General features: G+C 71.8%; 91 protein-coding genes, 1 pseudogene and 1 riboswitch (1 of these 93 cut by a window edge). Of the genes and pseudogenes, 31 read left to right on the top strand and 61 right to left on the bottom strand.

Annotated elements, in window-relative coordinates; translation table 11 throughout:
• From ABUW04_RS08475 to ABUW04_RS08455, 5 genes are all read left to right on the top strand, one after another.
• Positions 1-511, top strand: partial view of a 2-oxo-4-hydroxy-4-carboxy-5-ureidoimidazoline decarboxylase gene (locus tag ABUW04_RS08475; protein WP_380523407.1) — the 3' portion only. It extends 170 nt beyond the left edge of the window; 511 of the gene's 681 nt are visible here — the last part of the coding sequence; its start codon lies beyond the left edge, outside the window; it ends in the stop codon at positions 509-511.
• 312 nt (positions 512-823) lie between these two features.
• On the top strand, positions 824-1,201 hold the full coding sequence (gene sdhC, locus ABUW04_RS08470; RefSeq protein ID WP_030265424.1) for a succinate dehydrogenase, cytochrome b556 subunit: 378 nt from the start codon (positions 824-826) through the stop codon (positions 1,199-1,201).
• Between the two features lie 8 nt (positions 1,202-1,209).
• A complete protein-coding gene (locus ABUW04_RS08465) occupies positions 1,210-1,686 on the top strand; it encodes a succinate dehydrogenase hydrophobic membrane anchor subunit (RefSeq protein ID WP_030265422.1) in 477 nt (158 codons plus the stop codon).
• 28 nt (positions 1,687-1,714) lie between these two features.
• Complete coding sequence (gene sdhA / locus ABUW04_RS08460) at positions 1,715-3,469, top strand: succinate dehydrogenase flavoprotein subunit (RefSeq protein ID WP_030265420.1); 1,755 nt, start codon at positions 1,715-1,717, stop codon at positions 3,467-3,469.
• Positions 3,469-4,266, top strand: a complete 798-nt coding sequence (locus ABUW04_RS08455; RefSeq protein WP_380563811.1) for a succinate dehydrogenase iron-sulfur subunit — start codon at positions 3,469-3,471, stop codon at positions 4,264-4,266. The genes sdhA and ABUW04_RS08455 overlap by 1 nt, the downstream gene beginning before the upstream one ends.
• A gap of 81 nt (positions 4,267-4,347) precedes the next feature.
• Here ABUW04_RS08455 and ABUW04_RS08450 read toward each other — a convergent pair whose 3' ends face one another.
• Positions 4,348-4,590, bottom strand: a complete 243-nt coding sequence (locus ABUW04_RS08450; protein WP_030265413.1) for an SCO4848 family membrane protein — start codon at positions 4,588-4,590, stop codon at positions 4,348-4,350.
• Positions 4,591-4,673: 83 nt separating this feature from the next.
• Between ABUW04_RS08450 and ABUW04_RS08445 the strand changes: the two genes are divergently transcribed.
• A complete protein-coding gene (locus tag ABUW04_RS08445; protein WP_380563810.1) occupies positions 4,674-5,930 on the top strand; it encodes a D-alanyl-D-alanine carboxypeptidase family protein in 1,257 nt (418 codons plus the stop codon).
• A gap of 51 nt (positions 5,931-5,981) precedes the next feature.
• Here ABUW04_RS08445 and ABUW04_RS08440 read toward each other — a convergent pair whose 3' ends face one another.
• The 7 genes from ABUW04_RS08440 to ABUW04_RS08410 form a co-directional block, all read right to left on the bottom strand.
• Positions 5,982-6,197 (bottom strand): hypothetical protein, encoded by a 216-nt coding sequence (locus ABUW04_RS08440; protein ID WP_380563809.1) that lies wholly within the window; start codon positions 6,195-6,197, stop codon positions 5,982-5,984.
• Positions 6,194-6,622: a hypothetical protein gene (locus ABUW04_RS08435; protein WP_380563807.1), complete on the bottom strand. Its 429-nt coding sequence runs from the start codon at positions 6,620-6,622 to the stop codon at positions 6,194-6,196. The genes ABUW04_RS08440 and ABUW04_RS08435 overlap by 4 nt, the downstream gene beginning before the upstream one ends.
• Before the next feature lie 107 nt (positions 6,623-6,729).
• Positions 6,730-8,184 carry a sensor histidine kinase gene (locus tag ABUW04_RS08430; protein ID WP_380563806.1) on the bottom strand — a complete coding sequence of 485 codons (1,455 nt, stop codon included), beginning with the start codon at positions 8,182-8,184 and terminating at the stop codon, positions 6,730-6,732.
• The gene (locus ABUW04_RS08425) at positions 8,181-8,882 is read right to left on the bottom strand and encodes a response regulator transcription factor (protein WP_037598165.1); all 702 of its coding nucleotides are present in this window, start codon (positions 8,880-8,882) and stop codon (positions 8,181-8,183) included. Before ABUW04_RS08425 ends, ABUW04_RS08430 begins: the two co-directional genes overlap by 4 nt.
• 55 nt (positions 8,883-8,937) lie before the next feature.
• Positions 8,938-10,029, bottom strand: coding sequence for a YihY/virulence factor BrkB family protein (locus ABUW04_RS08420; protein ID WP_380563805.1), 1,092 nt, complete (start codon positions 10,027-10,029; stop codon positions 8,938-8,940).
• A gap of 24 nt (positions 10,030-10,053) precedes the next feature.
• The gene (locus tag ABUW04_RS08415) at positions 10,054-10,809 is read right to left on the bottom strand and encodes a decaprenylphospho-beta-D-erythro-pentofuranosid-2-ulose 2-reductase (protein ID WP_380563804.1); all 756 of its coding nucleotides are present in this window, start codon (positions 10,807-10,809) and stop codon (positions 10,054-10,056) included.
• A gap of 28 nt (positions 10,810-10,837) precedes the next feature.
• Positions 10,838-12,244, bottom strand: coding sequence for an FAD-binding protein (locus ABUW04_RS08410; RefSeq protein WP_380563802.1), 1,407 nt, complete (start codon positions 12,242-12,244; stop codon positions 10,838-10,840).
• A gap of 110 nt (positions 12,245-12,354) precedes the next feature.
• On the opposite strand from ABUW04_RS08410, the gene ABUW04_RS08405 reads away from it, so the two are divergent.
• Positions 12,355-12,885, top strand: a complete 531-nt coding sequence (locus ABUW04_RS08405; protein WP_051726538.1) for a phosphatase PAP2 family protein — start codon at positions 12,355-12,357, stop codon at positions 12,883-12,885.
• Positions 12,886-12,982: 97 nt separating this feature from the next.
• On the opposite strand, the gene ABUW04_RS08400 is transcribed toward ABUW04_RS08405, so the two are convergent.
• Positions 12,983-14,518, bottom strand: coding sequence for a methyltransferase domain-containing protein (locus ABUW04_RS08400; protein WP_380563800.1), 1,536 nt, complete (start codon positions 14,516-14,518; stop codon positions 12,983-12,985).
• Positions 14,519-14,838: 320 nt separating this feature from the next.
• On the opposite strand from ABUW04_RS08400, the gene ABUW04_RS08395 reads away from it, so the two are divergent.
• Together ABUW04_RS08395 and ABUW04_RS08390 are read left to right on the top strand one after the other, a co-directional pair.
• Positions 14,839-16,320, top strand: coding sequence for a hypothetical protein (locus ABUW04_RS08395; protein ID WP_380563798.1), 1,482 nt, complete (start codon positions 14,839-14,841; stop codon positions 16,318-16,320).
• Positions 16,321-16,395: 75 nt separating this feature from the next.
• Positions 16,396-17,655, top strand: coding sequence for a hypothetical protein (locus tag ABUW04_RS08390; RefSeq protein ID WP_380563797.1), 1,260 nt, complete (start codon positions 16,396-16,398; stop codon positions 17,653-17,655).
• 13 nt (positions 17,656-17,668) lie between these two features.
• On the opposite strand, the gene ABUW04_RS08385 is transcribed toward ABUW04_RS08390, so the two are convergent.
• The gene (locus tag ABUW04_RS08385) at positions 17,669-21,205 is read right to left on the bottom strand and encodes a bifunctional glycosyltransferase/CDP-glycerol:glycerophosphate glycerophosphotransferase (RefSeq protein WP_380563796.1); all 3,537 of its coding nucleotides are present in this window, start codon (positions 21,203-21,205) and stop codon (positions 17,669-17,671) included.
• Positions 21,206-21,447: 242 nt separating this feature from the next.
• Between ABUW04_RS08385 and ABUW04_RS08380 the strand changes: the two genes are divergently transcribed.
• Both ABUW04_RS08380 and ABUW04_RS08375 read left to right on the top strand, forming a co-directional pair.
• A complete protein-coding gene (locus ABUW04_RS08380; RefSeq protein ID WP_380563794.1) occupies positions 21,448-23,763 on the top strand; it encodes a bifunctional glycosyltransferase/CDP-glycerol:glycerophosphate glycerophosphotransferase in 2,316 nt (771 codons plus the stop codon).
• Between the two features lie 136 nt (positions 23,764-23,899).
• Positions 23,900-24,820 carry a class I SAM-dependent methyltransferase gene (locus ABUW04_RS08375; RefSeq protein ID WP_030265366.1) on the top strand — a complete coding sequence of 307 codons (921 nt, stop codon included), beginning with the start codon at positions 23,900-23,902 and terminating at the stop codon, positions 24,818-24,820.
• Between the two features lie 42 nt (positions 24,821-24,862).
• Here the strand turns inward: ABUW04_RS08375 and ABUW04_RS08370 are convergent, their stop codons facing one another.
• A complete protein-coding gene (locus ABUW04_RS08370; RefSeq protein ID WP_380563792.1) occupies positions 24,863-27,286 on the bottom strand; it encodes a CDP-glycerol glycerophosphotransferase family protein in 2,424 nt (807 codons plus the stop codon).
• Between the two features lie 159 nt (positions 27,287-27,445).
• Positions 27,446-29,638 (bottom strand): bifunctional glycosyltransferase/CDP-glycerol:glycerophosphate glycerophosphotransferase, encoded by a 2,193-nt coding sequence (locus tag ABUW04_RS08365; protein WP_380563790.1) that lies wholly within the window; start codon positions 29,636-29,638, stop codon positions 27,446-27,448.
• Between the two features lie 230 nt (positions 29,639-29,868).
• Between ABUW04_RS08365 and ABUW04_RS08360 the strand changes: the two genes are divergently transcribed.
• On the top strand, positions 29,869-33,477 hold the full coding sequence (locus ABUW04_RS08360; protein WP_380563788.1) for a bifunctional glycosyltransferase/CDP-glycerol:glycerophosphate glycerophosphotransferase: 3,609 nt from the start codon (positions 29,869-29,871) through the stop codon (positions 33,475-33,477).
• Positions 33,478-33,556: 79 nt separating this feature from the next.
• Here the strand turns inward: ABUW04_RS08360 and ABUW04_RS08355 are convergent, their stop codons facing one another.
• The 3 genes from ABUW04_RS08355 to trpS all read right to left on the bottom strand — a co-directional run bounded on the left by ABUW04_RS08355 (position 33,557) and on the right by trpS (position 37,650).
• Positions 33,557-35,866 carry a bifunctional glycosyltransferase/CDP-glycerol:glycerophosphate glycerophosphotransferase gene (locus ABUW04_RS08355; protein WP_380563787.1) on the bottom strand — a complete coding sequence of 770 codons (2,310 nt, stop codon included), beginning with the start codon at positions 35,864-35,866 and terminating at the stop codon, positions 33,557-33,559.
• Between the two features lie 205 nt (positions 35,867-36,071).
• Positions 36,072-36,578: a 2'-5' RNA ligase family protein gene (locus ABUW04_RS08350; protein WP_232242727.1), complete on the bottom strand. Its 507-nt coding sequence runs from the start codon at positions 36,576-36,578 to the stop codon at positions 36,072-36,074.
• A gap of 52 nt (positions 36,579-36,630) precedes the next feature.
• The gene (gene trpS, locus ABUW04_RS08345) at positions 36,631-37,650 is read right to left on the bottom strand and encodes a tryptophan--tRNA ligase (RefSeq protein WP_030264306.1); all 1,020 of its coding nucleotides are present in this window, start codon (positions 37,648-37,650) and stop codon (positions 36,631-36,633) included.
• Between the two features lie 82 nt (positions 37,651-37,732).
• Here trpS and ABUW04_RS08340 point away from each other — a divergent pair, with 82 nt between their 5' ends.
• Positions 37,733-39,244, top strand: coding sequence for a glycosyltransferase family 2 protein (locus ABUW04_RS08340; RefSeq protein ID WP_198037647.1), 1,512 nt, complete (start codon positions 37,733-37,735; stop codon positions 39,242-39,244).
• On the opposite strand, the gene ABUW04_RS08335 is transcribed toward ABUW04_RS08340, so the two are convergent.
• From ABUW04_RS08335 to ABUW04_RS08325, 3 genes are all read right to left on the bottom strand, one after another.
• A complete protein-coding gene (locus ABUW04_RS08335) occupies positions 39,159-40,520 on the bottom strand; it encodes a hemolysin family protein (protein ID WP_051726462.1) in 1,362 nt (453 codons plus the stop codon). The genes ABUW04_RS08340 and ABUW04_RS08335 overlap by 86 nt on opposite strands.
• 76 nt (positions 40,521-40,596) lie before the next feature.
• On the bottom strand, positions 40,597-41,859 hold the full coding sequence (locus tag ABUW04_RS08330) for a serine hydroxymethyltransferase (protein WP_380563786.1): 1,263 nt from the start codon (positions 41,857-41,859) through the stop codon (positions 40,597-40,599).
• A gap of 33 nt (positions 41,860-41,892) precedes the next feature.
• Positions 41,893-41,981, bottom strand: a riboswitch (ZMP/ZTP riboswitch).
• Positions 41,982-42,022: 41 nt separating this feature from the next.
• A complete protein-coding gene (locus ABUW04_RS08325; RefSeq protein ID WP_030264317.1) occupies positions 42,023-43,012 on the bottom strand; it encodes a malate dehydrogenase in 990 nt (329 codons plus the stop codon).
• Between the two features lie 516 nt (positions 43,013-43,528).
• Here ABUW04_RS08325 and ABUW04_RS08320 point away from each other — a divergent pair.
• Genes ABUW04_RS08320 through ABUW04_RS08305 form a run of 4 tightly spaced genes read left to right on the top strand, consistent with a single transcriptional unit; the run spans position 43,529 to position 47,134 of the window.
• Positions 43,529-44,407, top strand: coding sequence for a hypothetical protein (locus tag ABUW04_RS08320; RefSeq protein WP_380563785.1), 879 nt, complete (start codon positions 43,529-43,531; stop codon positions 44,405-44,407).
• Positions 44,404-45,624, top strand: coding sequence for a hypothetical protein (locus ABUW04_RS08315; RefSeq protein ID WP_380563784.1), 1,221 nt, complete (start codon positions 44,404-44,406; stop codon positions 45,622-45,624). The genes ABUW04_RS08320 and ABUW04_RS08315 overlap by 4 nt, the downstream gene beginning before the upstream one ends.
• Positions 45,621-46,022 carry an effector-associated constant component EACC1 gene (locus tag ABUW04_RS08310; protein WP_380563783.1) on the top strand — a complete coding sequence of 134 codons (402 nt, stop codon included), beginning with the start codon at positions 45,621-45,623 and terminating at the stop codon, positions 46,020-46,022. Before ABUW04_RS08315 ends, ABUW04_RS08310 begins: the two co-directional genes overlap by 4 nt.
• The gene (locus ABUW04_RS08305) at positions 46,019-47,134 is read left to right on the top strand and encodes a hypothetical protein (RefSeq protein WP_380563781.1); all 1,116 of its coding nucleotides are present in this window, start codon (positions 46,019-46,021) and stop codon (positions 47,132-47,134) included. The genes ABUW04_RS08310 and ABUW04_RS08305 overlap by 4 nt, the downstream gene beginning before the upstream one ends.
• A gap of 26 nt (positions 47,135-47,160) precedes the next feature.
• Here ABUW04_RS08305 and ABUW04_RS08300 read toward each other — a convergent pair whose 3' ends face one another.
• Positions 47,161-47,448, bottom strand: a complete 288-nt coding sequence (locus tag ABUW04_RS08300; protein ID WP_380563780.1) for a DUF3017 domain-containing protein — start codon at positions 47,446-47,448, stop codon at positions 47,161-47,163.
• Between the two features lie 142 nt (positions 47,449-47,590).
• On the bottom strand, positions 47,591-48,445 hold the full coding sequence (locus ABUW04_RS08295) for a bifunctional methylenetetrahydrofolate dehydrogenase/methenyltetrahydrofolate cyclohydrolase (protein WP_380563779.1): 855 nt from the start codon (positions 48,443-48,445) through the stop codon (positions 47,591-47,593).
• A gap of 459 nt (positions 48,446-48,904) precedes the next feature.
• Between ABUW04_RS08295 and ABUW04_RS08290 the strand changes: the two genes are divergently transcribed.
• Positions 48,905-49,705 (top strand): RDD family protein, encoded by an 801-nt coding sequence (locus ABUW04_RS08290; protein WP_380563777.1) that lies wholly within the window; start codon positions 48,905-48,907, stop codon positions 49,703-49,705.
• 62 nt (positions 49,706-49,767) lie between these two features.
• On the opposite strand, the gene purH is transcribed toward ABUW04_RS08290, so the two are convergent.
• Entirely contained in the window at positions 49,768-51,351 is a 1,584-nt protein-coding gene (gene purH, locus ABUW04_RS08285) for a bifunctional phosphoribosylaminoimidazolecarboxamide formyltransferase/IMP cyclohydrolase (RefSeq protein WP_380563776.1), read from the bottom strand.
• 38 nt (positions 51,352-51,389) lie between these two features.
• On the bottom strand, positions 51,390-52,070 hold the full coding sequence (gene purN, locus ABUW04_RS08280; RefSeq protein WP_380563774.1) for a phosphoribosylglycinamide formyltransferase: 681 nt from the start codon (positions 52,068-52,070) through the stop codon (positions 51,390-51,392).
• 355 nt (positions 52,071-52,425) lie between these two features.
• On the opposite strand from purN, the gene ABUW04_RS08275 reads away from it, so the two are divergent.
• Complete coding sequence (locus ABUW04_RS08275) at positions 52,426-53,319, top strand: hypothetical protein (protein WP_380563773.1); 894 nt, start codon at positions 52,426-52,428, stop codon at positions 53,317-53,319.
• Here ABUW04_RS08275 and ABUW04_RS08270 read toward each other — a convergent pair.
• On the bottom strand, positions 53,240-54,814 hold the full coding sequence (locus tag ABUW04_RS08270; protein ID WP_380563772.1) for a cell division protein PerM: 1,575 nt from the start codon (positions 54,812-54,814) through the stop codon (positions 53,240-53,242). The genes ABUW04_RS08275 and ABUW04_RS08270 overlap by 80 nt on opposite strands.
• Positions 54,815-54,891: 77 nt before the next feature.
• Here ABUW04_RS08270 and ABUW04_RS08265 point away from each other — a divergent pair, with 77 nt between their 5' ends.
• Positions 54,892-56,082, top strand: coding sequence for an RNA polymerase sigma factor (locus ABUW04_RS08265; protein WP_380563771.1), 1,191 nt, complete (start codon positions 54,892-54,894; stop codon positions 56,080-56,082).
• A 94-nt stretch (positions 56,083-56,176) separates the two neighbouring features.
• On the opposite strand, the gene sucD is transcribed toward ABUW04_RS08265, so the two are convergent.
• Together sucD and sucC are read right to left on the bottom strand one after the other, a co-directional pair.
• Positions 56,177-57,061 (bottom strand): succinate--CoA ligase subunit alpha, encoded by an 885-nt coding sequence (sucD, locus tag ABUW04_RS08260; protein ID WP_380563769.1) that lies wholly within the window; start codon positions 57,059-57,061, stop codon positions 56,177-56,179.
• A gap of 20 nt (positions 57,062-57,081) precedes the next feature.
• A complete protein-coding gene (gene sucC, locus ABUW04_RS08255; RefSeq protein WP_380563768.1) occupies positions 57,082-58,254 on the bottom strand; it encodes an ADP-forming succinate--CoA ligase subunit beta in 1,173 nt (390 codons plus the stop codon).
• 431 nt (positions 58,255-58,685) lie between these two features.
• Between sucC and ABUW04_RS08250 the strand changes: the two genes are divergently transcribed.
• Positions 58,686-59,231, top strand: coding sequence for an ATP-binding protein (locus ABUW04_RS08250; protein ID WP_380563767.1), 546 nt, complete (start codon positions 58,686-58,688; stop codon positions 59,229-59,231).
• Between the two features lie 21 nt (positions 59,232-59,252).
• Here the strand turns inward: ABUW04_RS08250 and ABUW04_RS08245 are convergent, their stop codons facing one another.
• Genes ABUW04_RS08245 through ABUW04_RS08235 form a run of 3 tightly spaced genes read right to left on the bottom strand, consistent with a single transcriptional unit; the run spans position 59,253 to position 63,864 of the window.
• Positions 59,253-60,398, bottom strand: a complete 1,146-nt coding sequence (locus ABUW04_RS08245; RefSeq protein ID WP_030264361.1) for a VWA domain-containing protein — start codon at positions 60,396-60,398, stop codon at positions 59,253-59,255.
• Positions 60,395-62,701, bottom strand: coding sequence for a DUF5682 family protein (locus ABUW04_RS08240; RefSeq protein ID WP_051726468.1), 2,307 nt, complete (start codon positions 62,699-62,701; stop codon positions 60,395-60,397). The genes ABUW04_RS08245 and ABUW04_RS08240 overlap by 4 nt, the downstream gene beginning before the upstream one ends.
• A gap of 41 nt (positions 62,702-62,742) precedes the next feature.
• Complete coding sequence (locus ABUW04_RS08235; RefSeq protein WP_030264365.1) at positions 62,743-63,864, bottom strand: ATP-binding protein; 1,122 nt, start codon at positions 63,862-63,864, stop codon at positions 62,743-62,745.
• A 170-nt stretch (positions 63,865-64,034) separates the two neighbouring features.
• Between ABUW04_RS08235 and ABUW04_RS08230 the strand changes: the two genes are divergently transcribed.
• A complete protein-coding gene (locus ABUW04_RS08230; RefSeq protein ID WP_030264368.1) occupies positions 64,035-65,432 on the top strand; it encodes an SWIM zinc finger family protein in 1,398 nt (465 codons plus the stop codon).
• Complete coding sequence (locus tag ABUW04_RS08225) at positions 65,429-66,955, top strand: DUF5691 domain-containing protein (protein WP_030264369.1); 1,527 nt, start codon at positions 65,429-65,431, stop codon at positions 66,953-66,955. Before ABUW04_RS08230 ends, ABUW04_RS08225 begins: the two co-directional genes overlap by 4 nt.
• A gap of 93 nt (positions 66,956-67,048) precedes the next feature.
• Here the strand turns inward: ABUW04_RS08225 and ABUW04_RS08220 are convergent, their stop codons facing one another.
• The gene (locus tag ABUW04_RS08220) at positions 67,049-67,462 is read right to left on the bottom strand and encodes a cobalamin B12-binding domain-containing protein (RefSeq protein ID WP_030264377.1); all 414 of its coding nucleotides are present in this window, start codon (positions 67,460-67,462) and stop codon (positions 67,049-67,051) included.
• A 246-nt stretch (positions 67,463-67,708) separates the two neighbouring features.
• On the opposite strand from ABUW04_RS08220, the gene ABUW04_RS08215 reads away from it, so the two are divergent.
• Positions 67,709-68,500, top strand: coding sequence for a lipase family alpha/beta hydrolase (locus tag ABUW04_RS08215; protein ID WP_380563765.1), 792 nt, complete (start codon positions 67,709-67,711; stop codon positions 68,498-68,500).
• A gap of 151 nt (positions 68,501-68,651) precedes the next feature.
• A complete protein-coding gene (locus tag ABUW04_RS08210; protein WP_380563764.1) occupies positions 68,652-69,851 on the top strand; it encodes a M23 family metallopeptidase in 1,200 nt (399 codons plus the stop codon).
• Positions 69,852-69,880: 29 nt separating this feature from the next.
• On the opposite strand, the gene ABUW04_RS08205 is transcribed toward ABUW04_RS08210, so the two are convergent.
• From ABUW04_RS08205 to ABUW04_RS08190, 4 genes are read right to left on the bottom strand one after another with little or no spacing between them, the layout of a single operon-like run.
• The gene (locus ABUW04_RS08205; RefSeq protein ID WP_380563763.1) at positions 69,881-70,675 is read right to left on the bottom strand and encodes an IclR family transcriptional regulator; all 795 of its coding nucleotides are present in this window, start codon (positions 70,673-70,675) and stop codon (positions 69,881-69,883) included.
• On the bottom strand, positions 70,672-72,354 hold the full coding sequence (gene betA / locus ABUW04_RS08200; protein ID WP_380563761.1) for a choline dehydrogenase: 1,683 nt from the start codon (positions 72,352-72,354) through the stop codon (positions 70,672-70,674). Before betA ends, ABUW04_RS08205 begins: the two co-directional genes overlap by 4 nt.
• Positions 72,351-73,484, bottom strand: coding sequence for an aromatic ring-hydroxylating oxygenase subunit alpha (locus ABUW04_RS08195; RefSeq protein ID WP_380563760.1), 1,134 nt, complete (start codon positions 73,482-73,484; stop codon positions 72,351-72,353). The genes betA and ABUW04_RS08195 overlap by 4 nt, the downstream gene beginning before the upstream one ends.
• A 47-nt stretch (positions 73,485-73,531) precedes the next feature.
• Positions 73,532-75,988, bottom strand: a complete 2,457-nt coding sequence (locus ABUW04_RS08190; protein ID WP_380563758.1) for a GcvT family protein — start codon at positions 75,986-75,988, stop codon at positions 73,532-73,534.
• 281 nt (positions 75,989-76,269) lie between these two features.
• Here ABUW04_RS08190 and ABUW04_RS08185 point away from each other — a divergent pair, with 281 nt between their 5' ends.
• Positions 76,270-77,844 (top strand): amino acid permease, encoded by a 1,575-nt coding sequence (locus tag ABUW04_RS08185; RefSeq protein WP_380563757.1) that lies wholly within the window; start codon positions 76,270-76,272, stop codon positions 77,842-77,844.
• Here ABUW04_RS08185 and pcrA read toward each other — a convergent pair.
• Positions 77,820-80,375 (bottom strand): DNA helicase PcrA, encoded by a 2,556-nt coding sequence (gene pcrA, locus ABUW04_RS08180; RefSeq protein WP_380563755.1) that lies wholly within the window; start codon positions 80,373-80,375, stop codon positions 77,820-77,822. The two genes, ABUW04_RS08185 and pcrA, sit on opposite strands and share 25 nt — an antisense overlap.
• A 230-nt stretch (positions 80,376-80,605) precedes the next feature.
• Between pcrA and ABUW04_RS08175 the strand changes: the two genes are divergently transcribed.
• Positions 80,606-81,634: a C40 family peptidase gene (locus tag ABUW04_RS08175; protein WP_380563754.1), complete on the top strand. Its 1,029-nt coding sequence runs from the start codon at positions 80,606-80,608 to the stop codon at positions 81,632-81,634.
• 151 nt (positions 81,635-81,785) lie between these two features.
• Here the strand turns inward: ABUW04_RS08175 and ABUW04_RS08170 are convergent, their stop codons facing one another.
• Together ABUW04_RS08170 and ABUW04_RS08165 are read right to left on the bottom strand one after the other, a co-directional pair.
• On the bottom strand, positions 81,786-82,547 hold the full coding sequence (locus ABUW04_RS08170) for a LuxR C-terminal-related transcriptional regulator (protein WP_380523436.1): 762 nt from the start codon (positions 82,545-82,547) through the stop codon (positions 81,786-81,788).
• Positions 82,544-83,902, bottom strand: coding sequence for an ATP-binding protein (locus tag ABUW04_RS08165; RefSeq protein WP_037597866.1), 1,359 nt, complete (start codon positions 83,900-83,902; stop codon positions 82,544-82,546). Before ABUW04_RS08165 ends, ABUW04_RS08170 begins: the two co-directional genes overlap by 4 nt.
• Before the next feature lie 216 nt (positions 83,903-84,118).
• Here ABUW04_RS08165 and ABUW04_RS08160 point away from each other — a divergent pair, with 216 nt between their 5' ends.
• Positions 84,119-85,528: a PspC domain-containing protein gene (locus ABUW04_RS08160; protein WP_380563753.1), complete on the top strand. Its 1,410-nt coding sequence runs from the start codon at positions 84,119-84,121 to the stop codon at positions 85,526-85,528.
• Positions 85,525-85,854, top strand: coding sequence for a hypothetical protein (locus tag ABUW04_RS08155; protein ID WP_380563751.1), 330 nt, complete (start codon positions 85,525-85,527; stop codon positions 85,852-85,854). Before ABUW04_RS08160 ends, ABUW04_RS08155 begins: the two co-directional genes overlap by 4 nt.
• On the opposite strand, the gene ABUW04_RS08150 is transcribed toward ABUW04_RS08155, so the two are convergent.
• The 21 genes from ABUW04_RS08150 to ABUW04_RS08050 all read right to left on the bottom strand — a co-directional run bounded on the left by ABUW04_RS08150 (position 85,785) and on the right by ABUW04_RS08050 (position 109,800).
• Complete coding sequence (locus ABUW04_RS08150; RefSeq protein ID WP_380563749.1) at positions 85,785-86,327, bottom strand: DoxX family membrane protein; 543 nt, start codon at positions 86,325-86,327, stop codon at positions 85,785-85,787. The two genes, ABUW04_RS08155 and ABUW04_RS08150, sit on opposite strands and share 70 nt — an antisense overlap.
• Positions 86,328-86,545: 218 nt before the next feature.
• The gene (locus ABUW04_RS08145) at positions 86,546-87,307 is read right to left on the bottom strand and encodes a class II aldolase/adducin family protein (RefSeq protein WP_051726471.1); all 762 of its coding nucleotides are present in this window, start codon (positions 87,305-87,307) and stop codon (positions 86,546-86,548) included.
• A 183-nt stretch (positions 87,308-87,490) separates the two neighbouring features.
• Positions 87,491-89,080 (bottom strand): glutamine-hydrolyzing GMP synthase, encoded by a 1,590-nt coding sequence (guaA, locus tag ABUW04_RS08140; RefSeq protein WP_030264413.1) that lies wholly within the window; start codon positions 89,078-89,080, stop codon positions 87,491-87,493.
• Between the two features lie 57 nt (positions 89,081-89,137).
• Complete coding sequence (locus ABUW04_RS08135) at positions 89,138-90,025, bottom strand: phosphate ABC transporter ATP-binding protein (RefSeq protein ID WP_232242729.1); 888 nt, start codon at positions 90,023-90,025, stop codon at positions 89,138-89,140.
• Between the two features lie 14 nt (positions 90,026-90,039).
• Positions 90,040-90,975: a class E sortase gene (locus ABUW04_RS08130; RefSeq protein ID WP_380563747.1), complete on the bottom strand. Its 936-nt coding sequence runs from the start codon at positions 90,973-90,975 to the stop codon at positions 90,040-90,042.
• Positions 90,972-92,855, bottom strand: coding sequence for a substrate-binding domain-containing protein (locus tag ABUW04_RS08125; RefSeq protein WP_380563746.1), 1,884 nt, complete (start codon positions 92,853-92,855; stop codon positions 90,972-90,974). Before ABUW04_RS08125 ends, ABUW04_RS08130 begins: the two co-directional genes overlap by 4 nt.
• A gap of 26 nt (positions 92,856-92,881) precedes the next feature.
• Positions 92,882-94,015, bottom strand: coding sequence for a phosphate ABC transporter permease PstA (pstA, locus tag ABUW04_RS08120; protein ID WP_084715414.1), 1,134 nt, complete (start codon positions 94,013-94,015; stop codon positions 92,882-92,884).
• 42 nt (positions 94,016-94,057) lie between these two features.
• Positions 94,058-95,098 (bottom strand): phosphate ABC transporter permease subunit PstC, encoded by a 1,041-nt coding sequence (gene pstC, locus ABUW04_RS08115; RefSeq protein WP_380563745.1) that lies wholly within the window; start codon positions 95,096-95,098, stop codon positions 94,058-94,060.
• Positions 95,098-97,749 (bottom strand): hypothetical protein, encoded by a 2,652-nt coding sequence (locus tag ABUW04_RS08110; protein WP_380563744.1) that lies wholly within the window; start codon positions 97,747-97,749, stop codon positions 95,098-95,100. Before ABUW04_RS08110 ends, pstC begins: the two co-directional genes overlap by 1 nt.
• A gap of 173 nt (positions 97,750-97,922) precedes the next feature.
• A complete protein-coding gene (locus ABUW04_RS08105; protein ID WP_030264435.1) occupies positions 97,923-98,507 on the bottom strand; it encodes a hypothetical protein in 585 nt (194 codons plus the stop codon).
• A 117-nt stretch (positions 98,508-98,624) separates the two neighbouring features.
• The gene (locus ABUW04_RS08100; RefSeq protein ID WP_030264441.1) at positions 98,625-99,653 is read right to left on the bottom strand and encodes a PstS family phosphate ABC transporter substrate-binding protein; all 1,029 of its coding nucleotides are present in this window, start codon (positions 99,651-99,653) and stop codon (positions 98,625-98,627) included.
• 337 nt (positions 99,654-99,990) lie between these two features.
• Positions 99,991-100,524, bottom strand: a complete 534-nt coding sequence (locus tag ABUW04_RS08095; protein ID WP_380563742.1) for a hypothetical protein — start codon at positions 100,522-100,524, stop codon at positions 99,991-99,993.
• Positions 100,525-100,697: 173 nt separating this feature from the next.
• Positions 100,698-101,132: a hypothetical protein gene (locus ABUW04_RS08090; RefSeq protein ID WP_157624095.1), complete on the bottom strand. Its 435-nt coding sequence runs from the start codon at positions 101,130-101,132 to the stop codon at positions 100,698-100,700.
• 277 nt (positions 101,133-101,409) lie between these two features.
• Positions 101,410-101,769: a chorismate mutase gene (locus ABUW04_RS08085; RefSeq protein WP_380563740.1), complete on the bottom strand. Its 360-nt coding sequence runs from the start codon at positions 101,767-101,769 to the stop codon at positions 101,410-101,412.
• Between the two features lie 1,011 nt (positions 101,770-102,780).
• On the bottom strand, positions 102,781-103,428 hold the full coding sequence (locus ABUW04_RS08080) for a TMEM175 family protein (protein ID WP_380563738.1): 648 nt from the start codon (positions 103,426-103,428) through the stop codon (positions 102,781-102,783).
• A 74-nt stretch (positions 103,429-103,502) separates the two neighbouring features.
• Positions 103,503-104,537, bottom strand: a complete 1,035-nt coding sequence (locus ABUW04_RS08075) for a glycosyltransferase family 2 protein (RefSeq protein WP_380563737.1) — start codon at positions 104,535-104,537, stop codon at positions 103,503-103,505.
• Positions 104,538-104,632: 95 nt separating this feature from the next.
• Positions 104,633-105,127, bottom strand: a complete 495-nt coding sequence (locus ABUW04_RS08070) for an NUDIX domain-containing protein (protein WP_380563736.1) — start codon at positions 105,125-105,127, stop codon at positions 104,633-104,635.
• A gap of 8 nt (positions 105,128-105,135) precedes the next feature.
• Complete coding sequence (locus ABUW04_RS08065) at positions 105,136-105,828, bottom strand: HAD family hydrolase (protein WP_380563735.1); 693 nt, start codon at positions 105,826-105,828, stop codon at positions 105,136-105,138.
• A gap of 216 nt (positions 105,829-106,044) precedes the next feature.
• Positions 106,045-107,874, bottom strand: a complete 1,830-nt coding sequence (locus tag ABUW04_RS08060) for a GMC family oxidoreductase N-terminal domain-containing protein (protein ID WP_380563734.1) — start codon at positions 107,872-107,874, stop codon at positions 106,045-106,047.
• 61 nt (positions 107,875-107,935) lie between these two features.
• On the bottom strand, positions 107,936-109,555 hold the full coding sequence (locus ABUW04_RS08055) for a succinic semialdehyde dehydrogenase (protein ID WP_380563732.1): 1,620 nt from the start codon (positions 109,553-109,555) through the stop codon (positions 107,936-107,938).
• Between the two features lie 80 nt (positions 109,556-109,635).
• Positions 109,636-109,800 (bottom strand): hypothetical protein, encoded by a 165-nt coding sequence (locus ABUW04_RS08050; protein ID WP_380563731.1) that lies wholly within the window; start codon positions 109,798-109,800, stop codon positions 109,636-109,638.
• A gap of 167 nt (positions 109,801-109,967) precedes the next feature.
• Here ABUW04_RS08050 and ABUW04_RS08045 point away from each other — a divergent pair, with 167 nt between their 5' ends.
• Entirely contained in the window at positions 109,968-110,483 is a 516-nt protein-coding gene (locus tag ABUW04_RS08045; protein WP_380563730.1) for an SUKH-4 family immunity protein, read from the top strand.
• Positions 110,484-110,495: 12 nt separating this feature from the next.
• Here the strand turns inward: ABUW04_RS08045 and ABUW04_RS08040 are convergent.
• The 4 genes and pseudogenes from ABUW04_RS08040 to ABUW04_RS08025 form a co-directional block, all read right to left on the bottom strand.
• Positions 110,496-110,707, bottom strand: a pseudogene (locus ABUW04_RS08040) (IS5/IS1182 family transposase); the annotation flags it as partial.
• Between the two features lie 65 nt (positions 110,708-110,772).
• Complete coding sequence (locus ABUW04_RS08035) at positions 110,773-111,228, bottom strand: DUF4304 domain-containing protein (protein WP_380563729.1); 456 nt, start codon at positions 111,226-111,228, stop codon at positions 110,773-110,775.
• A 1,630-nt stretch (positions 111,229-112,858) separates the two neighbouring features.
• Positions 112,859-113,101, bottom strand: a complete 243-nt coding sequence (locus ABUW04_RS08030; RefSeq protein ID WP_380563727.1) for a DUF7848 domain-containing protein — start codon at positions 113,099-113,101, stop codon at positions 112,859-112,861.
• Positions 113,098-113,271, bottom strand: coding sequence for a hypothetical protein (locus ABUW04_RS08025; RefSeq protein ID WP_198037343.1), 174 nt, complete (start codon positions 113,269-113,271; stop codon positions 113,098-113,100). Before ABUW04_RS08025 ends, ABUW04_RS08030 begins: the two co-directional genes overlap by 4 nt.
• Before the next feature lie 105 nt (positions 113,272-113,376).
• On the opposite strand from ABUW04_RS08025, the gene ABUW04_RS08020 reads away from it, so the two are divergent.
• Complete coding sequence (locus ABUW04_RS08020; RefSeq protein WP_380563725.1) at positions 113,377-114,579, top strand: helix-turn-helix transcriptional regulator; 1,203 nt, start codon at positions 113,377-113,379, stop codon at positions 114,577-114,579.
• Positions 114,580-114,728: the final 149 nt, after the last annotated feature.

The raw sequence follows: 114,728 nt of genomic DNA, 5'->3' as shown, positions 1-114,728 counted from the left end.
GGTGGCGGTGTCCGGGCTGCCGTCGGGGCTGCGGCGCTTCAACGACGCGGACTTCGGCGCGGCCGAGGAGGCGCTGCTGGCCTGCTGCGGCAGCCGCCGCTGGGCCCTGCGGCTGGCCGTGCACCGTCCCTACCCGACCGTGTCCTCGCTGCTGGCCGCCGCCAGCGAGGCCTCCTACGACCTGTCCCACACCGATCTGACGGAGGCTCTGGCGGACGAGAGCAGCATGCCCCAGCCGCTGCTGGGGATGCGGGCGCCCGGCAGCCAGGCCGCGCACACCGCGCTGCAGGCGGCCCACGCCGCCTACGAGGCGCGCTTCGGCCATGTCTTCGTGGTCAGCCTGGACGACTGCCCGGCCGAGGAGATGCTGGACCAGGTCCTGGTCAGCCTGCGCGCCCGGCTCGGCAACGACCCCGACGAGGAGCGCAGTACGGCGGCCGAGGAACTGCGCCGGATCGCCCTGCACCGGCTGGAGCACCTGGTGGCGTCTCACGCCTCGGCGGCATCGTGAGACAACGGGGGTGATCTCCCCCACACCCCGGCGGGCCGCGGCGTGTCCCGGCTGACCTGGACCGGAGCCCGCCGGCGCGGGTGCGCCGCAGGCCGAGGCGCGGATCCGGCGCGGGGCGACGGCCGGAGCGGGCCGCCGACCCGGGCGGCCGTTACGCCGGGCAGGGCTGTTTGATCATCCGGTCGACCCCCGGCGGGCTGACCGCCGGTTCCCGTGGCTACGATGGCCGGGGCCGGTGGACCATACCCGGCCGGGCTGACGACCGACACTGATGCCGGCCGAGCCCCCGCCCCGCTTCCGGAGGGTTGTTCCGTGCCGGCTGGAACGCTGTACCGCGGCCGGGAAGGCATGTGGTCGTGGGTGGCTCATCGAGTCACCGGCGTCCTCATCTTCTTCTTCCTGTTCGCCCACGTCCTCGACACCGCTCTTGTCCGGGTCTCACCGCAGGCCTACAACAGCACGATCGCGACGTACAAGACCTGGCCCGTCAACCTGATGGAGTACGGCCTGACGGCCGCCATCCTGTTCCACGCGCTGAACGGCCTGCGGGTCATCGCGGTGGACTTCTGGGCCAAGGGCCCGAAGTACCAGCGCCAGATGCTCTGGACCGTAGTGACCGTGTGGGTCGTGCTGATGGCTGGTGCCTTCTACCCGATCCTGCAGGAAACCCTCCGCAACTGGTTCGGGTGAGGCGAGAAATGGCTATTGAAACCACTGGCTCCATCTCCGGCGTCGAGCTCACCAACGATCGGCCGACGGACCCCTCGGCCTTTCTGATCGAGCCCCCGCGCACCCGCACCAAGAGGACCGGCCGCAAGTCGCGGACCAACTTCGAGATGCTGGCCTGGCTGTTCATGCGCCTGTCCGGCGTGGTGCTGGTGTTCCTGGTGCTGGGTCACCTGATCATCCAGCTGATCCTGGACGGCGGCGTCACCAAGATCAGCTTCGCCTTCGTCGCGGGCCGCTGGGCGTCCCCGTTCTGGCAGGGCTGGGACCTGCTGATGCTGTGGCTGGCGATGCTCCACGGCGCGAACGGCATGCGCACGGTCATCAACGACTACGCGGAGCGCGACACCACCCGTTTCTGGTTGAAGGTCCTGCTGGTGACCGCCACGGTCTTCACCGTGCTGCTGGGCACCCTGGTGATCTTCACCTTCGACCCGAACATCAGCTGAGCGCGGACGGACGAGGCAGCAGACTGACATGCAGGTACACAAGTACGACACCGTCATCGTCGGCGCCGGCGGCGCCGGAATGCGCGCGGCCATCGAGTCGACCAAGCGCAGCCGCACCGCCGTGCTGACCAAGCTCTACCCCACCCGGTCCCACACCGGCGCGGCCCAGGGCGGCATGGCCGCCGCACTGGCCAACGTCGAGGAGGACAACTGGGAGTGGCACACCTTCGACACCGTCAAGGGCGGTGACTACCTGGTCGACCAGGACGCCGCCGAGATCCTGGCGAAGGAGGCCATCGACGCGGTCCTCGACCTGGAGAAGATGGGCCTCCCGTTCAACCGGACCCCCGAGGGCAGGATCGACCAGCGCCGCTTCGGCGGGCACACCCGCGACCACGGCAAGGCGGCGGTGCGCCGCTCCTGCTACGCGGCCGACCGCACCGGTCACATGATCCTTCAGACGCTCTACCAGAACTGCGTCAAGGAGGGCGTGGAGTTCTTCAACGAGTTCTACGTCCTGGACCTGCTGCTGGCCGAGGTCGACGGGGTCAAGCGGACCGCCGGCGTGGTCGCCTACGAGCTGGCCACCGGCGAGATCCACGTCTTCCAGGCCAAGGCCGTGATCTTCGCCTCCGGCGGCAACGGCAAGTTCTTCAAGGTCACCTCCAACGCGCACACCCTGACCGGCGACGGCCAGGCCGCCGCGTTCCGGCGCGGGCTGCCGCTGGAGGACATGGAGTTCTTCCAGTTCCACCCGACGGGCATCTGGCGCATGGGCATCCTGCTGACGGAGGGCGCCCGCGGTGAGGGCGGCATCCTCCGCAACAAGGACGGCGAGCGCTTCATGGAGAAGTACGCGCCGGTCATGAAGGACCTGGCCTCGCGTGACGTCGTCTCCCGGGCGATCTACACCGAGATCCGCGAGGGCCGCGGCTGCGGCCTGGACGGCGACCACGTCTACCTGGACCTGACGCACCTTCCGCCGGAGCAGCTGGACGCCAAGCTCCCGGACATCACCGAGTTCGCGCGCACCTACCTCGGCATCGAGCCCTACACGGACCCGATCCCGATCCAGCCGACCGCGCACTACGCCATGGGCGGCATCCCCACCAACGTCCAGGGCGAGGTGCTGCTGGACAACGACACCGTCGTCCCCGGCCTCTACGCCGCGGGCGAGGTGGCCTGCGTGTCGGTGCACGGCGCCAACCGGCTGGGCACCAACTCGCTGCTGGACATCAACGTCTTCGGCCGCCGGGCGGGCATCGCCGCCGCCGAGTACGCCGCCACCGCCGACTACGTCGAGCTGCCGGAGAACCCGGCCGAGCAGGTCGTCGAGCAGCTGGAGCGGATCCGCAACGGCAACGGCAGCGAGCGTGTCTCGGACATCCGCAGCGAGCTGCAGCAGTCCATGGACACCAACTCGATGGTGTACCGCACCGAGGCGACCCTGAAGCAGGCGGTGGAGGACATCGCCGCGCTGAAGGAGCGCTACAAGCACATCTCGGTGATGGACAAGGGCAAGCGGTTCAACACCGACCTGCTGGAGGCCGTGGAGCTGGGCAACCTGCTCGACCTGGCCGAGGTCACCGCGGTGTCCGGGCTGGCCCGCAAGGAGTCCCGCGGCGGTCACTTCCGCGAGGACTACCCGACCCGTGACGACGTCAACTTCATGCAGCACACCATGGCGTACCGCGAGGTGGACGCCGATGGGAACACCAGCATCCGCCTGGACTACAAGCCGGTCGTGGTGACCCGCTACCAGCCGATGGAGCGTAAGTACTGATGAGCACCCCCACGATCGAAGACGCCGCGCCCCAGGGCGGGAACCCGCACTCGGCCGGGCTGGACGCCGCCGAGTCCGGCAAGGTCGAGCTGGTCACCATCACGGTCCGGATCCGCCGGTTCAACCCGGAGGAGCACCCGGACGCGGTGTGGGTGGACTACCAGCTCACCGTGGACCCGAAGATCCGCGTCCTGGACGCGATCAACACCATCAAGTGGGAGCAGGACGGCACGCTGACGTACCGTCGCTCCTGCGCCCACGGCGTCTGCGGGTCCGACGCCATGCGGATCAACGGCAAGAACCGGCTCGCCTGCAAGACGCTCATCAAGGACGTCAACCCGGAGAAGCCGATCACGATCGAGCCCATCAAGGGCCTCACGGTCCTGAAGGACCTGGTCGTGGACATGGACCCGTTCTTCCAGGCCTACCGCGACGTGATGCCGTTCCTGATCACCACCGGCAACGAGCCGACCCGGGAGCGGATCCAGTCCGAGGAGGACGTGCAGCGCTTCGAGGACACCACCAAGTGCATCCTCTGCGCCGCGTGCACCACGTCCTGCCCGGTGTTCTGGAACGACGGGCAGTACTTCGGCCCGGCGGCGATCGTCAACGCGCACCGCTTCATCTTCGACTCGCGCGACGAGGGTGCGGAGCAGCGGCTGGAGATCCTCAACGACCGCGAGGGGGTGTGGCGCTGCCGCACCACCTTCAACTGCACCGACGCCTGCCCTCGGGGTATCGAGGTCACCAAGGCGATCCAGGAAGTGAAGCGGGCGCTGGTCACCCGTCGCTTCTAGGGATTTCTCGGGGGCGCGGGGAACTGTCCGGCCGGACGTGCACGCACGTGCATGGCTGGTCGCGCAGTTCCCCGCGCCCCTTTAGTGCGCCTTGCGGCGCAGGGATCTGACGCCGAGGGAGCCGACCACCAGGCCCAGCACGAGTGAGGCCAGGGCCAGGGTGGCGTGGATCCAGAAGTATGCGGTGGGGCGGGAGTGGTCGCCGTTGGTGAAGGCGAGGCCCTCACCGTCGGCCCACAGGTTCTTGAAGAAGGTGATCCAGATCCAGAGGGACCAGACGCCGAAGGCGGTCAGGAACCAGGAGGCGCGGCGGCTCAGTCTCATGGGGTAAGTATCCCGGGCTGCCATTAGTGTGCTTTTACCAGGGGGTGGTTCGGTCGTTGCCATCGATTGGGTACGGTCGACCGGTGCACAACGATCTCCGTACCGCGGCCGTGCTGTGTACCGTCGCGCTCACTGCCGGACTGGTTTCCCTCGCCCCCGCCTCGGCGGCGCCCTCGCCCACCGCGAGCGGCACCGTCACGCCGAGACCGCCGGCCAGGATGTCCACGGTCGGCGGCGAGCGGCTGGGACTGTCCGGGGTGCAGGTGCAGCTCCGGGCGGGCGCGCCGGCGCTGCCGGCCAAGCTGAGCGCGCTGTCGTGGATCGTCTCCGACACCACGACCGGCCTGGTGCTGGCGGCGAAGAACGCGCACTGGGCACTGCCGCCGGCGAGCACCCTGAAGACGCTGTTCGCGGACACCGTGCTGCCGAAGATCCCGACCAGGGCCACCCACAAGGTGACCGACGCGGACCTGGCCGGGATGGGTGAGGGCAGCAGCCTGGTCGGCGTGCTGCCCGGCCAGACCTACAAGGTGTCCGACCTGTGGCTCGGCGTCTTCCTGCGCTCCGGCAACGACGCGGTGCACGTGCTCGCCTCGATGAACGGCGGGGTGGCCGCGACGGTGGCCCAGATGCAGGCCCAGGCGGTGAAGCTGGGCGCCGGCGACACCCATGTGGTCTCCCCCGACGGGTACGACATGCCGGGGCAGGTCTCCTCGGCGTACGACCTCAGCCTGTTCGCGCGGGACGGGATGAAGAACGCCGACTTCGCCCGGTACGCCGGGACCTGGAAGGCGGAGTTCCCGGGCGGGCCGAACACCAAGGGCAAGCCGTTCGAGATCGACAACACCGACCGGATGCTAATGGGCATCGACGGCGTCCCCCGCTACGACGGCCTGATCGGCGTCAAGAACGGCTACACCACCAATGCCGGCAACACCCTGGTGGTGGCGGCCAGGCGGGGCGGCCGCACCATCATGGCGACGCTGATGAACCCTCAGGACCACGCCCTGAACGCGGTCTACACCGAGGCCGCCGAACTGCTCGACTGGGGCTTCGCCGCGGACGGCAAGGTCACCCCGGTCGGCAGCCTGGACGCGGCGGCCCCGAAGCCCTCGGCGGCTGCGAAGACCGGGTCCGGCGGTGACTCCGTGACAGCGCCGTCCAAGGCCGCGACGGCGCCGGTCGCCGCCGCGAGTTCCGCCGGGTTCGGCGGGATGGGGTGGGCGGGGGCGTCCGGAGCCGGGCTGGTGGCGGTCGCCGTCGCGGCGGGCGGCGCACTGCTGATGCGGCGGCGGCGCTACGCCGCCAAGCGGCGGCGTAGGGCGCTGCCGCGGGTGTAGGCATTGCCGCGGGTGCAGGTTCCGGTGGATTCTCGACAGCGGCGCGGGGCGTCAGTTGGGGTCGTTCGCGGCGTCGGAGTCGGCGGCGACCGCCGCGCTCTGGGCGGCGTCGACCTGCTGCTGCATCTGCTGGACAGTACTGCTGGAGATCCCCGAGGGCGTGACCGACGGCGCAGCGGTACCGCCCGCCGCCGGCGTGTGCGAGCACGCCCCCAGCGCGAGCACCGCGACCACCGCTGCCGGCCAGACCAGGTGACGGCGCGTCATTCCGCACCGCCGAGGCCGTTGGCGGAGCACCAGGTCTCCACGCCCTTCAGGTCGCTCTGCCGGGTGGTGAGCGTGCCGACCATGGACTGACGGGCGGTCAGCCGGTCGTTGAGGTAGGTCTCGACGGCGGTGTTCCCGGCCGCCTTGGCGATGTCCACCCGCTTCTGCAGCCGCGCGATGGAGCCCCGCTCGGTGGCGGGTCCGTGCAGCCGGGCCAGCGCGCGGGTGATCCGGGCGTCGACCTTGGGGGCGCGGGCGCAGACGGCCTTCGCCTCGCGCTGGGCGGGGGTCTTCGTGGTCGCGGCGGACGGGGCGCCGGCGCTCGGAGCGGCGGCCGCCGAGGCCGGGGTGCCCGCGCCGATCAGCGCTCCGGTGAGGGCGATCCCGGCGAAGGCCGAGGTGAGGGTCGCACGGCGGGTGGGCATGGCAGGTCTCCTCCACAACGTCGGGGCCGCGGGTGACGCCCGTCTGCGGGGAGCGTAGGAAGCATCCTTGTGGAAACGTTGTGGTCCGACTGAGCCGCTGTCAGCTGTCAGCTGTCGGCGCTGAGCCAGTCCCTGCGCAGCTGGAGCGTGGGCGCGGAGGCGGCCAGCGGAAGGACGACCTCGGCCAGCGCGCCGGTCCCTGACGGCGGGTCGGTGAAACGGACCGTGCCGCGGTGCAGGGTGATCTGCTGGGCGACCAGGGTCAGTCCGAGTCCGGAGCCGGGGCTGCCCGGGTCGCGCCGGAACCGTTCGAACACCGAGTCGCGGCGGTCCCTCGGGATGCCCGGACCGTGGTCGGCGACGGTCAGCACCGCGTCGGCGCCGTTCCGGCCCAGCGCCAGCTCGATCACGGCCGTGCCGTCCGCCGACCTTCCGTGCACCAGGGCGTTGGCCAGCAGGTTGTCCACCGCCATCCGCAACCCGGGCTCCCAGCCGTGCAGCCGCAGCGACCCGGACGAGGAGCGGACGGTGATCCGGGCCCGCTGGTCGCGCCGGCGTGCCTCGGCCGCCGCCGACTCCACCAGGTCCAGCAGGTCCACCGGTCCGAAGGCGTCCTGCTCGACCAGGTCGCCCTGGGCCAGCGCGCGCAAGGCGGTGAGCGTGCCCAGCAGCCGGGCGTGCTCGGACTGCAGGTCGGCCAGGATCTCAGCGCGGTCCTCGGCGGCCAGCCCGGGGTGCTCGGTGAGCACGTCCAGATTGGTGCGCATGCTCATCAGCGGGGTGCGCAGCTCGTGCGAGGCGGAGGCGGCGAAGGCCCGCGCCGTCGCCAGCGCCTCCGCGGTGCGGGCCGCCTGCTCGTCGTAGCGCGCCAGCACCGACTGCAGGGTGCCGGCCAGCTCGTCCACCTCGACCACGCCGGTGGGCCGGTCGCTGAGGCGCGGCCGGGTCGCCGGGTCGTCCGGGTCGAGCCCGCCGGTCCGGCGCCGCAGCAGCCGCAGCGGGCGGGCGGCGCGCTCGGCGACCAGAAAGGCGAGCAGTCCGCCGAGCGGCGCGGCGACCAGCGCGACCAGGACGATCCGGCCGCGTACGGTCCGGACCTCGTGCTGCACGGCGGAGGCCCGGGCGAAGAGCCACAGGGTGCCGCCGGGCTGGGCGGCACCGGTGGGGATCGGCTGCGCCAGCGCGCGCCAGGCTGTGCCGTCGGCGCCGGTGACGGTCTGCGGGCCGCCGGTGCCGGCCGGGAGCGGTACCGCCTGGTCGGGCTGGGCGCCCTGGCTGTCCAGCACGGTGCCGTCGGCGGCCGTCAGCCGTACCCCGACGTCCAGTGCGGCCGCGCCGAGCCGGCCCTGCTGGTTGACCTCCTGCCGCAGCCGTCCGGCGGCCGCGGCCCGCAGTTCGGTGCGTGCGTACGGGAGTGCGGCCGCGGCCCGGTCCCGCAGCTGCCCGTCCTGCCCGGCCCGCAGGTCCCGGCCCACCAGACCGAGCAGCAGCAGCCCTGCGAGCAGCACCAGCACCGGCACGATCACCGCGGTGACCAGCGCGATCCTGGTGGCGAGCCTCATGAGGGATCCTCCGGCCGCAGCACGAAGCCGACGCCGCGGACGGTCCGCACCAGCCGGGGGCGGCCGCCGGCCTCCAGTTTGCGGCGCAGATAGCTGACGAAGGTATCGACCACATCGGTGCGGACCTCGAAGTCGTAACCCCAGACCCGCTCCAGCAGCTGATCCCGGGTCAGCACCAGGCCGGCGTTCCGCGCCAGCACCTCCAGCAGGTCGAACTCACGGCGGGTCAGCTCCACCGGGTCGCCGAGGTAGCGCGCCTCCCGGGTGGAGGGATCCACCGTGAGCCCGCCCACCGTCAGCCGGTCGGTGCCGCGCGGCGGCCGACGGCGCAGCAGCGCGTGCAGCCGCAGCACCAGTTCCTGCAGCGCGAAGGGCTTCACCAGGTAGTCGTCGGCCCCGGCCTGCAGCCCGGCCAGCCGGTCCTCCAGCTGGTCCAGCGCCGAGAGCATCAGCACCGGCGTCTCGTCGCCCCGTCCGCGCAGCCTGCGGCAGACCTCGGTACCCGGCAGGTCGGGCATGGAGACGTCCAGCACCAGCACGTCCGGCGGTGCCTGCGCCAGCGCCTGCAGCGCGGCGCGACCGCCCTCGGCCAGGGCCACCGCGAAGCCGTTCAGCCGCAGCCCCCGCTCCAGCGACCGCCTGATCGCGGCGTCGTCGTCCACCACCAGTACCCTGCCGTGCCGCAGCTCCACCACCACGGACCACCGCCTCCCCGCTCGTGCTCGCGGGAAGCAACCCTGCCAGACCGGGCGGTCAGCGGCTGCGGCGGACCTGGAACCGGCGCCGCAGCCGACGCAGGGCCGAACCGCTCGCCGCTCCCAGGCCGAAGGCAGTGGCCAGGGCCGCCGGACGGGAGCGCGGCGGCGCTGCCGACGTCTCGGCCGGCGCGGAAGGTTCGCCGAGCAGGTCGCCGCCCGGGTCGCCGGGCGTCCCGGTGCCGCCCGCTTCGGTCCAGGCTTCTGCGGCTCGGGCGCGGGCTCGGGCCCGAGCGGCGTCCGGGTCGTCGGTGGCGGTCCAGGCGACGCAGAAGAAGAGCCAGCGGAAGATGAAGTTGATCCACAGCAGCAGCGCCACCGGGGTGCCGAAGGCGCCGTACATGCTCTTGGCGGCGACATTGCTGAGGTAGGCCGTGAGCAGCTGCTTCAGCAGTTCGAAGCCGACCGCGCCGAGCAGCGCGCCCTCGACGACGGTACGTCGGCGCTGGTCGCCGATGCGCGGCAGGCCGACCAGCAGGTAGGCGAACATCAGGGTGTCGGCGCCCACCGCGATCACGAAGCTCGCCGCCGACAGCAGCCACCGGCCCCAGGACTGGTGGTCGACGCCGAGCCAGCCGGCCAGCCGTCCGGTGAGCGCCGAGGTCGCCGCGGAGGCGGCGATGGACACCGCGGCCACCGCGCCCAGGCCGATCAGCACCCCGACGTCCAGGGCCTTGCGCAGCACTGCGTTGCCCGGCTCGATCGGCAGCCGCCACACCGTGCGGATGGACACCCGGGTGGTGTCGACCCAGCCCAGGCCGGACACCAGCAGCAGCGCCCCGCCGATCACCCCCACCGTCCCGGCGTTGCGGACCAGCGAGTCCAGGTCCAGCGAGTCCGCCAGTGAGGGCAGCTGCCGGGTGATGGCGTCCTGGATGCTCTGCACCCGGCCGCTGCTGAGGGTGGCCGCCGCGATCGCCATGGCCACGGTGAGCAGCGGGAACAGGGCCAGGAAGCCGAAGAAGGTGACCGCGCCGGCGAGCCGGTTCGAGCCGACCTCGTTGAAGTGCTCGAAGACCAGGTAGGGACGGCTCCGCAGCACCCGCGCGGCGAGCGGTCCGAGCACCGGCAGCCGGGTCAGCCAGTCCATGGCGTCAGCGGTCCTGACGGCCGGTCAGACGGCGAGCCGGCGGTACACCGGACGCGGCAGGTGCCGCACCCCGGACATCACCACCCGGAGCGCCGCGGGCGCCCACACCGTCTCGCTGCCGCGCTGCAGTCCGACCAGGATCGCCTCGGCGACCGCCTCCGGGGTGGTGGCCATCGGCGCCTCCGGCCGGCCCTCGGTCATCCGGCCCCTGACGAAGCCGGGGCGGACCACCATCACGTGCACCCCGGTGCCCTGCAGCGAGTCGCCGAGGCCCTGGGCGAAGGCGTCAAGACCGGCCTTGGTGGAGCCGTAGATGAAGTTGGCCCGGCGGGCCCGCTCCCCCGCCACCGAGGACAGCACGATCAGCGAGCCGTGGCCCTGGCGGCGCAGCGCCTGCGCGCTGACCAGTGCGGAGGTGACCGCGCCCAGGTAGTTGACCTGGCCGACGGTGGCGGCGGCCATCGGGTCCTGTTCGTCCTTCAGCTGGTCGCCGAGGACGCCGAAGGCGAGCAGTACGGCGTCGATGTCGCCCTCGGCGAAGACCTTTCCCAGCACCGTCTCATGGGTGTCCAGGGCGGCGGCGTCGAAGTCGTGGACGCTGACCTCGGCGCCCATCTCGGTGAGCTCGGCGGCGGCGGCGGTGAGCGCCGGCGAGGGACGCCCGGCGAGGTGGACCCGCCGGGTGCGGCCCTGGACCAGCCGGCGGGCGGTGGCCAGGCCGATCTCGGAGGAGCCGCCGAGCAGCAGCAGGGACTGGGGCTGGCCCAGGGCGTTCTTCATGGTCGGGTCACCTTCTGGTTCTGCAGTCCTACAGACTGAGGCGGCGGGCGAGGTCGGAGGTGAAGCGGTTCCCGGGGTCGATCCGGGCCCGCAGGGCGCGGAAGTCGTCCAGCCTGGGGTACATCGGCGCCAGCGCGTCCGGCCGCAGCCGGGAGTCCTTAGCGAGGTAGACCCGGCCGCGGGCGGCCAGCACCTCCTGGTCCAGACCGTCCAGCAGCCGGCCGAGGCCGGGCAGCCCGGCGGGGATGTCCAGGGCCAGGGTCCAACCGGGGAACGGGAAGGACAGCCAGCCGGGGTCGCCCTCGCCGAAGCGCTTGAGCACGGCGAGGAAGGCGGGGCAGCGGTGCCGGGCGATGGTCTCGACGATCCGCCGCAGCGCGGCCTCCTCGCCGTAGGGGACCACGAACTGGTACTGCAGGAAGCCGCCCGGGCCGTAGATCCGGTTCCACTCGGGCAGCCCGTCGAGGGGGTGGAAGAAGGTGGGGATGGACTGCAGCTGTCCACGCCGTTCGCGCGGCGCCCGGCGGTACCAGAACTCGTTGAAGGCACCGACGGTGGCCGCGCTCAGCAGCCCGCCGGGGATGCCGCGCGGCACCGCCGGGAGGCCGGCGGTGCGGAACCCGAGCGGCGAGCGCAGCTGCCGCGGGCCGAGCTGGTCCAGCGGGGCGTGGTCGCCGCGGGTGAGCACCGCGCGGCCCAGCGAGGCGCCCCGGGCCAGCAGGTCGATCCAGGCGACCGAGTAGCGGTAGCGGTGGTCGGTGGCGTCCAGACGGGCCATCAGATCGTCGAGGTCGACCGCCCGTTCGGTGTCCACGCTGATCAACGAGGTCTGCACGGCCAGCAGTTGGATCTGCGCCGAGAGCACCACCCCGGTCAGCCCCATGCCGCCGGCGGTGGCCCAGAACAGCTCGGGGTCGTCGGCCGGGGTGAGCGTGCGCACCCGGCCGTCCGCGGTGAGCAGCTCCAGGGACCGGACGTGGCGGCTGAAGCCGCCGCTGACATGGTGGTTCTTGCCGTGGACGTCGGCGCCGATCGCGCCGCCCACGGTGACCTGCCGGGTTCCGGGGGTGACCGGGACGAACCAGCCCAGCGGCAGCAGCAGCCGCATCAGCCGGTCCAGGCTGACGCCCGACTCGCAGTCGACGATCCCGCGCCGCGCGTCGATGGAGCGGATCGCGCTGAGCGCGGTCATGTCCAGGACCGAGCCGCCGGCGTTCTGCGCGGCGTCCCCGTAGGAGCGCCCGAGCCCGCGTGCGACCACCCCGCGCTCTCCCGCCGACCGCAGCGCGGCGACGACCGCCTCGGTGGTGGCCGGGGAGGTCACCCGGGCGCCGGTGGGCGCGGTACGGCCCCAGCCGGACAGGGCGACCAGTACCTCGGACGGCGGTGCCGCTGGCAACTGTGCGTCGGACGGCGGTGCGTCAGGTCCTTGCATGGGCAAGAACGTACCGCCCCTTTCGGTTGATACCGACCACATTCGTGACTTCTCACCGCATCGGGTGGTTAGCGGGGAGGCAGAAGCAGACCGACCGGAAGAGAACCACCATGGCCCTCTGGGACAACCCGCCCTCCGGCGGCCCCGACCTGCGCACCGTGCTGGCCGCCCGGCGACTCGCCGAACGGCCCGCCGTCGCCGCCGCGGGCCGGGCGCTCTCCTGGTCCGGCGAGCACGGCGCGGTCTGGCTGGTCGCCGGGCTGACCGGGGCGGCGCTGGACCGCGAACGGCGCGGCGTCTGGCTGCGGTCCACGGCCGTGGTCGCCGGGGCGCACCTGGCCAGCATGGGGGTGAAGCGGCTGGTCCGCCGCCCGCGCCCGGAGCTGCCGGACGGCCTGGAGCCGCTGGCGGCCACCGCCGGGCAGCACAGCTTCCCCAGCTCGCACGCCACCTCGTCGGCGGCCGCGGTGATCGCCTTCCAGGGGCTGCTGCCCACGGCGCCGACCGCGCTGCTGGCCTCGGCGGTGTGTGCGGCGCGGCTCGCCGTCGGGGTGCACTATCCGTCAGACGTGCTGGCCGGGGCCGGACTCGGCGCAGGCGCGGCGGCCCTCGGTCGACGCTGGGCGCGGGCGACCCGCTGACGGCCCTTGCGGCTCGGCCGGCTCCGCTGGCTCCGCTGGCTCCGCTACGACGGTCCCCGCTGCCGGGCGGCGGGGACCGCGTCCGCTGCCGCGCCGATCAGCTCCGCTGTCCGGCGGCGACCTCGTCCCCGCGGCGCGCCTGCGCGGCCAGCAGCTCGTCGACGCCGGCGCTCTGACCCGCCGTGATGACCTCCTGGGCGTGCGGGGTCAGTCTGGCAACGTACTGGTAGCCGAACATCGTGGGCCGCAGCCTGACCAGCCCCCGGGACAGCGCCGAGGCCGCCCCGGCCGCCGCTCCCGAGCCGGCGAGCTGCACGAACGGGGACCCGGTGGAGCGCAGTTCGAGGAGGTCGTAGCCGGCGTTGCGGACCATCCGGCGCAGGCTGGCCCGGGAGAAGAAGCGCAGGTGCGTCTCGTCGAGGATGCCGCGGCGGTCGTAGTCGAACACACCGAGGGCGACCCGGAGCCGTGAGTACCAGTGCCCGAAGTTGGGGACCGAGAGCACCAGTTCGCCGCCCGGACGCAGTACCTGCTGGACCTGGCGCAGCAGTTGCTCGGGGTTGACCAGGTGCTCGACCACGTCCCCGGCGACCACCAGGTCGAACGGACCGGTGAGGCCGGGCGGCAGCCCCTGGTTGAGGTCGGCCAGCAGGAACCGGTCGGTCCGCTCGCGGACGCCCGGCACCTCGATGTAGTCGACGCCGGTCACCGTGTGGCCCTGCTTGCGCACCTGCTCTGCGAAGAGCCCGCCGGAGCAGCCGAGGTCCAGCACGTTCATCGGCGCCAGCCCGGACAGCATCGCCAGGATCTCCGCGTGCGAGGAGCCGTCCCCGGCCTTGAAGGCGTACTCCTCGGCCTTGGGCACCCAGGGGCAGCTGCCGAAGCCCTTCATCGCGAGCCGGTACTCCAGCACGTCCTTGACCACGTCCTTGGCGTACTTGAGGCCGTTGACGTAGCAGATCTCGTCCCCGTAGTAGGTGGGGATCGGCACCTCCACGATGCGCTTCCCGGCATCGATCAGCTGCACGATGATCTGGGTGTCGAAGTCGAAGGCGTCCGTGTTGCGGTCGATCAGCAGGTCCCGCAGCGCGTCGACCCGATAGGCGCGGTAGCCGGAGTGGAACTCCGTCAGCGAGGTGCCCAGTAGGGAGTTCTCGATCTTCGTCAGCACCCGGTTGCCGAGCCACTTGTACGCGGGCATCCCACCGCGCCTGGCCCCGCCCGAGTCCATCATCCGGGAGCCGAACACCGCGTCGGCCTCACCGCGCTCGATCGGCGCCACCATCTCGGCGATCAGTTCGGGGGCGTACTGCCCGTCGCCGTGCAGTATCACCACGATGTCCAGGCCGCGTTCCATCGCCAGCGCGTAGCCGGCCTTCTGGTTGCCGCCGTAGCCCAGGTTCTTGGTGTGCCGCATGACCACGGTGGGCGGCGCGTCCTCCTGCTGGGACCAGCGCCAGCCGGCCAGGAAGGTGGCGTCGTGGCTGGCGTCGTCCATCACCAGGATCTCGGCGATACGGGCCCGAAACTCCGCCGGGATGCGTTGGAGCGTCTTCGCCAGGGTGTTCTCCGCATTGTAGGCGACGACCAGGACGCCGATTCTCGGAGCGGTTGGGCGAGTGGGCTGCGGCATGGGATTCTCCAGCTGCGGACGGCGAATTGAACAGGAGTCAGGGAACAAGGGTCAGGAAACAGGGGTCAGGAATTGGGGAATCCGCACAGCGTATCGACGCCGCCGCGACGGCGACTCCGCCTGATCGCCGGGGAACGTCATACTTATCCGCCCTGCCTGCGCCTTCGCCCTTCGGCCCGTTCCACAGCGTCACCCCAACGACTGACGGCGGGTCCGCACATTCGGGTGGCGTCGCGGCGGAGCGCGCAACCCCGTGCGGTACCGGGCAGTTCACCGGATCGAGGTGGTCCCCGCCCCGTCGCCGAAAGGTCTCCGCCCCCATGCCCAGAACCATCTGCCGACTGACCGCCGCGGTGCGCGCCGCCTGGCGGCGCGGTGCGCTCTGGCCGTGGTGCCTGGCCGCGGTCGCGACCTGCTGCGGCTGCGCCGTGGCCGTCGTCTTCCACCCCGGATACCTCAGCGCGGACAGCGCCTACCAGCTGTCGCAGGCGCTCGGGAACCAGCCGGTGAGCGACTGGCACCCGCCGGTGCTGGCCCTGCTGTGGCGGATCCTGATCCGCACCACGGGGTCCCTCGCGGCCATGGCCGACCTGCAGACCGCCGTGCTCTGGGGATCGCTGTGGGTGCTGGCCCGCCTGGTCTGGAAGGGGACCGGCAGTCGCGGCCTCTCGCTGGCGGTGCTCGCCGTCGGCCTGGCGCCGCAGATCATGAACTTCACCGGCGTGGTGTGGAAGGACGTGCACCTGGCGTACGCGCTCCTGGCGGCCCTCGCCATCGCGCTCACCGTGCGCGAGCTGCCGGAGGGCCGGACCCGGACCCGCTGGGCCCTGGTGGTGCTCGGCGTGCTGTTCATCGTCTACGCCGGCCTGGTCCGGAAGAACGGGTTCCCCGCCGTGCTCCCGGTCTTCGCGCTGCTGGTGCTGGCGGCGTGGCCGGCCCCGGGCCGCCGCCGCTGGCTGGTCGCCACCGGGGTCCTCCTCGCGGTCACCGTCGCCGGCAGCCTCGGGGTGTCCGCGGCCACCCATCCGCTGGCCACCAAGGTGTACGCGGTGATCCCGGTGGACGACCTGGTCCATGTGCTCACCCCGGCCCAGGTGCGCGCCGCCGCCGAACAGGCCGGCGGGAGCGCGGACTTCCGCGACCGGATGGTCGCCGCCGACATCGACTGCCGGAGGCGCCACATCACCTCCGACGCGTACCTGGAGTGCTATCCGCGCAAGGGTCCCTTCGACCTGATGGAGCTGAGCCGGAACGCCGGCGTGCTGGTCCGGATGGAGGCCCAGCAGATGCCGAAGCACTGGCGGGGGTACCTCGCCTACCGGGTCCAGGTCTTCAGCAAGCTGCTCTTCCAGAGCAACCAGACCTTCTGGAACGGCACCCCGCGCAACAGCCTGCTGCCGGCGATCGCGGAGCGGACACCGCCCAACCAGACGCTGCGGGCCGCCCTGCAGAACTACGTGACCGGTTCGGTCCGCGACCTGCCGATGCTGTTCCAGGGCTGGTTCTGGCTGGCCGTCTCGCTGGTGCTGGTGCTGCGCCGCAGTTGGCCCGGCCGCTACCGCAGGGAGCTGCGGCTGGTCGGGGCCAGCTCGCTGGTGTACATCCTCGCCTACCTGCCCACGGCGCCCGAGTCCAACTTCCGCTACCTGTACTGGCCCGCGCTCTCCGGGACCGTCGCCCTGGTGCTGGTCGCGAGCGGCTACGCGGAGCGGCGGCGCACCCGCGCCGACGACGCCTCGGCGGGACCGGAGATCCTGGTCCCCGTACCGTCGCCCACCCCGGCGGAGGTCGGGGCGGGCTGATGACCCGTCACCCGAACTGATGGTCCGTCCGCCGGGAACGGTGCCGGAGGGCCGACCGGGTCGTTGGTCCTGGACATGAACTTTCTGAGGTCGCACCCGCTGCGGCTGGCCCGGGTCGCGGCTGTCGCCGTCGCGCTGACCGCCTTCCTGCTGAAACTGGACATCGCGGCGCACACCGTCGGCTCCGCCGACGCGCAGTTCTTCCACGGATTCAGCAAGGCGATCGTCCGAGTGGGCCCCTACCGGGTCTACGGCACACGACTTCCGCACGGCCTCCCCGTCTACAACCACCCTCCGTTGACCGGCTGGGTCCTGCTGCTGCTGGGACATCTGACCCGGCACGGCATCGCCTTCACCACGCTGATCCGGATCCCGCCCTGCGTCGGCGACCTCTGCTCCGCCGTCGTGGTCTTCGAGCTGGTGCGGCGGCGGCAGCGGCTGCTGACCGCGCTGGGCTGCTCGGTGGCGGTCTCCGCCAGCCCGGTGCTGGTCACCGTGTCCGCCTACCACGGCAACACCGACTCACTGTGCGTCATGTTCGCGCTGGCCTCGGTGCTGCTGCTGGCCGACCTCGGATCGCCGGTCTGGGCCGGGGTCGCCGCGGCGCTGGCGGTCAGCATCAAGCTTCCGCCGGTGGTCGCCCTGCCGCTGCTGCTGGTGGGGGCTTTCAGGATCGGTCCGGGCACCGCGCGGCGCTTCCTGGCCGGCCTGCTGGCCACCCTGGCCGTGCTGTGGGGGCCGGCGCTGGTGCTGGCACCGCACGGGCTGCTGCGCAATGTGCTGGAGTACCAGGGCGGCGGCGACCGGCAGTGGGGCCTGCTGCAGGCCGGGCACTGGCTCGGGGTACCGAAGCCGGTGCTGGACTTCCTCTACGGCAGCGGCCATCTGCCGGTGGTCGCGCTGGTCATGGCGTTCGGCGCGGGGCTGGCCTGGAAGCGCCCCGGGGAGCTGCCGGCGATCACCGGGCTCACCGTCTCCGCGCTGCTGTTCCTGTCGACGGCCAGCGGCGTGCAGTACCTGGCCTGGGCCGCACCCGCGATGCTGGTGGTCGGCCTGTGGCCGGGGCTCTGGTACAACGTCCTCGGCGGTTCGCTGCTGGTGCTGATCTACACCCGCTGGAGCGGGGGCTTCCCCTGGTACCGGGTCCATGTCACCCGGTGGAGCGACGGCGAGCTGTTCCTCGGACTGCTCACCTGGGCCGTGCTCGGGCTGGGGATCGGCTACGGGGCCTGGCAGGTGTGGCAGGCCCGGAGCGCGGTGCTGCCGCAGCCCAGGCCGGACGCTGGGGCGGGTGCGCCGACGCCGGAACCGGAGCACACCGCTCAACTCCGGTGAACGACAAGACGGTTCAGCCGAGGGTCAGCATCCGGTCGACCGCGCGGCGGGCGCCCTCGGCGTCGAGGGCGCCGCAGTGGGCCTCGCGGAAGCCGGCGTAGCGCTCGGCGTGGGCGGCGGCCACCGCGTCCAGGTCCAACACGGCCTGCACCAGCGCGTCCTGGGTCTCCAGCAGCGGGCCCGGGGCGTGCCGGGGCAGGTCGATCTCCAGGCCGCGGACCGAGTCCCGGTACTGGTCCAGGTCCGGGGTGAAGAACAGCACCGGCCTCCCGGTCCGGCAGAAGTCGACCGCCAGCGACGAGTAGTCGGTGACCAGGACGTCGGCGACCAGCAGCAGTTCCAGCGCGTCCGGGTACCCGCTGACGTCGGTGACCGCTCCGCCGATCGGGAACGAGGCGACGGTGTCGGGGTGACGGCGCACCAGCACCCGGTGGCCGTCGCCGAGGGACTCGGCGAACCCGGTGAGGTCCAGGCCCGGGGCGAAGTCGTAGCGCGGCGGCCGTCCGGAGACCGCCCGGTGGTCCCGGAAGGTGGGCGCGAACAGCACCGTCCGCCGGTCCTCGGGCAGGTCAAGCCGGTGCCGCAGCGCCTCGGCGAGCTTCTCCCGGTCCTCGGCGTGCAGCAGGTCGGTGCGCGGGGAGCAGTCGCTCAGGATCTCGCCCCGGTAGTCCCAGGCCCGGCCCAGGGCGGCCGCGCCGGACCGGTTCGGCGCCAGCAGCAGGCTCCACTGGGCCACCTGCTCGGGGAGGTCCGCCAGCCGGCTGTGGTCGGCGTAGACCGAACCCCGCAGCTGCAGACCGGTGCGCTTGACCGGGACCCCGGTGCCGCACTGGACCACGGTCTGGCCCTCCCGGCGCCGGAACCAGGGCGGGAGCTGGGTGTTGGTGACCAGGTAGCGGCAGGTGGCCAGCGCCTCGTGCCACTGCGGCCCGCCCAGCGCGACGGCCTGCGCCGACGGCGGCAGCACCACCTGTTCGTCGTCCACCGTCCACAGGTGCCGCAGTTCGCGGCCCCGGCCCAGCAGTTCCTCGTGGACGGCGCGCGGCGCGTCCCCGTACTGCCGCCCGTCGAAGCTGCTGTAGAGCACCGCCTCGCGCAGCGGCAGCCGGCGCGCGGCGGGGTAGGCCTGCCGGGCCAGCTGCCGGGTCCGGTACGGGCTCTGCCCCTCGAAGCCGGGCGCGGCACCGGAGTTCAGCACGAACATGTCCCGGTAGCAGGCGATCACCGCGAACGGCCGCCCGGCGCCGGGCCGGTCCAGCGGGAGGGCGGTCTGGATGGCGGTCGCCAGCCGCAGCGACAGCTCGCCGTCCCTGCTGTCGGCTCCGGGCCGGCGCAGGAAGCCGTACCAGTGGCCCTCGCGCAGCGGGTGCGCACCGCCGAGCCCGGGGTGGGCGGCCGGGTCCAGGGAGGCGGTGAAGCGCCCGTCCGTGTGCTCCAGCGGGGCGGAGACCTCCTGGTGCAGCCCGCTGTGACGCAGCACCAGCTCCATCGGCCCGGCGTCCCCGGGCAGCGTTCCGGCGATCTCCAGCCGCCCCTCGGGCGTCCAGACGATCCGGTCGGCGGTGGGGCGCCGGGTCCGCTCCAGCACCAACTGGCCCTCGGTGCCCGCGAGGAGCCGCAGTTCGTCGCCGAGTCGCGGGTCCGGTCCGGCCGGCCCCGGCGGCAGCGGGTAGCTGCCGGACGGCAGCTCCGGCAGGGCCGTGACGACCAGCTGCGCCCCGTCCTCGGTGACCAGCCGGGACCACCATCCGTCGACCGACCTCGGTGCCAGCTCGCGCGGGCCGTCCTCGGTCGCCGGAGGGACCGCGGCGATCGCGTCCAGTGGCAGGACCGCCGTGAACGGACGCCACCCGGCCTCCGCCTCCCCGCTTACGACCGGTGCCTCCACCTGCTCCGAGGAGTCCTTCTGATGGACGGTCAGGCTGACCGGCCGGTGCTGCCCACGGACCCGGCCGGTGATCTCCAGGCGGCCGTCCACCAGCCGGTGGCCGTCGATCCTGGCCTGGACCTCCTCGACCCTGAGCGTCAGCGCGCCCTTGTCGAAGCCGATCCGCAGCAGGGTGTCCGGGTCCAGCCGCCGGATCCGGGTGAAGTCGGTGTTGCCGCCGGCCGCCCGCAGCGGCGAGTGCCGCAGCAGCCCGGGACGGCCCAGCACGATCCGCAGCGTCCAGGTCCCGGCCCGCCACCGGCCGCCGCGCTTGAGCCGCTCCGGGTCGACGGAGAGCAGGAAGCCGGCGCCGCCGTGGTCGTGGAGCTCCTGCCCGGAGCCCCGTCCGGCGGCCACCGACAGCCGACCGCGCAGCGGGAGCAGCGTCCGGCGCCGGTCCGGCCCGGTCAGCACGGCGGTGCGGAGCGAGCCGAGCGCGGAGCCGGCCGGAAGGTTGTCGACGTAGGCGCAGCCGTGCAGTTCCAGCCGGCCCTCGGGAGACCAGCGCACCTCCTCCAGCCTGGCCTGCAGCGGAAGTTCGTCGGCGCGCAGGGCCGCGGCCCGGGCCGGGAGCGCGATCGGCTCGCCCGAACCGGTGCGGTAGACCGCCCTGCGCCGGACCGTCCCGGCGACCTCGAAGCCGTTGCGGCTGCGCTGCTCCAGCAGCATCAGGTCGAGCAGTTCCGCCGTCCTGCGGCCGCGGATCAGCTCCCACTTGGCCCGCAGGTCGACCGGCAGCCCGTCGAAGGCCTCCGGATCCAGCCGTTCGGCGAAGGCCGCGGCGCCCTCCACCACCGCGTCCCGGTACTCCTCGCCGGCCTGCGGGAAGGCGTCCATCAGGAAGCGGAAGTCGTAGGAGAGGGTCTGCTGCTCGAAGGCCCGCTGGTGGTCCGGGGAGCGCTCGGCGAGGAAGCGGCTGGTGCGGTTGACCGCCTCGATGCGGTCCCTGGCGCCCTGCGCCTCGGCCGAGCGCTGGGTGATGGAGCCGCTCCTGATCCGCCAGTAGTAGACGTGCCGGTGCACCACGTCCACCGCCTCCGCCAGGAAGTGCGCGGGCACGGTCAGCGAGATGTCCTCGTAGAGGACGCCCTCCGGGAAGGCCAGCCGGTGCCGGTCCCAGAACTCCCGGCGGAACAGCTTGTTGCAGGCGATCCGGTCGGTGAGCAGCCACGGCTCCCGGCTGACGTGGGTGCCCAGCACCGTCTTCCGCAGATGCGCGTGCTGGTGGTTCTGCACCCGCCGGTCCGCCTGCAGCCGGTACACGTTGCCGGTCGCCAGGTCGGAGCCGCTCTGCTCCAGCGCCTCGTACAGGTACTGGTAGGCGCCCCTGGGCAGGACGTCGTCGCTGTCGACGAAGCCCAGGTACCTGCTGTCCGGATGGACCGAGCGGACACCCAGGTTGCGGGCGCTGCCGAGGCCGCCGTTCTCCTTGCGCACCAGCCGGAACCGCGGGTCGGCGGCCGCGTACCGCTCGGCGATCGCGGTGCTGCCGTCGGTGGAGCCGTCGTCCACCAGCACCACCTCGAGGTCGGCCATGGTCTGGGCGGCGATCGAGTCCAGGCAGTCCGCGAGGTAGTCCCGCACATTGAAGACGGGCACGATGACGCTGAGTTGGGGTGACATGGCGGCAACCTGTTCCGGGCGGGGCGGGAACCCGGGGAATCCCCGGTTGGACCTCCAACCCGGGCGCCCGGAAGAAGGTCACCCGCCCTCGCCCGTTCAGGTGAATCCGGGCCCACCGCATGGACGGCGCAGCGGACTTGACAGACTGTTACCAGATCACTACGTTCCGCTGTCGATGCAGGCCGTGACGCCACCCACCGGCCCAGCCGTGCCCCGCCTGGCCCTCGACACGACGGAATCCCATGCCCCGCTTCAGCATCATCGTCCCGGCCCGCAACGCCCAACGGCACCTCAGGACCTGTCTGGAGTCCGTGCTCTCGCAGTCCTTCGGCGAAGTGCAGCTGATCGTGGTGGACGCCGGTTCGACCGACCACACCGCGGCCATCGCCACCGAGTTCACCCGGCTGGACCCCCGGGTCCTGCTGCTGACGTCCCGTCGGACCGGTGACGAGGACGCCGCGCTGCGCCTGGGCGCGGACCGGGCCTCGGGCGAGTACCTGCTGCTGCTGTCCGCCGACGACGTGCTCACCCCGCACGCCCTGGAGGTGCTGGACCGCGCCCTCACCGCCGCGAAGGACCCGCAGGTGCTGGTGTTCGCGCACCGGACGGACGACTGGCAGGGGCGGCCGCAGCAGCTCAGGGGCGTGGTGCCGCCGAGCCGGTCGGACGACGGCGGCACCGCGGGACCGGCCGCCCGGCCGGCCCTGCTGCGGCTGCCGCCGCTGCGCGCCAACCGGGTGCTGCGCCGGGACTTCTGCGCCCCCGACGGACCCGGCCCGTTCCCCGGCGCCGACCCGGAACCGGTCTTCGCCTACCGCTCGCTGCTGGACGCCGAGACCGTCGCCACCACCCCCGAACTGTGCCTGGTGCGCCGGGTGCAGCGGGACCCGCGGGTCCCGGCCACCGAGCGCCGCTGCGACCCGGCGTCGCTGAAGGGCTTCGAGGAACTGCTCACCCGGGTCCAGGGCGACCCGGCGCTGGCCCGGCTGGTCCTGGAGCGGATGGTGCGCACCGTGCTGGACGAGCTGGCCCGCCCCGGCTCCGCGTCCCGCTCCGAGACCGCCGCCTTCTTCCGGGCCGCCGCCGACAGCTGCGCCCGCTGGCGCCGCTTCACCGCCGGCGGGCTGCCGGGCCTCGGCGGCCTGCGGGCCCGCGGCGTGCTGACCGGTTCACGCCCGGCGTTCCTGGCCGGCCAGGCGCTCGACCGCGCCCGGAAGCGCCTGCTGGAGAGCCGCGAGCGGATCGGCCGACGGGCCACCGCCCAGGCGGTCAAGGTCGCCCGGCGGGTCGGCGGGATGCTGCCGATCCGTCGCGACCTGGCCCTGTACTGCTCCTACTGGGGCGCCTCCACCGGCAGCAACCCGGGCGCGATCCACGCCCGGGCCAGGCAGCTCGCCCCCGGCGTGCGGGGCGTGTGGGTGCTGACCCAGAAGGGCGCCGAGACGGTGCCCCCGGGCACCGACCACGTCCTGCTGCGGTCCCCGAAGTTCTGGTGGTACGTCACCAGGGCCGGCTGGCTGGTGACCAACTCGGGCCTGGGCCTGGTCCACCCCAAGCGCCCCGGGCAGCGCTTCCTGATGACCCATCACGGGACGCCGCTGAAGAAGATGGGCCTGGACCAGCTGGACCACCCGGCCTGCTCCGCCAAGGTCAACTGGAACCGGCTGATGGGCATGGTCGGCCAGTGGGACTTCAGCCTGTCCTCCAACCGGCACTCCACCGAGGTGTGGGACCGGGTCTTCCCCGGCACCTTCGAGAGCCTGGAGGCCGGCTATCCGCGCAACGACGTGCTGGCCACCGCCGGCGCCGCCGAGGTGCTGCGGATCAGGGCGGAGCTGGGCATCCCGGCCGGCACCACGGCGATCCTCTACGCGCCCACGCACCGGGACCACCAGCGGGAGTTCCGGCTGCAGCTGGACCTCGCCAGGCTCTGCCGGGCCCTGGGCGAGGGCTTCACCCTGCTGGTCCGGGCGCACTACTTCTACGGCGAGGACGCCGTGCTGAGCGACCTGCAGCGGCGCGGACTGGTGCGCGACGTGTCGCTGCACCCCTGCGTGGAGGAGCTGATGCTGGCCGCCGACGCCCTGGTCACCGACTACTCGTCGATCCTCTTCGACTACGCCGACCTGGACCGGCCGATCGTCGTGCACGCCCCTGACTGGGAGGTGTACCGGGAGACCCGCGGGGTCTACTTCGACCTGCTGTCCGGCCGCCCCGGGGAGACCCCGGGCCTGGTCACCGCGGACGAGGACACCCTGGCGCACGCCTTCCGCTCCGGCGCCTGGGACAGCGGGCACTCGGCCGGCCTGCGCGCGGCGTTCCGCGAGCGCTTCTGCACCCACGACGACGGCCTGGCCGCGGAGCGGGTGGTCCGCACCCTGTTCCTGGGCGGGCAGGAGGTCCCCCCGGTGCTCCCGCTCGCGGGCCGGGCGCACGCCCCCTCCCCCCGGGAGGCGCAGCGGCTGGTCGCCGAGGAGGCCGCGGTGATCGGCCGGCAGGGCGACCGCTCCGGCGCCGCCGCCATGGACGCCAGGACGGACACCAGGGCCCATCAGTGAGCATGCCGTGAAGAACCTGTCCATATGCAGTGGATCGGGGGTAGGGTCGCGCGGCAGGGAACCCGTACCACCCGAGCAGCCACCCCCACCTCTCGGAGTCTCCAGAGTGTCCTCTGCCACCGCACCCTCCCCCGCTGTGCCCTCCCAGACCGCGCAGCCCAAGGCGCCCCGCCCGGAACGGCTGGACGACATACCCGGCTGGTTCTTCGCCAACGACCGCGTCCTCTTCGACTGGTTCCTCGGCGACTTCCAGCGGGAGGTCCACGGCGACCTGCTCGAACTCGGCGTCTACCTGGGGAAGAGCGCCGTCCTGCTGGGCCACTACCTGCACCCCGACGAGAAGTTGACGGTCTGTGACCTCTTCGACTCGGAGGTCGCGGACGACGAGGCCAACGGCGCCGAAGTGGCCGACTTCTACCAGTCCACGCTCAGCAGGGTCCGCTTCGAGCAGAACTACCTGGCGTTCCACGACACGCTGCCGGAGATCATCCAGGCCCCGACCTCGGCACTGGCCGACGGCCGGGTCCCGGCCGGCAGTTGCCGGTTCGTGCACGTGGATGCCTCGCACCTGTACGAGCATGTGGTCGGCGACATCCAGGTGGCCAGGGAGGTCCTGCTGCCGGACGGCGTGGTCGTCCTCGACGACTACCGCACCGAGCACACCCCCGGGGTGGCCGCCGCCGTCTGGCAGGCCGTGCTGGACCACGGGCTGCATCCGATCTGCGTCTCCCCGCAGAAGTTCTACGGCACCTGGGGCGACCCCGAGCCGGCCAGGACGGCACTGCGGAGCGCGCTGGCGCAGTGGCCGGACCGCGGATCGGCCGACCACAGCCTCGCCGGTGAGGACTTCATCCAGATGTGGGGGAAGGGCGAGCCGCCGGCCTTCCCGCTGTCCCGGTTCCACGGCGAGGCGCAGGCGGCCGCGCGGACCGGGGAGCAGCGGGGCGACGCCGCCCGGGCACCGCAGTCCTCGGCCCGGCTGAAGCGGCTGGCCGCGGACTGGCTCCCGCCGGTGGTCACCCGGGCCGTGGTCCGGCGCCGCCGGCGCAGCGGCTGACGGACCGGACGTCCCGGATCACGGACCCACGGAGCACGGCTCTCAGCCGTGCTCCAGCATCCGGTCGACCACCCGCGCGGCGGCCCGGCCGTCGTCCAGATCGCAGAAGCACTCGCGGAACGCCCGGTACGCCTCGGCGTGGTCGGCGGTGGCCGCCTCGGGGTCGCGCAGCGCCTGCACCAGCGCGGCCGTGTCGCGGAGCAGCGGCCCCGGGGCGGTGGCCTCGAAGTCGAAGCAGAACCCGCGCAGGGTGTCCCGGTAGTGCTCCAGGTCGTGGACGTGGAACAGGATCGGACGGCCGGTCTGGGCGAAGTCGAACATCAGTGAGGAGTAGTCGGTCACCAGGACGTCGCTGACGAGCATCAGCTCGGCGACGTCCTGGTAGCGGGAGACGTCCAGCACGAAGCCGTCGTGCCCGCCCGGCAGCCGGTCGGTGACCAGGTAGTGGCGGCGCAGCAGGACCACGGTGCTGTCCCCGAGGGCCTTCCCGGCCTCGGCGAGGTCGAACTGCATGTCGAGCTCGTAGCGTCCGCCGCCGCGGCGCCGGTCGTCGCGCCAGGTGGGCGCGTACAGCACGACCCGCTTCCCCTCGGGGATCCCCAGCTCCGCCTTGACCTGGGCGGCGATCTTGGACCGGTCGGCGCCGTGGAAGCGGTCGCTGCGCGGGTAGCCGCTCTCCAGCACCTCGCCCCGGTAGCCGAAGGAGCGCTTGAGGTGCGGGGTGCTGAAGCGGTTGGGGGTGAGCAGCACGCTCCACTGCCGGGAGCGCGCCGGGATGGAGGCTATGTACTCGGCGTTGGCCTCAGCGGTGCCGGCCAGGTCCATGCCGATGCGCTTCAGCGGGGTGCCGTGCCAGGTCTGCACCACGAACTGGCCCTCCCGGCGCTCGAACCACTCCGGCAGCTGGGTGTTGGTGACGATGTGGCTGGACCGGGCCAGCGCCTCGTGCCAGGCGGCGCTGCCGTGCGGCACGGTGCCGACGGTCTCGGGGACCTTGGCCTGGCCGTCCCTGACCGCCCAGACGTGCTCCAGGGCGGCGCCCCGGTCACGCAGTTCCTCGTGGACCGCCCGGGGCGAGTCGGAGTACTGCCGGCCGTCGAAGCTGCTGTAGAGCACGGCGGGCAGCAGCGGCCGGGTGCGGTCGGCCCGGTAGCGGGCCTGGAGCTGTTCGGCGTTGTAGCCGCCGCGCTCGTCCTGGGCCAGCACGGATCCCGAGACCAGCAGCAACTGGTCGTGGAAGCGGCGCTGCAGGGTGAACACCCGGCCGTCGGCGGCGGTACGGGCCGCGGGGACCGAGGGGTGCTGCGCCGGGGCGAGGCGCAGGGCGTGCAGCGGGGCGGTCCCGTCCCCGTCCTTCTCGCGGAGGAAGAAGTACCAGTTGCCCTCGCCGAGCGGGAAGGAGCCGCCCGCGCTCGCGATGTCGTCGGGCCGCAGCCGGCCGTGGACCCGGTCGCCGTCGCGGACCACCGGGAAGGCGACCTCCTCCCGGCTTCCGCTGTGCTGGGCGATCAGCTCCAACGGCTGGTCCAGGAGCGAGCCGAAGCGTCCGTCCAGCAGCACCTCGCCGTCCTCGCTCCAGCGCGCCGAGTCGACGGAGACCCGCGGCTCCTGGTCGCACAGCAGCAGGTCGCCGAAGGGGCCGGTGGTGACGCACAGCTCGCGGCGGCCCCCGGTCCCGGGGACCGGGTGGCGGCTGTGGGGCGCCACCCCGGTGGCGTCGATCGGCAGGTCGGAACCGTTGGCGCCGACCAGCCGGACGCCGTACTGCTCCTGGGCGGTCCGCTCCGCCTCGGCCGGCGCCTGGAACGCGCTCAACGGGAGCTCGACGGTGAAGGCGGTCCCGTCGGACTCCACCGGGAAGCTGAGGTCGGCGGCGCCCCGGGGCCGGTTGACCCGCAGTTCCAGCGGACCCTTCAGCGCGGGGTCCAGCACCGTACCCCGGAGCAGAATCGTTTCTTCTGATTCCTGCAGCCCGTCCAGGACCACCCCCGGACGCTCCGCGTGCAGCACCAGCGAGCCCCGCTCGAAGACCGGCACCACCCGGGTCCCGTCGTCCAGCCGGTAGGGCGCCGGGGCTGCGGGCGCCTCGGCGGTGCCGACCCCGCCGTGCCGCAGCAGCCCGGGGACGGCGATCGCCAGCGACAGCCGCCAGCTGGTCCGCGCGGCGTCGCCGAACAGCTGCCGCGGATCGACCACGGCCTCGAAGCCGGACCGGTCGTAGCTGTGCCGCCGCTGCTTGGAGCGGATGGTCGCCTCCGGCTCCGGCACCGTCCGCAGTCTTACCTTCAGCAGCCGGGTGCGGCCGCTGCGCAGCCAGGCGCCCCTGACCTCACCGCCGCGGGATCCGGCCGGCAGGTCGCGGAGATAGGCGTAGCCGCGCAGCCGCAGCTTCCCGTCCTGCCAGTCCGCAGCCAGCAACTGGGCGTTGAGGGGCGGCAGACCGGCCCTCAGGAGACGACGCGCCACACGTCGGGGCAGCGCTCGCGCCTGGGCCGGGATGCGGCGGGCGCTGTCCAGGACAGGCCCGCGGCGGTGATCGTCTCCAACGGGAAGCATCCCGGGAAAGTATCAGAGATTCTTACCCAGTACATGTGCCGTACATGTGAAGTCCATGTACTGGCCGGTCTACAGCTCCTCGGGCCTCGGTGCGGTGGTCCGCTCCGCCAGTGGGACCACCGGCAGCGGGGTGGCCTCGCCCAGGAAGACGGTCCGGACCACCCGCTCCGCCGCCCGGCCGTCGTCGAAGGCGCAGAAGCGCTCACGGAAGGCGCCACGCAGCTCGTCGTTGGCGCCGGAGCGCCACTCCCCGGAGCGGAGCAGCTCGGTCAGCTCCTGCTCGGTGCCCGCGGTGGCGCCGGGGGTCTGTCCGGGGCGGCCCGAGAAGAGGTCCAGATAGGTGCCCCTGGTCTGCCGGTAGACCTCGCGGTCGTCGGCGAAGAGGACGATCGGCCGGTCCAGGTTGGCGTAGTCGACCATCAGCGACGAGTAGTCGGTGATCAGCGCGTCGGCGGCGAGGGCCAGCCGCTCCACCGAGGGGTGCGCGGTCACGTCGATCACCCCGGGCGCCTCGACCGGCTCGTGCTCCGACAAGAAGTGTGCCCGGTACAGCAGCACATGGTCCGGTCCCAGCGCACGGACCAGCCCGGCCGGGTCGAGTCCGGGCCGGTAGCTGGCGCGGTACTCGCGCGTGGTCGGCGCGTACAGCAGCACCGTCTGACCGGGCTTGACACCGAGCTCCTCGCGGGCGGCCAGCACCTCGGCGGCGCCGGCCGTGGCGTAGACGTCGTTGCGCGGGTAGCCGTACTCCAGGGTCCGGTAGTCCGAGGGGTAGACCCGCTCCCACACCTGCGAGGAGTAGTGGTTGGCGCTGAGGCTGTAGTCCCAGTCGTCGACCCGCCGCAGCATCTCGTTGAAGCGCAGCGAGGAGCCGGCGGCCGGGTAGTCGCGCAGGTCGGTGCCCATCCGCTTGACCGGGGTGCCGCAGTGGGTCTGCAGGTAGACCATGCCCTGGCGCTTGGGCGCGCTGTCGTCGAAGGGCACGTTACTGACCGACCAGGTGGCGCGGGAGGCCGCCTCCCGGTACTCGCGGGAGCCGGGCGACACCACGGTCAGCCCCTCGGGGACGTCCTCGCGGTACTCCGGGTCGACCACCCAGACCGCCTTGATCCCCGGGGCCAGCTCCCGCAGCTTGGCCTGGATCGCCGCCGGGTTGCAGGCCGGCGGCCGGTACCCGTAGGAGGAGAACAGGGCCAGCTGCCGATCCAGCGGCAGCCTCCGCTGGGCGGCCTGATAGGTCGTCAGCAGGCCCTGGGCCACTGCCCGACCGGCCTTCGGGCCGACCTCGTTCACGGTCCGGCCCGCGGTCCTGGCCAGCCGGCCCAGCGGACCGTGCCTCCAGTCGCCGGCCACGGTCAGGGCCGGGGCGCCCTCCGGCCGGTGCCGGCGCTCGGCCTCGGCGGCGCGCTCGTGGAACTCCCTGCGCGCCTCGGCCGGCACCCGGTCCGGGTGGTTGCCGACGGTGCGCAGGTGGTCGACCATCCGGGCGTGCAGCAGCGGCAGCCAGCGGTGCAGCTCGGGACGCTCCTGGACGTAGTCGAACACCAGGTCGTACTGGGCGAAGATGTCGAAGTGCCTGCGGCTGACCGTGGCCAGGATGTTGCCGCCCTGCCGGCGCTGTCGGTAGTGGACCACCACCCGGTCGAGCGTGGCGATGGTGGCCGCCGTCAGCATCACCGGATAGGTCCAGGGGGTGTCCTCGTAGTACCCGGCCGGGAAGCGGAAGCCGTTCCGCTCGACGAAGTCCCTGCGGTAGGCCTTGTTCCAGACCACCATCAGCAGGTTGAGGACGTCCTCGCGCTCCGCGGCGGTGAAGACGTCGGCCCGGTCCTGACCGGTCCGGAACGCTCCGGCCGCACCGTCGCGGCTGCGCACCGCGCGGCCGTCCCAGTAGGTGCGGGCGTAGTCGTACACCAGTACCTCGGGCTCGCCGGTGGCGTCGAGCCGGTCGGCAATCGCCCGGAGCGACCCCTCGGTGAGGGTGTCGTCGCCGTCGAGGAAGATCAGGTACTCGCCGCCGGCCGCCTCGATCCCGGCGTTCCTGGCCCGGCCCAGGCCCACGTTCTCGGGCAGGTGCAGCACCCGGACCCGCTCGTCCCGGGCCGCGTAGCCGTCGAGGATCTCGCCGCAGCCGTCCGGCGAGCGGTCGTCGACACCGATCAGCTCGAAGTCCCGGTAGGACTGTTCGAGGACGGAGTCCAGGCAGGCGCCGAGGTAGGACTGGACCTGGTACGCGGGCACGATGATGCTGAACCGGGGCATGGTGGACCACAGTAGCGTTCGCCCCCCGGAACCGTCTCTGATCAGCCGTGGACCGGCTTGTCGGGCCCCTCGCGACCGGGTGACGGCTTACCGTTTTCTTGGGCCCGTCCACCCCGACGGCGGGTGCCGTTCACCATCCGGACAGATAGGGTGAAGGGCCATAGGTGGATACGATCAGCTGTCAAACACATCCACCGCGCCCCCAGTCGCAGAAAGGCCCGCCGCACCTCATGGCCCCCCGCCTCTCCGTGGTCGTCCCGATCTACAACGTCGAGCTCTACCTGGAGGAGTGCCTGGCGTCCCTGGCCGCCCAGACCTTCGACGACTTCGAGGTCGTCATGGTGGACGACGGCTCCACGGACTCCAGCGCCGAGATCGCCGAGGCCTTCGCACAGCGCGACCCCCGCTTCCGCCTGGTCCAGCAGCAGAACAAGGGCCTGGGGCCGGCCCGCAACACCGGCAGTGCGGCCGTGGACCCCGACGCCGAGTTCCTGACCTTCGTGGACAGCGACGACATCGTCCCGCCGGACTCGTACCGGCTGATGATCGAGACGCTGGAGCAGACCGGCTCGGACTTCGTGGCCGGCAATGTGCACCGCTTCCGGGCTGTGGGCACCAACCCCTCCTGGGTGCACGTCGCGCCGTTCGCCTCGACCCGGCTGAAGACCCACATCAGCAGGTTCCCGGCGCTGATCACCGACCGCACCGCGTGGAACAAGGTCTACCGGCGCAGCTTCTGGGACCAGCACGCCATGCAGTACCCCGGCATCCTCTACGAGGACGCCCCGGTCAGCGTGCCGCTGCACTACCTGGCCAAGTCCGTGGACGTGCTGGCCGAGCCGGTCTACCTGTGGCGGATGCGCGAGGTCGGCTCCCGGTCGATCACCCAGAACCGGACCAACCCCAAGGGTCTGATCGACCGGATGACCTCGATCAGCATGGTCCGCGAGTTCCTCAAGACCCGGGCTGAGGCCGACTCCGAGTACCGCATCCACCTGCGCGCCTACGACCACAATGTGCTGGTCGAGGAGATGCAGATCTTCTTCCGGGTGCTGCCGCTCGCCGACGACAACTACCGCGAGCTCTTCCTCGACCATGTCGGGCCGATCCTGGAGGACATCGAGCCGTCGGTCCTCAACAAGCTGGCCGAGGGCCTGCGGATCAAGTTCTGGCTGACCGCCAAGCGCCGGATGTCCGACATCCTGGCGATCCTGGAGTTCGAGAAGGAGTACCCGCGGGCCATCCCGACCCGCGGCACGCTGCGTCCCAAGGCGGACTACCCCTTCCTCAAGGACAGCCCGCCGCTGGACGAGGCGGTGGCCACCCTGGTCGCCGCGGTCGGCCTGCACGCCACCGTGGACGCGATCACCTGGGAGAACGGCCGGCTGAAGCTGGAGGGGCACGCCTTCCAGAAGAACCTCGGCGCCGAGCACCGGTACGACTCGGTCCGCGCACTGATGCTGCGTCAGGGGGGCGGCAGCAAGCGCACCGTGGTGCTGCCCACCCGCACCGTGCGGCGGCCCGACGTGACCGCCCGGGAGCGCAATCTGCCGTTCCACCACGCCGACTGGTCCGGCTGGTCGGTGACGGTCAACCCGGACCGCCTGAAGAAGCGCGGCGAGTGGAAGGACGGCAGCTGGGGGGTGACCCTGGCGCAGTTCGGCGCAGGCCGTCCGCGCCGGACCCGGATCAAGGAGGGGCAGACCGGTTCCGGCCAGGTGCCCACCCCGTTCTGGGTGAGCGAGGACGTACGGCTGATCCCCTCCATCTCCGACCAGCATCTGGGCCTGCGGGTCGAGACCGTCAAGGCCCGGGTCTCCTCGGCCAGGGCCGTCGGCGACCTGATCGAGCTCAGCGGCTCGCTGCGTCCGCGCAAGGGCCTGGACGGCCTCCGGATCCAGATCCGGCACACCGAGGACGGCAGCAGCAGGACCCTGCTCTACCCGGTCGAGCTGGGCACCGAGGCCGACGGCCGGATCCCCTTCACCACCCGGATCGACCCCGCGGAACTGGAGCAGGGCCGGCTGGAGGAGGCGGAGACCCGCGCCAGCGCCCGGACCCGGCAGGTCGACCACTGGGCCGCCGAACTGCTCCTCGCCGACGAGAGCACCATCGCCCTGGTGGTGGACCAGGGGCCTGACAGTCCGTCATCGGTGCAGTTCCCGCTGGTGAAGGCGGGCGCGGAGGTGAAGCCCGGGGACCGGGCGCTGCTGGTCCGCTCCTCGCCGCGGGGTTATCTGCAGATCTGCGACCAGCGGGTGCAGCCGGTGGTCGAATCGGTCACCGTGCTGCCCGACCAGTCCTCGTTCCAGCTCCAGGGCAGCTACCCGGTCACCGGCACCCACACCTTCGACCTGGTCCTGCGCCACAAGCGGCACACCCGCCGCCCGCAGACCCACCCCGCCCAGAGCGTCGACGGCACCTTCACCGCCCTGCTGCCCGCCTACCCCAACGACGTCCACAGCGGCGAACTACCCCTGCGCGCCGGCGAATGGGAACTCCTCGCCCGCCTCGACACCGAAGCCACCGACGGACCCGACGCCGGCGAGATCAAACTGCACCTGGCCCCCCGCGCCCACACCACCGTCCCGCTCCAGGTCACCGCCCGCGGCAAGACCGTCACCCTGGCCCGCCGCTGGTACGACTGCCTGCTGCTGACCGCAGCCGACTCCCTGACCGGCGACGAAGCAGGCTCCTACCACCAACGCCGGCTACGCGAGGAGACCTACCCCGCCGCCCGCACCCAGCCCCTGCGCCCCACCGTCCTGTACACCAGCTACAACGGCGGCCCCTACGCCGACTCCCCCCGCGCCCTGCACCAAGAACTCCTCACCCGCGACACCCCCCTGCAGCACCTGTGGGTCGTCGACGACCTCCAAGCCGACATCCCCCCCACCGCCACCCCCATCCGCCTGCACAGCCCCCAGTGGTACCAAGCCCTCGCCACCTCCCGCTACATCATCACCAACACCGAACTACCCCCCTGGATCCACCGCCGCCCCGGCCAGACCATCCTGCAGACCTGGCACGGCACCCCCGTCAAACGCATCGGCTTCGACTTCGACAACGACTGGTACGCCGACCCCGACCAACTCCACGACCTCGAACACGGCGCAGCCCAGTGGAACCTGCTGCTCTCCCCCAACCCGCCCAGCACCCCGGTGCTGCGCCGCGCCCTGCGCTACAGCGGCACCGTGCTGGAGACCGGACTGCCGCGCACCGACCAGCTCCACGCCCCCGACCGCGACGAACGCACCCAGGCCGTGCGTGAGCAGCTGGGCCTGCCGCCGGGCAAGACCGTGGTGCTGTACGCGCCGACCTGGCGCGAGGACCAGCTCGGGTTCGACAACATCCTGCGCCTGAACCTGCAACTGGACCTGGCCGCCGCCAAGGCGGCGCTGTCCCAGGACCAGGTGTTGCTGGTGCGCCCGCACCCGCGCGTGGGCCAGATCGCCCCCGGCGCCGGCGACGGCTACCTGTGGGACGTCGCCGACTACCCCGACGCCCAGGACCTGCTGCTGGCCGCCGACATCCTGGTCACCGACTACAGCGCGCTGCTGCCCGACTGGGTCGGCACCGGCAAACCCGTCCTGCTGTTCGACTACGACCTGGAGCACTACCGCGACAACCTGCGCGGCTTCAGCTTCGACTACCAGAACCAGGCCCCCGGCCCGATCCTGCGCACCTCCGCCGAACTGATCCACGCCCTCCAGGACATCCACTCGGCCACCCAACCCCACCAAGAGGCCTACACCGCCTACCAACAGGCCTACGGCCCCTGGGACGACGGCAAAGCCGCCACCCGCGTCATCGACGCCCTCCTGGAGGACCAGGGCTAGGAACGAAACATCAAGAGGCCGGTGGCCGGAACCCTTTGGGGTTCCGGCCACCGGCCTCTGCCGGCGTGCTGAGCCGCCGTCAGGCGTGCGCCTTGGCGCTCTCGTCCAGGTCCGACCGGGCGGCCGAGGGCCGCGGCGCGGGAGTGCGCTCGTCCAGCGGGATGAACGGGATGTCGGCCTTCTCGCCCAGGAACACCCGGCGGACCACCCGCTCGGCCGCCCTGCCGTCGTCGAACTGGCAGAACCGCTCCCGGAAGGCGGCCCGCAGCTTCGTGGACCGCTCGCTGTCCCAGGCCCCCGAGCGGAACGCCTCGACCAGGCCCTCGACGTCCGTGGCGACCACCCCGGGGGTGTCGCCGGGATCGCCGGAGACCAGGTCGAGGTAGACCCCGCGGGACTCCTTGTAGACGTCCCAGTCGGGGGCGTGCACCACGATCGGCCGGTCCAGGTTGGCGTAGTCGAACATCACCGAGGAGTAGTCGGCGAGCAGCACGTCCGAGGCCAGCGCCAGCTCCTCGACCGAGGGGTGCGCGGAGACGTCCCGCAGCACGCCGCGGCGGCTCTGCAACTGGAGCCGCTTGTTGGCGCCGTAGAAGTAGTGCGCGCGCACCAGCACCACGTACTCGTCGCCCAGACCGGCGCAGAAGGCCTCCAGGTCCAGCGGGGGGACGAAGTCCTTGCGGTAGTCGCGGTGCGTGGGCGCGTAGAGGATCGCCTTCTGGCCGGGCTCGATGCCCAGCTCGGCGCGGATCCGGGCGACGTCCTCGGCGGTGGCGTGCTGGTAGACGTCGTTGCGCGGGTAGCCGCTCTCCAGGGTGGTGTAGCCGCTCGGGTAGACCCGCTCCCAGACCTGGGTGGAGTGCCGGTTGGAGCTGAGGCTGACGTCCCACTGGTCGATGCTGTCCAGCATCCGGCCGAAGTTCATCGTGGCCGCGGGGTAGTCGCGCTGGTCCAGGCCCATCTTCTTCAGCGGGGTGCCGTGGTGGGTCTGGATGTACGTCTGCTCCGGGCGCTTGACGATGTCTCCGGTCCAACTGGCGTTGGTGACCAGGAACTCGGCCCTGGCCATCAGCTCCCAGTAGGCGCGGGAGCCGGCCACCACGGTCCGGACGCCCTTGGGGGCGAGCGCGGCGGCCTCCTTGTTCAGCACCCAGACCCCGCGCATGCCCGGGGCCAGTTCCTTGGCCTTGCGGTAGATCGCCTCGGGGTTGCAGGCGATCTGGCGGTTCCAGTACGCCTGGTAGGCGACCAGTCCCTTCTCGACCGGGCGGCGGAGATTGGCCCGGTAGATCGCCTTGATCGCCCTGCGGGCGGTGTTGTGCCGGCGCAACCGCAGCTGCTTGCGCCCCTTCACCAGCGTGGTGCCGGCCCGCTCGACGGTGCGGAAGCGCAGGTAGGACCCCTGCTCCAGGGCGGCGGCGCGGAGTCCGTCGGCCTCGGCCGGGCGGGTCCAGCCCTCCGGGCGGGCCGCGCGCAGGGATTCGGCGGCGGCGACCAGGAAGCGGCGCCGCGAGGAGTCGGGGGCCTCCAACGAGCGCTGCAGGGTCGCCAGCGCGGACAGGAACATCTCGTCGTACAGCGCCGAGACCAGCGCCCGGAGCTCGTCCTCGGTGCCGGCCGGGCGGCCCTGCGGGGTGGCGAACGACTCCAGCAGCTGCCGGTAGCCCCGCACCGTGAGCAGCCCCTCGTTGAGCACGATCTCCATCCAGCGGCCGACGGTGCGGCGGCGCAGCCGCTGGGTGCAGATCGCGTCGAGGGCGCCGACGCTCCGGGCGGCCAGCAGGGCCCGCTCGGCGAGCACCAGGTTCGGCAGCGCCGTGGCGGCGTCGGCCTGCCCGGGGTGGAAGTGCCGGGTGTGGAAGTCCCGGCGCACGACCCGGTTCCAGAGCAGCGGGGCGACCCGGACCGCCGAGGGGACCGCGGCGGCGGTGAAGCTGCCGTCCCCGACGGCTTCGAGTTCGGCCAGCAGTTCGCCGTCGAGGCTGGGGGTGACCCGGGCCAGCCAGTCCCGGCGCTCGTGGTCGAACAGCAGCAGGTCGGGGCTGCCCAGTTCGGTCAGCCGGTCGTCCAGGGCCTCCAGCGCACCGGGCACCAGCAGCACATCGCTGTCGAACAGCAGCAGGTAGTCGCCCACGGCCCGGGCCGCGCCGTGGTCCCGCTGCACCGAAAGATCGCCCTCGGCCGGTGTATTCCCGGGGACCTCGATCCTGACCAGCCGGGAATCCTTCTGCGCGTACTCGTCAATGAGTGCCGCCGCGTCGCTGCCGGGTGCGCTGCCCGCCAGAATCAGCTCCAGGTCGGTGAAGACCTGGGTCAGTACGGAGTCGAGGACGTCACGCAGGTACGTGGCGTCCTCGGTGTGGGGTACTACGATGCTGAAGCGGGGCATGATCATCCATCAGATCAGTGGGCATGGAACCGGGATTCAAGTCCTGGGTAAGTGCACGTCGCAGCGCCGCGAGCCCCTACCGCCCCTTGATTCCACACCTGACGTTAATCGATCGGTGTTCTTCACGTCTATTTAAGTTTGCTCAGTCTCTTAACTTTCGTGTATCCAAACTTCACATCCCGTCACGTTCCCGGTCAGACTGCGTTCACCCGGGGCCGGGGCCGAAGGTGAAGCAGCGTAGCGGTCGCCACACCTCGTCGGCACCGAACCGGTACAGGCTGAAACCGGGGACCTCGAAGTCGGCGCGGTAGCCCCGGAGGTCGGCGAAGGCCTTGTCCAGGGCCGCGGGATCGACGCCGTGCGCCACCGTCACATGCGGGTGGTAAGGGAAGCTCAGCTCCCTGGCCAGCAGACCGCGGCGGACCGAGGCCTCCAGCTCCCGGCACTCGCGCACCCCGGCCTCGACCCGGACGAACACCACCGGGGACACCGGCCGGAAGCTGCCGCTGCCGCGCAGCAGCACCCGGAACGGCCGGTGTCCGGCCGCGGCGGCGGACAGGTGCTCCTCGATCCGCCCCAGCGCCCCGGTGTCGACCTCGGTCGGCGGGAGCAGGGTGATGTGCGTGGGTATCGCCCGCGCCAGCGGATCGCCGTAGTCGGCGCGGGCGTCCTGGATCTCGGTGGCCCAGGGCTCGGGGACCGCGATCGACACGCCGATCACGGTCCGCCCCGGCCCCGCTGCCGGTATCGCACTGCCGGGCATCTCAGCGCTTCGCCGCGAGGAAGCCGATCCGGTCGTACACCGTGGCCAGCGTCTCCGAGGCCACCGAGCGGGCCTTCTCGGCGCCGCGGGCCAGCACCTCGTCCAGGGCGGCCGGATCGTCCAGGTAGGCCTGGGTGCGCTCCTGGATCGGGGCGACCCACTCGCTGAACGCGTCGGCGAGCTCGGTCTTCAGCGCCCCGTACATCTTGCCCTCGAAGTGCTCCACCAGCTCGGCCACCGAACGGCCGCTGATCGCCGAGTAGATGCCGAGCAGGTTGGAGACGCCCGGCTTCTCCTTCTCGTCGAAGGAGACCACGGTGCCGGTGTCGGTCACCGCGCTGCGGAACTTCTTGGCGCTGACCCTGGGCTCGTCCAGCAGGTTGACCAGGCCCTTGGCCGAGGAGGCCGACTTGCTCATCTTCGCGGTCGGGTCCTGCAGGTCGAAGACCTTGGCGGTCTCCTTGAGGATGTACGGGCTGGGGACGGTGAAGGTCGGCTGCGGGCCGTAGCGGTGGTTGAAGCGCTCGGCCAGGTCCCGGGTGAGCTCGACATGCTGCCGCTGGTCCTCGCCCACCGGCACCTGGTCGGCCTGGTACAGCAGGATGTCGGCGACCTGCAGGATCGGATAGGTGAACAGGCCGACCGTGGTGCGGTCGCTGCCCTGCTTGGCCGACTTGTCCTTGAACTGGGTCATCCGGGCGGCCTCGCCGAAGCCGGCCATGCAGTTCATCACCCAGCCGAGCTGGGCGTGCTCGGGCACGTGCGACTGCACGAAGAGGGTGCAGCGCTCCGGGTCGAGCCCCATCCCGAGCAGCTGCGCGACGGACGCCCTGGTGTTCGCCCTGAGGGTGGCCGGGTCCTGCTCGACGGTGATCGCGTGCAGGTCCACGACCATGTAGTAGGCGTCGTGCGAATCCTGCAGGGCCACCCACTGGCGCACCGCGCCCAGGTAGTTGCCCAGGTGGAACGACCCGGAGGTGGGCTGGATGCCGGAGAGGACGCGGGGGCGATCAGTGACCATGCGGCCATTCTCTCAGGAAGCCGTACCCACTCCGTGCCGAGGACCGTTGATCGGTTCGAGGCCGACGATGGGAGCCGCTGCGGTGTCACTGCCCGACGATGTTCCGCCGGACGTCAGCGTGATCGTTCCGATCCACAACACCCGCCCGTACCTCGAACGGTGGTTCGACTCGCTGGTACGGCAGTCGCTGGGCACCGAGCGGCTGCAGTTGATCGTGGTGGACGACGGCTCCGACGACGACTGCGCCGACGCGGTCGAGCGACTCGCCGCCGCCCACCCCGGCCTGCGGACGACGGTGCTGCGGCTGCCGGACCGCGGCGGCCCCGGCCGGGCCCGCAACCGCGGGATGGAGCACGCGGTGGGCCGGTACCTGTTCTTCCTGGACTCGGACGACTGGCTGGGCGACGAGGCACTCGCCCGGATAGTGGCGGTGGCCGACGCCCGGGGCAGCGGGATCGTCGTCGGCCGCGTGGTCGGGGTGGACGGCCGCTGGGTACCCGACTTCATCTGGTACCGCAGCGACCCCGACGTACGGTTCCCCGGCAGCGACCTCGCCTGGTCGCTGACCCCCTCCAAGCTGTTCCGGCACGACCTGGTCCGGGAGCCCCGGATGTGGTTCCGCGAGGACCTCCCTGTCTACAGCGACGGGCCCTTCGTGCTGGAGGCCTACTACCGGGCCGGGCGGGTCTCGGTGCTGGGCGACTACGACTACTACTTCCAGTCGCTGCGCCCCGACCGGGGGAACATCACCTCGCAGGCCGCCCCGGGCGACCGGCTGCCCTCCATCGAGGCCGCCCTCGACCTCACGGCGCGCCTCTCCGACGCCGGCCCCGAGCGGGACCTGGTGAACGCGAGACACCTGCGCTGCGACGTCGTCGGACTGTTCCGGTCCGGGTTCGAGCTCCTGGACCGTCCGGAGCAGCAGCGGATCCTCGACATCGCCGCCCGCCTGCTGCGCACCCACCGGACCGAGGGGGCGCTGGCCCGCTGCACTCCGGAGGAGCGCCTGAAGCTGCACTGCGTCAGCCACGGGCTGCTGGACGAACTGGTCGCGGTCGTCAGGCACGAGCAGGAGACCGGCCGGCTGCCCGAGGCGGTCGAGTTCTCCGGGCTGGGCTGGTCACCCGACGGTCGCGCACTCACCATCGCCACCCGGCGACCGCCGGCCCTCGATCGCCTCACCGGACCGCTCACGGCCCGCCTGGTGCCGTCCGGAGGCGATCCGGAACTGACCGTCCCGGCGGGCGCCGGGCCGCTGCTGACCGTTCCGCTGCGCGGGCTGGTGCCAGGAGTGCCAGGACCCCGCCGACCGGCCGTACCGGCGGCCACATGGTCGCTCCGGCTGGAGACCGACCACGCCGGGAGCCAGGTCTGCCTGCCCGTTCCGGCCCGCCCCGGCGACGGGGCCGAGCTGCCACCGCCGCTGCGGATCTGGCGCGGCGGACGGCCCTACCAGGTGTCCACCGAGGCCGGCCCGGACGGCGAGCTGCTGATCGGACTGGCCCCGGTCAGTCTGCGGAAGGCGGCGCGGTGGCGCCTGCGCTGTCTGGGGAAGCGGCTGGGGATCCTGCGGCCTGGGCAGCCTGGGCGGTAACGACCCGGGTGACCCGCACCCGGTCCACCCTGCGGCCGTCCAGCGCGGCCACGGCGAGCCGGTAGCCCGCGCCCACCTCCACCTGCTCGCCGGGCTCCGGAAGGTGCCCCAGTTGGGACACCACGAAGCCGGCCACCGTCTCGTAGGGCCCCTCCGGCAGCTCGACCCCGGTCTCCTCGGTGAAGTCGGCGAGGTTGAGCAGCCCGTCCACCTCGATGCTGCCGCCGGCCAGCCTGCGGGTGGTGCTGAGCTCCTGCGAGTCGTACTCGTCCCTGATCTCGCCGATGACCTCCTCCACCAGGTCCTCCAGCGAGACGATCCCCGCGGTGCCGCCGTACTCGTCCACCACGATCGCCAGGTGGTGGCCCTCGTGCCGCATCTCCGACATCGACGGCAGCACGCTCTTGGTCGCGGGCAGCAGCTTCACCGGACGGGCCAGGTCACGCACCGTCTGCGCGCCGTTGGCCTCCTGGTAGAGGTCGCGGACGTGGACGAACCCCACCACCGCGTCGTAGGAGCCGTCCACCACCGGGTAGCGGGAGTGCGGATAGCGGTTGATCTCCTGCCGCACCTCCTCCAGCCGGCGGGAGGCGTCCAGGAAGGTCACCTCGGTGCGCGGCACCATGACCTCGCGCAGCTGCCGCTCCCCCGCCGCGAAGACCTCGCCGATCAGCCGCCGCTCGTCGCTGCTGAGCTCGGTGTTGGAGGCGACCAGGCCGCGGAGCTCCTCCGAGCTCATCGCGTTGCGTCCGGCGCCGGGGTCGCCGCCGAGCAGCCGCACCATCAGATTGGTGGAGCGCGACAGCAGCCAGATCACCGGGCGCAGCACCACCGAGATGAAGTCCACCAGCGGCGCCGCGAGCAGGGCGATGGACTCGGCCCGCTGCAGCCCGATCCGCTTGGGCGTCAACTCGCCCAGCACCAGCGAGACGTAGGAGATCAGCAGGGTCAGCCCGACCAGCGAGACGGCGTCAGCGACCCCGTCGCTGAGCCCCATCCCGGTGAAGATCGGCGCCACCTTGACGGCGAGGGTGTCCGCGCCGAAGGCCGCCGAGAGGAACCCCATGCAGGTCACCCCGACCTGCACCGCGGCCAGGAACCGGTTCGGGTCCCCGGCCAGATGCGCGGCCCGCGCCCCGCGCTTGGTGCCCTGCTCGGCCAGGGCCTGGATCTGCCCCTCCCGGAGCGAGATCAGCGAGATCTCGGCGACATTGAAGATTCCGCCGATGACGATGAAGACCAGGACCAGCCCGGCATCCTGCAGCGTTGCGCTCACGCGGTGCAGTTTAGGCGGCGGAGCGGAAGGCCCGCGCCCCGACAGGGGCGCGGGGAACTGCGCGAACAGCGACCCGCTACGGACGGAGGGCCGACAGCCCCGGGGCCGGATACGCCCGCATCAGCTCAGCGACCTCGGCCCGCACCTTGGTGACGACCTCCCCGTCCCCCGTCACCACCCGATCGATCCACTCCGCCACCTGCGGCATCGCGTCCGCCCCGATCCCCCGCGAGGTCAGCGACGGAGTCCCGATGCGGATGCCGGACGGGTCGAACGGCTTCCTGGTGTCATAGGGCACGCTGTTGTAGTTGACCACGATCCCGGCCCGGTCCAGCGCCTTGGCCGCCACCTTGCCGGGCACCCCCTTGCTGCTCAGGTCGATCAGCAGCAGATGGTTGTCGGTCCCGCCGGAGACCAGGTCGAACCCCCTCGCGGCGAGCTCCTCCCCCAGCGCACGCGCATTGCTGACGACCTGTCGGGCGTACCCGCGGAACTCCTCGCCGGAGGCCTCCCGCAGGGCGACCGCGATGGCCGCGGTGGTCTGGTTGTGCGGCCCGCCCTGCAGCCCGGGGAAGACCGCCCGGTCCAGCGCCCGGGCGTGCTCCTCGGTGGACATCAGCATCGCGCCCCGGGGCCCGCGCAGCGTCTTGTGGGTGGTGGTGGAGATGACGTCCGCGTACCCGACCGGCGACGGGTGGGCACCGCCCGCGACCAGCCCGGCGATGTGCGCGATGTCCGCGACCAGCACCGCGCCGACCTCGCGGGCGATCTCCGCGAACGCGGGGAAGTCGATGGTGCGCGGCACCGCCGTGCCCCCGCAGAAGATCACCTTGGGCCGCTCCTTGAGCGCCAGCTCCCGCACCTGGTCCAGGTCGGTCCGCCCGCGCGTCTCAGAGTCGCCGTCCCGGCGGACCCCGTACTGCACGCCGCGGAACCAGGAGCCGGTGGCGGAGACGCCCCAGCCGTGGGTGAGGTGGCCGCCCATCGGCAGCGCCATGCCCAGCACGGTGTCGCCGGGCTTGAGGAAGGCCAGGTAGACGGCGAGGTTGGCGGGCGAGCCGGAGTAGGGCTGGACATTGGCGTGCTCCACGCCGAACAGCGCCTTGGCCCGCTCGATCGCCAGCGTCTCGACCTGGTCGATGTTCTGCTGGCCCTCGTAGTAGCGCTTGCCGGGGTAGCCCTCGGAGTACTTGTTCTGCAGCACCGTGCCGGAGGCTTCCAGCACCGCGGCGGAGACGTAGTTCTCACTGGGGATCAGTCGCAGCGTGTCGGCCTGCAGCCGCTCCTCGGCGGCGACCAGGGCGGCGATCTCGGGGTCCGTGCTCTGCAACGCGCTCATGCGGCGTCCTCCGGGTCGTCCATCGAATGGTGACCCGGGTGCCCAGGCGTACGGCACTCCGGCGGCGGTGCTCCGTCGCTCCCTCGTGGTTGCTTCCACGTGCGCCAGTCGCGACAGCCCCCACCCTAACGGGTGGGGGCTGTCGGTTGCGAAGGGGATGTGACTAGATCAGGCCGAGGCCCGCGACCGCGTCCCGCTCCTCGATGAGCTCGGCGACCGACGCGTCGATCCGGGCCCGCGAGAAGTCGTTGATGTCCAGGCCCTGGACGATCTCGAACCTGCCGTCCTTCGCGGTGACCGGGAAGGAGGAGATGATGCCCTCGGGCACGCCGTAGGAGCCGTCGGAGACCACACCGGCCGAGGTCCAGTCGCCCTCGGCGGTGCCGTTGGTCCAGGTGAAGACGTGGTCGATGGCGGCGTTGGCGGCCGAGGCGGCCGAGGAGGCGCCGCGGGCGTCGATGATGGCGGCGCCGCGCTTGGCCACGGTCGGGATGAAGAAGTCCGACAGCCAGGCGTCGTCCGAGATGGCCTTGGCCGCGTTCTCGCCGTTGACCTCGGCGTGGAAGACGTCGGGGTACTGGGTGGCGGAGTGGTTGCCCCAGATCGTCAGCTTCTTGATCTCGGAGACCGAGACGCCGAGCTTCTTGGAGAGCTGGGCCACCGCGCGGTTGTGGTCCAGGCGGGTCATCGCGGTGAAGCGGTCCGCCGGTACGTCCGGGGCGTTGCGCTGGGCGATCAGCGCGTTGGTGTTGGCCGGGTTGCCGACGACCAGGACCCGGATGTCGTCCGCGGCGTTGTCGTTGATGGCCTTGCCCTGCGGGCCGAAGATGCCGCCGTTGGCGGAGAGCAGGTCACCGCGCTCCATGCCGGCGGTGCGCGGGCGGGCGCCCACCAGCAGACCGACGTTGGCGCCCTCGAAGCCCTTGTTCGGGTCGTCGAAGATGTCGATGCCGGCCAGCAGCGGGAAGGCGCAGTCGTCGAGCTCCATCGCGGTGCCCTCGGCGGCCTTGACGCCCTGCGGGATCTCCAGCAGACGCAGCTTCACCGGCACGTCGGGGCCGAGGAGGTGGCCGGAGGCGATGCGGAACAGCAGCGCGTAGCCGATCTGTCCGGCTGCGCCGGTGACGGTGACGTTGACGGGAGTGCTGGTCATGGTTGACGTCTCCTGCTGGTGCCTTTGGGTGGTCAGGAGCTTCTTTCGAACGTCGGAGCACCTGATCGGTCTCTTGACTTCAAGAGACCGCTGACAGGCTATCCCAGGAGGGGGGTTCCTGGTGACGCCCCGGCGGACCTCCCGGGGCGTCCTTCGTCACGTTTGCCACACGCTTATGCCGGATCGGCATAAGTCCAGTTCAAGCCAGCATTTCAGACTGGGTTTCGCAACCCTGATTCCATTGGCGAAGTCAGCTGGTCGAGGTCAGATCCAAGCAAGGCCGTGGGCCGCGCACAGTTCGCGGACTCCGCCGGGCGTGTCATGGCCGGATTGCACTGGTCCCTGCACGACCAGGACGATCCCGCCCTCGCCGAACCAGGCGCCCGGCCGAGCCGCTCTCCCCTTACCAGACACCGAGGGATCGGGGTTGACTTCCGACATTTCCGCTGAATCCGGTGCGATGTTGTGCCAAGCTTATTGTCCTGATTGATGGTGAAGTATTGAGGGGGGCGCCTTATGTTCATCGCTGAGAGCAATGCGTTACCAGGCTGGCGCGGCGGCGACGGAAACGCCGCCTATCTCGACAAGACCCTGCGGTTCCAGCCGATCGAGATGCACCTCAACGAGAGTGTCAGTAGCAAGTTCCTGAAGCTTCTGCTGCTCCGGAGCTTCCTGGTGTCATTCCTCCTGTACCTGGCGGGTTTCCTGTTCGGAGTGGTACTGCTCCTCATCGGGGGCTCGGCCGTCGGCTTCGGCTGGCTGGTCTTCTGCGGCCTCGTCTCGACGGTCGTCTTCTGGGTTGTCCTGCTCTTCTCCCGCTTGCCCGAGGACATCGCCGAGTGGCGAGTGCTGCTGGCCGAGCGGTACGGCCGCCGCGACCAGGCGTACCTCGGCATCCGCCAGGTGCTGAGCACACGCGGTTTTCCGGTGGGGGTCGAGGAGAAGGACGGCCGGCTGATCCTCAGGGAGAGCAGCTACGTCGTCTACATCTCGGTCTTCACCTACGGCAGCAGCCTGTACCTCGGCTGGATGATGTGGCGATCGCGTCGGGGCTACCAGCTCATCGGCCAGTACATCCGCGACATGGTGCAGGGTCTGCAGGGCCGTAACACGATCGAGTTGCAGATCCTGCGGAGCGAGCGCGTCCGTGCCCTGCGGGAGGCCGCGCACATCGCCTGCAGGGAGGGACTGGCCGTGGCACTCTCCGACAGCGACGGAGGCTGGCCCGATCCGCAGGTGGAGCCGCAGCCCTCGTACGGCGGTGGGATTCCGGGACCCACCCCGGCACCGTACGAGGCGTACGGGCCGTACGGCTCGGTGGGGGCCCCGCCGATCCCCGTCACGCCGCCGACACCACCGTACGGAGCTCAGGACGGGCAGGGCGGGCTGCGTTGATCACCGCCCAGGACGGATTCGTCGATCTGTCGTGGGCGGGGGCGGCGTGGTGCGTCACCGGGGTCCGGCTGGAGCCGGACCCCACCATCGCCCGCAACGCCTCGGCCCTCGGTCTGCCGGAGGAGGAGCGCCGCCGTCGAGCCGTCGCGCGAGAGCGCGCCTGGCTCACCGACGCGTGGGCCCCGGACGGCCGCTGCTGGGAACTGCGCTACCGTCCCAGTGGGCGGCACGACGGCCGCCTTGACTGCGCTCTGCTGGCCCGCGCCCACGGACCCACGCCGGAGGCCGCCCGCACCGCGGCGTACCGGTTGCGCGAGCACCTCGACCGCCTGCCTTCATCGGTCCGCGCCATCCCGCTCGACACGCCCCGGCTCACCTCCTGCCTGCGGCCCTTCGAGCCGGCCGAGTCGGCCCGGCCGACCGAGATCCGTCCCCGGGTGCACTGGAGCAGGCTCGCCCGCGCGGATGCGGCCTTCCCGTACGGCCTGTACGTGGATGCGCTGGCCGCCGAGCCCATCTCCTGGGAGCCGTTGTGGACCGAACTCACCCGGATCAACGGGATGTTCACTCTCGGGATCCGCCTCGAACCGATGCCTTGGCGCCATCAGGACGCGGCGATGCTGGACCGGCTGATCACCGAGTACTCGGCGCTGGAGCGGCCCGGCCGGTTCAACCCCGCCATCGGCCGACAGGAGGCGGCCCTGCCGTTCGCCCAGCAGGCCGTCGCCCGCTACTCCCGGCTCCGACATGTGGCGTCGACCGAATGCGCGTACCGCCTCCGCGCCACCCTGGCCTGTGCGGACCAGGCCACCGATCAGTCCGCTGCCCAGGCCGCGTACCTGCTGGCCGCGGCGTTCGGCGGACCCGGCCAGGAGGGGTCGCGTGCGGTCGTGCGGCCCGTTCAGGACCTGGAGGAACGCCGGGCCGCCTGGTATGCGTTCACCCATCTGCACGACGAGTGGCTGCCCCGAACCCGCCAGCAGGAATTCCCCTACGCTTTCGGTGAGTTCGAGCGGATGCTGGCGGACCGGGTCGGCGTGCCCGAAGCCTCGGCCGTCTTCCGGCTGCCCACTGGGACCAGTGGGCACCTGCCGCTGTTCACCGTCAGCGCGCCCGCCGGAGCCACTACGGCACCCGCCACCGTGCCGCCCGGTATCGCCTCCGAATACGGACTGCCACAGCCGCCCCCGGGATTCACCGACGGAAGGACCCCATGACCCACGTCACTCTCACCTTCGACGGACCGAAGGAAGAAGCCGGCGAACTGCACCGGTCCCTCGCCGCCTGGCTGGGCATGGACGGACGGCTGGGGCGTGCCATCCGACTGGTCGAGGAGCCACCGCCGCCCGGCGCACTCGGCGGTCTTGCCGCCGCGGTCGAACTGGTCACCGCGAGCGCTCCCGTGCTCAGCGCCGCCGTCGGCGCAATCGGCTACTGGCTCGGCCAGCGCATGACCGGCAGCCCGATCAGCTTCACCGTCACCCGCGCGGACGGCAGTTCGCGAAGCTTCACCGTCGACCGCCGTGACCGGGACCTCGTCCTCGCCGAACTCGAACGGTTCGCCCGGCAGGAGAGCGCCGCTCAGACCGGCAGCCCCGGTGCCACTGCACCATGACACCTCACCCGGTCGCTCCGTCCGAGCCGGGCAACGCGCTGGCCGTGCTCGTCGGCACGGCCAGCCAGGTGCGTCCCGACGAGCTTCCGGCCGTTCCACAAGCCGCACAGAGCGTGCTCGCCCTGGGGGATGCGCTCACCGAGCCCCACGGCTGCTTCGACCACCCCGCCGGGATACGTACGATCATCGACCCACCCGACGCGAACACAGTCCTGGATGCCCTCACCCGCACCCGAACCGACGCGCCTGCGGACCGTCCACCCGATGTACTGCTCTTCTACTTCGCCGGACACGGTTTCGCTGTCGACGACGAGCGGCAACTGCGCCTGGCCCTCCCCGCGACAGTCTCCACCCGTCGCGGCGACGGACCGTCACTGCCCATCGGCGAGGTCTTCGCCGTGATGGCCAGGACCGGCGCACGACGGCCCGTCGCGATACTCGACTGCTGCTTTTCCGGACTGGCCCTGCACGCCCCGGAAGCCGCCCGCATCCATCTGCTGACCGCAGCCGGAGAGGGCTACCAAGCGGGCTTCCTGACCGGCCGCCCGGACCTGCCGACCGCGTTCACCGGTGCCCTGACGCACCTTCTGCGCGAGGGCGTGCCGGACGCGGGGCCTCATCTCGATCTCGGCACCCTCTACCGGCAACTCGCCGTCGCCATGCCCGCTGCCGACCCGCCGCGCCCGGAACCCACCCAACGGGCCGTCGACGACAGCGCCGACTTGGCCCTCGCGGTGAACCCCGCCCACGGCACCGCTCGCAGCCGCACGGGACTGCGCCGGCGTCACACATTCGCGATGAACGCCCGGACAGCAGCCCACCGGGCGGCCGACTTCGACGACCGCAACCGGGCCGCGCGGCGCCTGGACCTGGCCGTCCACGAGATGTGCGCCGTGGCCGCCGATGCGGCTGAGGCCCTGGGGCCCACCGACCCTGACACCCTGTACTACCAGGAGCTGGCGGCGGTGCTCCTCGCCGAGTCCGGTGACGTGGATGAGGCACGGACCCGGCTCGGCCGGCTCGCCGGGCAACTCGTGGGTTGCCCGGCCCACGCGGAGCGACTCGCGTCAGTACGGGCCAGCCTGACCCGCTGGGACCGGGCACGGAACTGACGGACCGGGCGACTTCGCCGACGGAATCAGCCCTGCGCCCGGCCGAAGAAGCGGGCGATGTCATTGACGAACGGCAGTGTGATCACCGGATTGGGTTCCGAGGCCAGCGCCAGCACCACGATCGCGATCCCGAGCACCCCCATGACCAGCACATCGGTGAACCGGCTGCGCACCGCCAGCATCCCCACCTCGGGGAGCGCGATCCGCAGGGCGCAGCCGAGCAGCAGCGCCGCGCCGATGGTGATCACGCCGGGCCGGAAGGCGTTGAACGAGGTCACCGCCAGCCCCACCGCGACCAGGGTAAGCACCACCACTATCGGCCACTGCCGGACCGGGACCGGATGGCTCCGATCGGCCGCGGCCGCAGACCCCTCCGGCGGGAAGGTGCCGGTGGTGGCGTCGGAGCGACGCCTGCCCGAGGAGTGCTGTGGCCGCGACGGCCGGCCCGGCCCGGACTCAGCCCGCGGCACGCTCGGCCGCCTCGACCACATTGCTCAGCAGCATCGCCCGGGTCATCGGTCCGACACCGCCCGGGTTGGGCGACAGCCAGCCGGCCACCTCGGCCACGCCGGGGTGCACGTCGCCGAGCAGCTTGCCGTTCTCGTCGCGGCTGACGCCGACGTCCAGCACGGCCGCGCCGGGGCGCACGTCCTCGGGCTTGACCAGGTGCGTCACACCGGCGGCCGCGACGATGATGTCGGCGCTGCGCAGGTGCGCGGACAGGTCGCGGGTGCCGGTGTGGGTGAGCGTGACCGTCGCGTTCTCGCTGCGGCGGGTGAGCAGCAGCCCGATCGAGCGGCCCACGGTGACCCCGCGGCCGACCACCACGACGTGGGCGCCGTTGGTCTCCACCTTGTGCCGGCGCAGCAGCTCGACGATGCCGTTGGGGGTGCACGGCAGCGGCGCCTCGATGCCCAGGACCAGCCGGCCCAGGCTCATCGGGTGCAGGCCGTCGGCGTCCTTGGCCGGGTCCATCAGCTCCAGCACGCGCTTCTCGTCCAGGCCCTTCGGTAGCGGCAGCTGGACGATGTAGCCGGTGCAGGCCGGGTTGGCGTTGAGTTCGCGGACGACCTCCTCGACGTCGCTCTGGGTGGCGTCGGCGGGCAGTTCGCGCTGGATGCTGGCGATGCCGACCTCGGCGCAGTCCCGGTGCTTGCCGCGGACGTAGGAGTGGCTTCCGGGGTCGTCGCCGACCAGGACGGTGCCGAGGCCGGGCTGGACGCCCTTGGCCTTCAGGGCTTCGATCCGTACGGCGAGCTCGGACTTGATCGCGGCGGCGGTGGCCTTGCCATCGAGAATCTGGGCGGTCATGGACCCATTCTCGCGGATCGCAACAGCAGGTCGTTACCGAGGTGGTTCCAGGTCCCCACCTGGCTGCGTGCGGGCAACGGGTTGCAGTTCCGCCGCAAGTGCGCACAGGCGTGCGAAGTAGCTGGACAGGATCGCACCAGATTGGAACGATGGGACCAGCAATTTGATACGCCCCAACGGCCCGTCACGAATGACAGGGACGTCTGGAGGCGGTCGGAACTCGGGGGAGACAGTGCGCGGTCATCAGCAGTCGCCAGTGACGTCCCGTCAGTGGACCCGGGCGACTCGCACCAGTCGGCGAGGCCCTGCCCAGGCAACCACAGCTCCGGCTTGTTCGGAGAGCACCGACCGCACCGTCATGCCCATCCGCTAATCGCGCCGCGTTCTCACCCGTACGGCCCGTGCCTGCGGTGTCCCGGAGCGTGCACCTCGTTCACCCTTCCTGCCCGGAGGCAAACCGTGTCCTATCCTCCCGACCCCAACAACCCCTATGGCCAGCCGCAACAGCCACCGCAGCAGCCCGGCTACGGCTACCCGCAGCAGGCTCCGCAGGGCGTCCCGCCGCAGCAGCCCGGCTACGGCCAGCAGCCTCCGCAGCAGCCCGGCTACGGCTACCCGCAGGGCCAGCCGCCGCAGCAGCCGCAGTACGGCTACCCGCAGCAGCCCCCGGCCCCGCCGCAGGGCGCCGAGTACGGCTACCCGCCCCAGCAGCCCGGCTACGACCCCAACGCCTACGGCTACCAGCCGCAGCCGGTGCCTGGCGTGGCCCAGGGCGCCTCGGGTTACGTGACCATCCCCACCGGGACCTTCCAGATCGCCTCCTACGGCGCCCGCTTCGGCGCCCGGCTGCTGGACGTCATCTTCGTCTTCGTGATCTACCTGGTGGTCTACTTCGCGGTGATCGCCGCGGTGATCAGCTCCTCCAACGGCGGCGGCATCAGCGGCGCAGGCTTCGGCGCGCTCATCCTGGTCGAGCTCTTCTTCTACGCGTTGTTGCTCGCCTGGGACGTGGCCTTCGTCTCCTGGAAGGGCGCCACCCCCGGCAAGATGATCCTCGGCCTGCTGATCGTGGACGAGCGCACCGGCGTCAAGCCCAGCTTCGGCGGCGCTCTCGCCCGCTGGGGCTTCCCGCTCGGCCTCGGCCTGTTCACTTGCGGCATCGGCGCGCTGCTGGTCTACATCTCGCCGTTCTTCGACAACACCGGCAAGCTGCGCGGCTGGCACGACCGGGCCGCCAACACCCTGGTCATCAAGCCCTGACAGCACGCGAGGGCCCGCTGTCCCGTTGGTGGGGACAGCGGGCCCTCGCGCGTTCACCGGCGTCAGTGGAAGAAGTGCCGGGTGCCGGTCAGGTACATCGTCACCCCGGCGGCCTTGGCCGCCTCGACCACCTGGTCGTCACGGATCGAGCCGCCCGGCTGGACGACCGCCTTGACCCCCGCGGCGAGCAGGATCTCCAGGCCGTCGGGGAAGGGGAAGAAGGCGTCCGACGCGGCGTAGGAGCCGGCCGCCCGCTCGCCGGCCCGCTCGACCGCGAGCCTGGCCGAGTCCACCCGGTTGACCTGGCCCATGCCGACGCCGACCGAGGCACCGCCCGAGGCCAGCAGGATCGCGTTGGACTTGACGGCCCGGCAGGCGCGCCAGGCGAAGGACAACTCGGCGAGCTCCTCCGGGGAGAGCGCGTCACCGGTGGCCAGGGTCCAGGTCGACGGGTCGTCACCGGCCGCGTCGATCCGGTCGGCCTGCTGCAGCAGCACCCCGCCGGTGACCGCGCGGGTCTCGATCGGGGCGGCCGCCGGGGTGCCGCGCAGCACCCGGATGTTCTTCTTCTGCGCCAGCACCTCGACCGCGCCGTCCGCGTAGGAGGGGGCGAAGACGACCTCGGTGAAGATCGGCGCGATCTGCTCCGCCAGCTCCACGGTGACCTCGCGGTTCACCGCGATGACGCCGCCGTAGGCCGAGACCGGGTCGCAGGCGTGCGCCTTGCGGTGCGCCTCGGCGACGTCCGCGCCGACCGCGATGCCGCAGGGGTTGGCGTGCTTGATGATCGCGACGCAGGGCTGGTCCTGGTCGTACGCGGCGCGGACGGCCGCGTCGGTGTCGGCGTAGTTGTTGTACGACATCTCCTTGCCGTGCAACTGCTCCGCCGCGGCCAGGCCGGTCCCGCTGCCGTCCACGTAGAGAGCGGCGGCCTGGTGCGGGTTCTCCCCGTAGCGCAGCACGTTCTCGCGCTCCCAGGTGGCGCCGAGGAAGGCCGGGAACGCCTCGTCGTCGACCGGGGCGTACTCGCTTGCGAACCAGGAGGCGACGGCCACGTCGTAGGCGGCGGTGTGGGCGAAGGCCTCACCGGCCAGGCGCTTGCGGGTGGCCAGGTCGAAGCCGCCGGCCGAGGCCGCGGCGAGGACGTCGGCGTAGCGGGTCGGGGAGGTGACCACCGCGACCGAGGGGTGGTTCTTGGCGGCGGCGCGGACCATGCTCGGGCCGCCGATGTCGATCTGCTCCACGCACTCGTCAGGGCTCGCGCCGGAGGCGACGGTGGCCTTGAACGGGTAGAGGTTGACCACCACCAGGTCGAACGGGGCCACGCCCAGTTCGTCCAGCTGCTCGCGGTGCGAGGGCAGCCGCAGGTCGGCCAGGATCCCGGCGTGGACCCGCGGGTGCAGCGTCTTGACCCGGCCGTCCAGGCACTCGGGGAAGCCGGTCAGCTCCTCGACCGGGGTGACCGGGACGCCGGCCGCGGCGATCCGCGCGGCGGTGGAACCGGTGGACACCAGCTCGACGCCGGCGGCGTGCAGGCCCTGCGCCAGCTCCTCCAGACCGGTCTTGTCGTAGACGCTGACGAGGGCGCGGCGGAGCGGCCTTTGGTTTTCGGAGACGGGCGCGGGCTGGGTGCTGCCGGAACTCATTGCTGATCCTTCGGTGTGTGGTGGTCCGTCAGAGGAGGTCAGGAGAGAGGGGGCGGGGCAGGGAGGGAGAGGACGCGGCGCCCGTCGACCCGGTGGCCCTCGCGGGCCAGCCGGCCCACGGCCTCGACCAGCAGTCCGCGTTCGACGGCCTTGATGCGCTCGTGCAGCGCCTCGCCGCCGTCCTCGTGGTCGGCGTCGGTCACCTCGACCACGCCCTGGGCGATGATCGGCCCGGTGTCGACGCCCTCGTCGACCAGGTGGACGGTGCAGCCGGTCACCTTGACGCCGTAGGCGAGGGCGTCCCGCACCCCGTGCGCGCCGGGGAACGAGGGGAGCAGGGCGGGGTGGGTGTTGACGATGCGGCCCTCGAAGCGGCGCATGAAGCCGCCGCCGAGGATCTTCATGAAGCCCGCGGTCACCACCAGGTCGGGCGCGTGCGCGGCAGTGGCCTCGGTCAGCGCCGCGTCCCAGTCGGTGCGGACGGCGAAGTCCTTCACCCGGAGCACGAAGGTGGGGATGCCGGCCGCCTCGGCGCGTTCGAGGCCAGCGATGGAGTCGCGGTCGGCGCCGACGGCGGTGATCAGCGCTCCGTACGCCGGGTCCGCGCAGGCCTCGATCAGGGCCTGCAGGTTGGTCCCGGAGCCGGACACCAGGACGACGAGGCGCGCGGGCGCGGCGGGAGCGGGGTAGTCGGACGCCTGGGCATCGAGGTACGCCAAAGCACGGTCCTCACGTCACGGCACGGCTGCCCCTGAGGCGTACTCGGCCGAACGGCACACTGCGCATCCAGGGCAAACCGGGCTATCTGGGGGCACACACGGGGTGTCATCTCGTGACCGGCATCCGTGTCCGCCGAAGGGGCCGACGACGGCGCCGAGGGCCGACCAGGAACCCACAGGGGCCGCCGGTCGTCAGCAACGATACCGGGCCCTGACAGCGGCCCGGCACTCGTGGTCGACGATCATGGGGTGGGGACGAGCCAGAGCGGGGTACGTAGTGAGAGGGTGTCCTCACGGGTGTCCTCTCAGAGGGACAGCGGGAAAGCAGCCCACAGTCAGGAGTACGGCGAAGACCATGGTCCAGAAATCGGACAGCGGCACACCCCCCGAGGGGCCCCGCGACCCCTTCGCCCCGCCGTCCAAGGACGCGCCGGACCGCCCCTGGCAGCCCCGGCAGCCGCAGCACCCGCAGGACTCCCAGCACTCGGGGCACTCCGGCCACTCGGGCCACCCCGGCCAGCACCGGAACGACGAGCGCGGCTGGGCGACCGAGACCCCGCCGGACGAGCAGGGCGGGGACTCCGAGGACGGCCCGCAGGACGGTCGGCCGCCGCGTCCGGTGGTACCGCCGCCGCACCCCTGGAGCCCCGGCTACCAGGGCCAGCAGCCGCCCCGTCCGCTGTACAGCCCGGCCCCGCAGGCCCCCCGTTTCGACCCCACCGACCCGGTCCAGCGCAGGGCCCGCTACGCGCTGCTCAGCGGCATGTGGGGGATCTTCTTCCTGATCCTCGGCGTTCCCTACATCACCCTGCTGCTGGCGTCGCTGGCGCTGTACTGGGCCATCAGCTCGCTGCGCGGCACGGCCAAGACCCCGACCTCCGCCCTGGACGGCACCGGGGTCGGCGCCGGGACCGCAGGACCGGCCGGGCCGTTCCCCGGCGCTCCCCCGGCCCCGACCGCACCCACCGCGCCGGGGGCGCCGCCCGCCCCGCCCGGGTACGGGATGCCGGGCTACCACCCCGGGTACGTACCGCCGTACCAGACCCGGCCCCAGGTGCCCGCAGCGATGGGCGGTCTGATCGCCGCCATCGTCGGGCTGGCGATGGTCGCCACCGTCTTCGGGGTGCAGCTGTACTACAAGAGCTTCTACGACTGCCAGAACAACGCGCTCACCAAGGCCGCCTACAACAGTTGCGCCACCACGGTGACGCCGAAGCCTCCGCAGTGGCTGGTGCAGATCGGCGGCTGAGCACCAGCCGTACCAGCAGCGCGCCGGGCACGCCGGCGGCCGCCCAGCAGAGGGCGGCCAGCCCGGTCCACCACGGGGAGGGGCCGACGGCGGCGAGCGCCCGGGTGCCCAGCGAGCCGCCGGACGCCGCGGCGCACACCGCCGCCAGCACGCCGGTGCCGACGGCCGCACCCAGGGCGACCCCGGCGGTGGCCACGGCGCGCCACCCGTACCGCTCCGCCGCCCGGCCCACGCAGCCGGACACGGCGGCCGCGGACGCCACCGGGACGGCCAGCACCAGCAGCGCCGACAGGCCGCCTCCGGCCGTCGGCAACGCCGAGAGCAGGGGGAACGCGGGGGGAGCCGGCGGCACCGCGACGGTGAGCGGGGCCAGCCGACCGCCCAGCTGGAAACCCGGTCCGAGCGCGTAGGCGGCCGCCCAGACGGCGCCGTTCGGCAGCAGCACGATGCAGAGCAGCAGCAGCGACAGCCGTCCGGCCAGATCGGGCGCGGTCTGGGCGGCGAGACCGCCGGCGGCGCCGAAGTGCAGCAGCAGGGCGGCCGCCAGCAGGACCGCACCGGCGCCCAGCAGCGCCGCGCCGGCGCAGAGGGCGGCCCGGAGGGCGACGGCGGGGCCGCCGGGGGCGTACAGGGCCTCCAGGGCGTTCGGGGTCGGCAGGGCGTCCCAGCGGCCCGAGGCATCTGGACCGTCCAGGTCTTCCGGGCCGTCCGGGCCCTCCGGGCCGTCCGGGTTGGGGGCGAACCTGCGGGCCCAACCGGGAAGACCGGCCCGGTCGGGCCACCGGACCCAGGCGGGCAGTCGAGGGCGGACGGGCAGGCGCAGCCAGGCGGGCAGGCCGCGGGCGCCCGAGCCGCGGTGCACGCCGACCGCAGCGACCGGCAGGGCCAGCAGCGCGGTGTGCCCGAGAGCGGCGAGGGGGTCGGCCGCGCGGAGGCCGCCGGGGGTGTCCGCCGCGGCTGCGACCACGATGGCCAGGGTCGCCAGCAGGTAGCCCGCCGCCAGGCCCAGCAGCGCCGAACCGGGGTGTCCGGGCTCCCGCACGCCGGCCTCGTCGTCGGACTCGTCCCCGGTCTCGTCGCCGAAGTCGTCCCCGAAGTCGTCGCTGAAGTCGTCGCTGAAGTCGTCGAACTGCTCGGACCCCTCCGCCCGCTCGGCCGCGTCCGTCCGGGTCGTACCGGCCCGCAGCGCGAAGCGGTACAGCGGCAGCAGCACCAGCACCGTCACCAGCAGCGGGGGCAGCGCCAGTGGCGCCCCGTCCGGCCGCAGCAGCCCGGCTCCCTGCGCCAGCAGCCACAGGCACGCGGCCAGGTGCAGCGCCCCGCCGGGCCCGACCTGGACGTACGGGGTCACGATCCACAGCAGGAACAGCGGGACGGCCAGCCCGGCGAAGCCCAGTCCGGCCGCCGCGGCTCCGCCCACCAGCCCGGTCCTGGCCGCCGCCGGATCGCCGAGGACCACTGCGGCCGGGCGCAACCACTCCATCAAGAAGGCCATGCCCCACCATGCTCCGGGTGCCACCCGTTTTGACCAACGACATGGCAGACATCAGCATTTCGCCGAAGAATTCCTATATGTCTCTCATCGGCTCTGCTGATCAACGGCGCTCGGCCGAATCCTTCGAGGCGCTCTACCGCGACAGTTACCAGCGGCTGACCCGGCAGGCCTACCTGCTGGTCGGCCACCGGCACCGGGCGGCCCACTGCGTACGGAGGGCCTTCCAGCTCGCCTGGAGCGAGTGGGACGTGGTGTCCGCCGACCCCTCCCCCGAGGGGTGGATCCGCGCCGCCGCCTTCGACCTGGCGCTGTCCCCCTGGCACCGCAGCCCGCTGCGCCACCCGGAGCACAGCGCCCGGCTGACCCGGGACGACCGCAAGCTGCTGACGGCGCTGCTGCACCTGCCCCGGGCCCAGCGCAGGGCCGTGGTGCTGCACGACGCCCTGGGCCTGGACTGGCAGCAGACCGCCGCCGAGATCGAGTCCAGCACCCCCGCCGCGTACGGCAGGGTGGTCCGCGCCAGGCTCGGCCTGGCCCGGATGGCCCCGACGGTGGCTGGCAAGGACGCCCGCCGGCGCGGCTTCGGCCGCGAGCTGGGCGTGCTGCTGCGCGGCGCCGCCGTCCGCGGCTGCCCGCTGCCTGAGGTGCCGTCACCCGGCGTGGTGCGGCAGCGTTCCCGGCTGCACGAGCGCGGGGTGACCGCGGCGGCCGGGGTGCTGGCCCTGGGCATGGCCGGGGCGCTGGTCGCCGGCGCCGTGGTCGGCACGCCGTGGCATCCGCGGACGGTGCCGTTCATCGCCTACCACCCGGCGAACCGGGTGGCGGCGGACTCGGCCCAGGCGGCTGGGCAGACGGCGGGGCAGGCAGCGGGGCAGGCAGCGGGGCAGAACCCGGTGCCGGTGTCGGAGGCGCTGCCGAACCCGGTTCCGGAGACGGCCCCGGCACCGGTGTCAGCTCCCGTGTCGGCCCCCGCCCCGGTGTCTGCCGCGGCCGCGCTGCCGAACCTGTCGCTGTTCACCGCGTCCGCGGCGCGGACCGGCCGCCTCCCGGTGCGGCTGTTCACGGCGCCCGGCGCCCGGCGGCAGCCACTGGCCCGGCCGATCTCCTCCGGCCTGCTGCTGCCGGCGCTGCCGACCGGCGCCACCGGCCCCACCGCGGCGGCCGTGCACTCCGGTGGCCACCCGGTGGCGCACCGCTCGATGCACCGGCCGTCGCTGCCAGGCGCCCTGTGCCGGCTGTTCGCGCTGCCTTGCCACCGGCACCACTGACGTCCCGGCACCCGCACAGCGAAGCGCCCTGCACCGGATCGTCCGGTGCAGGGCGCCTGCCTGACTGCCTGTTACTTGTTGCCTGTTGCCGTGCCTACTTGTTGATGAGCTCGCGGGCCAGGCGGGCGGTCTCCGACGGCGTCTTGCCGACCTTGACCCCGGCGGCCTCGAGGGCCTCCTTCTTGGCCTGCGCGGTGCCGGAGGAGCCGGAGACGATGGCGCCAGCGTGGCCCATGGTCTTGCCCTCGGGCGCGGTGAAGCCGGCCACGTAGCCGACGACCGGCTTGGTGATGTGCTCGGCGATGTAGGCCGCGGCACGCTCCTCGGCGTCGCCGCCGATCTCACCGATCATCACGATCAGGTCGGTGTCGTCGTCGTCCTGGAAGGCCTGCAGCGCGTCGATGTGCGTGGTCCCGATGATCGGGTCGCCACCGATGCCGACGGCGGAGGAGAAGCCGATGTCGCGCAGCTCGTACATCATCTGGTAGGTCAGGGTGCCCGACTTGGACACCAGACCGATCCGGCCCGGCTTGGTGATGTCGCCGGGGATGATGCCCGCGTTGGACTGGCCGGGGGTGATCAGGCCGGGGCAGTTCGGGCCGATGATCCGGGTCTTGTTGCCCTTCTCGCCGGCGTAGGCCCAGAAGGACGCGGAGTCGTGCACCGCGATGCCCTCGGTGATCACGACGGCCAGCGGGATCTCGGCATCGATGGCCTCGACCACGGCGGCCTTGGCGAAGGCCGGCGGCACGAAGATCACGGAGACGTCGGCGCCGGTCTTCTCGATCGCCTCGGCGACCGAGCCGAACACCGGCACCTCGGTGCCGTCGAAGTCGACGCTGGTGCCGGCCTTGCGCGGGTTGACGCCGCCGACGATGTTGGTGCCGTCGGCGAGCATGAGGCGGGTGTGCTTCATGCCGGTGGCACCGGTCATCCCCTGGACGATGACCTTGCTTTCCTTGGTGAGGAAGATAGCCATGGTTGTGGAGTCCTCGTCCCTTACTTCGCAGCCAGCTCGGCGGCCTTGTCGGCCGCGTCGTCCATGGTGTCCACACGCTGCACCAGCGGGTGGTTGGCGTCAGACAGGATCTTGCGACCCAGCTCCGCGTTGTTGCCGTCCAGGCGGACGACCAGGGGCTTGGTGACGGCCTCGCCGCTGGCGGCGAGCAGTTCCAGCGCCTGGACGATGCCGTTGGCGACCTCGTCACAGGCGGTGATGCCACCGAAGACGTTGACGAACACGGACTTGACGTCCGGGTCACCCAGGATGATGCCCAGGCCGTTCGCCATCACCTCGGCGGACGCGCCGCCGCCGATGTCGAGGAAGTTGGCGGGCTTGACGTTGCCGTGCTTCTCGCCGGCGTAGGCGACGACGTCCAGGGTGCTCATGACGAGACCCGCGCCGTTGCCGATGATGCCGACCTCGCCGTCGAGCTTGACGTAGTTGAGGTTCTTGGCCTTGGCCGCGGCCTCGAGGGGGTTGGCCGCGGCGTGGTCGACCAGCGCCTCGTGCTCGGGCTGGCGGAAGTCGGCGTTCTCGTCCAGGGAGACCTTGCCGTCCAGCGCGACGATCTTGCCCTCACCGGTCTTGACCAGCGGGTTGACCTCGACGAGCAGGGCGTCCTCGGCGATGAAGACCTTCCACAGGCTCTTCAGCACCTCGACGATCTGGTCGGCGACGTCGGCCGGGAACTTGGCCGCCTCGACGATCTCGCGGGCCTTGGCGTCGGTGACGCCCTCGTTGGCGTCCACCGCGATCTTGGCCAGCGCGTCGGGGTTCTCGACGGCCACGACCTCGATCTCCACGCCGCCCTCGACCGAGGCCATCGCCAGGAAGGTGCGGTTGGTGCGGTCGAGCAGGAACGAGACGTAGTACTCGTCCTTGATGTCGGCGGTCTGGGCCAGCATCACCTTGTGGACCGTGTGGCCCTTGATGTCCATGCCCAGAATGGCCTCGGCCTTGGCGACCGCGTCAGCCGGGTCGGAGGCCAGCTTCACGCCGCCGGCCTTTCCACGGCCACCGACCTTGACCTGCGCCTTGACGACCGCGCGGCCGCCCCAACCCTCAGCGATCGCTCGCGCCTCTTCGGCGTTCTCGATGACTGCACCGCCCAGCACCGGTACACCGTGCTTGGCGAAGATGTCCCTCGCCTGGTATTCGAACAGGTCCACGCGCGTCCGTCCTTGTGATCGCGACTTCGGAAGTGGTCGGTCACGGGAGGGCCGGCCACTCCTATCTTCCCAGCGTGCCGCCCGAAAGGTCGCCGCTGTGGCCGTCGCGGCGGTCGGTACGCGGAATCCCGGAGGTTTCTCGCGGCCGACGCCATCTGCTACGGGGAGCACACGGCCTGGCGTCAGACGGGCAGGCATGTCCGTCTCGCAGGTTATCCCCGTCCGAGGTGCACATTTCGCCGCCGACCGGACTGTGGCCGGTGATAACCGTCACAGCGGGGGCGCACGACCTCACCACGCTCCCGCACATGGCACTCCTCCGGGGCGAATCCGACGAAGTTCATTGCTTTTGCCCCCCGACTCCAGGAACGTGTTCTGGTAACGGTGCACGCACAGACCGTAGCGACGACCGTCCAAGAAGCGGATGCTCGATGCACAGCGCACGTCACCGCGTCCAGAACCCGGACGCGCCGCACGACGGGGCGACCGCCCCTCCCGCCTCCCCTGCCCCCGCCGCCCCTGCTCCCACTGCACTGGGCGTCGAGATCCCCCAGCTCGGTACCGCCCGCAACACCTGGGAGATGGACCGCCAGGCGGCGGCCACCCTGCCCGGGGCGCCCTCCTCGGTGGCCCTGGCCCGACGCTTCGTCCGGATCACCGCCGCCATGTGGCAGCTCTCCCGGGAGACCCTGGCCGACGCCGAGCTGTGCATGTCGGAGCTGGTCTGCAATGCGGTCACCCACACCGGCAGCAGCCGGGTGCACTGCCGGCTCTGGAGCGCCCGGGGGGTGCTGTTCCTGGAGGTGGACGACGAGGACCGGGGCGACCTCCCGGAACTCGGCGTCGCCGACGCGGACGACGAGCACGGGCGCGGGATGCTGTTGATCGACAGCTTCGCCACGGCCTGGGGCGCGGTGCCCCGGCCGGGGACCGAGGGCAAGACCGTCTGGGCGGCGTTGGCCCTTTCGGGGGAGTGAGGGTTCCCCGGATCAAGTGCCTCAGTCCTCGGGGACCGGGAGGGGTTGCTTCTGGATGGCGGCCGCCATGACGTCCGGGAAGAGGTCCGGGGTGCAGGCGAAGGCCGGCGCGCCGAGGGCGGCCAGCGCGGCGGCGTGCGAGCGGTCGTAGGCCGGGGCGCCGTCGTCCGAGAGTGCGAGCAGCGCGATGAACTGGACGCCGGACGCCTTCATGGCGGCCACCCGCTTCAGCATCTCGTCGCGTATGCCGCCCTCGTAGAGATCGCTGATCAGCACCACGATGGTGTCGGCCGGACGGGTGATCTTCGACTGGCAGTAGGCCAGCGCCCGGTTGATGTCGGTGCCGCCGCCGAGCTGGACCCCGAAGAGCACGTCCACCGGGTCGGAGAGCTGCTCGGTGAGGTCCACCACCGAGGTGTCGAAGACCACCAGCCGGGTGCTCAGCGAGGGCATCGAGGCCAGCACCGCGCCGAAGACCGAGGAGTGCACCACCGAGGCGGCCATCGAGCCGGACTGGTCGATGCAGAGGACGACCTCCTTCTTCACCGCGTTGTGGGCCCGGGCGTAACCGATCAGCCGCTCGGGGACGACGGTGCCGTGGTCCCGCTCCGCGGTGGGCTCCAGGTAGTTCTTGAGGTTGGCGCGGATGGTGCGGTCCCAGTCGATGTCGCGGTGCCGGGGCCGGTTCACCCGGGCGCTGCGGTCCAGGGCGCCGCCGAGCACCGAGCGGGTGCGGGTGGCGATCCGGCGCTCCAGGTCCTGGACCACCTTGCGGACCACGGCACGGGCGGTCTCCCTGGTGGTCTCCGGGAGCGCTCGGCCCAGCGAGATCAGCGTGCCGACCAGGTGCACGTCGGGCTCGACCGCCTCCAGCATCTCCGGCTCCATCAACAGCTGGGCCAGGCCCAGCCGTTCGATGGCGTCCTGCTGCATCAGCTGCACCACGCTGGTGGGGAAGTACTCGCGGATGTCGCCGAGCCAGCGGGCCACCTGCGGGGCGGAGCCGCCGAGGCCTGCGGAGCGGTCGCCTGCGGCATGGCCGTAGAGGGCGGAGAGGGCGCGGTCCATGGCGGCGTCGCGGCCGGTGAGGCGGGAGGCCGGCGCGTCGGCTTCGCTGCCCAGGACGAGTCGCCAGCGGCGTAGGCGTTCCTCGGTGTCGGTGGTCATGATCGAACCTCCGTGGGTGGGTGGTTGGCCGCGCAGTTCCTCGCGCCCCCAGGTTGTGCATGGCTGAGCCCAAGCAGCAAAGTTGCTGTCTTGCGGGCCTTGGCGGCTCTGAGGGGGTCGAGGTCGGGAGCGAAGCCGGGGCGGTCGTCCGACGGGGTGTCAGCCGCCTTCGTGCCGCTGCGGATGCGGTCGGCGATGGTGCGGCGGACTCCGGGTTCGAAGCCGGAGAAGGTGCGGCGGAGCAGCGGGAGGACGTCCGGGAAGGCCGCGTCGGGGACCGAGGTGAGCCAGTCGTCGACCAGGCCCAGCAGGCGGGTGTCGTGGACCAGCAGCATTCCGCCGCCGGCCAGGAAGCCCTCGATCCAGCCGGCGGCCTCGGCCGGGGGCGTGACCGGGCTGAGGGTGAGCCGCATCTGCCGGGCGGCCTCGGCGGCGTCCCACTGGTTGTCGTCCAGCAGCAGCCGGGCCGCCCGGCCGCGCAGCAGGCCGGCGATGGTGTCGCGTTCGGCCAGCGTGCGCAGCGTGGCCGACCAGCGCCGGCGCAGGTCGTCGGCATCGGAGTCGGTGAGCAGGGCCACCGCCGCGTGGGTGGAGCCCAGATGGCCCGCCATCGCGCCGGCGCCCTCGGCGTCCAGGCTGTTGCAGGCGGGGGGCAGGCCGATGCAGATGCGCACCGCGAGGCCCTCGGCCAGCTCGCGCAGCGCGGTGGCGTCGGTGCCGCGGACGTCGCCGTAGCGCAGCGAGCGGACCAGGGCCGGCAGCGCCTCGGCGAGGTGGGCCACGTCGGCGTCCAGGGCGGCCCGGTCGGCGAGCGCCTGCAGCACGGTCGGCAGCGCGTCCGGCAGGTCGGCCAGCAGGCAGCCCTCGGCGAGCGCGGTGACCTCGCCCAGCGAGCCGGAGTGGGCGGCCAGGTCCCGGGCCCGGCCGGTGGCCGCGGACTCGACGGTGGTGCCCCAGATGCCCGCCTCGGCGACCTTGATGGCGAGTTCCGGCTCCCAGACCAGCCGCCAGCTCTCCCGGAACGTCCCGGTGCTGCCGGTGCGGGAGGCCGCGGCACGGCCCCAGGGGATGTCGAGCAGGGATAGCCGGTGCAGCAGCCGGCTGCGGGCGGCGTCGGTGTCCTTGCGCAGGTCGAGGTCGAGGTCGCGCTCGCCCGGTTCGGGCTTCAGCCGCAGGCTCCGCTGAAGCCTGGTCAGATCGCGCTGCAGCGGCACGGTCGGCGCCTCATCCGGCACCTGGCCCATCCGGTCGCCGACCACCATGAGGTCCTGCACCAGCGCCAGCGGGACGTCGGACCCCTCGCACATCACCGCCCGCACCGCGTCGGTGCTCTCGGCCAGGCCGGGCAGCGGGCGGCCGCGCATCGCGGCCAGGGTCTCGGCCAGCCGGACCGCCTCGATGACATGGGCCGAGGAGACGGAGTGGTCCTCGGCCCTGAGCAGCGCGGCGACCTTGGTCATCCAGCGGACGGTGCCGCGGTCGGTGGACTCGAAGAGGTGCTGGTACCAGCCTGGTGAGGCGATGCCGGCGCCGTAGCCGGTGTGCTGGGAGAGCCTGCGGTGGGTCCAGGGCACCCAGGTCAGCTCGACCTTGGCCTTGGGCAGCCCCTTGAGCAGGGCGTCGTCGGCGGCGACCGGCGGTCGCGCGGCCAGCGCGGGTACGTGCCAGGCGCCGCAGACCACGGCGATGCGCTGGTGGCCGGCCCGCCGGGCCGCCCGGATCTGCCGGCGCATGAAGGCCTCGCGCCGGGCCTCGTGGGCGCCGGACGGCTCCGAGCCCGGGGGCCGCAGTTCGGCCATGGCCTCGGCGATGCCGCGGAAGGGGCCCAGCGCGTCCGCATCGTCGGCGGAGCGGTGCTCCACCGCGTCGTCCCACCACTGCTCCGGGTCGTCGTGCCCGGCCGCCCGGGCCAGCTCGCCGATCGGGTCGATCCCCGGCGCTTCCGGCTCCTCCTCGCGCTCCCTGGCGAAGCCGTGCGCGGCGGGCAGGTCGATGAACCGCACCGGTACGCCGTGGTCCAGGGCGTGCCGCAGGGCGACCCACTCCGGGGAGAAGGCGGCGAAGGGCCAGAACGCGGCCCGGGCCGGGTCGTCCACCACATGCGCCAGCAGGGCCACCGGCGGGACCATGTCCTGATGCGCCGCCAGCTCCAGCAGCGCGTCCGCCTCGGGCGGTCCCTCGATCAGTACGGTGTCGGGCCGGTACTGCGCCAGCGCAGCCGCCACCGCCCGGGCCGATCCGGGTCCGTGGTGACGCACGCCGAGCAGGGCTACGTCCTCGACCCGTCGCTGTGTCGTAGGCATAGTGCCGCGCCTCCTTCCGATTCTCGATGGTCGACGGCCTGTCAGCGCTGTGCGGCCTCGCGGCAGCTGCGGTAGAAGTCCTTCCAGTCGTCGCGTTCGCGCACCACGCTCTCCAGGTACTCCTGCCAGACCAGGCGGTCCGCGGCCGGATCCCTGACGACCGCCCCGAGCAGGCCTGAGGCGACGTCGGCCGGCCGCAGCACGCCGTCGCCGAAGTGCGCGGCCAGGGCCAGGCCGCTGGTGACCACCGAGATGGCCTCGGCCGTGGACAGGCTGCCGGAGGGGGACTTGACCTTGGTGCGGCCGTCGGCGGTGACGCCGTCCCGGAGCTCCCGGAAGACGGTGACGACCCGTCGGATCTCGGCCGAGCCGCTCGGCACCGCGGGGAGGTCCAGCGAGCGTCCCAGCTCGCCGACCCGCCGGGAGACGATGTCCACCTCCTCCTCCAGCGAGGCCGGCAGCGGCAGCACCACGGTGTTGAAGCGGCGGCGCAGCGCGCTGGAGAGCTCGTTGACGCCCCGGTCCCGGTCGTTGGCGGTGGCGATGAGGTTGAAGCCGCGGACCGCCTGCACCTCCTCCCCCAGTTCGGGTATCGGCAGGGTCTTCTCGGAGAGGATGGTGATCAGGCTGTCCTGCACGTCGGCGGGTATCCGGGTGAGCTCCTCCACCCGGGCGGTGCGGCCCTCGGCCATCGCCCGCATCACCGGGCTGGGCACCAGCGCGCCCCGGCTCGGCCCCTCGGCCAGCAGCCTGGCGTAGTTCCAGCCGTAGCGGACGGCCTCCTCGGGCGTGCCCGCGGTGCCCTGCACCAGCAGCGTGGAGTCACCGCTGACGGCGGCCGCCAGGTGCTCGGACACCCAGGTCTTGGCCGTACCGGGAACACCGAGCAGCAGCAGCGCGCGGTCGGTGGCGAGGGTGGTGACAGCCACCTCCACGATCCGGCGCGGGCCCACGTACTTGGGGGTGACGACGGTGCCGTCCGGAAGCGTCCCGCCGAGCAGATAGGTGGCGACGGCCCAGGGCGAGAGCAGCCAGCGCGCCGGACGGGGCCGGTCGTCGGCGGCGGCGAGGGCGGCGAGTTCGGCGGCGTAGGCGGTCTCGGCATGCGGGCGCAGGGCCTCCTCGGCGGGGGCCTCGACCGGGGGCACAGCGGATACGGACATGCGGACTCCGTAGGGTCGTTGAGGAATGGGGCGAAAGCCTGGAAGCAGCGGGACGCCGGCTGCGGAACCCACTCTGCACCCACCCACTGACAATCCGCACCTGCCCCGTCCCACCTGCGGCGATGCACGGCGGAGGGCGATTGTCGGACCCTCCCTCTACCGTCGTGGCCATGGAGGATCGGTGGACACCCGAGCACGTTCTCTCACTCGCCCCTGACGCACCGTCACGCAAGGCCGCGGGCAAGCTCTCCGCGCCCGCGCCGTGGTCGGCCGAGGGTTCCGTCTCCGCTGCCGCGAGGACGGCGGTCTGGGGCGAGTGCAAGGGCAGCGGAAGCACTCCCTACCGTACGGTGGTGGACCTCTCCGGGCCCGCCTTCCAGTGCAGTTGCCCCAGCCGCAAGTTCCCCTGCAAACACGCGCTGGCGCTGCTGCTGCGCTGGTCGCAGGGGGCCGCCGAGCAGGTCGGGGACCCGTCGGAGGTACCGGACTGGGCCGAGGGCTGGCTGGCGGCACGGCAGTTGAAGTCCGAGCGGCAGCAGCAGGAGCGGGAGGCGCAGCCCGAGCCGGACGACAACGCGCGCGCCGCCGCCGAACGGCGGCTGTCCCGCCGGGCGGCGCGGGTCGCCGCGGGCGCGTCCGAGCTGGAGGCCAGGCTCGCCGACCGGATCCGCTCCGGCCTGGCCGACGCCCCCGGTCAGGGCTACGCCGGCTGGGGCGATGTCGCAGCCCGGATGGTCGATGCGCAGGCTCCGGGACTGGCTTCCAGGGCAAGGGAGTTGGGTGCGGTACCGGGCTCCGGCAGCGGCTGGCCGGCCCGGCTGCTGGAGGAGTACGGGCTGCTGCACCTGCTCGCGACCGGCTACCGGCAGGTGGACCTCCTGCCCGCGCCGCTGGCGGCCACGGTCCGTTCCCGGGTGGGTTTCACCGTGGACGCCGCCGAACTGCTGCGCGGCCCGCTGCTGCGGGACCGGTGGCTGGTCCTCGGCAGCAGGGACAGCGCCGACGACCGGCTGATCACCCGTCGGATCTGGCTGCGCGGCAGCAGCAGCGGCCGGGACGCGCTGCTGCTGGCCTTCGGCCGCCCCGGGACGGCCCCGGACCTCGCCCTCCCCACCGGCCTGCTGCTCGACGCCGAGCTGGCCTTCCATCCCGGCGTACGCCCGCTGCGCGCCGCCCTGGGCACCCGCTACGCCGCCCCGGAGACCCCGGAGCCGACCGGGGCGGCCCCCGAGGGCCTGGATCTGACCGCCGCGCTGGACGCCTACGGGCGGGCCCTGGGCGACGACCCCTGGCTGGAGTCCTGGCCGGTGGTGCTGCGCCGGGTGATACCCGCGCCCACCGCGATCGGCTGGGAGCTGGCCGACCCCGCCACCGAGCAGTCCCTGCCGGTGGACCGGCGCTCGGTCCCCGACTCCGGCCTGTGGCGGCTGCTCGCCGCCTCCGGCGGCCGTCCGCTCACGCTGTTCGGCGAGTGCGGCCACCGCGGCTTCACCCCGGTCACCGCCTGGTACCAGGACGGCGGGACCGTCCGCCCGCTCACAGTCGCCCAGTTCGGAGGCCGGCCATGACCACAGCGATCGACGGGACCGACTGGCCGGAGCTGGTCACCACCGCCCTGCTCGGCACCGACCGCCGTCCGCTGCCCGGCGCGGCCGACACCGACCCGGCCACCGACCCCGCCACCGCCCTGCTGGACCGGGCCGCGCTGCACACCGTCGGCCGGCGGGCCGGCCTGCTCCCCGGACGGGCGGCACCAGCGACGCCGCCCGCCCCGGAGGACCCCAGGCCGGCCCTGCCGGAGAGCGCGTCGCAGCGCCTGGCCATGCTGCTGCCCGCCCCCGGGAGCAGCAGCGGGGCCGGCAGCCTCGCCAATGTCAACGAGCTGCTGCCGCAGTACCTGGCGGCCGCCAACACCCACGGCTACCGCGCCCCCGCACCGCTGGTGCCGCCGCTGCTGGACGCCGCCCGCGCCCGCAGCGAGCTGCGCGGCGACGCGGTGGAGCTGGCCGGCCCGCTGGGGCGTTGGCTCGCCGAACGCAACCCGGACTGGCGCTATGTGCTGCGCACCCCGGTCCGCGGTGACGGCGGGGGCCAGGACGAGGAGCAACGGCTGTGGCAGGAGGGGCTGTTCGCCGAGCGGGTGACCTACCTCACCCGGTACCGCCGCCGCGATCCGGCCGGGGCCAGGGAACTGCTGGTCGGCAGCTGGTCCACCGAACGGGCCGAGGACCGGCTGCTGTTCCTGGACGCCCTCCAGGAGAACCTCTCCGCCGCCGACGAGCCCTTCCTGGAGTCCGCGCTCAGCGACCGCTCCAAGAACGTCCGGCTGACCGCCGCCGAACTGCTCTCCACGCTCCCCGGCTCCGCCCTGGCCGGCCGGATGGCCGAACGCGCCCGCGCCGCGGTCGCGCTCACCACGGCCGGTGGGGGTGCGCGGCTCACCGTGCACCCGCCGACCGCCTGCGACGCCGCCATGCAGCGGGACGGCATACCCGCGACCTCTCCCACCGGACGCTCCGCACGGGCGTTCTGGCTGGGCGAGATCGTGGCCGCGACCCCGCTCGGCACCTGGTGCGAGGGGTTCGGCACCCCGGCCGAGGTACTCGCCCTGCCGGTCTCCGAGGAGTGGGCCCAGGACCTGCACGACGCCTGGGCCCGCGCGGCGGTCCGCCAGAACGACACCGCCTGGGCCCGCGCCCTGCTGGCCGGGATCGGCCCCGGGGCCGGCACGGCGGCCAAGCTCCTGGCGGTACTGCCGCCGGACGAGCGGGCGCGCTGGACGGCGGACTTCCTGAGCGGGTCGCAGGGGCTGGGCGACGTCTTCCAGCTCCTGGTCGCCTGCCCGGCCCCCTGGCCGCCGACGCTGGCCGAGGCGGTGCTGCGGGCGCTGACCCGGGTGGCCGCGGGTGGGGGCTACCCGTGGAGCCACAGCGGGGTGCTCGGCGTGGCCGAGCGGGCGCTGCCCCCGGAGACGGCGGACCGCCTGGACGCGCTGGCCGCCGACGCGGACTCGGCCTGGGCCGAGATGTTCACCCGCCTCGCCGCAACCCTCCGCCTACGCGCCACGATGCTCTCCGAGCTCAACCCGTGACCACCCAGGGGCGCGGGGAACTGCGCGACCAGCCCACTACGGAGGTGCATGGTTGGCAGCGCAGTTCCCCGCGCCCCTGAGGTCCGTGCATGGCTACGCGGTTGCCGTGGAGCGGAGGTTGGTGGTTACCCAGGACACGATCTCGGTGGTGGTCGCGCCCGGAGTGAAGATGCCCTTGATGCCGAGTTCGGCGAGGAGGGGGATGTCGTCGTCCGGGATGATGCCGCCGACGAAGACGGTGATGTCCTCCGCCTCCCGCTCCTTCAGCAGCGCGACCACGCGTCCGCAGAGGGTCATGTGCGCGCCGGAGAGGATCGACAGGCCGATGCCGTCGGCGTCCTCCTGGATCGCGGTGTCGACGATCTGTTCGGGCGTCTGGTGCAGGCCGGTGTAGACGACCTCCATGCCCGCGTCGCGCAGCGCGCGGGCGATCACCTTGGCGCCCCGGTCGTGGCCGTCCAGGCCCGGCTTGGCCACCACCACGCGGAGAGGTCCGGACACGCCCATCGTTGCCTCCTTGATTTCGCCGCCGCGATTTCGCCGCCGCTCGCCCTCGCATGTTAACGATCGTTCCCATCCGATGGGCGAACGCTACTCCCCGCGCCGGTCGCCTGCCGTTTCGCGGGCATGGGCGAGGGGAGAATCCCTTCAGAACAGACGTTCACTGCGTATTGGGCCCGGAGCCGACCTGCCGACACCCCAGCGTGTCATCCGCGTCACCCTCCGAAGGACCTCGACGGGGAGGTGCAGGCCATGGGCATCCCGTTCTGCCGTGCCGTCACCCTGGCAAGAGCCGCAGGCCAGGAGGGGTCCGCGCTCGTCGGCCACCTGCTGCTGTACCCCAGCGGGATCTCCCCGGAGCGCTGGCCCCTGCCCGCCCCCGCGTGTGCGCACAGCGCGGACGCCGCACCGCACACCCCGGTCCTGCTGCTGCACGGGTTGTTCGACAACCGCGCCGTATTCAGCCGGATGCGCCGCTCGCTGGCCTCCCACGGCTGGGAGCATGTGCATGCGCTCAACTACAACCCGATCACCGTCGACCTGCGCGAGGCCGCCGATCTCCTCGGCAGGCACGTACGGCACACCCGCGAGGTCTACGGCGGCGAGCGGGTGGCCGTGGTCGGCCACAGCCTGGGCGGCCTGATCGCGCGCTACTACGTGCAGCGGCTCGGCGGCGACGAGCACGTCCACACCGTGGTGACGCTGGCCACGCCGCACGAGGGCACCCTGAGCGCCCACCTGCTGCACCCGCTGCCGATATCCCGTCAGTTGCTGCCCGGCAGCGGCGTGTTCCGGGAGCTGGGCGCCCCCGCGCCCGGCTGCACCACCCGGTTCGTGGCGTTCCGCGGCGAACACGACCCGTTGATCCTCCCGCAGCGCAGCGCCGCACTCCGCCACCCGGACCTGTGGGCGGAGAACGTCCTGGTCCTGGGCTCCGGACATGTCACCCTGCCGGTCCACCGCACCGTGATCACACAGGTGCGGGAGGTGCTGACGGGACCACAGCTGGGAGTCCTGGACGGACCGATACGACTCACTGCCTGACAATTCCCCCCATAAGTGGATACCTTTCCCGGGAGATTGTGGCCGTCCCGTTACGAGGGATACAGTCACGCTCAATTTCCTTCGGTTCGAGGATTGGGACTGCTGTGGTGGACGACGACGCTCCGCATCGTGCGCCGAGCGGGGGGCGTGCATGACCGCCGACACCGGCTGGTACGACCACACGCAGCAACAGGAGTACTACTACCCGCAGTCGCCGCAACCGCAGTACTACTACGAACAGCAGCCACCGCAGCAGTACTACTGGACCCCCGAACCCGAGCCCTACCCCCAGCAGTACGCCCAGCAGCAGTACCAGCCGCCGTACGAACAGCAGCAGTACGCACAGCCGTACGAGGTCGGCTACGAGTACCCCGCGTACCAGGCGACCAGCACCATGACGGCCGTCCTCGACGAGCTGACTCCGCAGGACCTGGCCTACCTCCAGCACCATCAGCCCTATCCGGACCAGGCCGACTACCCGGACTACGCGGTCGCCGAGGAGCCCTCCCCGTACCAGGAGGAGCCGGAGGACCTGCTGGAGGACCCGCAGCCGCTGGACGACCTGGATGACCTGGACGACGACCCCGAGCTGCCGGAGCAGCCCCTCGCCGCCCCGCCGGAGGCACGTCCCGGTGGCCGTGCGGCGGCCCGCGCGGCGCAGAAGCGCACCAGCCGGCGCCGCTCAGCCGTCCTGACCATCGCCGTCCCCTCGGTGGCCGTTCTCGGCATCGCCGGGGCCGCGGCGGCCACCCTCGCACCGGGAAGCAGCGCCTCCGGCCACTCCAACGCCACCGCCAGCGACGCCAACTCGACGCTCACCGCGGCCGACCAGAAGGCGCAGGCGCTCGCCGCGCAGGAGGCCAAGGCCTCGGCCGAGCAGGCCAGCCGGGACCAGGCCAGGCAGGCCCTGGCGCTGCGTACCGCGGCGGCCAAGAAGAAGGCCGCCGAGACCCCCAAGGTCGTGCTGCCGATCACCCAGCACGTCGGCCTCAGCGCGCTGTTCGGCCAGGCCGGCACGCACTGGATGTCCCTGCACACCGGAATCGACTTCCCGGTGAGCACCGGCACCAGCGTGCACGCGGTGACCGACGGCACGGTCAGCACCAAGTGGAACGCCTACTACGGCAACATGCTGATACTGACCGCCCCCGACGGCACCCAGACCTGGTACTGCCACCTCAGCGCCTACAAGGTGCGCAGCGGTTCGGTGAAGGCCGGCGACGTGATCGCCTACTCGGGCGACACCGGCAACTCCACCGGACCGCACCTGCACTTCGAGGTGCACCCGGACGGCGGCGCGGCGATAGACCCGCTGCCCTGGCTGCTCGCCCACGGCCTCGACCCGCGCTGACGAACCCTCAGCCCTCAGCTCACGCCGCGTCAGCGGCGGATCGGCAGGAAGCCGAGCCGGGCCGACGCCTCCGCGGCCGCCGCCTTCACGGCTGCCGCGACCTCCGGGATCCGTTCCTCGGTCAACCGGTAGGACGGGCCCGAGGCGCTGATCGCGGCGATCAGCTGTCCGTCCTGGGCCAGCACCGGCGCGGCGACGGCGTTCAGTCCGGTCTCCAACTCCTCCACGCAGTAGGCGAATCCGGCCTCCAGTGCGGTGCGCAGCTGGGTGCGGAGCAGCCGCGGGTCGGTGACCGTGCCCGGGGTGAAGCGGTCGAGCCCCGGGGCGAGCCGCTCCTGGAGCGCGGCCTCCGGCAGATGGGCCAGCATCACCTTGCCGCTGGAGGTGGCGTGCAGCGGCGTCCGCTGTCCGACCCAGTTGTGGGTGGTGACCGCCGAGGGACCGAGCACCTGGTCGATGTTGACGGCCGCGTCGCCGTCCAGGATGGCCAGGTTGATGGTCTCCGAGACCTGTGCGGCCAGCCGTTCGCAGGCCGGGCGGCTCTGCTGGGACAGGTCGAACCGCACCGTCGCCGCACCGGCCAGCCGGACCAGCCCGAGGCCGAGCCGGTACTTGCCCCGGTCCCCCGGCTGTTCCAGCAGCCCGCGCTGCTCCAGGGCCGCGGCCAGCCGGAAGGCGGTGGACTTGTGCACGCCCAGCTCGGCCGCCATCTCGGTCACCCCGGCCTCACCGCGGCGGGCGACGAGTTCCAGGATGCTGACCGCCCGGTCGACCGACTGCACCGGGGAGGAAGCTGGTGCAGTGACCGACGTGTTGTTGCTCATGGCGCAACGGTATTCCCTTCGGTGGCCTCCCGGTGCCGGTAGAAGGGGATCCGCTGCGGCTCCAGCGGGGTGTTGCCCAGCAGCAGGTCCGCGGACTTCTCGGCGAGCATCATCACCGGGGCGTAGATGTTGCCGTTGGTGACGTAGCGCATCGCCGAGGCGTCCACCACGTGCAGCCCCTCCAGGCCGTGCACGGCCATGGTGTCCGGGTGCACCACCGACATCTCGTCGGTCCCCATCCGGCAGGTGCAGGAGGGGTGCAGGGCGGTCTCGCCGTCGCGGGCCACCCAGTCCAGGATCTGCTCGTCGGTCTCCACCGCCGGGCCGGGGGATATCTCGCCGCCGCTGAACGGGGCGAAGGCGTCCTGACCGAGGATGCTGCGGGTGACCCGGATCGCCTCCACCCACTCGCGCCGGTCCTGTTCGGTGGAGAGGTAGTTGAAGCGCAGCGCCGGGTGCACCCGGGGGTCCGTGGAGACGATCCGGACCGAGCCCCGGGCGTCCGAGTACATCGGGCCGATGTGCACCTGGTAGCCGTGGCCGCCGGCCGGGGCAGAGCCGTCGTAGCGCACCGCGATCGGCAGGAAGTGGAACATCAGGTTGGGGTAGTCGACCCGGTCGTTGCCCCGGACGAAGCCGCCGCCCTCGAAGTGGTTGGTGGCGCCCGGTCCCTTGCGCAGGAACAGCCATTCGGCGCCGATGAAGGGCCGTCGCCACAGCTTCAGGGCGGGCTGCACCGACACCGGCTGGGTGCAGGCGTGCTGGACGTAGACCTCCAGGTGGTCCTGGAGGTTCTCGCCGACCCCCGGCAGGTGGTGCACCGGGTCGACGCCCAGCTTCGCCAGCTCGTCCGTGTTGCCGACGCCCGACAGCTGCAGCAGTTGCGGCGAGTTGATCGCACCGCCGCAGAGCACCACCCGCCCGGCGCGCACCTGTCGGGCCGCACCGCCGCGGCCCTGCCGGTACTCGACGCCGGCGGCCCGCTTGCCCTCGAACAGCACCCTGGTGACCAGGGCACGCGTCCTGACCTCCAGGTTGGGCCGGTTCAGCACCGGGTGCAGGTAGGCCCGGGCCGCGCTGAGCCGGCGGCCCCGGTGCAGATTGCGGTCGAAGGCCGCGAAGCCCTCCTGCCGGTAGCCGTTGACATCGTCGGTGAGCGGGTAGCCGGCCTGCTGGACCGCCTCGAAGAAGGCCCCGAACAGCGGGTTGGTTGCCGGTCCGCGCTCCAGCACCAGCGGTCCGTCGTGGCCGCGGAACCCGCCGTCGGTGCCGTCGTCGGCCAGGCAGTTCTCCATCCGCTGGAAGTACGGCAGGCAGTGGGCGTAGTCCCAGTCCTCCATCCCGGGGTCGGCGGCCCAGCGCTCGTAGTCCAGCGGGTTGCCGCGCTGGAAGATCATGCCGTTGATGCTGCTGGAGCCGCCGAGCACCTTGCCGCGGGCGTGGTAGATCCGGCGCCCGTTCATGAACGGCTCGGGCTCGGACTCGTACTTCCAGTCGTAGAAGCGGCTGCCGATGGGGAAGGTCAGCGCAGCCGGCATGTGGATGAAGACGTCCCACGGGTAGTCAGGACGGCCCGCCTCCAGTACCAGCACCCGGTTGGCCGGGTCCGCGCTCAGCCGGGCCGCCAGGGCGCAACCGGCCGAACCCCCGCCCACGATCACGAAGTCGTAGGAACTCATCGCGCTTCCTCCTCGGCGAGTGCGGCGTTGACCCAGGCGTGGAACTCCCCGATGTGGTGCTCGCTGGGCACCAGGACCCCGCCGCGCGCGTAGCCGCGCGAGGCCATCCCCGGCTGGCAGCGCTCGCAGGCGTCGAAGTCCTGGACGTTGACGCGGTGGAACAGCTCCACCGACAGCGACAGGTCCCGTCCCGACTCCACCACCTCGGGCAGGAACAGCCAGTCGCACTCCACCACGGTCCGGTCCACGGCCAGCGGGTACATCCGGTGCACGATCACGTGGTCGGGCACCAGGTTGACGAAGACCTGCGGCTTCACCGTGATCGCGTAGTAGCGCCGGTCCTGCTCCGGCGAGACGCCGGGTATCCGGTCCGCGCCCGGGCTGCCGTCGACGGTGAACCCCTGCGCCGCGCCGGAGAACTCGGCGCCGTGGCCGACATAGGACTGGGCCGCGTAGCCGTTGCTGAACTCCGGCAGCACCTGGGTGAGTTCGGGGTGGATGGTGGCGCAGTGGTAGCACTCCATGAAGTTCTCGACGATGAGTTTCCAGTTGGCCTTCACGTCGTAGCGGATCCGTCGCCCGACGGCCAGCTCCTCGACCTGGTAGTGGCCGATGGCCCCGGCGTCGCCGAGCCGCTCGGTCGCCGCGCCGACGACCTGCTCCTCGAAGGAGGGCGGGTCGTCGGCCAGGCACACCCAGACGTAGCCGAGCCACTCCCGCACCCGGACCGGGAGCAGCCCGTAGGCGGTGCGGTCCACGTCGGGCATCCGGACCAGGTTGGGCGCGGCCGTCAGCCTGCCGTCCAGGCCGTAGGTCCAGGCGTGGTACGGGCACCGGAAGGCCCGCTTGACCTGGCCGGACTCCTCGGTGCAGACCAGTGCGCCGCGGTGCCGGCAGAGGTTGAGGAAGGCCCGTACCGCACCGGTCGCGTCCCGGGTCAGCAGTACGCTCTCCCGGCCGACCTGGACCGTGCGGAAGGCGCCGGGGGATCCCAGGTCCGCGGCGCGGACCGCGCAGAACCACATCCGTTCCAGGATCAGCCGCTGCTCCCGGGCGAACACCCCGGGGTCGGTGTACGCCGCCCCGGGCAGGGTGGGCAGCAGACTGGCGGGGTGCTCGGTGACGGTCATGCCTGCCTTCCGTTCGGTGGGGACGCCCTGCTCGGCACCGGATGGCCTCAGCACCGGATGGCCTCCATCCGCGGGTCGAACAGCGGCTCCGCGGCCACCCGGGCCGGCAGCCGTTCGCCGAAGTACTCGATCTCGACCCGGCTGCCGGGCGCGGCCGAGGAGGCCGGCAACCAGGCGTAGGCGATCGAGGCGCCGACGCTGTACCCGTACGCCGCGCTGGTGACGTAGCCCGCCGGCGCGCCGTCGGCGTACACCGGTTCCTTGCCCAGCACCACCGCTGACGGGTCGTCGAGGACCAGGCAGCACAGCTGCCGTTCGGGCGGGGCGTCCTTCAGCCGCAGCAGCGCCTCGCGGCCGGTGAAGGGGCCCTTGTCGAGCCGGACCGCGAAGCCCAGTCCCGCCTGGTAGGGGTGGTGCTCGGCGGTGAGGTCCGCGCCCCAGGAGCGGTAGCCCTTCTCCAGCCGCAGGCTGTTGAAGGCGCTGCGCCCGGCGGCGACCGCGCCGAGCGGCTGCCCGGCCTGCCACAGGGTGTCCCACAGCCGCAGGCCGCAGTCGGCGTCGGTGTAGAGCTCCCAGCCCAGCTCGCCCACGTAGGAGACCCGCAGCGCGGTGACCGGGACCTCGCCGATCCAGGCCCGGCGGGCCTTGAAGTAGCCGAAGCCCCGGTGCGAGAAGTCGGCCGTGGTGAGCGGCTGGACCAGTTCCCTGGCCAGCGGGCCCCAGACGCCGACGCAGCAGGTGCCGGCCGTGCTGTCGCGCAGCTGCACGCTGCCGTCCTCGGGCAGCAGCCGCTGCAGCCGGATCAGGTCGAGCGGGGTGTTGGCGCCGACCTGGAAGTGCTGCTCGCCGAGCCGGGCCACGGTCAGGTCGCTGCAGACGCCGCCGCCCTCGTCCAGCAGCAGGGTGTAGGTCACCGTGCCGACCGGTTTGTCGAGCTGGTTGCTGGTCGCGCCCTGGAGCAGGGCCAGCGCGCCGGGCCCGGTCACCTCCAGCCGCCGCAGCGGGGTCATGTCGTAGAGCCCGACCCGGCGCCGGGTCGCCAGCGCCTCCGCCCCGGCGATCGGCGACCAGTGGCGGGAGGCCCACTCTCCCCGGCCCGGGACCTCGGCGACCTCCGGCAGCCCGGCGTTGGCCTCGAACCAGTGCGGCCGCTCCCAGCCGCCGGCCTCCAGGAAGTACCCGCCCAGCTCGCGCTGGCGGACGTGGAAGGGGCTGACCCGCAGCGGGCGGGGCTGCTCGGCGGGCTGCAGCGGATGCAGGATGTCGTAGACCTCGACGAAGTTCCGGCAGCCGCGCTGCCGGGTGTACGAGGGCGCCAACTGCACCTGGTCGAACCGGCCGATCTCGCACTCGTGCAGGTCGAACCGGGAGCGCCCGTCCACCATCAGCTCGGCGACGGCCGCCGCCGCACCGGCGGAGTGGGTCACCCAGACCGCCTCGGCGAGCCAGAAGCCCGGCAGCGCCGGATCCTCCCCCAGCAGCGGGAAGCCGTCCGAGGTGAAGGAGAACACCCCGTTGAAGCCCTCCTCGACCTTGGCCGCACCCAGGGCCGGGAGCAGCCGCCGGGACTCCTGCCAGGAGGGCTCGAAGTCCTCCTCGGTGAAGGCCAGCGCCGACGGCATGTCGGGGCCGCCGCCCCCGCCCAGCGGCCGGTCCAGGTCCACCGGGAGCGGCCGGTGGGCGTAGGAGCCGATGCCGATCCGGTCGCCGTGCCGCCGGAAGTACAGGTCCTGGTCCTGGTGCCGCAGGATCGGCAGGTCCTCGGCCACCCCGCCGGCCGCCCCGCCGGGCGCCGTGAGCGCCGGCACCGGGGTGGTGCGGACGTACTGGTGCGCCAGCGGGACCAGCGGCAGTTCGGCGCCGACCATCCGGCCGATCAGCGGACCCCAGAACCCGGCGCAGGAGACCACGATGTCGGCCCGGAACACCCCCTGGTCGGTGACCACCGCGCTGACCCGTCCCGCGTGCTGCTCCATGGCGGTGACGGTGTGGTGCGCAAGGAATCTGACGCCTCGTCCGCTTGCCGTCCGGGCCTGGGCCGCGGCCGCCGCGACGGCGTCCGCCAGCCCGTCCCCGGGGGTGTGGAAGCCGGCCAGCACCCGGTCGCGGTCCAGCAGCGGGTAGAGCCGGGCGCACTCCTCGGTGTCGACCAGTCGGGACTCGATCCCCCAGGCGGTGGCCCAGCCGTGACGGCGTTTCAGCTCCTCCGCCCGCCCGGGCGTGGTGGCCACCTCAAGGCCGCCCAGTGGCCGGTAGCAGGGGCGCCCGTCCAGCGACAGCGCCGCGTACTTGCGGGCGGTGTAAGCCGCGAACTCGCTCATCGCCCTGGACGCGTTGGTCTGGAAGACCAGCCCCGGAGCGTGCGAGGTGGAACCGCCGGTGGCGAACAGCGGGCCCTGCTCCAGCACCGTGATGTCGGTCCAACCGCGCGCCGACAACTCGTCGCTGAGCGCGCAGCCGACGATCCCGGCTCCGATGATCACTACTGCGGGTTGTGCCGTCATAGCCGAGGACCGCCCTCCCGGAATTGTTGCGTATGAAGAAACCCAACTCACGATGAGGAACTGAGCACCAGGGTGTTCGCACCGCGAGGGGGTGTCAAGAGCACCTCGGGCAAGTAACACCACGTTCACGTGTAGTACTTGACGCTGCATCGAGGCGCTCCCATGCTTGGCGACACCTCGTTGCAGATGAAGGCGACTGTCTCTCATGGCGCAACGAAATCTTGCTGCTGCGTTCCCGCCAGACGTGCGTTCCCCGACCCCCGCCCGCACCTGGAGCGACCATGAGCACCCTCAGCCCGCCGCCCACACCCACCCACTCCGAGGACACCCACGACCTGGCCGGCTTCGGCTACCGCCAGGAGTTGGAGCGTTCGCTCGGCTCCTTCTCCAGCTTCGCCGCCGGCTTCAGCTACATCTCGATCATGACCGGCGTCTTCCAGCTCTTCGGCTTCGGCTTCGCCAGCGGCGGCCCCGCCGTCTTCTGGACCTGGCCGCTGGTCTTCGTCGGCCAACTGGCGGTCGCCCTCTGCTTCGCGGAGATGGCCGGGCAGTTCCCGCTGGCGGGCTCGGTCTACCAGTGGTCCAAGCAGATCGCCGGCCCGGGCACCTCCTGGATGGCCGGATGGATCATGTCCATCGGAGCGATCGTCACCGCGGCCGCCGTCGCGGTCGCCTACCAGATCATCCTTCCCCAGGTGTCGCTGGCCTTCCAGATCGTCGGCGGCTCCGCCGACGCCGGGCTCACCAGCACTCCCAACGGGGCCAGGAACGCCATCCTGCTGGCGCTCGGCCTGGTCGTCTTCACCACCATCGTCAACATCATCGGCGTGCGGCTGATGGCCAAGCTCAACAACCTCGGTGTGGCCGTGGAGCTCATCGGCGTCACCCTGCTGATCATCATGCTCGCCGTCCACATCAAGCGCGGCCCGCAGGTGGTGCTGCACACCGCCGGCACCGGCGCCGGCCACTCCTGGGGCTACCTCGGCGCCTTCCTGGTCGCCTCACTGATGAGCGCCTACGTCTTCTACGGCTTCGACACCGCGGGCGCCCTGGCCGAGGAGACCAAGCAGCCCCGGCTGCACGCCCCCCGCGCCATCCTGCGCGCGCTGACCGCCGCCTTCATCGCCGGCGGCCTGCTGATGCTGGTCGGCATGATGGCCGTCGGCAACATCAACGCCAAGGAGATCGGCACCCTGGGCATGCCCTACCTGATCAAGAGCACCCTGGGCACCGGCCTCGGCGACGCCTTCCTGGTATGTTCCGCCATCGCCATCACCGTCTGCTGCCTGGCCGTGCAGACCGCGGCCATCCGGCTGATCTTCTCCATGGCCAGGGACGGACGGCTGCCCTGGTCCGCCGCCATCTCCCGGGTCTCCCCGCGCTCCAAGACCCCGATGGTGCCGGCCCTGCTCACCGGGGTGCTCACCATCGCCCTGCTGCTGGTCAACATCGGCAACCAGCGGGTGTTCTACATCCTGACCTCGGTCGCGATCATCCTCTTCTACATCCCCTACCTGATGGTGACCGCGCCCATGCTGCTGCGCCGGCTGCGCGGCGAGTGGCCGCGCGAGAACCACGGCCCGCACTTCAGCCTGGGCCGCTGGGGCCTGCCGGTGAACATCTTCGCGGTGCTGTACGGCGCGGCCATGACCGTCAACCTCGCCTGGCCCCGGGCCGCCGTCTACGGCAACGACCACTGGTACTTCCAGTGGGGTGCCGTCGTCTTCACCGCCGTCATCACGGCCGTCGGGCTGGGCCTCTACCTGCTGCGCCGCAACGCGTCACAGCCGCAACTGCCGGCCCAGCCCGAGGACCCGGCCCAGCCCCAGGATCAGAGCTTCTCCACCGGGGCGTAGCGCAGCAGCAGCTGCTTGGTCCCCTCCGCACCGAAATCGATCGTCGCCTTGGCATCGTCCGCCGGTCCGCCCACGGCCACGACGGTGCCAAGGCCGAAGCGGTCGTGCGTCACCCGGTCGCCGACGGCCAGGGACACCGCCGCCCGCTCCTTGATCCGCCCCGCACTCCGGCCCCAACCCGCGGGCGCCGAGGACTTCCTGCCACCGCCGTTGCCCCCGCCGCTGCCCCCGAAGGAGCCGCGGGCGGACGGTACCGCGGCCGCCGAGGACCGCTTCTCGTCCACCAGCGCCGGCGGGATCTCCTCCAGGAAGCGCGACGCCGGGTTGTACGAGGGCTGCCCCCAGGCGCTGCGCAGCACCGCCCGGGACAGGTACAGCCGTTCCCGCGCCCTGGTCAGCCCCACATAGGCCAGTCGGCGCTCCTCCTCCAGCTCCTTCGCCTGGCCGAAGGTCCGCATGTGCGGGAAGATCCCGTCCTCCATCCCGGTCAGGAACACCACCGGGAACTCCAGCCCCTTGGCCGTGTGCAGCGTCATCAGCGTGATGACGCCCTTGCTCTCACCGTCGTCGTCATCCGGGATCTGATCGCTGTCCGCCACCAGCGCCACCCGTTCCAGGAACGCGGCGAGACCGGTCGCGACCGGCTCCGCCTCGGGGTCCGCGGGCTCCGCCGCGGCCTCCTCCTGCTCGAACTCCAGGGCCACGGCCGCGAGTTCCTGCAGGTTCTCGACCCGGGTCTCGTCCTGGGGATCGGTCGACGCCTGGAGCTCGGCGAGGTAGCCGGTCTCCTCCAGGATGGCTTCCAGCACCGCCGCCGGTCCTGCACCCGACTCTACGACCCCGCGCAGCTTCGCCAGCAGATCGTTGAACTTCTTCACCGCATTGAGCGAGCGCGAAGCCATTCCGTACGCCTCGTCGGCGCGCAGCAGCGCCTGGGCGAAGGAGATCCGCTCGCGCGACGCCAGTGCCTCGATCATCGCCTCGGCCCGGTCGCCGATCCCGCGCTTGGGGACGTTGAGGATCCGCCGCAGCGGCACGGTGTCCTCGGGGTTGGCCAGCACCCGCAGGTAGGCCAGCACGTCCCGGACCTCCCGGCGCTCGTAGAAGCGCACCCCGCCGACCACCTTGTAGGGCAGCCCGACCCGGATGAACACCTCCTCGAACACCCGGGACTGGGCGTTGGTGCGGTAGAACACCGCGACGTCGCCCGGACGGGCCGCGCCCGAGTCGGTCAGCCGGTCCACCTCGTCGGCGACGAACTGCGCCTCGCCGTGCTCGTCGTCGGCGACGTAGGCGGTGATCAGCTCACCGTCGGCGCCGGCCGTCCACAGGTTCTTGGCGCGGCGGTTGGTGTTGCGCTCGATCACCGCGTTGGCGGCGCTGAGGATGGTCTGGGTGGAGCGGTAGTTCTGCTCCAGCAGGATGGTGGTGGCGCTCGGGTAGTCCTCCTCGAAGTCGAGGATGTTGCGGATGGTCGCGCCGCGGAAGGCGTAGATCGACTGGTCCGCGTCACCGACCACGCACAGCTCGGCCGGCGGCACCGTGGCCAGCCCGGCCGCCGCCGGATTGACGAACTCGCCGTCCACCGTCTTCTTCGGCGCGGACCCGGCCGCACCCCCGGAGAGCTCCCTGACCAGCATGTACTGGGCGTGGTTGGTGTCCTGGTACTCGTCCACCAGGATGTGCCGGAAGCGGCGCCGGTAGTACTCGGCGACGTCCGGGAACGCCTGCAGCAGGTGCACCGTGGTCATGATGATGTCGTCGAAGTCGAGGGCGTTGGCCTCGCGCAGCCGCGCCTGGTAGAGCCGGTAGGCCTCGGCGAGCTTGCGCTCCATCGGGTTGGCGGCCTGACCGGCGTAGGTCTCCTCGTCGACCAGCTCGTTCTTGAGGTTGGAGACCTTGGCGGTGAAGGACTTCGGCGGGAACTGCTTGGGGTCCAGGTCCAGGTCCCGGCAGACCAGCGCCATCAGCCGCTGCGAGTCGGCGGAGTCGTAGATCGAGAAGCTGGAGGTGAAGCCCAGCTTCTTGCTCTCCCGGCGCAGGATCCGGACGCAGGCGCTGTGGAAGGTGGACACCCACATGACCTTGGCCCGCGGCCCGACCAGCGCCTCCACCCGCTCGCGCATCTCGCCGGCGGCCTTGTTGGTGAAGGTGATCGCCAGGATCTCGCCCGGCTGCACCCCGCGCGCCCCCAGCAGGTAGGCGATGCGGTGGGTCAGCACCCGGGTCTTGCCGGAGCCGGCGCCGGCCACGATGAGCAGCGGCGACCCGGCGTGCACCACGGCCTCGCGCTGCTGCGGGTTCATCCCGTCCAGCAGCGCGGCCGGGTCCGCGACCGGGCGCGGGGCGCCGTCGCGGTAGTACCCCTCGGGCTGCGGCGGGGGCGCGTCGAAGCTGCCCGCGAACAGGTCGGCGGGCAGTTCCTCCTCGTAGGGGAGGTCGTCGTCGGCATGGCCGCCATGGTCGGCCGGCGGCTCCGCGGCGGAACCCTGCAGACCGGGCAGGGGAATGTCATCAAAGAGGCTGCTCATCGTCAACGAGTCTAGGCGTCCGCACCGACACTCCTGGCCGCTATCCGCGGACCGCTGCCGCCGAGCGCGGTCAGATGATCCGATTGATCAGTGTTTCGCTCAACTACGGGCGGATCCGCTGCCCAATCAGCCAGGACTTCATCAATCGGAACGATCAGTTCCGCAGAACTTCGACCAGCCTCGAACTCCGCCCCTCGCCGCCGGTCCCCGCCGGACTAGCGTCCCGGCCCATGGCGTCGCACCGAAAACCGAGACCGAACCCGCTGGCCGCCGTCACCACCCGGGCCACCACCCGCACCGCGGTCACCCTGGCCACGGCCGCCGCCGCGTCGGTCACCGTGTTCGCCCACCCCGGGCACGCCGATCCCAGGCCCACCGCCGAGGGGGTGAAGTCGCAGGTCGACCAGCTCTACCAGCAGGCCGAGGCGGCGACCCAGGACTACGACGGCGCGGTCGCCAGGACCGCGGCGCTCCAGCAGCAGACCGCCCAGCTGCAGGACCGCGCGGCCCGTACCCAGGCGGCGATGACCACGCTGCAGACCCGGCTCGGGGCGGTCGCCGCCGCGCAGTACCGGGGAGGCGGAGTCGACCCGCTGATCCAGCTGCTCACCAGCGCCCACCCGGACGACTTCCTGCAGCAGGCCGGCTCGCTCAGCCGGCTCGACGCCTCCGAGCAGCAGCTGCTCACCCAGTACGGGACCCAGCGCCGCACCCTGGACCAGGAGCAGGCCGCCGCCGCCGCCCAGCTGGCCCGGCTCCAGGCCGCCCAGCAGCGCATCTCCGCCGCGCGGGCCCAGGTCCAGGCGAAGCTGGCCGCCGCCCGTCAGCTGCTCGGCACCCTCACCGCCGCGCAGCAGGCCGCCGCCGAGCAGTCCCCCGGGGCCGCCGAGGCACCGCCGGCCCCGGTCTCCGGCCGCGCCGCGGCCGCCGTCGCCTTCGCCCGGGCCCAGCTCGGCAAGCCCTACGTCTGGGGTGCGGCCGGGCCGGACGCCTTCGACTGCTCGGGGCTGATCGAGGCCGCCTGGGCCGCCGCCGGGGTCTCGCTGCCACGGACCACCTACGAGCAGATCAACGCCGGGCAGCGGATCTCCGTCAGCCAGCTCCAACCCGGCGACCTGGTCTTCTACTACTCCGGCATCAGCCATGTCGGCATCTACGTCGGCAACCACCAGATCATCCACGCTCCGCACCCCGGCGCGTCGGTGGAGTACGCGCCGGTGGACGAGATGCCCATCAGCGGTGCGGTCCGCCCCGGGTAGCGGAAGGGTTGTCGGGTGCGGCTCGTGCGTGGCTTGTCGCGCAGTTCCCCGCGCCCCTGATAGTGCAACTTGCCCACGCCGGTTCAGTTGCAGCCCCGTAGGGGCGCGGGGAACTGCGCGCCCAGCCATGCAGACGCCGCACCCGACAGAGTCAGACCAGCCGTCGCGCCGTCGCCCAGCGGGTCAGTTCGTGACGGTTGCTCAACTGCAGCTTGCGCAGCACCGCGGAGACATGGCTCTCCACCGTCTTCACCGAGATGAACAGCTGCTTGGCGATCTCCTTGTAGGCGTACCCGCGGGCGATCAGCCGCAGCACCTCGCGCTCGCGCTGGGTCAGCCGGTCCAGGTCCTCGTCCACCGGCGGGGTGTCGGTGGCGGCGAAGGCGTCCAGGACGAAGCCGGCCAGCCGCGGCGAGAAGACCGCGTCGCCGTCGGCGACCCGGAAGATCGCGTCGACCAGGTCGGTGCCGGTGATGGTCTTGGTGACGTAGCCGCGGGCGCCGCCGCGGATCACGCCGATGACGTCCTCGGCCGCGTCGGAGACCGAGAGCGCCAGGAACCGCACCGCCTCCGCGCCCTCGGGCGAGGTCGCCGGCGCGGTGCCGCCGGGCATCAGCGGGGCACAGCGCCGCAGCACCTCCACCCCGCCGCCGCCGGGCAGGTGGACGTCGAGCAGCACCACGTCCGGCCGGGTGGCGGTGACCACCGCGACGGCCTGCTCCACATCGGCGGCCTCGCCGACGACGTCCACGCCGGTGCGCTCGGTCTGCCCGATCTCGGCACGCACGCCGGTGCGGAACATCCGGTGGTCGTCCACCAGCACCACCCGTGCCCGGCGACCGCCCTCGGCCCCGGCGCCCTCGGTCCCAGCGGTCCCGGTCCCGGCAGCCATCTCGTCCCCGCCCGTCGTCATTGCTCGCTCGCCCTCTCCATCTCAAGTTCGACCTCGGTACCGCCGGCGGGAGCCGGACGTACCCGCGCGTGCCCGCCGTTGCGCTGCATCCGACCGATGATCGATCCGCGCACGCCCATCCTGTCCTCCGGCACGGAGTCCAGGTCGAAGCCGGGGCCGCGGTCGCGGACGAACACCCAGACGGTGTTCCCCTCGACCTCGGCGTACATCGAGACCGGCTCGCCGCCACCGTACTTGGCCGCGTTGACCAGCGCCTCCCTGGCGGCCTGCAACTGCACCACCAGTTTCTCGTCCATCGGGCAGTCGCCGACCACGATCACCTCCACCGGCACCCCGTGCAGGTCCTCCACCTCGGCGGCGACCTTGCGGGCGCACTCGGCCAGGGTGTCCGCGGCCGCCTCGGCCTCGTCGGCGTCGCTCGGCCGCCGGTAGAGCCACTGCCGCAGGTCCCGCTCCTGGGCCCGGGCCAGCCGGGTCACCTCCTTGGGGTCCTCGGCGTTGCGCATGATCAGGGTGAGCGTGTGCAGCACCGAGTCGTGCAGATGGGCGGCCACCTCGGCGCGTTCCTGCGCCCTGATCCGCTCCCCGCGCTCGGTGCCCAGGTCCTGCCACATCCGCAGCAGGTACGGGCCGCCCAGCAGCAGCGCCCCGGCCAGCACCGCCAGCACGGCCTGGGCGACCTTGGCGAAGTCGGCGAGCGTCCCGGAGACGAACAGGAAGCCGACCACACCGGCGGCGACCAGCAGCACCCCGGCCAGGGTCCGCAGCACCGTGGAGCCGCGCTTGCTCTCGCCCAGCGAGAACCAGCGCGCCCAGCGCGCGTCGTCGGCCTGCCGCCAGACCACGGCGACCCCCAGGCCGGCCAGCAGTATCGGCCAGACGTAGGGCGAAGTCGCCTGCTTGGTCACGGTGTTGAGGAACACCAGCAGCCCGGCGACGACGGCGATCAGCGCCAGCAGCGGGCCGCGGTGCTCCTCGTCCTCCGCGGAGCCCGGCCCGGTGGCCGGACGGGTCGAGCCGGCGCCGGGGGCGCTCTGCCCGTCCACGGTCGGCTCGCCCTGGATGGTCTGCTGCAGCAGCTGGCGGACCCGGCGCAGCCCGCGCTGCTGCTTCTCCAGCGAGTACGGGCCGATGTTGCCGACCTGCCAGGTCGTCGCGGGAGCCGCACCGGCACGCAGCCCCATCGGCACCGCGAACCAGAAGGCCGCGTACAGCAGCGCCCCCAGCCCGTTGCCCAGCAGCAGCACCACGAAGGCGACCCGCACCCAGAACCGGCCGACACCCAGGTGCGCCGCGAGCCCGTTGGCCACCCCGCCGAGCATCCGCCCGTCCGGGATCCGGTACAGCTTGCGCACCGGCGCGGGTCCCGGCGCAGGCTCCGGCGCGGGAGCGGGTCCGGGCGCAGGCGCGGACGCCGCTGCCTGCGCGGGATCGGGGTCGAAGTCGGTGGCTGCCACACCACGATCGTCACACGTCCGGAGCGCTGCGGGTATCTACCGAGGGGGTATCTCAGGGTCCGGTCAGGGAGATGCCTGATGGGCTCCGGGCTCCCGGGGCAGCAGGATGGAGGCATGAAGGACGACACGCCTCCACCACCGGCACCACCCCAGGCCGGCCCGCAGCCGGCCCGCGCCGCACGGCCCCCGCTGGAACGCAGCCGCGACCGCCGCGTGGTGGCCGGGGTCTGCGGCGGCCTGGGCCGGCACCTGGACATCGACCCGGTGGTGTTCCGGGTGGTGATCGCCGTGCTCTGCCTCTCCGGCGGCGTCGGACTGTTCATCTACGGCCTGGCCTGGCTGATCGTCCCGGTCGAGCGGACCAGGCGGAACGAGCTGCAGCGGCTGCTGTCCGGACGGGTGGACGGCCAGTCGCTCGGCGCGGTGCTGGTGACCGTGCTGGGCACCGGCATCTTCTTCTCCTACATGGGCAGCACCGGCCACATCTTCCCGCTGACCCTGATCGCCCTGCTGGCCTTCGCCGCGCTGCGCTACGACCCGGCCAAGCACCCGCGCCGCTGGGAGCAGCCGGTCGTCGGCGCGGCCGACGAGGCCGAGTCGGCCGGCGGCGGTGTGGAGGGCTCGGTCTTCGGCCTGAAGTTCCGCACCAGCCCGCCGTCGGCGCCCCCGGAGCAGCCCACGGTGCCGGTCCCGCCGTCGGCCCCGGCCTGGTGGCAGCGGGCCGACCCGATGGAGAAGCGCCCCGCCGGCGACCCGCCGCCGCAGGACGGCGCGCCCACCGTCGGCCTGCTCAAGGAACCCGAGGACGCCGTTCCGCGCGACGCGGACCCGACCGAGCCGCTGCCTCCGTACACCCCGCCGCAGCCCCCGCCGGCACCCCGGACGCCCGCGCCGGTCCCCGCCCGCCGGCGGACCCGCCAGCGGTCCTTCCTCGGCTCGGCCTTCTTCTTCCTGGCCCTCATCACCGGCAGCGCGGTGTGGTGGGTCGCCGCCAAGGACAACCGCCCGGTCAACGTGCTGGCGGTACTGGCCGCCGCGCTGCTGGTGCTGGGCCTGGGCCTGGTGGTCTGCTCGTTCTGGGGGCGGGGCCGCAGCCTGGCGGTGTGGGCCACACTGCTCACCCTCGCGGTCACCGCCGTCGGCGCGGGGCCGGTCCACCTGCGCACCGCCTACCAGCACATGACCTGGACCCCGGTCACGGCCGGCACGGTGCAGCCCAGCTACCAGCTGGACGGCGGCGACGCCACGCTGGACCTCAGCGCCGCCGCACCGGCCGCCGGGCAGACCGTGAGCACCAGGGTCCATCTCGACTTCGGCAAGCTCACCGTGATCGTGCCGCCGGGCACCGAGCTCAGGATCGACGCCCACGTCGGCATCGGCAGCATCCGGCTCCCCGACGACAGCAGCGCCGGAGGCGTGTCGACCAGCCGCACCGCGGACATCGCCCCCGAGGCCGCGGCCAAGCACGGAACCGTCAGCCTCGACCTGAACGTCGGCGTCGGAGACCTGGAGGTCACCCAGTGAAGCGCCATCAGCTCGACCTGTTCTCGCTGATCGCGGGGCTGGCCTTCGTCGCCATCGCCGTGCTCTACCTGCTGGACGCCGCCGGGCAGTTGAGCGTCAACGGCCGGCTGGTGATCCCGCTGCTGCTGGTCGCGCTCGGGGTGGCCGGACTGGCCGGGGCCATCTACCGGATAGCGCGGGGCCAGCGCGAGAACCTGCCGGAGGAGTCCGCCGGGACCCCTGCGGCCGGCTCACCCTCCGCCGAGCAGTCCTACCGCTACGACGACCTCTCCACCGACCTGGACTCGCTCGGGCTGCTGGACGAGGACCCCGAACGCAGGCTGTGAGTCCCGGCCGCATGGCGCCGCCGGGACGCCAGCCACCCGTCCAGCGACAGGTACGGCGTCCCGGCCAGCACCAGCGGCACCCAGGCCATCAGGTAGATCAGGTCGTTGCCCAGGTAGTAGGGGTGCACCTGCCAGCTCACGGTCAGCCAGAAGCTCAGGTTCAGCAGCACCCCGCCGAACGCCGCGATCCGCCCCAGCAGCCCGAAGAGGGCCCCGAGGCCCACCGCGAGCTCGCCTATCGCAATCGCCAGGGCGAAGCCGGTGGGCGCCTTCAGGGCGAGGTCAAGCAGCGGACCGATCGGGCTGCCGGCCTTGACGCCCGTGGTCATCGAGGCGAAGGAGGTCGGATCGTTCAGCCCGGCCAGGTAGTGCGAGTCGGTGAGCTTGTCCAGCCCCGCATAGATGAAGGTCACCCCCAGGAAGAGCCGGAGTGGCAGCAGCGCGTACCGGGTCGCCTTCTCTGACAGATCCATGCTGGTCTCCACCTCTCGAACTGACCGTTCGTACATCTGTCCCCTACGCGCGGGTGCAACGCAAGGTTCAGTTCGCGGGTGCAGCATGTGCCGGGTTCGTCGCGCAGTTCCCCGCGCCCCTGACATGTGCAACTGAGCCAGTTGCAGCCCCCCAGGGGCGCGGGGAACTGCGTGACCAGCCAGCTACGGTCCGCAGCAGAGAGCAGAACAGAAACCCCCTACTCGAACGCCCCGACCAACGCATCCCCGTGCCCGGCGACCAGCGGCTGGTAGTTGATCCACGCCACCAGGTCGTTGCCCAGCTGATCCCTGGTGCGCACAGCGTTCTCGTGGTCCACCAGCACCGGCTTGCCCGCCGCCCTGGCCATCAGCTGCACCTGGCAGGACCGCTCCATGGTGATGAACCACCACGCGGCCGCGTCCACCGAGTCGCCCACCGTCAGCAGCCCGTGGTTCCGCAGGATCACCGCCTTGTGGCCGGCCAGGGCGACGGCTATCCGGCGGCCCTCCTCCTGGTCCAGCACCACCCCGGTGTAGTCGTCGAACAGCGCATGGCTCTCGTAGAAGGCGCAGACGTCCTGGGTGATCGGCTCCAGCAGCTCGCCCAGCGCGGACAGCGTCTTGCCGTAGAGGGAGTGGCTGTGTGCCGCCGCCACCACGTCCGGACGGGCCGCGTGCACCTGCGAGTGGATCGCGAAGGCCGCGGCGTTGACGTGGTGACGGCCCTGGACGACCTGGCCGTCGTGGTTCACCAGGATCAGATCGCCGACCGTGATCCGCTTGAAGGACATCCCGAACGGGTTCACCCAGAAGTGGTCGGTCCACTCGGGGTCCCTGGCGGTGATGTGCCCGGCCACGCCCTCCTCGAAGCCGAACCTGCCGAACAGCCGCAGCGCCACCACCAGCCGCTCCTTGCGGTGCTGCCGCTCCTCCTCCACGGTCGCGAACTTCTGCGGCAGCGCGAACTGCAACTGGTCCATGGGCACGGGCCCCGGCGGCGGGTTGGTCACGGCGGCTCTCCTCATGGTGGTGTCCTGAGCCTGGAAGCTACCCCTGAGTACCAGCAATGACCAGAGCCGACCACGGCCGGAAACGCGACGTCGCCGCCGCCCGCTGAGCGGACGACGGCGACGGCAGGGCCCTGCGGGAGCAGCCGAAGGCGGTTACTCCCACTCGATGGTGCCCGGCGGCTTGCTGGTGACGTCCAGCACGACCCGGTTCACGTCGGCGACCTCGTTGGTGATCCGGGTGGAGATCTTCGCCAGCACCTCGTAGGGCACCCGGGACCAGTCGGCGGTCATGGCGTCCTCGGAGGAGACCGGGCGCAGCACGATCGGGTGGCCGTAGGTGCGGCCGTCGCCCTGGACGCCGACCGAGCGGACGTCCGCGAGCAGCACCACCGGGCACTGCCAGATCGAGCGGTCCAGCCCGGCCGCGGTCAGCTCGGCGCGGGCGATGGCGTCCGCCTCGCGGAGCAGGTCGAGCCGCTCCTTGGTGACCTCGCCGACGATGCGGATGCCCAGCCCCGGACCGGGGAACGGCTGCCGCTGGACGATCTCGTCGGGCAGGCCGAGCTCGGCGCCGACCATCCGGACCTCGTCCTTGAACAGCTTGCGCAGCGGTTCGACCAGCTGGAACTGCAGGTCCTCGGGGAGGCCGCCGACGTTGTGGTGCGACTTGATGTTGGCGGTGCCGGTGCCGCCGCCGGACTCCACCACGTCCGGGTAGAGAGTGCCCTGGACCAGGAACTCCACCGACTCGCCGGAGGCGCCGGCCTCGGCCACGATCTCGCTCGCGGCCTGCTCGAAGACCCGGATGAACTCCCGGCCGATGATCTTGCGCTTCTGCTCCGGGTCGGACACCCCGGCCAGCGCGGTCAGGAAGCGCTCCTCGGCGTCGACGACCTTCAGCTGCACGCCGGTGGCGGCCACGAAGTCCTTCTCGACCTGCTCGGACTCGCCCTTGCGCATCAGCCCGTGGTCGACGTAGACGCAGGTCAGCTGGGCGCCGATGGCCTTCTGCACCAGCGCGGCGGCGACCGCGGAGTCCACGCCGCCGGAGAGGCCGCAGATGGCGCGCTTGTCGCCGACCTGGGCCCGGATCAGCGCGACCTGCTCCTCCACCACATTGGTGGTGGTCCAGGACGGGGCGATGCCGGCGCCGCGGTAGAGGAAGTGCTCCAGGATCTGCTGGCCGTGGGTGGAGTGCAGCACCTCGGGGTGGTACTGGACGCCGTAGAGCTTGCGGGCGTCGTCCTCGAAGGCGGCGACCGGGACCACCCCGGTGGAGGCGGTGACGGTGAACCCGGGAGGGGCGGCGGAGCAGGCGTCGCCGTGCGACATCCACACCGACTGCTCGGCCGGGGTGCCCTCGAACAGGGTCGATCCGGGGCGGGAGACGGTCAGCTCGGTCCGGCCGTACTCGCGGGCGCCGCTGTTGTCGACGGTGCCGCCGAGCGCCACCGCCATCAGCTGGAAGCCGTAGCACATGCCGAAGACCGGGACCCCGGCCTCGAAGATCGCCCGCTCCAGCACCGGGGCACCCTCGGCGTACACCGAGGACGGCCCGCCGGAGAGGATGATCGCCGCCGGCTTCTTCGCCAGCATCTCGGCGACCGGCATGGTCGAGGGGACGATCTCGCTGTAGACCCGGGCCTCGCGCACCCGGCGCGCGATGAGCTGGGCGTACTGGGCGCCGAAGTCGACGACGAGCACGGTGTCTGTCGTCTGGTGGTCGGGGGTCGCGATTGCCACAGGGCGGCCTTCCGGCGGTGCGATGGGGGGAGCCCCATCCTACCGTCGCCCGCGCGATCAGCCGAAACGCCCGTTGACGTAGTCCGCCGTGCGCGGATCCGCCGGGTCTCCGAACACCTGCTCGGTGTCGCCGGCCTCGACGATCCGCCCCGGGGTGTCGTGGGTCGCCAGGAAGAAGGCGCAGGACTGCGACACCCGCTGGGCCTGCTGCATGTTGTGGGTGACGATCACGATGGTGAGCCGTCCGCGCAGCTCCGCGATGGTCTCCTCGACCCGGCGGGTGGAGGTGGGGTCCAGCGCCGAGCAGGGTTCGTCCATCAGCAGCACGTCCGGGGAGACCGCCAGCGAGCGGGCGATGCAGAGCCGCTGCTGCTGGCCGCCGGAGAGCGAGCCGCCGGGGGTGCGCAGCCGGTTGCGGACCTCGTTCCAGAGCCCGGCCCGCTCCAGGCTGGACTGCACCAGGTGGTCGCGGTGGTCCCGGCTCACCTTGATCCCGGCCAGCTTCAGCCCGCTGGCGACGTTGTCGTACAGCGACATGCCGGGGAAGGGGTTGGGTCGCTGGAAGACCATCCCGATCCGGCGCCGGACGTCGGCCGGGCGCCGGCCCGGGGCGTAGACGTCCTCCCCGTCCAGCAGCACCTCGCCGGCCAGGCCCGCGGTGCGGACCATCTCGTGCATCCGGTTGAGGATGCGCAGATAGGTGGACTTGCCGCAGCCGGACGGGCCGATCAGCGCGGTGACCTGTCCCGGCTGCATGGTGAGCGAGACCCGGTCCAGCACCTTGTGGGTGCCGAACCAGGCCGAGACGCCCCGGCTCTCCAGCCCGTACAGCGGGGTTCCCCCGGACGGGCGCTCGACGCCGGGCAGGACGATGGTGTCGGTCGCGTCGGCGGCGTCGATCGCGGCCATCGGGACAGTCGGGTCCGCAGCTGCGGTGTCGCTCATCGCGTCTCTCCGTGTCAGTAGAGGTTGGGAAGCAGCGCTGCCGCGTTCTCGTAGACGCTCCAGAGCAGCGCCAGCACCACCGGGGCCCCGGCCAGGTAGGCGGCCTGCCGGTGCCAGAGCCTGGAGCCGAGGGTGACCAGCAGCACCGCGCCCAGCAGCGCCAGCGACCACAGCTGCAGCGGCGCCAGCCCGTAGTCGTCGGAGGCCAGCGCCTTGTCCTGGGCGACGACGGCCGGACGGCCGCCCGGGTTGGGCGCCGCGGTTCCGTCGAGCCGGGCGCCGACGGTCGTGGTACCGGTGGGGATCCAGCTGGAGTTCCCGGTGACCAGGACCAGCCGGGAGGCCGCGGTGTCGGTGATCGGGTGGCTGCCGTCGCCGAAGGCGTCGACGGTGTAGCTGAACCGGCCCTGCCCGGTGGTGGCGTAGATCTTGTCGCCGGTGCGGAGCGAGGTGATGGCGCCGAACGGGGCACCGAAGGTGACGGTGCGTCCGTAGAGCACGCTGACGCCCTGCTGGCCGGGGAGCGCGGTGTCCCTGCGGTGTCCGGGGCCGCGCATCAGGTCCCGCCCGGTGGTGCCCTCGACCACCACGGTCGAGTGCAGCCCGATGGCCGGGATGTCGATCACGGCGACCGGCGCGCCGTCGGGGGCGGTGCCGGTCGGCGCGACGGCGTTGCCGAGGTCGAGCGCGAAGGACTTGTAGGAGGTGGACTGGAAGTGCTGCTCCTGCAGGCCCGCGAAGGCGAGCAGGAAGACCGCGAATCCGACCAGCAGGAAGCCCAGCAGGCTGACCGCGGTGGCGGTCCGCAGCAGCCGGCGGCGCCCCGGTGTCGCCGGGGGCCGGCGCGGACGCACCGGCGCCGGGTCGGCCGCGGTGGCCGGGACCGCGGGGGGTTCCGGCGGCGCCGGAGGGGCGGTGACCGCGGGGCGGTCCAGCGGTGGGGCGCTCATGAGTCGGCCCCCTCGCCGCCGTTGCCCCCGTTGTTACCGCCGCCACCGCCGCTGCCGCCGCTCCCGCCGCCGGGGTGGGGCCCGGCGCCGGTGCCGAGGGCCAGGAGGCGCCGCCGCCGGGCCAGGTAGCCGCCGACAGCGGGGGGAACGCTGACGACGGCGAGCAGTTCGACCGCGGTGAGCGAGCTCAGCAGGGCGTCGTCGTGCCGTCCGGCCAGCGAGACGATGGTGGCCGGCGCCCCGTTCCCGGCGTCCCCTCCGCTGGTCCCGGTGCCGGAGGCCGGGACCACCTGGCCGGTGTCCGGATCGATCTTTCCGCCGGTGGACCCCGCGGACCCGGAGGTCGAACCGGTGGCGCCGCCGGTGCTGCCGGCCGCCCCGCCGCTCCCCGAGGTACCGGCCCCGCTACCACCGGTACCGCTGCCGCCCGTTCCGCCGGACGTGCCGGACGAGCCGCTGCCGCCGCTCCCCGAGCCGGAACCGCCGGAGGAGCCGGAACCGCCGCTGCTGCCGCTGCTGGGCTGCCCGTTGGCCTGCACGGTGCAGGTCAGCGGCTCGCCCGCCTTGTCGCAGGGGCTCGGCTGCGGGGCCTTGGTCAGCACGGTCAGCTGTCCGGCCGAGTTGAAGGTCGGATTGGGGCAGTTGCTGAGCGTGTTGGGATTGACCCCGCTGGCGTTCCCGGGGATGTGCGCGACCTGCAGCAGGCCGCCCTTCACCAGCCCGCGCGGGATCGGCGAGTACCCCAACTGGTCGGCCTCGCCCTGCCCGGCGCAGAGGATGTAGCCGATGTAGCGGCTGAGCGCCGACCCCTTGGCCGTGTTGAACCGCGGCGGCACCCCGCGCGACTCGCCGGACCTCGGCACGATCAGGTAGCTGTAGCTGGAGATCGGGTAGGAGCGCCGGTCGTTGTTGGTGTAGACCCCGTCCAGGTTCTGCTGCAGGTAGTTGGGGTCGTTGGGCGAGGTGTTGTCGTCCACGCCGCGGATCTTGGCGGCGGTCAGCGCCACGGCCACGTTGGAGGCGGTCGGCAGGGTGTAGTAGCCGGCCGGGTTGAGCACCTTGACGACGGGCCAGTTGGCGCGCTTGGCGTAGGCGTACTCGTCGTACCCGATGGTGCCCTCGCCGGTCGGCGACTGGATGTAGTTGGCCACCACGTCCGACCCGTTCTGCGCGACCATGCGGCCCGAGGGCGGGAAGAACTCGGTGTAGTCGCCGCAGGTCGCATGGACCTGGGCCCGGCAGTAGGCGTCCCACTGGGACTTGTAGGTGTGCTCCATGTACCGGGTGAACTGGGCGGTCGCGCCCGACCCGTCGGAGCGGACCACCGGGGTGATCGGGGTGTGCGGCAGCGCGCTGCCGTAGTCGTGGACGATGGCCGGGTCGTCCCAGTAGGTGATCGCCCCGGTGAAGATCTTCACGATGGTGGCGGGCGACAACCGCATGTTGCGGACCAGCTTGCCGCCGACGGTGAGGTGGTACATGAAGGCGGTGCCGCCGGCCGTGACCGGGACGTAGGAGAAGTCGTAGACCGGGTTCTCCGCGCCGTTGAAGGTCTGCCCGCCGTTGGTCGGCATGCCGGCGTCGGCGTGGGTGCGGAACGGCACGTCCGAGGCGGTGAAGTCGTCCTGGCCCAGGCTCCACTGCTGGCGCCCGGCGGCCGAGCCCACCGGCGAGAAGTTGATGTTGATCCCCAGCGGACCCACGTCCTGCCGCCACTGGTCCAGCGCGGGCCCCGCCCAGCTGGAGCCGTCGCCGTTGAGCGAGGTCGCCGCGTCGGCGGTGCCGCTCTGCACCAGCACCAGGGCCACCGCGCAGAGCAGGACGGCCGACAGGCGCAGTCGGCGCAGCAGGCGACCGGCCCCGGGGGGTGTCGCTGACATGGGTGTTCCTCCAGGATCGGTTCGACTCATGACGCGGCCATCTCCCGCTGCAGCCGCCGCCGCTGACGGCGGCTCAGGTCACCGGGGCGGCGGCCGCCGATCAGCCGGGCGGTGACGAAGAGCACCAGCACCATCGCCATCAGGGTCAGCGCGGCGGCGAAGCCGCGCGCCACCATGTCCGGCGCGGGGTACCTGACGTAGTTCCAGATGTAGAGCGGCAGGCTGACCTGGTGGTCCGAGAACGGGTCGGCGTTCATCCCCGAGGTGAAGCCCGAGGTCAGCAGCACCGGCGAGGTCTCGCCCACACCGCGGGCCATCCCCAGCACCACCGCGGTGACCAGACCGGGCCGCGCCGTCGGCAGCACCACGTTCAGCACCGTCCGCCACTGGCTGCCGCCGAGCGCGTACGAGGCCTCCCGCAGGGTGCCCGGCACCAGCCTGATCACCACCTCGGCGGCCCTGGTCACGATCGGCATCATCATCACCGTCAGCGCCAGTGAGGCGGCGAAGCCGCACTTCTGCACCCCCAGCGAGAGGATGACCACGCCGAGGATGAACAGCCCGGCCACGATCGAGGGCAGTGCGGTCATCGCCTCGACCACGGTCCGGACCGGTCGGGCCAGCCTGCCGCCGACCTCGGACATGAAGACCGCCGCCGCGATGCCCAGCGGCACGGCGAACAGGGTCGCCAGGCCGAGCTGCTCCAGCGAGCCGACCACCGCGTTGAGCGCCCCGCCCGAGGTGATCGGGGAGAGCGTCGCCGTGGTCTCCATCGACTGGGTGAAGAAGTTGCTGTGCGAGGCCGCGTGCGAGCCCCGGATCGCCACATAGACGATCTGATCGACGATCAGCGCCACCACCAGGACCCCGGAGCTGCCGACCACGGTCTGCACCAGGCGCTCGCGGACCGTGCGCGCGTCCCACTGCAGCCGGCCCAGGCCCCAGGTCATGGCGAGGAACAGCAGGTACCAGACGACCAGGAAGCCGAAGGCGCCGCTGAGCGGCAGCACCCGTTCGTAGAGCACCCAGTCCAGCGCGAGGGAGCCCGCGGCGGCTCCGAGCAGCGTCAGCACGCTCTCCCTGGTGACGCCGCCCAGGCGCACCCGCCGTTCCGCCGGCGCGGTGGGCACGGCCTGCGCCGTACGCTCGATGACACTCACTGCATCCCAGCCCCTCGTGAGTCGTTTCGGTCCACCGCTGCCTCAGTCCGCCGTCGCGGCACCGGAGCGGGACCGCCCGATCACCACCGAGGCGACCATGTTGACCAGCAGGGTGAGCAGGAAGAGCACCAGGCCTGCGGCCATCAGCGCGGACAGCGACAGCGCGTCCGACTCGCCGAAGCGCAGCGCGATCAGGGCCGAGATGGAGTTGGCGCCGTTCTCCAGGATGTGACCGGTCACCAGGAACTTCGGCGAGATGATCAGGGCGACGGCGATGGTCTCCCCCATCGCCCGGCCGAAGCCGAGCATCACCGCCCCGATCACCCCGCCCCGGCCGAACGGCAGCACCACCTTCCGCACCATCCCCCAGCGGGTGCTGCCCAGCGCGTAGGCGCCCTCCCGCTCGCCCTGCGGGGCCTGGGAGAAGACCTCGCGGCTGAGCGAGGCGATGATCGGGATGATCATCAGCGAGACGACCGTGCCGGCGATGAACGGTGACGAGGTGTAGGAGGTGTCGATGTCGCCGGTGCGCACCTTCAGGAACGGCAGTGCGCCGCCCAGATGCATGGTCAGCCAGCGGACGAAGCCGACGATCCTGGGCTGGAGGAAGAACAGCCCCCACAGGCCGTAGACGATGCTGGGGATCGCCGCCATCAGGTCCACCAGCGACATCAGCGCGGACCTGATCCGCACCGGCGCGTACTCCGAGATGAAGACCGCCGCGGTCAGCGCCACCGGCACCGCGATGGCCAGCGCCACCAGCGCGATGATGATCCCGTCCGGGAGCACCGCGGCGATCCCGAAGACATGCGCCTGGGTGAGCCAGTTCTGCTCGGTGAAGAACGACCAGCCGCTCGACCTCAGCGCCTGCAGACCCCGGTAGAGCAGGAAGAAGGCGATCAGGCCCATGATCGCGAAGACCGAGAGCCCGGCGGCGCGCAGCAACCCGCGGAAGAGGCGGTCCCCGGCCGACACCGGCGCGGTGATCCGCCGCGGCCGGTCCTCGCCCGCGTCGGAACTCGCGTCGGAGCTCGCGTCGAGGCCCGTGCCCTGGCCGTCGTCCGCCGTCACGAAGTCGGCCATCACCCGCGCCTTCCCATCCGCCGGACCCCGCGCCGCACCGCGGCCGCGGTCCTGCCCCAGCCCTGTCGCAGCCCCGCGCCGGCCCCGGTGCCGCCCAGCAGCAGCACCGCCGGACCGCCGATGAGCAGCGCCGCTCCCGCGATCAGCAGCGCCGGCAGCAGCAGCCGCTGCGCCCCGGCCCGGTCCGGATCGGCCTGCCCGGCCGCGACGTTCTGCACCGCGAGCGGCGTCGCCGAGGAGCCGGCCCGGTTCGGCGACTGTCCGCCCGACGCACCTCCGGTGCTGCCGGCCGACGTCCCGCCGGTGCCGCCGGACGTGCTGCCGCCGGACGTGGTACCCCCTGCCGTGCCGCCGGACGCGGCACCGCCGCTGCCGCCGCCCGTTCCGCCGGACGTCGAGGTCGACGAACCGCCCGAGGTGCCCTGGGACGTCGCACCGGTCGTCGAGCCGCCCTCGTGGGCGACCCCCTGGTTGCCCGGCAGCGTCCCGTCCTGCGCCAGCACGTGCTCCGCGGCCGACGCGGCCTGCGCCTGCTGCTGGGACGTCAGATCGAGGAACCCGGGCGCCAGTTCACCGGGGTCGAACCCGTAGACCTGTCCCGAGTCGGAGGCGGTGACCTGCGTCAGGAAGCGGGAGATACTGCCGGCCTTGGCGTCGCTCAGGCCCCGGGTCGGGACCATGGCGTAGGACACCTGGGTGAGCGGGTAGGCCGCCGCGTCCGAGGCGAAGGCGGTACCGGGGGTCCCGTAGGGAAGCACCTGGGTCCCGGTCCTGGCGTCCAGCGGCATGTCGTCCACCGCCGCCTGCATGCTGTGCAGGTCCGGGCCGACGAACGCGCCGGACGGGTTCTGCAGTTGGGCGGTCGGCAGCGAGAACGCCTGCGCGGTGGCGGCGTCCGTGATCGCGAACACCGACCTGATGCCCGGCGCCTCGGGGGCGCACTTGGAGGTCAGCGCCACCGAGCCGGTGTCGTCGTGGATGCAGCTCGGCTGGGCCTGGATGACGTTGCGGTCCACCTGGGTCAGCCCGCCCAGCAGCGGGATCCAGTCCTCCTGCTTGCGGTGGATCGTCCCGTTGGCGCCCTGGTAGGTGCCGGTCGAGTCCTGCGGAACCAGCGAGTCGACCGGGTAGCCGGAGAAGGTCTTCGGCAGGTAGTAGCTGTCGACGTGCATGCCCCACGGGTCCGGCGCGCCCTGCAGGAAGGCCCGGGCGTCGGGGTCGGCGTGGATCCAGGTGGTCAACTGGCGCACCAGGTCGGTGGTCCCGCCGGTCACGATCGGGTACTGGCTGTAGTCGCAGGACGGCCAGACTGGGCCGTTCACCGGATCGACCGGATTCAGCTGCAGGAACTCCGGGTCCTGGAAGATGCAGGCCGGGTTGCCCGCGACCGAGGCGAAGCCCGGCAGCGAGCCGTTTCCGGCTCCGTCCGAGTACGACTGGGTCAGCAGCTTCGCCAGCAGCCGGGCGTTCAGCCGCATCCGGGTGATCTGCTGCCCCTGCACCGGCACGCTCTGACCGGAGATCCCGCCGTTGTCCACCACGAAGGCCACGCTGATCGCCGTCGTCGCCAGCGGCGCGTAGACGTAGGGGCGCGTCGCCGCCCCGGTGTCCGGATAGGCGGTGAGCGCGACATCGGCCCCGGTTCCGGCCAGGAAGGCGGCCCGGGCCTGCGGTTCGCCGCCGCCGAAGGTGTACTGCAGGCTCATCGGAGCGGTGCCCTGGCACAGCCCGGACCGCCAGAGCTGCATCGCCCGGTCGGAGATCTCCAGCCCCTGGGCGGTGAACGACGCCGTCGCGGCCTTGCAGTCGCTCGGCGTCGGCGCGAAGCTCAGCGGGACCACGGTCCGTTCGGACCAGGCGCAGGTCTCGCCGTCCCAGTTGCCGGTGACCAGGTCCTGGATCTGCAGCCCGCCGTCGGCGCCCTCCCCGAGCAACGGGTCCGCGCTGTGGTCGGTGCACCCGCCCGGAGTGCCGAGGAGTTGCGCGGCGCTGAGGCTGTCCCCGCCGTAGTTGGGCTCGACCACGATGGAGCAGGCGTGCGAGACGTCGCAGCCCAGGGACTGGCTCTGCTCCGCCGTCCAGACCTCGATGTCGGCCGAGCCGGTGCCGTCCGGCCGGGTGGCCATCAACCGCATGTTGGAGGGGAACTCCGGGGTGGTGGTCCCGGACGCCGGTTCCGGCTGCTGGAAGCCGAGTTTGGGATCCGCGTTGTAGAGGGTGCTTCCGTAGCAGTCGGTGATCTTCGGATTGGTGCCCCGGCACTCGTACACCCGCACCGGGTAGAAGGTGGTCAGGCTGCCCGGCGTCACATTGGGCGTCCAGGCCGACGTCCCGGCGCCGCTGCCGGTCGTGGTGGGGGTGAACCCGGTCCAGGAGACGTGCAGCACCTGGTCGGTGAGCTCCGTGGTCTGACTCACCGTCACCGAACCCTTGGACCCGTAGCTGCCCGTCGTCGGGTCTCCCGGGTTGGGCTGCCAGACCGGCGGACCGTCCGCTGTCACCGCGGAGGCCGCCTGGGCCTGCGTGAGCGTATGGGCGCTCTGCGGCAGCGTCCCCAGCCCGCCGAGCAGGAGCAGCGCCGTCAGGACGACCGCGGCGCCCCTGCGGAACCCCCTCCGCGCCGAGGAGATCCGCCTCGCTCGCACCGTCATCACAACCCGTTCCCCTCAGCGCATTTCCGGCCCGGCCACACGGCGGCCCCAACCATTCGGCCTGTCCGCCATGACTGATGACGGTCCAACAGATGTACGAGACGACAACTCCGCTCGCGACGGACCCGGGGGCCGGCACCGGATCGGCGATCCGGTGCCGGCCCCCGGCCAGGTCAGGAGGCGGGCGTGTAGCTGACCGCGAAGGAGCCGACGGACTGGCCGGCGAAGAAGCCGGTCTGCAGGTGGGCGTTGAGGTAGGCGGCGCCGGCCGGGTCCACGTCCAGCTCGGAGGACGTCAGGGTCTGCGCCGTTCCGTCGCCGCCGACGCTGAGGTCCCCGGCGGGGTCGAGCAGCGCGACCGGGGTGCTGCCGCCCACCGGGACGCCGGTGAACTGGCCCAGGAAGGTGTTGAAGTCCAGGTTGGTGAAGGCCGCGGCCCGGCCGGTCTTCACGTCGACGATCAGCAGGCCGCCGCCGAGCTGCAGGTCGGCGGTGATCTGGTCCACGTTGCCGGTGCCACCGGTGACCGGGAAGGTCGAGGTCAGCCCGTTGGCGGAGCTGTATGCGCCGGTCGCCGAGGGCAGCGGGGCGGCGAAGACGCCCTGGGCGGCGGCCTGCTGGAAGAAGGTGCTGCTCTCGGTGATCACCGCGCTGCCGGAGGCGGCGGTGGCGGCCGTCGCCGAACCGGGCAGGGTGAGGCCGAGGGCCAGGGCGGCAGAGGCGGCGACGACCACGGGCAGGAACCTGCGTGCATGCATGAGTGTCTCCTCGGGGAAAGCGGGCCGGCACCCGGACGAATCCGGGGCCGACCCGCTGCAGGCGTGGCAAAGCAGGGATCACGCGGTGGAGCGATGGAGCGGTGCCGGTCAGGTCGGTCAGGTGTGCGAGATGACGCCGCACAGGGCCAGCGGCAGGAAGCCGTAGCTCTTGAGGTCGGCCTGGGCGGTGGCGTTCTTGCAGATCCAGCCGGTCGAGCTGAAGATCGCCTTCAGCGCGGTGGCGTGGGAGTCGCCCGCGTTCCAGTCACCGGCACGGACCACGTTGTAGAGGTTCCGCGAGTACGCGCTGACGGCGTAGGCGCTGGAGATGGTCTTGTTGGTGGTGTCGATCGGCACGATGCCGTCCAGGTTGCGGACGGTCAGCGGGCCCTGGACGTCGGTGCCGGAGCCGTGGCTGAAGTAGACCTGGCCGATGTAGTGGCCCACCGAGTAGGGCACCACCGAGTCGTTGGTCTGCAGCAGGGTGTTGCTGCCCTCGTTCTCCTCCACCGTCTGGTTCACGCAGCTGCCGATGGTGGTGATGCCGGTGGAGCTGAGGAAGAAGGACCGGGTGCCGGAACCGCTCTGCGGCAGGAACGGCTGGATGGTGTTGGCCGAACCGGTGAAGCCGGAGATGTCGGTGATCTGGTTCCACTTGGTGATCGTGCAGGCGTAGATGCCCTGCAGGTCGGCCTTGGTCAGGTTGGCCGGGGCGTCGCCGCCGGACTTGGCCGCCCAGGACACCGCGTCCTTCGCGTAGGCGATGAAGTCGTCGGTGGTCGGGTCGCCGGTCTGCGGGCCGCGCGAGGAGCGGGCGAAGTCGACCGTGCTGGAGGTGGTGCTCCCCAGCGCCGTGATGCCGGCACCGGAACCGTTCGGGCGGGTGATCGAGGTCGCACCCGTCTTGGTGGTGATCGGGGAGGTGCCGGTGGCGTCCCAGCTGTAGAGCTTGGGGGTGCCGGTGTAGTCCGTCGAGAGCTGGTTGAACAGAGCCTGGACGGTGTCCGAGCCGACGCCCACGATGTCGGTGGCGGCGGGGGTGGTGCCGCTCGGCGGGTCGGCGAGGGCCGGACCGGCGGCGAGGGACACCACGGAGGCGGTGAGCGCGGCAGCGGAGACGAGCTTGGCGACAGTGGTCTTACGCATGTTGCGGTTCCTCCGGGAGGAGTGACGTACATGGCGGACCAAGACCCGGTTGCGGGTCCGGTGCCCTAGGCCGTCGCGCTGCGGAACTGCGGTGCTGCGGTGCTGCGCGGCGCGGCCTCCGGCGGGAACGACCCTCCCCGAGCGGCTGTGCCCCCGCCAAGGGCCGCCCGGCACCGTCGGGCCGCTCCGAGACGGCGACGGCGGTTCGGTCGGAGCCACCGTCGCCGCAGCTCAGATGGGTTGTCGCCGTAGCGGTGGGTCCGTCCGGCGGTGCACCCGGCAACACCGGGCGTGCTTCCCCAGGTGGCGGGTCGAGCGCCCCTCGGCCACCTCCTGTTCACCACTTCGGATCGACCGGCAGCACCAGTGCCCAGGCCTCGTCGGGCAGCAGATCCAGCGCCGCCAGGAAGCCGGCCATACCCTTGCGGCACTGGTCCTGGCGCAGATAGGTCCGGGCCCCGCAGGCGACCGCGGCGCCCTCGCGCTCGCCGGAGCGCCGGGCCGGCAGATGTGCCGTCCACAGCCAGGAGCGGCCCTGACGCTGGCTCAGCAGGCAGCGCAGGGCGTGCCGGTCGGCCCTCAGCTCCCGCAGCGAGTCCAGCAGTTCGGCACCGCTGCGGTACAGCGTCGCCGAGCGCGCCAACTGCCGCCCGTTGCCCGCCACCAGCGACCAGCCCAGCTGGCCGGAAGGGCCGCCGGAGGAGCGCAGCGCCAGCAGCCGCGGCTTGCGCGGCTCCCGTGCCGCCCGGTCGGCGCCGCCGACGCCTCCGCCCTGGGCCCTGCCCGCTGCCGCGCGGGCTGCCGCCTCGACTGCTCTGCCGGCGTCATCGGTTGTGCCCGCCCCGTCCAGCAGGCCGGACTCGTACGTCATCACCCTCGTCACCTCCGCCCCCGCCCACGCACCCGCCCGCCGGGCCGCGCCGGGGTTCGCTGCTCGACAAGCAGCATCGCCCGGCCGATGGCACGGCCGGACGAACGGCGGGTGCATGGGACGACACATCCGGTCCACCGCGGGGGGCCGGTCCCCGCCCGGATCGCGCCCGGTCAGGTCCGGTACCGGAATGCGCTTTCATCCTCGGCCGGGGGATGCGGCCGTGGTAACGGCCGCTCCCCCGGGCCCGGTAAGGAGGGTGACCGCCGCTGGTGCGACGGCTCCGCCTCGCCGGGCCCGGCCGAACCGGCAGGTTCGCCCGGCCCGATCAGCAGCAGCATGAACTTCCTGAAGGCGTTCTGACAGGTCGCATAGCGCTCGTAGGCCCGCGGCGACCTGGCCAGCGGCCGCCCGTAGGGCCCCGGCACCGACCACACCCAGCCGATCCCCTCGTTCTCATGGGTGATCCTGGCCAACTGCTCCGCACCGCCGTCGCGGAGCTCCGCACAGGCCCGGACGGCCTCCTCGGCCGTCCGGAAGTGCGCCGGCGAGACGGCGACCACCCGTCCGTTGGGTGCCTTCAGCCGCCACTCATACATTCCGTTCACCGACTTCTCCGCAACACATCTGCCCTTGCCACCGGGGACCCCCGCCGCACCCGTGGCACCTCCTCGAACGGCCCCTGCGGCCTGCTCCCCGCTGCTCCGCGAGGACTGCGCGCGCTCGCGCTCCTGCTCCGGCCGGTCCATGCCTCCCCCTCCACCCGCGTCTCACAACTTCCGTACAGCCGGGCCAAGCTGAGCAAGTTTGTGTAGGCATGGAAAGCAATCCGTCCACTTCCGTTCAGCTATTCCCCGGAAGGTTGCCCCTTGTTAAGAAGCACCCTCAGGCCCGGCCCCGGCACAGCTCCAGCAGCTGCATCGCGACCTCGGTGCCCTGCGGGCCGAGCGCGGCGCGGTAGCGCGCCAGGATCTCCAGCTCGCGGTTGAGGGCCAGCCTGGGGCCGCCGGTGGCGATCCGGGCGGTCTGGACCTCGGCGGACACGCCCGTCCGCTGCCGGATCAGCTCGATGATGCGTTCGTCCAGCTCGTCGATGCGCCCGCGCGCCTCGGCGATGACCGTCGTGGCCTGCTCGACGGTGAGCCCGGGGGTGCCGGGGGTGCCGGGGGTGCCGGGGGTGCCGGTCGTGCCGGTCGTGCCGGTGGTGCCGGGGGTGCCGGCGGTGGTGTTGGTGCTGGTGTCCATGAACGGTTCTCCCTCGGATACGGCGGGGGCCGGGCCGGGTCCGGGGAGACGACAGGCGCCCCGGGCCGTCGGCCCGGGGCGCCTGCGTGATGTCTGTTGTCCTGATGTCAGACGGCATCACCATGGCGACCGGGGCTTCCGGTGCCATAGCTAAAGTTGAATGCCGCGCAGAACATGGCGGCCATCATAGCGGCTTCACTCGTTCGCCCGATACCAGAAACCGTGACCCCTCATCAGGAGAATCGTTGTTCCCCATGACCGTACGGGGTTCACGTCCCGGCCAGTGACGTGCTCCCAGCCCCCTTCCGGGGGACGTGTGCGGCGAGCAGGACCACGCGTGGAGTGTCACAACAGTCCGCCGGCGCGATGAGACGCACCTTGACCGGTGTGTCGTGGGACCTCGCGCCGACGCCCGACCGGGCAGCAGGGGACAGCCGCCCGGTCATGACTGAAGTGATCTGTTGTGAAGGGGCGGTCGGCACCGGGGACGCTCGGGTCCGACCGCCCCGGATCAGTACCCGTCCCCCGGCGCACATCCCACTGCGCACCCCCTCGCGCTTCCCCTCGCAGAGCGTAACGTCGGCACCGCACCGTCCCCAGAGGCACCAGCGCATACCGGTTCACAGAAAACGACTATGCCGATGTATGCCGAACCAGTTGCGCAACACCGGCCATATCCCCCACGATGCTGGTGAGGGGGTGGCATTGAGGTAGCGGAACGGCACCGGGGAACAGAACCTCCGCCGGGCCCGGGACCCGCTCGACACGGACTCCCGACAGTCACTCAAAGTAGTCAAACCGGCCCGGTGGGCCAGCCACCCACTTCGCCGTCCCTGCCCAGAGGCGCATGCCTGATGCGCGCGCCCCCTGCCCAGGTGAACCCAGGACCAACTGACAAGCGGCACCCCTCCCCCGGTGCCGTTCCCGCAGCACCGGCGCTGCCCTGACGCCGGTTGCCGCAGATTGAGGGCCCCGTCTTCCCCCGCGGGGCCCTCGGTCGTTGCCCCGCGGCTACTCGGCCGGCGCCACCTCGCCCGGCTCCGCCGGCTCCGCGTCGGCCTTGGTCGGCACGCGCAGCTGGTTGAAGGCGTAGTAGATCGCGACGACCCCATGGAGCGCCAGCGTCACCAGCGCGTTCACGAACGACAGGCCCATCAGGATCGGGTACACCACCGTCCCCAGGGCGAACCGCGTCCGCGTCGCCTTGGCCCCCACCTCGTCCACCCGCGCGTCGAACAGGTGCCCGGTACGGGTGAGCCACCACCACAACGCCTGGAACGTCAGCGCATGGGCCACCATGAACCCGCCGTAGAGCGCGACCGCCAACTGTGCGCCGTCGGGCTGGTTCAGGTAGCTCGACACCACCGAGGTCGCCCACGGCAGCGCCGAAACCCCCATCAGCAGCATCAGGTTCAGGAACAGCAGCACCCGGTCCACCCGGGCAACGAGGCTGAAGACCTGGTGGTGGTTGGCCCACATGATGCCGATGACCAGGAAGCTGACCACGTAGGCGTCGTACTCCGGCCATTGATGCGCGAGCTGGTGTGCCAGGCTCTGGCCGGTGGTCGTCAGCGGCTTCTTGACGTCCAGGATCAACAAGGTGATGGCGATGGCGAAGACGCCGTCACTGAACGCCTCCACCCGGCCCGACTCGTTCACTTGGTCCCCCTCCGTCCTGGGGGCATCGTGCCATGCTCACTTGACCTGACAGACGATCCGCGCCGTTCCGGTGCCTAGCGCCCGAGGCGGCGGAGGCGGTTCCGCAGGGCGACGTACCTGCGGTGCAGGCGGTGGACCGTGATGAAGGCGGTCATCCGGTCGGCCAGGGTGAGGCGGTACTTGATCCGCAGCGGGGCGCTGAGGCGGTCGAGGCGGTCGGTGCCGATCGTCCGCAGCAGTTGGCTGACGTGCTGCTGGTAGGCCGCCCGGTAGGCCGCGTCGCCGTCCGCCACCAGCCAGAAGAACTTGGGGATCTCCTCGACCAGGGTGTTGTCGTCGTAGGAGCGCAGGTAGTCACGGGCGAACTCGGGTTCCGGGCGGGCCAGCAGCCACTCCCGGACCAGTTCGATCGAGCGGACCCGGTCGACCAGGCCCCTGGGGTCGGTCATCTGGGTGATCGAGACCTCGCCGGTCTCGCGCACCCGCCAGTGGTAGATCGGCTCGGAGAGGACGTCCACCGAGGCGGCCAGGAAGTGCAGCGGCACGCTGACCGGCGCGTCCTCGTAGAGGATGCCCTCGGGGTAGAGCACGCCGGCGCTGTCGAAGAAGCTGCGGCGGTACACCTTGTTCCACGCGGTGCGGTCGGTGACCAGGGCCGGGACCGCGGTGATGTGGGCCTTGAGTCGGGTCTCCCGGAACGGCTTGATGTGCACGCCGGACGGGGAGTACCCCGCCGCGTTGAACCGCAGTGCGTTTCCGGCGACGAAGTCCGACCCGGTCTCGTCCAGGGTGCCGACCATCAGCCGGTACGCCTCCGGCGGCAGGGTGTCGTCGCTGTCCACGAAGGCCAGGTACTCGGTGTCCGGGGAGATGTTCCGCCAGCCGGTGTTGCGGGCCGCCCCGAGGCCCTGGTTCTCCTGCCGGACCAGCCGGAACCGCGCGTCCTTGGCCGTGTAGGCCTCGGCGATCGCGCCGCTGGAGTCCGTGGAGCCGTCGTCGACCAGGACGCACTCGAAGTCCCCGAAGGTCTGAGCGGCGATCGAGTCGAGGCATTCCTCGAGGTAGCGCTCGACGTTGTAGATCGGGACGACGACGGAGAGACGGGGCATCGGCTGCGCGAGCCTTTCTGCGTTCAGGGAGGTGTTTCCACTCACAGCATGCACGGTCGAGATGACGTGCCCGTCTATTCCAGCACGACGGGGGGTTACGCCGGGGTGGCCAACGACCTTCCGAAGAGCGCCAGGGTCTCGCCGAGCTGCGAGTGCTGCGGCCGGGGCAGGGCGTCCAGGGGGAACCAGCCGAGGGCGTCGAACTTGTCGGGCTCGCCGATGGCGACCCGGTCCGGGTCGACCCGTACTGCGAAGAGCAGCGCGACCCAGTGCGAGACCGGGTCGCCGCGCAGGATGTTGCGCACCCCCAGGGTCTCGACGGCCAGGGCCTCGGCGAGGTACTCCTCGCGGACCTCGCGCCGTACCGCCGCCTCGAAGGACTCCCCGTGCTCCAGCGCCCCGGCGCCGGTGTCCCACGCCCCCGGTTCGTCCCGCGCCCCCGCGCTGCGCCTGGCCAGCAGCACCCGGCCGCGCCCGTCGTGGCAGACGAAGACGCAGGACACCGTGGGCGCGGTCAGCGCCCGCTCGGCCGGACGCGCGGAAGGGCCTGACGGGCTTTCCGACGGGCTTTCCGACGGGACGTGGTTCATCACAACTCTCAGAAGTGGTCGAGGAGTTCACGGAAGGCGCGCAGATGCAGCACTCCCCCGTCGGCGGGGTCCAGCTCGCTGTGCTCCAGCGCCCAGGTGTTGTCGTTGGGGATGAAGACGGCGTTCATCCCCACCGCGCGGGCCGGCAGGATGTCCGACTTCGGCGAGTTGCCGATCATCCAGCTGGCCGTCGGGACCAGGTCGTGCGCCGCCAGGAAGCCCTGGTAGGTCCGACTGTCCTTCTCCTGGACGATGTCGACGGCCCGGAAGTGGTGCGCCAGCCGGGACGCCTCGATCTTGCGCCGCTGCTCCTCCGGGTCGCCCTTGGTCAGCATCAGCAGGGTGTGCCGGCCGCCGAGGACCGCCAGGGTCTCCGCCACGTCGGGGATCAGCTCCACCCGCTGGTCGACGAGGGCCGAGGCCAGTTCCTCGATCTCCGCGCGCTCCCCTGCGGTGGCCGGCCGGCCGCGCAACTCCTGGACGCAGTCGGCCAGACTGCGCAGCAGCATCCGGCTGCCGTACCCGTGGGCGACGGCGTTGGCCGCCTGGATGTCGTCGAGGACGGCACGCAGCTGCAGTCGGTCCAGCGTGGGATGCCGGAGCCAGCTCAGGAAGTCGTCGATGACCCGCTCAAACAGGACGTTGTTCTCCCAGAGCGTGTCGTCCGCGTCGAAGACGAGCGTCTGGCTGTCGTACCGCATCGAAGTCCCCAGGGTGTGTGGCCGGTCCAGCCGCGACCCTAACCGCGGCCGTGTCGGTCCCGCCCGGATTTTTCGGGGCCCCGGGCATGACACCGCCCGCACCGAGGGTTCGTCCGTCGGCGCGGGCGGGTTCTGATCGGAAACCTAGCGGCCGGTGATCGCGATCAACGCCGCTTCCAGCAAATGTGACCTACGTCGCTCAGCCGACGACGGTCATCACTCATCCGCCGGCTCCCGCTTCGGCGGCACCACCGGCACAGCCAGCAGCGGCAGCCGCAGCTCTGCGAAGGCCCCGGCGGGTACGGCCGGCGCCTGCGGTGCCACCGCGGCGACCCTGCGATAGGGCTCGCCCTGCTCCGGGCGGGGGTCCGCATCGCCCTTGTTGGGCCACATCGACACCGCCCGCTCCGCCTGGGCGGTGATGGTCAGCGACGGGTTCACCCCCAGGTTGGCCGACACCGTGGAGCCGTCCGCGATGCTGATGCCCGGGTAGCCGTAGAGCCGCTGGTACGGGTCGATGACGCCGCGCTCCGGGGAGTCGCCGATCACGCAGCCACCGAGGAAGTGCGCGGTCAGGGTGCGCCCCAGCAGGTCGCTGACCCCGCTCCCGGCCACGCCGTTGATCTCGGCAGCGACGGCCCGCGCCGACTCCTCGGCCGCCGGGATCCACTTGGGGTTGGGCGCGCCATGCCCCTGACGCGACGTCAACTGCCCCTTCCCCGGGCCGGACTTCTTCCGCGAAACGATGATGGAGTTGTCCAGCGACTGCATCACCAGGCCGATGATGACCCGCTCGGACCAGCGCCGCTTGTTCAGCATCTGCACCGTCAACTGCGGCTTGCTCGCTGCGATCTTCGCGAACCGCAGCAGCGGCACCCTGCTGCCGCCGGGCACCTGCATGATGGACAGCAGGCTCATCGCGTTGGAGCCCTTGCCGTAGCGCACCGGCTCGATGTGGGTGTGCTGGTCCGGGTGGACCGACGAGGTGATGGCCACGCCCTTGGTGAAGTCGGCCCTGCGGCCCAGCCGCCGGTCGGTGGTCATCGAGCCGACCAGCGCCTCGGAGTTGGTCCGGGTGAGCTCGCCCAGCTTCGCCGAGATCCGGGGCAGGTGGCCCTCGTCGCGCATCTCGTGCAGCAGCTTCTGGGTGCCGAAGGTCCCGGCCGAGATCACGACCTTCCGGGCCCGGATCGTCCGACAGCCCTTTTTTCCTTTGGCGTTCTTCGCGGGATTCCTGGACCGCGAGTCGGTGGCCCGTACGTCCACCGCGTAGCCCTCGCCGTCCTCCCTGATCCGGGTGACCGTGGTCATCGGCAGGATCTGCGCGCCGTTCTTCTCCGCCAGGAACAGGTAGTTCTCGGTGAGGGTGTTCTTGGCGCCGTGCCGGCAGCCGGTCATGCACTCGCCGCACTCGGTGCAGGACCTGCGGCGCGGGCCCTCCCCGCCGAAGTAGGGGTCCTCGACCTCGGTGCCGGGGGCAACCTTGGCGCCCTCGCCGGCCACGTCGGTCGCGTCCTGACCGTCGCCGAAGAACACCCCGACCGGCGCCAGGTGGAAGGTGTCGCCGTAGCCGAGCTTCTCCGCGGAGGCCTTCAGCGCCACGTCCGAGGGGGTGACGGTGGGGTTGGTGCGCACCCCCAGCATCCGCTTCGCCTGGTCGTAGAAGGGCGCCAGCTCCTCGGCCCAGTCGGTGATGGACTTCCACTGCGGGTCCTGGAAGAACGCCTCCGGCGGGACGTAGAGGGTGTTGGCGTAGTTCAGCGAGCCGCCGCCGACCCCGGCCCCGCCGAGCACCATCACCTCCTTGAGGACGTGGAAGCGCTGGATGCCGTACATCCCCAGGGCCGGTGCCCAGAGGTAGTTCCTGGTGTCCCAGGAGTTCTTCGGCAGGGTCTCGCGGGTGAAGCGCCGACCGGCCTCCAGCACCGCGACCGAGTAGCCCTTCTCGGTCAGCCGCAGCGCGGACACCGAGCCCCCGAAGCCCGAACCGACGACGACCACGTCGTAGTCGAAACCCGGCTCGGCCGTCTCTTCCGTCGTCGCCATTGACGCAGCTCTCCTGAATCCTGTGAATCCTGATGGGCCGTTGGTACCGGTAAGAGCCGACCTACTTGAGCCGCAGCGCCTTCATCGCCCCCAGCGCCCGGGTCTGGAACTTCGCATACCCCTCGTCGTCCATACCGAACGACGGCGACATGCTGATCAGCTTCTGCACCGCGATGGTCTGCGGCTCGGTGTACTTGAGGATGCCCTCGGAGCCGTGCCGGCGGCCGATGCCGCTGTCGCCCATGCCGCCCATCGGGGCCGCCACGCTGGCGTACGCGGGCGCGTAGCCCTCGTTGACGTTGACGGTGCCGGAGTGCAGCCGCTGCGCCACGGCGACGGCGTGCCGGGTGCTGCGGCTCCAGACGCTGGAGTTCAGCCCGTACGGCGTGCCGTTGGCGCGCTCGACGGCCTCGTCCTCGCTGCCGAAGCGGTAGACGGAGACGACCGGGCCGAAGGTCTCCTCGGTGCAGACCGCGCTGTCCTCGGTGACGCCGTCCAGGATGGTCGGCTCGAAGAACAGCGGGCCGACGTCCGGGCGGGCCTGCCCGCCAGCCAGCACCTTGGCGCCGTTCTTGACGGCCTCCTCGACATGCCGGGTGACCGTATCCAGCTGGCGCTGGGCCACCAGCGACCCCATGTCGGCGCCCCAGGCCAGAGTGTTGCCCAGGCGCAGGGCCCGGGTGCGGGCGACGAACTTCTCCAGGAAGGCGTCGGCGACCTCGGCGGCGACGTACAGCCGCTCGATGGAGATGCAGAGCTGTCCGGCAGAGGAGAAACAGGCGCGGACCGCACCCTCTGCGGCCTTGTCCAGGTCGGCGTCGGCCAGCACCAGCATGGCGTTCTTGCCGCCGAGCTCCATGGAGGCGCCGATCAGCCGGGCGGCGGCGCGCTGGGCGACGTCCCGTCCGGTCCTGGTGGAGCCGGTGAAGGAGACGTAATCGGCGTGGGCGACCACCTCGGGGCCGACGACCGGGCCGTCCCCGATGACGATCTGCCACAGCTCGGCCGGCAGCCCGGCCTCGACCATCAGCTCGCGGGCCCGCAGCGCGGTGAGCGCGGTCTGGGTGTCGGGCTTGGTCACCACGGCGTTGCCGGCCACGAAGGCGGGGATGGCGTCGCCGACGAACAGCGCCAACGGGTAGTTCCACGGCGAGATCTGACCGATCACGCCCTTGGGCTGGCGCACCTCGCGGACCTGGGTGAGGACCGGGTACACCCCGCCGCGACGGCGCGGCTTGAGGTACTTGGCAGCGGCGCGCCCGTAGTGGCGGGCCTCCAGCGCGGCGGCGCTCACCTCCTCGAAGGCGTGCGCACGGGCCTTCCCGGTCTCCGACTGCACCAGGTCCAGCAGTTCCGCCTGCGCGGCGAAGAGCAGGTCGTGGAAGCGCAGCAGCACCGCGGCGCGCTCCCGCAGCGGGCGCAGCGCCCAGGCCGCCTGGGCCACCCGGGCCCGGGCGAAGGCATCGGCGACGGCCTCCGGATCGGACTCGGGGATCTCCGCGAGCACCTCCCCGGTGAACGGGCTGAAGCTCTGCGTCACAGCGGGCTCGGCCCCCACCGTGATCCCCTCGACCAGCCGGGCGACCAGCTCCGGCGTCACAGCGTCGGCTGCGGTACGGGTCCCGGCCACCGCCACGGGGTTGCGCTCACCGGCGGCACTGCTGGTGCTGATGTCAGTCATGACGTGCAGCGTAGGCCGTTTCCAGCCGCTTGGGTACCCGTCGGTAACAGAGATATGTCCTTGTCAGAGCAATCAGCTACCTAGGACGCGCGGAACGTCTTCACCGTCAGCAGGAAGAGCCGATAGTTGGGGATCTGTCCGGTCGGGCGGCTGAAGACCGCTCGCTTCTGTTCCTGGACATGGACGAACAGCACCCCCCGCTGCGCGTTGAGGCTGCGGTAGCGCGCCCAGTCGACGTATCCCACGGGAAGCACGATCCCGTTCCGGTGGGCCGGCCCGGGCCCAAGAGAGCGGCCATCCGCCCCTGCCCTGATCGGCCAGGGTCGACCGATCGGTCAGGTAGGCGAAATCTTCTCACCATTTATACTAGGTTCTGTCCGGCGGATCATGTGCGGATGGAAGAATCCGCGGCATGAATCAGCAGAACGCTGAGGCTTTGCCGTGGCAGCCCTTCGACGTGGCAGCAGTTCGTGCTGCTGGCGTCGGTGCCGAGGTGGGGCGGACGCTGGAGGATCCGGGGCTTCCGGTCAACTGCATCGGCTTGTTCGTGCGGAACGCCGAGTTGGAGCTCCTGGTCCGCGATCTGCCCTGCGGCCGGGCCGTCTGCCTCGGCGCCTTCGAGGACGGGGTGAACTCCTATTGGCTGGCGCTCGACTCGGGCGAGGTATGGATGGCCTACGGCTACGAAGGCGGCCCGCAACGATTCGCCCTGGCCAACTCCTCAGTGGCCGCGCTCCAGCGGATGCTTCGACTGTGGGAGTCCTTCGTTCTGTCGGGCCGCAGCGAGGACGACGAGGACCACGAGGACTACATCGCTGACCTGTTGGACCAGGCCCAGCAGGAGGATCCGGACGCGTTCGGCGACGAGGACGCCTGGTGGTCGAGGGTGTTCGAAGAGGTCGAGCTGGGTGTGCTGGGCCCGGAGTGACGGCACCCAGCTTCACTCCCTGAGCCACAGTCGGATCGATGCCAGGGTGACGGTGCCGTGGTAGACGTATGCACGCTTGTCGTAGCGCGTGGCGACGACTCTTGAGTGCTTGAGCTGGTTGATCGTGCGCTCGACCTCGTTGCGGCGCTTGTACCTCTCCTTGTCGAAGCCGGCGGGCTGCCGCCGTTGCTGCCCCGGCGCCTGCGGTTGGCCCGCTTCGACTGCGTAATCGAGGGCCAGAAACAAAAGATCCTTTGTCGCATTCGACATCTCATCCCAGATGGCCATATCACTCCCCTCCTGCCAGCTCATCCCGCTCAGCAAGCATTGCCGGAAGACAGTACTCAGCGACTGTAGAAACAATCACTTGAGCCAGCCGCGCAGGGTCGCTCTCACTCGTGACAGTCCACCAGTAGTCCTGCCCCCCGGGCATCAGACTTCCGACACGCGCGGACCAGACAGATTTTCCATAGATGGTGTTGGGGTTGGGCCTGGCCGGATATTTTGCACCATTCTCCAGCATAGCTGCCCACTTTTCCTTGCGGACAGCCGCCAGATTAATCGTAAATCTGATCCTTCCTGGCGCGCCAGATGCCGACTTCTGAATCCCCAGCAGGAGCCAAACTCTCTCATGAGGGAATTCGAGAATCTGCCCCGAACCCACCAGGCCAAGCTTTCGCAACTCCGGCCGGCTAGTGCGCATGGCGAGCGAAAACACTTCCTGCGCCGTGACTGAAGCGACCATCCCCTTCTGATTCCTCTTTTCCTATCATTGCTGCATAAACCCGCCGAAGGCCGACACCAGGCGGGCACAGTATCCGGCTTCAGCACCACGCCCGCCTGGTACCAGCACATACACTAGTAGCGTATCTTGATCGTCGCTCCCAGCTTCAACAGGCGCCATGCAACACTGCCGGCGGGACCGATCTTTCCAGTCAGTGGACTGCGAATGAAGTTCCATTCGAGACTTGAATAGGCCGGATCCGCGCCGTTCAATCGCTCATTGTCATTGTTTACTTCCTGTCGGATGGCCGACACCCAAACGCCTGCGCCTGCGGCTGTTCTCCGCGGCCGCCCAACTCGTCACCACCGGCCGCCGCCGCTACCTCCGCCTGGCCCGCCACTGGCCGGCTGACCAGCCACAACGACTCAGCCCGACGAACAGCCCAGCATTCCCGGAGCCGTGGAGCCCGGCGCCCACCCGACGCGACAGCCGGGCCCCGGCCTGCCCACCACCGACCCGCGACGCTAAAACGGTCCGCCGGTGAATCCGACGGACTGTCACACCCGCCTCTTCGCTTCAGCTCAGATCATCGGGTCCTGTAGCCAAACCGGGCCAATATCATTAGAAGAGAGGGGTATCATCATCTGCCGCAGAAGCATTAATCGCCAAACCCCCCACCCGCTTCTCGATCGGCCAGCGATCGTCAATGACGAGTGCAGCAGATTTGCATTTGCTGCACGCATTAAACCACCCCATGATCCAGGGGTATGGCGAGGGGGTCATATCTTCGAGATGAATCCCACAGAGTGTCGAGCCAAAGAATCCGTAAGCATGCGAGACGTCCTCTGGCAATCCATCGGAACGCGCGACTTCCCATCGTGTATCCGGCGAGAGATACACAGGCTTCACCTCCCGGCCATCACTCCAATTGCTGTTCAATCCAAAGCACCAAGAACAGACCGATCGCCGTTCGGAGACGCGTTCATAATTCGATACCGACAGCGGCCGCGTCCGGCTTCCGCAAATCTCGCACAGCAAAGCTGTCACCTTTATCCTCAATATTCGAACGAAGCTACCACTCAGTCCGGCAGATCATGGGCGCCTCTACCAATCGTGGTTTGAATCATCCCAGGCACGCCCCTGATCGTAGCGAAACAGCTGGGACATATTCGAGTGCTAGACGCGATCCAGAGAAATATGTGCTCATCACCCAGGGCGCGCAAACAATTGTGGCTTCCGCATCACCATCGCCGAATTTGTAAATTGCTCCATTCAGGTTCTTTGCGACCGAAGCCGGGAGGTCCGCCATGTGTGTGGCCACCTGCTCCTCCGTCTGCCGAGTTGCACTATTCCAGACTCTCGCAACCGAAACGGTGGCCTTACCTTGACCGAGTCCGTCATATAGCGACCTAGCCCGGTCGTGGAGCCCTTGGATATCGCCCTTTGAAATAGTGGGGCAATTGGTGTTGTGGACCAAGATCGGGACGCCGCCCACCACAACATAGTACGTGTGGCACGGTGCGCTGCCCTACTTGCTTCTTCACAGGTCAGCGACAATATGACGGTCCGTCGGGGTCCGTGGTTGTGCGCTGGCGTGCGTGGTTGTTGCCGTCGCCATTGCCGTCAGAGGTATAGACCACTCGAAGTCACGTCAGAGGAACGCGCCGGGTTCTGCGGTGGCATAGTCGGTGGCGGTGCGCCGGTAGCACTGGTGGCCGGTCTCAGCTGCGTGCTTGGCGATCAGAGCGGTCACGTCGTCGGCACGGGTACGCTCGCCGCTGCTCCACTGGCACAGCTCCTCGTCCGTGACGCAGGCGGCCTCGCGGATGGGTGTGGCGGTCGCGTCAGTGCGTACGTGGTACTCGCGGAACCGCATCCGCTTGCGCACGCTCATGCCGCCTGGCCGTGCTCGGCCCGGCGATGGCGGCCCTGCATCACGCGTACGTCGCTGAGCCGGGACTTGTCCCCGCAGAGCACGGCAGCACGGGCCTGCTCGCGCAGCCTGGCGCACTCCTCGCACACCGGACCGGGATACTCCTGCCACTGCACCAACGCTTCACCCATCTCCCGCTCCTTTGCTCCCGCTCGGCTCCCTTGATCAGGGTCTCGTTGGCCTGAACCTTGCGGAGGAGCCAGCGTGTCTGCCCCGGTGTCTGCCAAGCTGGCCTGGTGCGGGAGACGGTCGGCGAACTGGTGCGGCGCTTACGTCTGGCGCGCGGCTGGAGTCAGCAGCGGCTCGCCGAGGCGCTGGCCCAGGCCGCCCCCGAACGTATCCCGCCGACGCGAAACGACGTGTCCCGCTGGGAGATCGGCACCCGGTCACCGCGTGAATGGCTTCCCTTCCTCGCCCAGGTACTGGAGGTCCCGCGCGAGTTGCTGGAAGCCGCGAAGGCCGTCAAGTCCCCCGAGCCCGCGCCGCACGTGCTGACCGTGGCCGACTTCCTGCCCGACGGCGACCTGCTGGCCCCGCTGCATTCCCGCACCGGCCGGCGGATCGGGGCTGGGCAGGTGGCAGACCTGGGCCAGCGGGTCCATGGCCTGCGGCTAGCCGACGACGTGGTGTACGGCAAGGACCTGATCGGCCCGGCCCTGCGCGAACTGCGTGCGGCCGTGAAGCTCTACCGCGAAGGGACACACACCGACGCGGTAGGGCGCGAACTGCTGCGGGCCATCGGCGAGTTGGCACAGATCGCTGGTTGGGTCGCCTCCGACGCGGGCGAGCACGCCGAGGCGGAGCGCATCTACCGGCTCGGGATGAGCGCGGCACATGCGGCGGGCGACGAGGTGCTGTCAGGGAACGTGGCGGGCTCGCTGGCCTACCAGTGGAGCAACACCGGCCGCGCGGGCGATGCCGTGGACCTGGCCCGCGCCGCCCTGGACAGCGCCGGAAGTGACGCCCCGCCGAAGGCCCGTGCACTCTACCTGGACAGGGTGGCCTGGGCGCACACCCGGGCCGGGCAGGACCGCCCGGCGATGGCCGCCCTCGGGGAAGCAGGCGACGCCCTGGCCGAGGACTCGGCCGGAACCGAATCGCCCTCCTACCTGTACTGGATGGACGCCGGAGAACTCCAGGTCATGGAGGCCCGCGTCTACACCGAGCTGCGGCGGCCCCTGCGCGCCGTACCTCTGCTGACTGACGTGCTCGGCCGCTACGACGCCAGCCACGCACGCGAGTTGGCGCTGTACCTGTCCTGGCTGGCCGTGGCCTACGCCGACGCCAATGAACCCGAGGCCGCGGCCGGGACGGCGAGCCGCATGCTCGCTCTGGGACAGAGCGGCAGCGAGCGCACAGCGGAACGCACCCGGATCGTCCTGGACCGGCTACGGGCCTTCCGCGACGTTCCTGAGGTCACCGAACTGCTGGCGTCCTGACCATCCCTGCACGGACCCAGCCGACCGCGGATGCCTTCGGCAAGCTGCCGGCCTGAGTGGGGCGGATCCGCGTCGGTCGGGCAACTTCGCCGTTCCAGGGTTCTCCGGGGGTCGGGTGGCGAGGGGCTCGCCACCCCACCCGCGACCCC

Origin of the sequence: Streptacidiphilus jeojiensis, from assembly GCF_042510965.1 — a bacterium.
Lineage (GTDB): Bacteria > Actinomycetota > Actinomycetes > Streptomycetales > Streptomycetaceae > Streptacidiphilus > Streptacidiphilus jeojiensis.
This window is presented reverse-complemented; position numbering and strand designations above follow the sequence as displayed.

Coding starts and splice junctions, on each gene's coding strand:
- ABUW04_RS08465 (WP_030265422.1), top strand. CDS start 1,210: ATGGCTATTGAAACCACTGGCTCCATCTCCGGCGTCGAGCTCACCAAC.
- sdhA (WP_030265420.1), top strand. CDS start 1,715: ATGCAGGTACACAAGTACGACACCGTCATCGTCGGCGCCGGCGGCGCC.
- ABUW04_RS08455 (WP_380563811.1), top strand. CDS start 3,469: ATGAGCACCCCCACGATCGAAGACGCCGCGCCCCAGGGCGGGAACCCG.
- ABUW04_RS08450 (WP_030265413.1), bottom strand. CDS start 4,590: ATGAGACTGAGCCGCCGCGCCTCCTGGTTCCTGACCGCCTTCGGCGTC.
- ABUW04_RS08440 (WP_380563809.1), bottom strand. CDS start 6,197: ATGACGCGCCGTCACCTGGTCTGGCCGGCAGCGGTGGTCGCGGTGCTC.
- ABUW04_RS08435 (WP_380563807.1), bottom strand. CDS start 6,622: ATGCCCACCCGCCGTGCGACCCTCACCTCGGCCTTCGCCGGGATCGCC.
- ABUW04_RS08430 (WP_380563806.1), bottom strand. CDS start 8,184: ATGAGGCTCGCCACCAGGATCGCGCTGGTCACCGCGGTGATCGTGCCG.
- ABUW04_RS08420 (WP_380563805.1), bottom strand. CDS start 10,029: ATGGACTGGCTGACCCGGCTGCCGGTGCTCGGACCGCTCGCCGCGCGG.
- ABUW04_RS08415 (WP_380563804.1), bottom strand. CDS start 10,809: ATGAAGAACGCCCTGGGCCAGCCCCAGTCCCTGCTGCTGCTCGGCGGC.
- ABUW04_RS08410 (WP_380563802.1), bottom strand. CDS start 12,244: ATGCAAGGACCTGACGCACCGCCGTCCGACGCACAGTTGCCAGCGGCA.
- ABUW04_RS08405 (WP_051726538.1), top strand. CDS start 12,355: ATGGCCCTCTGGGACAACCCGCCCTCCGGCGGCCCCGACCTGCGCACC.
- ABUW04_RS08400 (WP_380563800.1), bottom strand. CDS start 14,518: ATGCCGCAGCCCACTCGCCCAACCGCTCCGAGAATCGGCGTCCTGGTC.
- ABUW04_RS08395 (WP_380563798.1), top strand. CDS start 14,839: ATGCCCAGAACCATCTGCCGACTGACCGCCGCGGTGCGCGCCGCCTGG.
- ABUW04_RS08390 (WP_380563797.1), top strand. CDS start 16,396: ATGAACTTTCTGAGGTCGCACCCGCTGCGGCTGGCCCGGGTCGCGGCT.
- ABUW04_RS08385 (WP_380563796.1), bottom strand. CDS start 21,205: ATGTCACCCCAACTCAGCGTCATCGTGCCCGTCTTCAATGTGCGGGAC.
- ABUW04_RS08380 (WP_380563794.1), top strand. CDS start 21,448: ATGCCCCGCTTCAGCATCATCGTCCCGGCCCGCAACGCCCAACGGCAC.
- ABUW04_RS08365 (WP_380563790.1), bottom strand. CDS start 29,638: ATGCCCCGGTTCAGCATCATCGTGCCCGCGTACCAGGTCCAGTCCTAC.
- ABUW04_RS08360 (WP_380563788.1), top strand. CDS start 29,869: ATGGCCCCCCGCCTCTCCGTGGTCGTCCCGATCTACAACGTCGAGCTC.
- ABUW04_RS08355 (WP_380563787.1), bottom strand. CDS start 35,866: ATGCCCCGCTTCAGCATCGTAGTACCCCACACCGAGGACGCCACGTAC.
- trpS (WP_030264306.1), bottom strand. CDS start 37,650: ATGGTCACTGATCGCCCCCGCGTCCTCTCCGGCATCCAGCCCACCTCC.
- ABUW04_RS08330 (WP_380563786.1), bottom strand. CDS start 41,859: ATGAGCGCGTTGCAGAGCACGGACCCCGAGATCGCCGCCCTGGTCGCC.
- ABUW04_RS08325 (WP_030264317.1), bottom strand. CDS start 43,012: ATGACCAGCACTCCCGTCAACGTCACCGTCACCGGCGCAGCCGGACAG.
- ABUW04_RS08320 (WP_380563785.1), top strand. CDS start 43,529: ATGTTCATCGCTGAGAGCAATGCGTTACCAGGCTGGCGCGGCGGCGAC.
- ABUW04_RS08310 (WP_380563783.1), top strand. CDS start 45,621: ATGACCCACGTCACTCTCACCTTCGACGGACCGAAGGAAGAAGCCGGC.
- ABUW04_RS08305 (WP_380563781.1), top strand. CDS start 46,019: ATGACACCTCACCCGGTCGCTCCGTCCGAGCCGGGCAACGCGCTGGCC.
- ABUW04_RS08295 (WP_380563779.1), bottom strand. CDS start 48,445: ATGACCGCCCAGATTCTCGATGGCAAGGCCACCGCCGCCGCGATCAAG.
- purH (WP_380563776.1), bottom strand. CDS start 51,351: ATGAGTTCCGGCAGCACCCAGCCCGCGCCCGTCTCCGAAAACCAAAGG.
- ABUW04_RS08275 (WP_380563773.1), top strand. CDS start 52,426: ATGGTCCAGAAATCGGACAGCGGCACACCCCCCGAGGGGCCCCGCGAC.
- ABUW04_RS08270 (WP_380563772.1), bottom strand. CDS start 54,814: ATGGCCTTCTTGATGGAGTGGTTGCGCCCGGCCGCAGTGGTCCTCGGC.
- ABUW04_RS08265 (WP_380563771.1), top strand. CDS start 54,892: ATGTCTCTCATCGGCTCTGCTGATCAACGGCGCTCGGCCGAATCCTTC.
- sucD (WP_380563769.1), bottom strand. CDS start 57,061: ATGGCTATCTTCCTCACCAAGGAAAGCAAGGTCATCGTCCAGGGGATG.
- ABUW04_RS08250 (WP_380563767.1), top strand. CDS start 58,686: ATGCACAGCGCACGTCACCGCGTCCAGAACCCGGACGCGCCGCACGAC.
- ABUW04_RS08245 (WP_030264361.1), bottom strand. CDS start 60,398: ATGACCACCGACACCGAGGAACGCCTACGCCGCTGGCGACTCGTCCTG.
- ABUW04_RS08240 (WP_051726468.1), bottom strand. CDS start 62,701: ATGCCTACGACACAGCGACGGGTCGAGGACGTAGCCCTGCTCGGCGTG.
- ABUW04_RS08235 (WP_030264365.1), bottom strand. CDS start 63,864: ATGTCCGTATCCGCTGTGCCCCCGGTCGAGGCCCCCGCCGAGGAGGCC.
- ABUW04_RS08230 (WP_030264368.1), top strand. CDS start 64,035: ATGGAGGATCGGTGGACACCCGAGCACGTTCTCTCACTCGCCCCTGAC.
- ABUW04_RS08225 (WP_030264369.1), top strand. CDS start 65,429: ATGACCACAGCGATCGACGGGACCGACTGGCCGGAGCTGGTCACCACC.
- ABUW04_RS08220 (WP_030264377.1), bottom strand. CDS start 67,462: ATGGGCGTGTCCGGACCTCTCCGCGTGGTGGTGGCCAAGCCGGGCCTG.
- ABUW04_RS08215 (WP_380563765.1), top strand. CDS start 67,709: ATGGGCATCCCGTTCTGCCGTGCCGTCACCCTGGCAAGAGCCGCAGGC.
- ABUW04_RS08210 (WP_380563764.1), top strand. CDS start 68,652: ATGACCGCCGACACCGGCTGGTACGACCACACGCAGCAACAGGAGTAC.
- ABUW04_RS08205 (WP_380563763.1), bottom strand. CDS start 70,675: ATGAGCAACAACACGTCGGTCACTGCACCAGCTTCCTCCCCGGTGCAG.
- betA (WP_380563761.1), bottom strand. CDS start 72,354: ATGAGTTCCTACGACTTCGTGATCGTGGGCGGGGGTTCGGCCGGTTGC.
- ABUW04_RS08195 (WP_380563760.1), bottom strand. CDS start 73,484: ATGACCGTCACCGAGCACCCCGCCAGTCTGCTGCCCACCCTGCCCGGG.
- ABUW04_RS08190 (WP_380563758.1), bottom strand. CDS start 75,988: ATGACGGCACAACCCGCAGTAGTGATCATCGGAGCCGGGATCGTCGGC.
- ABUW04_RS08185 (WP_380563757.1), top strand. CDS start 76,270: ATGAGCACCCTCAGCCCGCCGCCCACACCCACCCACTCCGAGGACACC.
- pcrA (WP_380563755.1), bottom strand. CDS start 80,375: ATGAGCAGCCTCTTTGATGACATTCCCCTGCCCGGTCTGCAGGGTTCC.
- ABUW04_RS08175 (WP_380563754.1), top strand. CDS start 80,606: ATGGCGTCGCACCGAAAACCGAGACCGAACCCGCTGGCCGCCGTCACC.
- ABUW04_RS08170 (WP_380523436.1), bottom strand. CDS start 82,547: ATGACGACGGGCGGGGACGAGATGGCTGCCGGGACCGGGACCGCTGGG.
- ABUW04_RS08160 (WP_380563753.1), top strand. CDS start 84,119: ATGAAGGACGACACGCCTCCACCACCGGCACCACCCCAGGCCGGCCCG.
- ABUW04_RS08150 (WP_380563749.1), bottom strand. CDS start 86,327: ATGGATCTGTCAGAGAAGGCGACCCGGTACGCGCTGCTGCCACTCCGG.
- ABUW04_RS08145 (WP_051726471.1), bottom strand. CDS start 87,307: ATGGACCAGTTGCAGTTCGCGCTGCCGCAGAAGTTCGCGACCGTGGAG.
- ABUW04_RS08135 (WP_232242729.1), bottom strand. CDS start 90,025: ATGAGCGACACCGCAGCTGCGGACCCGACTGTCCCGATGGCCGCGATC.
- ABUW04_RS08130 (WP_380563747.1), bottom strand. CDS start 90,975: ATGAGCGCCCCACCGCTGGACCGCCCCGCGGTCACCGCCCCTCCGGCG.
- ABUW04_RS08125 (WP_380563746.1), bottom strand. CDS start 92,855: ATGTCAGCGACACCCCCCGGGGCCGGTCGCCTGCTGCGCCGACTGCGC.
- pstC (WP_380563745.1), bottom strand. CDS start 95,098: ATGGCCGACTTCGTGACGGCGGACGACGGCCAGGGCACGGGCCTCGAC.
- ABUW04_RS08110 (WP_380563744.1), bottom strand. CDS start 97,749: ATGACGGTGCGAGCGAGGCGGATCTCCTCGGCGCGGAGGGGGTTCCGC.
- ABUW04_RS08105 (WP_030264435.1), bottom strand. CDS start 98,507: ATGCATGCACGCAGGTTCCTGCCCGTGGTCGTCGCCGCCTCTGCCGCC.
- ABUW04_RS08100 (WP_030264441.1), bottom strand. CDS start 99,653: ATGCGTAAGACCACTGTCGCCAAGCTCGTCTCCGCTGCCGCGCTCACC.
- ABUW04_RS08095 (WP_380563742.1), bottom strand. CDS start 100,524: ATGACGTACGAGTCCGGCCTGCTGGACGGGGCGGGCACAACCGATGAC.
- ABUW04_RS08085 (WP_380563740.1), bottom strand. CDS start 101,769: ATGGACACCAGCACCAACACCACCGCCGGCACCCCCGGCACCACCGGC.
- ABUW04_RS08075 (WP_380563737.1), bottom strand. CDS start 104,537: ATGCCCCGTCTCTCCGTCGTCGTCCCGATCTACAACGTCGAGCGCTAC.
- ABUW04_RS08070 (WP_380563736.1), bottom strand. CDS start 105,127: ATGAACCACGTCCCGTCGGAAAGCCCGTCGGAAAGCCCGTCAGGCCCT.
- ABUW04_RS08065 (WP_380563735.1), bottom strand. CDS start 105,828: ATGCGGTACGACAGCCAGACGCTCGTCTTCGACGCGGACGACACGCTC.
- ABUW04_RS08060 (WP_380563734.1), bottom strand. CDS start 107,874: ATGGCGACGACGGAAGAGACGGCCGAGCCGGGTTTCGACTACGACGTG.
- ABUW04_RS08055 (WP_380563732.1), bottom strand. CDS start 109,555: ATGACTGACATCAGCACCAGCAGTGCCGCCGGTGAGCGCAACCCCGTG.
- ABUW04_RS08045 (WP_380563730.1), top strand. CDS start 109,968: ATGAATCAGCAGAACGCTGAGGCTTTGCCGTGGCAGCCCTTCGACGTG.
- ABUW04_RS08035 (WP_380563729.1), bottom strand. CDS start 111,228: ATGGTCGCTTCAGTCACGGCGCAGGAAGTGTTTTCGCTCGCCATGCGC.
- ABUW04_RS08030 (WP_380563727.1), bottom strand. CDS start 113,101: ATGAGCGTGCGCAAGCGGATGCGGTTCCGCGAGTACCACGTACGCACT.
- ABUW04_RS08025 (WP_198037343.1), bottom strand. CDS start 113,271: ATGGGTGAAGCGTTGGTGCAGTGGCAGGAGTATCCCGGTCCGGTGTGC.